Here is an 82124-nt window from a genome sequence, read left to right on the forward strand (position 1 = left end):
CGTCGTTGACCAGTGCTGCGTTGTTGTCGTCCATTGCGACACCAACACCTTCTTCGGCCAGACCCATGGCAAATACGCCGGTTTCAAGGTCTTCGCCGCCGCTCATTGCATCATAAACAGCAACGTCGACGCGTTTCAGCATCGAGGTCAGAACCTTGCCCGGGTGCAGGTGGTTCTGGTTGCTGTCCACGCCGATCGACAGGATGCCTTCATCAGCTGCGGTCTGCAGAACACCAACGCCTGTGCCACCCGCAGCGGCATAGATCACGTCTGCACCCTGGCTGATCTGGGCTTTGGTCAGTTCCGAGCCTTTAACCGGATCGTTCCAAGCCGCAGGAGTTGTGCCGGTCATGTTGGCGACAACGTTGATATCAGGGTTCACAGCCTTGGCACCCTGCGCATAACCGCAACCAAAGTGACGGATCAGCGGAATGTCCATGCCGCCGATGAAACCCACGGTGCCCGATTGGGAGGCCATCGCTGCCATCATGCCGACCAGATACGAGCCTTCATGCTCGGCAAAGCCGATCTGACGGATGTTCGGCGCGTCCAGCCAGGTTACGTCAACCGCGACGAACTTGGTATCGGGGTAGTCGCCGGCTACTGCGGACAGCGGATCTGCCATCGCGAAACCCATGGTTATGATCGGGTTTGCGCCTGCTTCGGCAAAACGGCGCAGAGCCTGTTCGCGCTGAGCTTCTGACTGAAGCTCGATCTCGCGGTAGGTGCCGCCGGTTTCATCGGCCCAACGCTGCGCGCCATTATGTGCCGCTTCGTTGAACGACTTGTCAAATTTACCGCCCAGGTCAAAGATCAGCGCGGGCTCGGCCAGAGCTGCGCCAGCTGTCAGTGCAACCGCAGCGGCTGCGCCCATCAAAGATTTCATCAGGGTCATATGTTACTCCCGTTGGTTTTTGTCGGTTCGGTGCCAAGATAGCCCCGTTTACCCACTCAGAGCGAGCATAACCGTTGTGATGGCGGGAATTAAGGCCGTTTGCAACAGGCGGGGTCAACTGAATTTTGACCATATGGTCGAAAAAATTGCATCTACCGCTAGGGCAAGCTGCGTTCCATTACAATTGCGTCCGCATTTTTATCGTTTTTCCGCAAATAGTAGCCTTTGCGCCGTCCACAGGGGCGATAATTGCAACTTTGGTACAGCTTAAAGGCGGGATGATTGTCTTCAGCTACGTCCAGAAACGCGCGGGTGGCACCCAGTTCGATGGCTTTGTTGTGCCAGTTCTCCATGCAGCGCCGGCCCAGCCCTTGCCGTTGATACGCCGGGTGAGTCGCAATTGTCAGCAACTCAGCTTCTCCGGCGATGACCTGAAACAAAGCAAAAGACTGTTCGTTCCCAACAACATGGGTGAAGCGATTGGTCAGAAGGTCGGAAAACTCATCCTCTGTCCATGGGCGGGATTGGGTGAACGCCGCGGCGTGAGTCGATGCCAAGCCCTGAGGTGTCATCCGTCTAACAGTACGGGTGGCACATCTCTGGATGGTGCGGCGTCAGCCGGCCGTATGTAGAGCGGTGCGGGTGGTTCTTGAACTGTTGCCCAACGTTGCGCGGCAATGCGGGCGATAGCCGATGCCTGAGATGCGGGCTCAGAACAATTGAAAAGAGGCCCAAGTGATTCTGCCTCATCCCGAGACTTCAGTTGCGGAGAAGACCCTGGAAGTTGCACGTACACCTGATCTCGCGGAGCAACGATGACGGGAATCTCACCATCGGGTGCAAGATCTGCCAACGCTTCAAACCCCGAAACGCCAACTGCAGGTACCGCAAGACCTAGTGCGAGACCCCGTGCCGCCGACACCGAAATTCGTATGCCAGTAAAATTGCCGGGGCCTACGCCAACCCCGATCGCATCCAGATCCTGCCAGTTACAATCCGCTTCTGCCAGAACCTCTTCAAGCAGAGGCATCAGCCGCTCAGCTTGTCCGCGGGTCATGGATTCGGCCTTTGATACCGCGATTTCACCCCCGCGCAGCAAAGCGGCCGCGCAATGCGCGGCCGATGTATCGAATGCCAGTATTGTTGGTTCAGACGGCAACAGGGCGAACCTCGGTCACTTCGGGGATGTAGTGGCGCAGCAGGTTCTCGATGCCCATTTTTAGGGTCAGAGTCGATGACGGGCAACCTGCGCAGGCCCCTTGCATGTGCAGATATACAACGCCCCGGTCGAACCCATGGAACGTGATGTCTCCGCCGTCCTGAGCAACGGCCGGGCGCACACGGCTGTCCAGCAGATCTTTGATCTGGTTCACGATTTCTGCATCTTCGCCAAAGTGCTCAGCGTGGCCGGATTCGGTGACGGCTTCGGCGCCCATGACAGGCTGGCCAGACTGATAGTGTTCCATAACAGCGCCAAGAACAGCCGGTTTGATGTGATCCCACTGGACGTCATCCGACTTGGTCACGGTCACGAAATCATTGCCAAAGAACACACCGGTTACACCGCTTACGGCAAAGATGCGTTTGGCCAGTGGTGACTTTTCAGCAGCTTCGGCGTTGGGAAAATCTGCTGTTCCAGCGTCCAGAACAGCCTGGCCGGGCAGGAATTTCAATGTTGCCGGGTTCGGTGTGGATTCGGTCTGGATGAACATGGCGGAGCTCCGTTTCAGTTGCTCCAGATATGCGGGCAGGGGCCCGGGAAGTCAAGATTTGGAACCGTTCTAAATTTGGGCGGCGTAAGAAATAGCTGCATCCAATCTGTCATCACCCCAGAACAACTCTTCTCCGACCAGAAAGCTGGGTGCCCCGAAGATGTCGTGCGACTTTGCCATTGCCACCTGTTCAATCAGGGCTGACTTGATGTTGGGGTCGCTGGCCTTATCAAGCATTTCGATGGGTAAATTCGCCGATTGCATGCACTCTGCCAGCACAGATTCATCCGAAATGTCGCGCCCCGAACCAAACTCTGCAGAATAAATGGCGCGAACAAACGCGGCCTTTTGATCGGGTGCTTCGATAGCCAGTACCAAACGCGCAGCTTTCAGGCCATTCTGAGGGAATCTGGCAGGCCGCGCGAAGGGTAGCCCGCGCTCAGTACAAAGCCGTTCCATATCGCGCCACATATAGCGGCCCTTGGCGGGATAGATGTTGAACGGAGAGTTATCCCAGCCTTGTTCTGCGAAGATCGGACCCAGCAGAAATGGTTGCCATTCGACAACCACACCCTTTGCGGCCGCGGCTCGCTCGATCCGCATTGCGCTGAGATAGGAATAGGTCGAGGCAAATTCGAACCAGAACTGAATTTGCCTTCCCATCAGCCTGCCTCAAGTAATCTCTTCCAGTTTCTCTTTGCTCAGATCACCGGGGACGATGGTGATCGGAATTGGCAGGCTGCCTGCGTTGCGTGACAGCTGGGTAACAAGCGGGCCGGGGCCCTTTTTATCTGTACCAGCACCCAGAACAAGCACACCAATTTCCGGATCGTCACGAACATGTTCGATGATTTGTGGCACCGGTTCGCCCTCGCGAATGGCGAGTTCGGGTTCTACACCCTGTTTGTCGCGCATCCATTTCGCGAATACCTCGAAATGTGCGTGAATACGTTCGCGCGCTTCTTCACGCATGACTTCAGCGACACCGATCCAGTGATTGAACTCATCTGGTGGAATAACGGACAGGACAGTAACGCCACCGCCAGTATGCGCCGCACGCATCGCGGCAAAACGCATCGCGTTCAGACACTCGCGACTGTCATCAAGTACGACCAGGAACTTGCGCATGAATATCCTCTTTGTTTTCAGCGATCATGCCCGAGCATTTGCCTGCTGGCAACTCGAACAAACAGAGGCAACGCGCTAGCGGTTGCTTGCGGCCCAGTCCCAATAAAGCGCACGCGCGCGGCGGGCGATAGGGCCAATCTGGTACTGCGTATCGTCCAGTGCAGTCACAGGTGTAACCTTGTTCATATTACCTGACATGAACACCTCATCCGCGTCATGAAAATCTTCGAAACTCAGAATGGTTTCGTGCACGGTTACGCCGTCTTGGCGCAGGTTGTCGATGTGGCGGGCACGTGTGATTCCAGCGAGGAAAGTGCCGTTGGGTGTCGGCGTGAAAACCTCGCCATCACGTACCATGAAGATATTCGCGGTGGCGGTTTCAGCGACATGGCCCATTGCGTCAGTCACCAGTGCGTTTGAAAACCCTTTGGACCGGGCTTCTTTCAGCATCCGCGCATTGTTGGGATAAAGGCATCCGGCCTTGGCATTAACGACTGCGGATTCCAAAATCGGACGTCGAAATCGGGTCGAAGTCAGCGTGGCTGAGGCAGTTTCCGCTGCCATCGGAATTTCTTCGAGACAGATCGCAAAACCCGTGCTGTCCTCCTGAGGGACAATCGCAGTCGCATCCCCGTCGATCCCCCAGTACATCGGGCGGATATAAACGGCGGCATCCGGAGCGTAGCTTCCCAGGCCTTCCTTTACGATCTCCTCCATCTGTTCGGTGGCGACATTCGGCGTAAGCATCAGCGCCTCGGCCGAGCGATTGACCCGTTCGCAATGGGCTGCAAGGTCAGGGGCCATCCCCTCAAAATAACGTGCGCCGTCGAACACTGACGATCCAAGCCAGGAACCGTGATCCGCTGCACGCATGATCGGGGCGTCCCCATCATGCCACTGACCTTCGAAATAGGTTCGGATGTTCGTACCGACTGCCATGATCCCCTCCGTTCATTCTGGCGAAACCTAGGAGGGCACAGCACCGAGGTCCAGAGGATTATCCAATCGACAAGGGCAACACATCCCGTTTGACCATGGTGCGCAGAGCGAAATTGGACCGCAGATTTCGAATTCCCGGAATTTTCATCAGCCTGTTTTCCAGGAATGCATCGAATGCATTCAGGTCTTGAACAACAACTCGCAGCAATATGTCGCGGGATCCGGTCATAAGATAGCACTCCATGACTTCATCACAGCGGCGAATGGCTTTCTCGAATGCATCGATAGCGTTCCGGTCCTGCTTTTCCAGTTCGACCGAAACAAAAATTGTGACGCCAAATCCAAGCAATTCTGCGTTTACCTGCGCAGCATATCCCGTGATCGCGCCGTCTCGCTGAAGCCTTTCGAGGCGCCGCGCACAAGGTGTTGCAGACAGTCCGACATGCTCGGCCAGATCGATGACAGTCATTCGCCCATCCTTTTGCAGAGCGCGAATGATCTTTCTATCTATCTGATCCATGGTGAAATACTCCATCTGATGGCTATCTTATAGAGTAAAGCACTAAAATCTCGCAAGCCAGCAGTGTCCATTGGCGAAAATCTCTAGGCAATACGTGCCAGAATCGCTTTGTCATTCCGGAGGTAGATAATGGAAATCCACCCAATTGACGCGCCAGGGCACGAGCGCGTGGTTGAATTTAAAGATACGGCACACGGATTGCTGGGCTATGTTGCGATCCACTCAACGCAATTGGGGCCAGCCGCTGGTGGCGTACGGATGCGACCCTATGGGCATCCGACTGAGGCATTGAATGACGCGCTGAGACTTTCACGCGGTATGACATTCAAGAACGCTGCCGCTGACCTTCCGCTTGGGGGTGGTAAGGCAGTTATCATAGGTGATCCTGCGGCAGAAAAGTCCCCTGAATTGATGAAAGCCTTTGGCCGCGTCGTTCAGCATCTGGATGGTCAATACTGGACTGCCGAGGATATGGGCATGACGCCTGCCGACATGGCGCATATCGGGTCTGAAACCCGGTACGTCGCCGGTCTGGCAGAGGGTGATTTTGCCAGCGGGGATCCGTCTCCGATCACCGCTAGGGGCATTTTCAATGCGATCCGCGTTGTTGCACGCCATCGATTTGGAACGGCTGGGCTGAAAGGTAAAACTGTCTCGGTTCAGGGTTTGGGCAATGTCGGCTGGCATTTGTGCCACCTGCTTCACGAAGGCGGTGCTGAGTTGGTTGTAGCCGATATTGACCGGCAGCAATGTGCTCGGGCAGCAGATCAGTTTTCGGCGAAGGTGGTCGAGACCGATACAATCTATTCAGCAGAGGCTGACATATTTGCACCCTGCGCGATTGGAGGCATTCTGAACGAGACCAGCATCCCGTTGCTCAAGGTTTCTGCCGTTGCCGGCGGGGCGAACAATCAATTGGCCACGGATGCTGATGCGCAGCGACTGCATGACTGCGGTATCCTCTATGCCCCGGACTTTGTTGCGAACGGTGGCGGCATCATAAACGTTGCGACCGAGATCCTGCAGGTTGCCGAACGTCAGGCCTTCGTGGATCTCAGATTGCAGGCTCTGGAACTTACGATGGATCGGATTCTGACCCGTGCGCAGGCTGAAACGGTCAGTCCGCATGAGGTGGCGGAATCGATTGTACAGGAAGTACTGCGCCCTCAGGCAGCGTAAGATTCCAAAGAGAAACGCCGCCCGGTTTGGGGCGGCGTTCTATGTTGTTTTATTGCGCGATCTCAGGATTTACCTGCGCCCACCATTCCGATGATCTCGTAGGTGTCACGCAGGATCGGGGCTGCGATCTCGCGCGCGCGTTCCGCGCCACGTGCCAGAATGCGGTCGATCTCTGCCTGATCTCCCATCAGACGTGCCATCTCGGTCGAGATCGGCGACAGCTTTTCAACTGCCAGATCAGCAAGCATTGGCTTGAACTCTCCAAACTGCTTGCCGCCAACCTGAGCCAGAACCTGCTCTACCGATTGATCGCTGAGCGCGGCATAGATGTTGACCAGATTGCGAGCCTCGGGGCGTTCGGACAGGCCATCAACCTCGGAGGGCAGAGCATCCGGGTCGGTTTTGGCTTTGCGGATCTTCTTCGCAATCGCTTCGGCATCATCCGTCATATTGATCCGGGTCATGTCGGACGGATCCGACGAAGACATTTTTCGCGAACCATCACGCAGGTTCATCACGCGCGGTGCAGGGCCGCCGATGACGGGTTCGGTCACCGGAAAGAAATCCACGCCATAGTCATGGTTGAACTTGATTGCGATATCGCGAGTCAGCTCTAGATGCTGTTTCTGATCTTCACCCACCGGCACATGCGTGGCGTGATAAGTCAGGATATCCGCTGCCATCAGCGCCGGATAGGCAAACAGACCGAGCGACGCGTTTTGCGCATTCTTGCCTGCCTTGTCCTTGAACTGTGTCATCCGCTGCATCCAGCCCATGCGGGCGATACAGTTGAAAATCCACGCCAACTGAGTGTGCTCGGCCACCTGGCTTTGGTTGAACAGGATGGATTTTTCCGGGTCCAGACCGGCGGCAATAAAACCCGCGCAAACCTCGCGTGTCTTCTCACGCAGACGGGCCGGGTCTTGCCAGACGGTGATCGCGTGCAGGTCGACCATGCAATAGATGGTCTCGTAATCCTCGCCCTGCATATCCACAAAGCGCTTGAGCGCACCAAGGTAGTTGCCAAGGTGCAGGTTTCCCGAAGGCTGGATGCCGGAAAACACGCGCGGCGTGAATTGGGTCTCGGTCATCGAAGGGAACTCCCGTCTGGAAAAATCAGTCCCCGTCGCTTACCCATGAGGCCAAGGGACGTCAACAGCCGCAAAGGTAAAGCCCAATGAGCAGTGAGCATTATACACCTGCAGTTAATCCTCTGCCCCCCGTCGTGATGGCACTGGTGCTGTTTGTCATGGGCATTGAACTGGCGTTCACGCTGGGCAGCCGAGGGTTGGTTGGTGGGCCAGACGCTGTCGGGTGGCGGCTACACGCAATAGACAGTTACTCGTTCTTTGCAGGTCAGTTTGATCGAATGCTGGAAACCGGCGACTGGCGCATAGATAGCCTCAAGCGTTTGGTAACGTACCCTTTTGTTTCAGGAACCTTTACCCAGGCGATTTTTGTCTGCGTCTTTATTCTGGCGATGGGCAAGATGGTGGCCGAGGTGTTTGGCAGCATTGCTATGTTGTTGATCTTTGTTCTGTCCGGTGCCGGAGGCGCGCTGGTTTATGCTCTGCTTCTTAACCCAAGCCACCCGCTGATCGGTGGGTTCCCACCGGTCTATGGTCTGATCGGAGCATTTACCTGGCTCTTGTGGCGCAAACTGTCTCTGGTCGGAGAAAACCAGTCGCGTGCCTTCCAGTTGATCGCAGTTTTGATGGGCATTCAGTTGCTGTTTGGACTGATCTTTGGCGGCACATCGGATTGGGTGGCCGACCTAGGTGGATTTGCCACCGGTTTTGGCCTGTCTTTCTTTCTGGCCCCGGGGGGCTGGGCGCGTATTGTCAGCCGAATCCGTCGGGACTGATAGCTTATGACCGGCGCAGGGCGCGCTTGAATTCAGAGATTTCGAAAGCGCCCAGCAGGTGCCCAAGGAAGAAATACGAGGCCGCCGCGATCTTGATCAGCAAGATCAGTGCAAGGTAGCGCCAGCCCGATAGTTCCAGCGTCCAACCAAAGAAATGGATTGCTGTATAAAGAACCGCTCCCATCCCCAATGAGGCTGCTATGATCCGCCATGCCCGTCGTTTGAACCGGTCGTCAAAACGGGCTTCTTCCCCCATTTTTCTCGCGCCGATAGCCAACAAGGCAACCATGGCCCACCCAGCGACCGACGCAGCGATGGCCGGAGCGATCCAGCCGATTAGCGGATAGAGACCAAAGGCAAGTGCTGCGTTCACGACCATGGCAACCAGGGCGTAGTGAAACGGAGATTTCGTATCCTCCCGCGCAAAGAACAAAGGCTGCAACAGTTTTTGTAGCATGAATGCGGGCAGGCCGATGCCATAGATAGCCACGGCCAGCGCAGTGGCAGCAGTGTCTTCCGCGCTGAACTGACCGCGTTCAAACAGGACCGAAACCAGCGGGTTAGGAATGATCACAAACGCAACCGTTGATGGAATGGTCAGCAACAGTGTGAATTCACCGGCCCGAGAAAACGCGTTTCGCGCCCCTTCTTTGTCATCGGCACGCAACCGGCGCGATAAATCGGGCAGCAGAACAATGCCGACAGCAATACCAACCACACCAAGCGGTAGCTGGTACAGCCGGTCGGCACTGAACAACCAGCTTATAGCTTTGTCAGTCTGCGACGCGACGCGTTGCCCGACCACCAGATTGACCTGCGTCACCCCCATGGCCAAAGCTGCCGGAACCGCTACGCGTACCATGTGACGCATATCGGGGCTCAACTTGGGCAGGCCGGGGCGGATGCGAAAACCAGCGCGTTCAGTTGCGACCCAAACCAAGCTTAGTTGTGCAACGCCTGCGATTGGAATGACGACAAGCAGCCATCGAATGATCTCGCCTCCCAAAACCGCACCTGTGATCATGGCAGCGCATGCAAATATGTTGAGCAGAACCGGCGCTGCGGCAGCTGCGGCAAAGCGGCCGGTCGCATTGAGGACACCGGAAAACAAAGCCGCCAGCGACATAAACAGTATGTACGGAAACACAATGTACCCATAGTCGACCGCAAGATCGAAACGCCCATCATCCGAAAACCCGTCAGCAACAAGCCATACTAACCCGGGCATGAAGACCATTGCCAACCCGACCAGAGCCAGAACGGCGGCTGACAGAAGGTTAAAGGCGTCTTGCGCAAAGCCCTGCGCATCTGCCCCTCCCTCCAAACGTTTCGAAAACATGGGTACGAAAGCTGCGTTAAATGCACCTTCAGCAAAGAAGCGGCGGAACATGTTTGGTAGACGAAACGCGGCGACAAAAGCATCCATCACCGGTCCCGGTCCGATATAGGCATTCAGCAGGATTTCCCTGAGAAAGCCCAGAATACGGCTGGTCAGGGTCCAGAAGCCGACCGTGAAGAGGCCCGAAAACAACCGGATCTGCTTCATGAGGCAGCGCGCTCCGCACCTTCGGTGATCGCCTTGCGCAGCTTGGCCTCAAGACCGCGCTGTTTGCTTTCGGAATGGTATTTCAGACCGAACATATCCTTGACGTAGAAAGTGTCGACAACCTGCTCGCCATAGGTGGCGATCACGGCATTGGCGATATAGACATTCGCAGCCGCGAGTGTCCGCGTCAGATCATACAGCAGACCGGGCCTGTCACGGGTATCAACTTCGATGATCGTGTAGATTTCAGAGCCGTCGTTATCAAACGTGATATGGGTCGGCACGTTGAATGCCTTTTCACGCTTCTTGATCTTGTCGCGGGATTTCAGGGCGTCGCGAGCCACGACCTCACCCTTGAGGGTTTTGTGGATCATCTGGGTCAGGCGTGGCAGGCGATCCGCCTCGAACGGATGACCTTCTGCATCCTGAATCCAGAACGCGTCGGTCACATATCCGTCTTTGGTTGTGTAGCTGCGCGCATCAACGACATTTGCCCCCACCAATGCCAGCGCACCGGAAATCCGTGCAAAGATACCGGGGTGATCACCCATTGCGAAACAGGCACGGGTGGCGTCGCGATCCTCATCGGGATGCAGGCGGATTTCCATCGAACCCGGGTCACCGCTATGTTCCAGAACGCGCAACATCTCGGCGAACTCGACATGTGTCGCTAGGTTCAGGCCCTGCCAGTAGGGGTCATAGTGACGCGAGGTTTCAGCCTTGAGATCAGTTTTGGACCAGTCCTCAAGCTCGGCGCGCAGCGCTTTCTTGGCTTCTGCACCGCGATTGGCCCGGTTGAGGTCTTCCATTCCCGTTTCCAGCGCACGCTTGGTTTCGGCATGGAGTGCCCGCAGCAGTGTGGCCTTCCAGTTGTTCCAAGTATTCGGTCCCACACCCCGGATGTCGCAGACAGTCAGCACGGTCAGCAAATCCAGCCGTTTGACCGTTTTCACGGCCTTGGCAAAATCGCGCACTGTTCTTGGATCCGAGATATCCCGTTTCTGCGCCATATCTGACATCAGCAGATGGTAGCGTACCAGCCACTCGACGGTCTCGGCCTCGGATTTGTTCAGACCTAGTCGCGGCGCAACCTTGCGGGCGATTTTGGCTCCGAGGATTGAATGGTCCTCTGGCCGTCCTTTGGCGATGTCATGCAAAAGCAAGGCCACATACAGAACGCGCCGGCTGACGTCACCTTCAAGGATTGATGACGCGAGCGGAAGTTCCTCTATCAGTTCGCCGCGTTCGATTTGTGCCAGGTTGATGATGCATTGGATCGTATGCTCGTCGACGGTGTAGCTGTGATACATGTTGAACTGCATCATCGCGACAATGTGTTCGAATTCCGGGAGAAACGCTGACAGCACGCCCAGTTCATTCATTCGCCGCAAGGCACGTTCCGGGTTACCGTGCTTCAACATCAGATCGAGGAAGATGCGCTGAGCCTCTTTGTCATTGCGCATTTCGTCATCGATCAGATTCAGATTGGCCGTGACCAGCCGCATTGCATCCGGATGGATCAGCATCCCGGTTCGCAAACCTTCTTCGAACAAGCGCAGAAGGTTCATCTTGTCGGATAGAAATTTGTCCGGATCAGCGACATCCAACCGACCGTGCACGATCCTGTAACCGGGCTTAACCCGTGGGCGTCTGCGAAAGATACGCTCCAACAGTGCCGGGCTTTTCATATGTGAAGCTTCCAGCTTTGTCAGAAAGATCCGGGTCAGTTCACCCACGCGGGTCGCTTCGCGGAAATAGCGCTGCATGAAAACTTCGACAGCCCGGCGACCGGCGCGGTCTTCGTAACCCATGCGGTCTGCGACCTCGACCTGCAGATCGAATGTCAGCTGTTCTGTGGCACGTCCTGTAACCAGATGCAGGTGCGAGCGTACGGCCCACAGAAACTCTTCTGCCTGAACAAAGGTATTGAACTCTTCCGGTGTAAACAGACCTAGCGGCACCAATTCCGCGACATCCTGAACGCCATAGATATATTTGGCGATCCAATAGAGCGACTGGAGGTCGCGCAGGCCGCCTTTGCCCTCTTTCACATTGGGCTCGACCATATAACGTTCACCCTGTTTGAGGTGACGCTCATCTCGTTCCTGCAGTTTTGCTTCGATGAACTCCTGCTCGGAACCCTTGAAAAGATCGGCTTTGAGCTGACGATCAAGCTCCTTTGCCAGATCCTCATCTCCGGCCAGATAACGCTGTTCCAGCATCGCTGTCCGGATGGTGAAGTCATCCGTTCCCAACCGAAGGCAGTCTTTGATCGTGCGCGATGAATGGCCGACCTTAAGTCGCAAATCCCAGAGCATGTAGAGCATGGACTCAATCACGCTCTCGGCCCAGGCCGTGATTTTGTACGGGGTCAGGAACAACAGATCGACATCCGAGGATGGCGCCATCTCTCCGCGCCCGTACCCTCCAACCGCCAGCACGGCGATCTTTTCGCCACGTGTCGGAGTCGCCAGAGGATGCAGATACTCGCTGGCAATTTTCATTGCCGTACAGACCAGCCCGTCTGTCAGATAGGTATACGAGCGAGTAAGCGCGCGCGCCTCAAACGGACGCTTGCCAAATGCCTCGGCAATCGCCTTGCGCCCGGTCTTTTGCACGTCACGCAGGATGCGCACTGTTTCATTGCGCATCGATGCAGTGTCGAGGTCTTTCTCGAACGCTTCCGACAACAGGGCGCTTACCCCGTCACTGTCGAATATATCGTTCGCCGGGCAGATAAGTTCGCCGGTTGGCAATCGTACCTGTGCCGGTCGATCAGAAGCCGGCGCCAGTGAAGCTTTGTGGGGCAGGGTCAATCACAACCACCTGTTTGTTCTGGATCGTGGCCACTGCCAGACCGCGTTCATTCGTACCGTTCGGACGCAGGCGGAAGATGCCGCCGACGCCCTGGAAACCAGCATTCTGTGTCAGGGCCGAGGCTGTCAAAGCGTCGGATTTGCCCTGGCTGACCAATGCGCCGATTGCAGCAATTCCGTCATAAGCGAGGCCGCTGATTGGATGCGGTGCAGTGCCGTAAGTGGCGTTATAGCGCTGTCTGTAAGCTTGTGCCTTTGCCGGGTCGGGCAGGGCAAACCAGCCACCCTGAACTCCGGGCAGTTCCAGCGTTTGGGGCGGGATATCCCAGCGGGTCAGCCCGATAAATTGTGTTGTCGCGGGCGACACACCGGATTCGGGCAGCAATTGGGTAAACAGGGGCAGAGCACCAGCAGTCGTCGCCGTCAGGAAAATCGAATCCGCGCCCGAAGAATCAACGGTTGCCTTGATGGTGGGTACCGAGTTGATGACACCTTGCTGTGAACGATCATATCCGACCGTACCCGCATTGTTGACGCGGCTGCTGCTCAATGCAGTTGAAATGGCCGACTGTCCCAACTGACCGGCAGCATCATTGCTGTGGACGATGACCATTCCGGTTTTGCCGCGGCTGCCGGCAAAGTTCACCAGACGGCTGGCGGTGTTATCGAATGTGGGCCCAAGGACAAAGACATTGCCGCCTGCAATGCTGGTATTGTTCGAAAAGGACAGAACGTTGACTTTGTTGTTCAGAACGGCAAGTCCGGCGGCGTTTGCAGCCTGTGCATATACCGGCCCGATGATGATCTTGGCCCCGTCGGATACCGCCTGCTGTGCAACTGCCGATGCGGTACTCGCATTGCCAGCAGTGTCATAGACCCGCAGGTCGATCTGTACGTTCTTCAGATCCGCCATCGCTAGCCGGGCTGCGTTTTCAAGGCTTTGTGCCAGCGCTGCATCACCCGACTGCGCCGACCCTTTCGGAACCAGCAATGCGACCGGAACAGGTTTGGAGGTATTGATCGACGGGCCGCCGCCGATTGCCCCCGGCTCACATGCGGCCAGAAACGCCGCGGTAGCTAATACAGCGGCGGATTTCGCCAGCTTGCGTACGGGCTTGCAAACGGTAAACATCTAAATGAAAACTCCCTGATCCAGCGGCTTAGAATGCTGCTATTCTGTTGAGCCGCGATAATAAACGTCATGCTGCGAGGGTCCAGCTTTGAATTTCCAAAAGATCAGATTGGCTGCTGGCCTGTACTTTGTTGCCACTCCGATCGGAACGGCGCGTGACATCACGCTCAGGGCATTGGATGTACTGGCGTCGGCTGATGTCATTGCGGCCGAGGACACACGCAGCCTGCGCAGGTTGATGGAAATACACGGTGTTCCGCTAGATGGGCGTCGTATTCTTGCCTATCACGATCACAGCGGAGCGGGTGCGCGTGGCAAAATCCTTGAAGCGCTTGAGCAGGGAAAATCGGTTGCCTACGCCTCCGAAGCAGGCATGCCACTTATTGCCGATCCAGGCTATGATCTGGGCCGCCAGGCCGCCGAAGCGGGTCATATGGTGACATGTGCGCCCGGGCCCTCTGCCGCTCTGGCTGCGCTGACACTGGCAGGGTTGCCGACAGACGCGTTCTTTTTTGCTGGGTTCCTGCCTAATGCCTCAGGTGCGCGGCGGACGAGAATCGAAACGCTACGCGACATTCCGGGAACGCTGGTGTTCTACGAATCTCCCAAACGCATCTCCAGCAGCCTGGCGGATCTTGCCGACGTGTTGGGATCAGATCGTCAGGCCGCTTTGTGCCGCGAGTTGACCAAGAAATTCGAGGAAGTGCGCCGTGGGACACTTGGCGAATTGGCTGAGGAGTATCAGTCCAAAACCGTCAAAGGTGAAATAGTCCTGCTTGTTGATCGCTCTCATTCGCAATCTGTTAAGGAATCCGACGTAGAAGAGGCTTTGATCAAAGCCTTGGAGACGCATTCGGTTCGGGATGCTGCCGATCTTATTTCAGAGATGTACAACCTCCCGCGCAGACCGATCTATCAAAAGGCGCTGAAGCTGGGCAAAGGATGAGTTCATGCAACGATCGGTTCGTAGCTCTGTTTCATATCACGCAGGGCAATCAGCCGAATATTTCGTTGCATCAGACTATGAGCGTCGTGGTTATCACATTGCAGAGCGCCGCTGGCGTGGCGCCGGTGGCGAGATTGATCTGATCGTACGAAATGCGGATGGGTTTGTTTTTGTCGAAGTAAAGAAAAGCTCAAGTTTTGATGCAGCCGCTGCCCGGATCAGCCGTCGTCAGATGGACCGCATTTGCGCCTCGGCCGCGCAATATCTTGATCAGCAGCCTCGGGGACATTTGGCCAATGCACGTTTTGATGCGGCGTTAGTGAATGCCTTTGGTGAGCTTCAAATTATCGAAAACGCGTTTGGTCAGGCCTGATCACCATTGAACCCTTCGTTCCTCTGCGCCATGTATCGAGCGTGGAATTGAGGGATAAGCCATGAAGATCGCCTTTCAGATGGACCCGATCGGGGCCGTGGATATCAACGCCGACAGTTCGTTCCGTCTGGCCGAAGAGGCACAGGCACGCGGGCATGAGCTGTTCTTTTACAGCCCGGATCAACTGGCTTATCAGGAAGGGCGCATTACCGCACGTGGTCAGGACATGACAGTGCAGCGTGTCGCTGGTGATCCGGCTGTGTTGGGTTCGGAACGCGAGGTTGATCTTGCGGACTTCGATGTGGTTTGGCTGCGGCAGGATCCGCCGTTCGATATGCACTACATCACATCGACCCACTTGCTGGATCGACTGAAAGGGCAGGCGTTGGTGGTGAATGATCCGTTCTGGGTGCGTAACTACCCCGAAAAACTGCTGGTGCTGGATTTTCCGGAATTGACGCCGCCGACGACCATCGCGCGAGATCTTCAGACCATCAAAGCTTTCAAAGAAAAGCATGGCGATGTCATCCTGAAGCCGCTTTATGGCAATGGTGGTGCGGGTGTGTTCCGGCTGGATGCAAATGATCGCAACCTGACCTCGCTGCATGAATTGTTCACCGGGTTTTCGCGAGAGCCTCTGATCGTCCAGAAGTTCCTGCCGGACGTCAGCAACGGCGACAAGCGCGTGATTTTGGTGGATGGCGAGCCGGTCGGTGCCATCAACCGCGTCCCGGCCGAGGGGGAGACACGTTCGAATATGCATGTCGGCGGTCGACCTGAGAAAATTGGCCTGACAGAGCGTGATATGGAGATCTGCGCGGCCATCGGTCCGTTGCTGAAAGAAAAGGGGCAGGTGTTTGTTGGGATCGATGTGATTGGTGACTATCTGACTGAAATCAACGTGACCTCCCCAACTGGTATTCAGGAGCTTGAACGCTTTAACGGCGTCAACGTTGCTCAGAAAATCTGGGAAGCGATTGAGGCTAAGATTTAAGCAGCGACCTTGGCGCTGATGCGAAAGCTCAGCGCCTCGGCCACATGCGGGCGTCTGACATCTGGCGCGCCTTCGAGATCAGCAATTGTCCGGGCGACCCGAAGAATGCGGTGAAAGGCGCGGGCTGAAAGACCGAACCGCTCGGCCGCTTTCAGCAGCAGATCTTTACCTTCTGCATCCGGCGCGGCGATCTCTTCCAAAAGATTTCCTTCAACATCTGCATTCTGACGCGTGGCAGTTCCCTGATAGCGATCAGCTTGTACCAACCGGGCTTTTTCAACCCGGGCGGCAACGATTTCGGAGCTGTCACCGGATGGGGGCAGGTCAAGGTCGGTGAATCCGACAGGTGGCACCTCGAGCCGCAGGTCAAAGCGATCCATGAGCGGCCCCGAGATGCGTCCAAGATAATCTTCCCCGCAGCCGGGTGCGCGCGAGCAGGCGCGAGATGGATCGGTCAGATATCCGCATTTGCACGGGTTTGCGGCCGCAACCAGCATAAACCGGCAGGGATATTTTACATGAGCATTGGCGCGCGCCACCATGACCTCACCGGTCTCGATGGGCTGGCGCAGAGTTTCCAAAACGGTTCGCGGGAATTCCGGAAATTCATCCATGAACAGTACGCCATTGTGGGCAAGGGAAATCTCGCCGGGTTTCGCACCCTTCCCACCGCCCACAATTGCTGCCATCGAAGCTGTATGGTGCGGCTCTCGAAATGGACGTGTTCGGCTGATACCGCCTTCATCCAGTAATCCGCACAGGGACTGAATCATCGAGGTTTCAAGCGCTTCAACAGGCGTAAGCGGAGGCAGTATTCCCGGCAATCGGGCTGCCAGCATGGACTTGCCCGATCCGGGCGTGCCGATCATGATGAGGTGATGGCGTCCGGCCGCGGCAATCTCCATTGCTCGTTTGGCACGCTCTTGACCCTTGACGTCGCGCAGATCGCGGGCGCTGGGCGTCAGGTTTACCTCGCCGGGCTGGGCGATAGGTAAAGGTGACTGGCCAGAGAAATGCCGGACCACATCCCCAAGGGAACCGGCTCCAATTACCTGCGTCGCATCAACCCACGCCGCCTCGGCGCTTGAGGCGCGGGGACATAGAAGCGTTCGATCTTCAGCAGCGGCGGTCATGGCTGCCGGCAAGGCGCCAACCACGGGAACCAAAGAACCATCCAGCGAAAGCTCTCCCAGCGCTACGGCACCTTCGGCAGCATCGGCTGGAATGATTTCCAGAGCCGACAGCAAGGCGACGGCTATCGGAAGGTCGAAATGGCTGCCCTCTTTTGGCAGATCGGCAGGGGACAGGTTGATCGTTATCCGTTTTGAAGGGAGTGCGATCGCCATCGAACTGAGCGCACTGCGCACTCGGTCACGGGCCTCGGACACCGCTTTGTCCGGCAGGCCGACAATTGAAAACGCAGGAAGACCGGGCGAAACGGCGCATTGGACCTCGACCGGTCGGGCATCTACACCCTGAAAGGCAACAGTATGAGCTCGGGCGACCATGGCTGTCCTGTTCTTGGTTAACAGGTCGTTGCTGCCATGGCCGCGGTTTAGGAAGTGTTAACGACGCGGATTAATTGATCAGTGCCATGAATTTTGGCCAGGCTTCCGGGTCGGCCACTGTTTTGTCCCTGCAGAACGGATTACAAAACCCCCAACGATTTCCATCGAGTTCCAGGTAGTCGGATACTGGTTTGCCCGAATACGGACAATTCGCATTGATCGAGGGGCCAGCGTCCAGAGGTTTTGCCTTGGAGGCACCGCCAACCGGCCATGGCTTGGAGCGCAGCTCCTGAGCGTAGGGAAATGGATCATACTGCACGGTCAAACCCATCGCTCTCCACTGCCTGACCGGTGTATCCGAAAGCAGCCCCAGACAATATTCGCGGTTCTTGTCAGATACCGGTAGCCCGTATCCAATGATCCGTGCTGCAACGGGTGTATAAAACACATCGGCCAGAGAATATTCGCCAAACAGCGGCCCGGATGATGCGTCGGAAACCTTGCGAGCGTGATCCCATAGCGTTTCGATTCTTTCGAGATCTGCCAATGTGCCCGCTGATGGCACAAAGTCTTCCCAGCAATGCAAAAGTTGCATCGGGCATTCGCTTCGCAGGGAAGTGAAGCCGGAAACCATTTCGGAACATAACCATCTTGCAGTTGCGCGAGCGGCGGCATACTTGGGCCAAAGCCCTGCATCTGGATGACGTTCAGCCAAAGTTTCGGCCATGGCCAGGCTTTCGCCAACAACTGTTCCGTCTGGCAAGCGCAATGCCGGTACCAGACGAGCTGGGGCGAGGGGTTCCATATCCTCGGCCATAGTCCCGGAATAGAGGCCAATCATATGGGTTTTATAGGGAAGGCCAAACTTCTCCAGCATCAGCCATCCGCGCATGGACCAGCTGGAAAACAGCCTGTCCCCGATAAACAGATCATAAGTCATGCCCCGACGATGTCGGATCATATATCATTCGTAAATCGGTTATTTGTGCGGAGTTTTATCACGGAATGTGATTGATCCGTTCCACAGACCACCTGTCGCCATGATCCGTGATTTCGGTGACAGACAAATTGTCGATACGATGCGAGAACGCCTGTTGGGCATCAACTGCCAACGCACGCTGTACCTGCGTGAGTATGACGCCGAAATGTGCAACAACGATCAGGTCAGATCCGGTATGTTCGGCAATCAACCCGTCGATCACCGCATCAACCCTTGCACGGACCTGATTCCAGCTTTCACCTTCGGGTGGGCGCACCTCGCCCGGATTATCCCAGTAGGCAAAAGCCAGTTCAGGATCCTCGGCCTCGATATCCGCAAAAGGCCGCAGTTCCCAGGTTCCAAAGTTGATCTCTCTCAGGTCCGGATGATGCGGCAACCGGCGGCGCGTCCCTTCTATTGCGCTGGCGGTGTCAGCGGCGCGGGAAAGATCTGAGGACACAACAATGCCTCCGGATGGCAGATGGGTCTGAAGCCTTGCAATCGCGGCATGATCGCTCAGATCGGCAGGAATATCCGACCAGCCTACCATTGTTTTGGCATGCGTCGGGCCGTGTCGGACGAGGTGCAGACGTGTCACGGAAGCTGACCTTTCAAAACCAGTGGCAACCCGGCAGTGACCTGTACAACCAGATCTGCCTGCGCAGCCAGTGCGATATTCAAACGCCCCTGCGCCTCGCGAAACCTGCGGGTCAGTGCATTATCCGGGACGACCCCGTGACCTACCTCATTCGAAACGATGACGATTTGCGCCGGGCAGGTGCGCAGATCATCAAGAAATTCAGCCTGGGCCTGAGCGATGTCATTCTCAGCGAGCAAGTGATTGCTCAGCCACATGGTGGCACAATCAATCAGGCAAATCTGATCCCGACTCAGGCCCGTAAGTGCAGGCTTCAGGTCAAACGGGGCCTCGATTGTCGTCCACCCCGCGCCGCGTTGTGCAATATGCTGCCTAATTTTTTGGCGCATCTCATCATCAAACACTTGTGATGTCGCGACGTAAACCCGGTTTTTTTCCGTTGAAACAACCAGTTGTTCGGCAAAAGCGGATTTTCCCGATGCTGCGCCGCCCAGAACAAAGGTTAAATTGGGATGCACTTTTATTACCTTTCTGGTGATCCACCCGGTTTTGCCCTGCGTATCGACACCAAAACGTCAAAGCAAGACCGGCCCGCGCCAGCAAACAAGGGAGAGATGCATGGCACTGGATAACCCAAGTGACTTTTCGATGTCCCGTAGGGCCATGAAGGCCGAATTGCTGGACGCAGAAACAGAATTGCGACTCGCCTACGCGTGGAGAGACGATCGCGACGAACAGGCGCTTCATCGTTTGATCACCGCTTATATGCGACTGGCGATCTCGATGGCGGCAAAGTTCAAACGTTACGGTGCGCCGATGAATGATCTCATTCAGGAAGCTGGTTTGGGATTGATGAAGGCCGCCGATAAGTTCGACCCGGATCGTGGGGTTCGGTTTTCAACCTATGCCGTATGGTGGATCAAGGCGAGCATTCAGGACTATGTCATGCGGAACTGGTCGATGGTGCGGACCGGTTCGACCTCTTCCCAGAAATCCCTGTTTTTCAATATGCGGCGCGTCCAGGCGCGACTGGAGCGCGAAGCCGCAACAGATGGGCTTGAGTTGGATCGCCACCAGTTGCACCAGATGATCGCGGCTGAGATTGGGGTCCCACTGCGGGATGTCGAGATGATGGAAGGGCGCCTTTCTGGCTCTGATTTCTCCCTCAACGCGGTGCAATCGACCGATGAGGACGGGCGCGAATGGATTGATGCGCTTGAAGATGATCGGGAGCAGGCAGCCGAAGCTGTTGAACACAGCCATGATACCCAACAGTTGCGTGAATGGCTGGTGACAGCGATGCAGGCTCTGAACGATCGCGAGCGGTTCATCGTTCGTGAACGCAAACTACGTGAACCGGCGCGCACGCTGGAGAGTTTGGGGCAGGAACTTGGTCTGTCCAAAGAGCGCGTACGACAGCTTGAGGCGGCAGCCTTCATCAAAATGCGCAAGAACCTTGAAGCGCAATCCCGTGAGGTGCAACACTTCTTCGCATGAGACATCTTGCGATTCTTGCCACCGCCGCAATTCTGAATTTTAACTTTGCTCCTCAGGGGCTTGCTGACGAATACCTGCCCGACAACGTGCGCGAGCGGATGCAGTCAGCAGATGTTATTATTCTGGGTGAAATTCACGACAATCCACAGCACCATTATATCCAGGCCGAAGCGATCGAAGTGATTGATCCTTCGGCTGTGGTCTGGGAAATGGTGACAGAGGAAGGTGCGCAGCGCCTTGCTCAAAAAGCGGTTTCCGATCCCGAAGAGCTTTCGCGAATCCTGCGTTGGGTTGAATCCGGCTGGCCACCGCTCAGCATGTATTACCCGGTGTTTCAGGCAAGCGAAGCACCAGTGTATGGCGCAATGGTTCCGCGCAAGGCTGCACGGGCGGCGATGGAACGTGGTGCAGCCACTGCTCTGGGGGCGGATGCTGCGCGCTACGGATTGACGGTGCCACTGGCTGCCGAAGATCAGGCCGCGCGCGAAGCGGATCAACTGGCGGCTCATTGCAATGCGATCCCCGAAGAGGCGCTGCCTCAGATGGTTGCGATTCAGCGGCTGCGGGATGCGGTCCTGACACGCGCTATCCTGACTGCGATTGACGACACCGAAGGGCCGGTTGCCGTGATCACCGGCAATGGGCATGCACGCAAAGATCGCGGGATTCCCACCTTTCTGTCTCGTATGCGCCCGGGTCTGAAGGTTTTTGTGCTGGGACAATCCGAAGATGGCGTCATCGAAGGCGAGTTTGATGTGGTTATCGACAGCCCTGCGGTCGAACGCGAAGATCCGTGCAAAGCCTTTGAAAATCAGGACTGAGCTGCAACAATATCCGCTGGAACTCATCGGTGGCGTTGCCTAATGTCAGCGCCGACCGGGACGTGGAAGGGCTGAACATGCTGGCATCCAAACGTATTCTTCTGATCATCGGCGGGGGAATTGCGGCTTACAAGTCATTGGATCTGATCCGGAGACTGAAAGAACGCGGCGCGGCGGTAACGCCTGTTCTGACCCGCGCTGCCGAAGAATTTGTTACGCCGCTTTCGGTGTCTGCACTTGCCGGGGAAAAGGTGTATCGCGACCTTTTCGATCTGACGGATGAGGCCGAGATGGGGCATATCCAGCTCTCACGCTCTGCCGATTTGATTGTTGTTGCTCCGGCCACGGCCGACCTTATGGGCAAGATGGCAGGTGGTCTGGCAAATGATCTCGCATCTACTTTGCTGATGGCGACAGACACTCCTGTCCTGTGTGCCCCTGCAATGAACGTACGCATGTGGGATCATCCGGCGACGCGGCGCAATCATGAACAGCTATTGGCTGACGGCGTCAGCTTCGTTGGCCCTAACGAGGGCGATATGGCGTGCGGAGAATACGGACCGGGCCGCATGTCTGAACCGCTGGAGATCGTGGCTGCAATCGAAAATGCGTTTGAAGCGGGCCCCTTGGCTGGCAAGCGCATTCTGGTGACATCTGGTCCTACGCATGAACCCATTGATCCGGTTCGCTATATTGCAAACCGATCATCGGGGGCACAGGGAACAGCGGTTGCCCGGGCTCTTGCCGCAATGGGTGCCGAAGTTGTTTTTGTGACCGGCCCTGCAGATTTGCCCCCACCTGAGGGCGTGCAGGTTGTGCGGGTTGAGACAGCACAGCAAATGTCGGATGCGGTGGATGAGGCCTTGCCCGTCGATGCGGGCGTGTTCGCGGCGGCGGTTGCAGATTGGCGTATTGCCGGGGCTTCGGACCGCAAGCTGAAGAAAAGCCGTGACGGTGTTCCGGCTCTGGAGTTTGCCGAAAACCCGGACATTTTGAAACGTGTGGCGAACATGGAATCTGATCGCCCGGGGCTGGTAGTTGGCTTTGCCGCCGAAACCGATAACGTGATCGAACACGCAACGGCCAAACGTAAGCGCAAAGGATGCGATTGGATCGTCGCAAATGACGTGAGCCCGGCGACCGGGATAATGGGCGGGTCCGAGAACGCGGTCATATTGATTTCGGATGATGGCGCTGACGAATGGCCCCGTATGGGCAAGGATGCCGTCGCCAAACGTCTGGCAGAGAAGATTGCACAAGTTCTCAACGCGTGATCAGCGCAGAAACAGAAAAAGGGTGCCAACATGGTTGCAATTCGTGTGATCCGCGAGGACGGCGCTGATCCGGCGGTGGCGCTGCCTTCGTACGAAACCACAGGAGCAGCGGGCGCGGATGTGCGCGCAAACTTGCCCGATGGCAAGGCGATCATTCTCGAACCCGGAGAACGCACCCTCGTGCCAACCGGCCTGAGGATCGAAATTCCCAATGGGTACGAGGTTCAGGTTCGTCCGCGCTCGGGTCTGGCCCTGAAACATGGCATCACACTGCCCAATACGCCGGGGACTATCGACAGCGACTATCGCGGTCCTTTGGGAGTGATCTTGCTGAATGCCGGGCAGGAGCGGTTCGAAATCAGCCACGGCGAACGGATTGCTCAACTCGTTGTGGCTCCAGTGGTTCAGGCAAGTTTTGAAGCTGTCGAGGAACTGAACGTCACTGAACGCGGCGCTGGCGGTTTCGGCTCCACCGGTAGCAGTTGATGCTGTTGGTGTTCTTCCTGGCCGCGGCCCTTTGGGGTATCGGCTGGATGGCAGGTGTTTCCAGAACAGCCCGCTCGGCGTCAGTCGCGGTGTTGCTGTTGGGGGTGGTTACTGCTCAGCTGATTTTGCCGGATGGCCATCCGCTGCGAGAAGCCACCGGAGGATCGGCTGCCATGTGGCTCATCCTTGGTGGGTTTGCAGCGCTGGTTCTTCTCTACAGTCGGATGCTAAAGCTTCTGCGTGCACGCGCTGTGCCCACGCAGGACAAGGAGCAGACGATGGCCTCCGATCAATTCAGTGAAACAGAGCTGGAACGATATGCCCGACATATCGTTCTTCGGGAACTTGGCGGTCCGGGGCAGAAGAGGCTCAAAAAGGCGCGAGTGCTGGTGATCGGAGCAGGTGGCCTGGGCGCGCCGGCGCTACAGTATTTAGCGGCAGCGGGTGTCGGGACAATTGGTGTGATCGACGATGATGTGGTTGAGAATGCCAATCTACAGCGGCAGGTGATCCACCGTGATACGGATATCGGCATACCCAAGGTCTTTTCTGCGCAACAGGCAATGGAATCGCAGAACCCGAATGTTGTGGTACGCCCTTATCACCGCCGTCTGACTGAAGAGATCGCCTCTGATCTTTTTGATGAGTATGATCTGATTCTGGATGGAACGGATAACTTTGAGACGCGCTATCTGGCGAACCGTACAGCCGTCGCGCGCGGCAAGCCCCTGATCTCGGGCGCTTTGTCCCAGTGGGAGGGGCAGCTGAGCGTATTCAGCCCTGCAGAAAGCGGACCTTGCTATCAGTGCATCTTCCCCGAAGCACCTGCCGCCGGTCTTGCGCCTTCCTGTGCCGAAGCCGGGGTCATCGGCCCCTTGCCCGGTGTCGTTGGATCGATGATGGCTGTAGAGGCGATTAAGGTTACTACCGGGGCTGGCCAGCCTCTGGTCGGAGAGATGCTGATCTACGACGCGCTTTATGGTGAAAGCCGGAAGATCACCTTGTCCAAACGTGCAGATTGCCCGATTTGCGCGGCTGCAACCACATGATCCAAGCCACCCAACCCTGCGTGGCGCATCTGTGATGCGCACAGCAGGGGCGGGAGCCTGTTTTTAGCCCAGCGCGCGATCCAGATCGGCAATCAGGTCATCGGCATCCTCCAGCCCGACGGACAGGCGGAAAATCCCGTCTCCGGCATAGGCGCGATAGTCCTCCAACTGGGCGTCCTGCAATTTGAACGAGGTCTCCATCAGGCCGTCAGTTCCCATCCAGAAGATCAGACTGCGATGGTGCCCAAGAGAGACCGCATAGTGGATCACCTGCAGCCGCTCGATCATCTGCTGTGCGATACGTTCGCCCGTGGTCGCATCGCCAACCTGAAATGATATCATCCCGGACATGTTCGACATCTGTCGCGCCGCCAGTTCGGCCTGAGGGTGCGACGCCAGGCCGGGATAGATGACCTTTGTAACTCTCGGGTCTGCTTCCAGCCACTCTGCAACGGCGGTAGCTCCCTCCTGATGCGCCCTCATGCGCAATGGCAGGGTCGATGCTCCACGCGCAATCAGCCAAGCATTGAATGGGGACAGTACACCGCCATGATGAATGCCTGCTTCAGCCCGCATCTTCGCGATCAATTCGGCAGAACCTGCAACAGCCCCACCCACTGCATCGCCGTGTCCGCCGATGTATTTCGTAATCGAGTGCATCGTCAGTTCGACCCCAAGCGCGACCGCATCCATTCCCAGTGGTGAGGCAAAGGTCGCATCGCAACTCAACAACGCTCCGGCTTCTCGGGCCAGTTTTGAGATCGCCGCCAGATCCGTCAGGCGACCGATTGGATTTACAGGGGTCTCTGTATGGATCAGCTTTGTGTTTGGACTGATCGCGTCCGCAACGGATGCGGGATCGGACATATTGACGGCAGAAACCTGGATCCCCATCCGAGGCAGAGTTTCACGTGCCAGTTCCGCCACGCCTGCGTAAGACACGTCCGATACGATCAGGTGATCACCGGCTGAGAGAAAGGTGAAAAAGATCGCAGACGCCGCTGCCATTCCGGATGCTGTTGCAAGACAAGCTTCGGTGCCTTGCAGAGCCGCGATTTTGGTCTCGAGCCCGGCAACAGTTGGATTGGCCCACCGAGAGTAGACATAGGGGCTGTCAGGCGTCAGGTTATGGGCGGAAAACCCGGCGACATCTTCGGTCAGATAGGTCGAACTCATGTGGATCGGTGGTGCCGATGCATTGGTTGAGGCGTCCGGTGGATCACCCGCATGAATGGCCGTTGTCATGATGCCAGCAGTGCGGTTCGTTTTGGTCATGTCCTGTCTCCCTTTCCAACGGACCCTGATTGCTGGGTTCATGTGGCGCAAGCGGTATTGCGACAGAATTTGAAGTATCAGCCGGTCTGCCTCTGGACCATTGTGTCCGGCCTACCTAGCTTGACGATCAAAGGAGATCTGCATGACCAACCCGATCCTGTCCGACTGGAACACACCATTTGAAATCGCCCCGTTTGCCGAGATATCGGATGACGATTTTGCCCCCGCGCTGGATCAGGCAATGCAGGCCCATAACGCTCAGATCGAAGCCATTGCGTCCAATAAGGACCCCGCCACATTCGCCAACACGATCGAAGCGCTGGAAGCGGCCGGTGAAGAACTGGACAAGGTGCTGTCGGTTTTCTTCACGGTTGCCGGAGCGGACAGCAATCCAAAGCGGGAAGAGCTGCAACGGGACTTTTCACCCAAACTGTCGGCGCATTTCTCGGGCATATCCTCGAACAAGGCGCTGTTTCATCGGGTCGCTGACCTCTGGGACCGTCGCGAAGAACTGGGGCTGAGCGATGAACAGGTGCGTGTTCTGATGCTGACCCATCGGGGGTTCGTGCGTGCAGGTGCTGCGCTGCAGGGTGACGAAGATGCCCGGATGCAGGAGATCAAATCGCGCCTCGCGTCGCTGGGGACCTCATTCACCCAAAACCTTCTGGCTGATGAGCGGGACTGGTTCATGGAATTGAGCGAAGACGACCTGCAAGGCCTGCCGGGTTTCGTTGTGGACGCGGTCCGCGCGGCGGGTCAGGAAAAGGGAACCAACGGGCCGGTTGTCACTCTTTCACGCTCGTTGATCGTTCCGTTTCTTCAGTTTTCCCCGCGTCGGGATTTGCGCGAAACGGCTTACCGGGCATGGACTGCGCGAGGGGCCAATGGTGGAATAACCGACAATCGCGAAATCGCATCCGAAATTCTGAAACTGCGCGAGGAACGGGCAAATCTGTTGGGCTATGACAGCTTTGCTGATTTCAAGCTGGAAACCGAGATGGCGCAAACGCCGGACCGTGTACGTGATTTGCTGATGGAGGTTTGGGATGCAGCCAAAACCCGTGCCGATATGGATGCTGACATCCTGACAGAGATGATGCAGGAGGACGGTGTCAACGGGCCGCTCGAGGCCTGGGACTGGCGCTACTACGCCGAGAAGCGCCGCAAGGCTGAACATGATCTGGATGAGGCTGCGCTAAAGCCATACCTGCAGTTGGATCGCATGATCAAAGCGGCGTTTGCCTGCGCCAATCGTTTGTTCGGGTTGGAGTTCGCACCACTTGATGTGCCGCTCTATCATCCGGATTGCCGTGCATGGGAGGTGACCCGCAACGGGCAGCACATCGCGGTGTTCATTGGCGACTATTTCGCGCGCGGCTCCAAGCGGTCAGGTGCTTGGTGTAGCGCGATGCGGGCTCAGGCGAAATTCCCTGCGGATCAAGCGCCTGTCGTCATCAATGTCTGCAATTTCGCAAAGGGTGATCCGGCGCTGCTGTCCTACGACGATGCACGTACGCTGTTCCATGAATTTGGCCATGCCTTGCACCAGATGTTGTCCAACGTGACCTATGAAAGCATCTCGGGTACCAGCGTTGCGCGCGATTTTGTGGAGCTTCCCAGCCAGCTATATGAGCATTGGCTGGAGGTGCCGGAAGTTCTAGCAGAATTCGCTACGCATGCTGAAACCGGTGAGCCGATGCCGCAGGATATGCTCGAGAAAGTGTTGAAGGCCGCCAATTTTGATCAGGGTTTCCAGACCGTGGAATATGTCGCTTCGGCCCTCGTTGACCTGGCGTTCCACGACGGCGCGGCTCCGGCTGATCCGATGGCGAAACAAGCTGAGGTTCTGGCAAGCATCGGGATGCCGCAGGCCATTGGGATGCGCCACGCAACGCCACATTTTGCTCATGTGTTCGCCGGGGATGGCTATAGTTCAGGCTACTACAGCTACATGTGGTCCGAGGTTATGGATGCGGACGCCTTTGCGGCCTTTGAAGAAGCTGGAGGTGCCTTTGATCCAGAGCGTGCAAAGGCTCTGGAAGAGCATATCCTCTCGACCGGCGGATCAAAGGAAGCGGAAGACCTGTATCTGGCGTTCCGCGGGCGTTTGCCGGGTGTTGAAGCCCTGTTGAAAGGGCGTGGCCTGATCGCGGCCTGAACCAGTCGGACCGTCAGTATCCGAGCTGACGGTCCACCAGATGCAAAAACGGCTCACCCGCCTCGCCACGACGGATGTTCTCGCAGATGACCTGTGCCGCTGTAATGGGGCGGGTCTCCGACGCGATATGGGGAGTGACCGTTACATTCGGATGCGCCCAATACGGATCTTCGGGCGGCAGAGGCTCAGTTCGGAACACATCCAGCGTGGCATGACCGACCTGACCCGAACCCAGTGCTTCCAGCAAGGCATCGTCATCAATCAATGGCCCACGCCCCGGATTGATGATCCGTGCACCTTTCGGCAACAGGGCGAGTGTTTCGGCATTCATTGTGTTCTCGGTCGCTGGGGTGTCAGGTAGCAGAAGGATGACAATCTCTGCGCGGCTCAGAGCCTCACGCAATCCATCCGCTCCGTGCAGGCAGGTAACTCCGTCGATTTCTTTGGGAGTTCTGCTCCAGCCGGTAACGTGAAAGTTCAGTGCTGCAAGCGCCTGAGCCACGGCCTGGCCCAGTGAACCCAGCCCTAAAACACAGACCTGCCGTTCTTGTGCAAGCGGGGGCGCATCCGGGGTCCAAACGCCGTCCTGAACCGTGATGTGCTTGTCCATGCCAAGATGGTACCGCAATGTGTGTCCGACCACCCATTCTATCATGCCTCGGGTCAGCCCATGATCCACCATCCGCGCCAGTGGAACGGTCAGGGTCTCATTCCCCGCAATGCTTTCAACTCCGGCCCAAAGGCTCAGCACCGCTTTGAGCCGTGAATAAGGTGTGAAATCCAACAAGCCCCCGTTAGGGGCATAGACCACGTAATCTACCTCATCCGGTTCGAATTCGGTTCCCAGTCGAAAATCCAGACCAGCTTCGCTCAGCCCATTGGTCAACAGTGGTTCATACACAGGCCACAGGGCAGGGCGCGCGGAAAACAGGACGTTTACGGGCATGGGCAGTCTCTCAGTTTAACGGGGACGATGAATATGGGCGCTTTGCACGATGCCAAATGCGGCCATCAGAACCAGCATGGCAGAACCGCCATAGCTGACCATGGGCAGCGGGACGCCCACAACCGGTGCCAGCCCCATAACCATTGACATGTTCACGGCAAAGAACAGGAAGAAGTTCAGTGAAATTCCGAGCGTAACGAGCGAGGAAAAGCGGTCGCGTGTCGACAGGGCCGTTACCATGCAGAAAATCAGGATCAGACCGTATAGGATCAACAGAGTGATCCCGCCAACAAACCCAAATTCTTCTGCCAGAGTGGTAAAGATGAAGTCTGTATGCTTCTCGGGCAAAAAGTTGAGGCGCGACTGAGTTCCCTGCATGAAGCCACGCCCGTTCCAGCCACCTGAACCCAGCGCAATTTTTGACTGGGTGATGTGATAGCCGGCCCCAAGCGGATCGGTTGAAGGGTCAAGAAACGTGTCGATGCGGCGGAACTGGTAATCCTTGAGCAATTGCCATTCCGTCCCACGACTGTTGAAGACCGTCGCAACCAGCCCGACGCCTGCGGCGATCACTACTGCGAAGTAGGCCCAGTGCACGCCCGCCAGAAACATTAGGCCGCCTCCGGCCGCGAGCAACAGGATCGACGTCCCCAGATCGGGTTGCTTCAGAACCATGAAAGTCGGGATCAGGATCAGCAGTACAGGGATCAGAACCCATAGCGGCCGAGAGGTTTTGTGAGACGGCAGCCAGTCGTAATAGGCAGCCAGAACCATGACCAAGGCGACCTTCATGACTTCGGACGGTTGAAGCCGCATGAACCCAAGGTCGATCCAGCGTTGTGCGCCCATACCGATTGTGCCGAAGAGTTCCACGAACACCAGCAAGGCAATCGAACCAAGATAGGCCAGTACCGACATGTTCCGCCAGAACCAGATCGGAACCAGAGCGATGATGAACATCACCGTCAGGCCAAGCCCGAACCGTTCCATCTGTGGCTCGGCCCAGGGCAGCCATGAACCTCCTGCCACCGAGTACAGCATCAGGAAACCTGCGCTGGCCGTACTGATCAACAGCAGGGTAAGGGGCCAGTTCATGTACAGGAATTTGCGGAACCCCGATGGCGTGGATTTGACGGCGTATTCAAGATAGCTCATGCGCGGTCCTTTTCATCCGGACGCGCTTTGGGGCGACGATCGCCCTCCAGCCGTTTTTGCTGCTCCTTGATACGTTCGCGATCTGCTACCGGATATGCCTCAAGCGGCGGAGTACCGTCATAGAGAGCCTGCAGCATGATATCCCTTGCAACAGGAGCTGCCGCTTTCGAACCGCCGCCGCCATGTTCAACGACCACGGCGATTGCGTATTTGGGGTTGTCGTAGGGGGCGAAGCTTACGAACAGCGCGTGGTCGCGGCGTTCCCAAGGCAGGTCTTCGTTGCGGATCACACCCGCAGCACGTTCGGCCTTGGTGATGTTGCGCACCTGACTTGTTCCGGTTTTCCCGGCCATGCGGAAATCATCAGCGATGATACGGCTGCGATAAGCAGTGCCGCGCCGGTCATTCGAAACCGAGAACATCGCCTTGCGCACCTGTTCCAGATTGTAGGGATTGACGGCAAGGGGTTCACCCGCTCCTGACGGTTGCTCGACCCCATCGACCGAGCGAACCAGACGTGGGGAGACAGCTCGCCCTGTGGCAAGCCGTGCGGTCATGACCGCAAGCTGCAAGGGAGAGGCGAGCATAAAGCCCTGCCCGATGGATGCGTTGGCCGTATCACCCACCAGCCAGTCCTGACCGTGTACCCGCTGTTTCCATTCCTGGTTCGGGGCCAAACCTGCGGCGACCGCAGACATGGGGATGTCATGCCGGATACCCAGACCGAAGGTACGAGCCATGTCGGAAATCTTGTCGATCCCTACTCGCAGGGCAACATCGTAGTAGTACACATCGCAACTGCGCTTCAGAGAGGTCTCGAGGTCAACCGTGCCATGCCCACCACGTTTCCAGCAGTGGAACCGGCGGCTGCCGACCTTGAGGTGCCCGGGACAGTAAACCGTGTTGGCGGGACCGATTACACCCGCCTCAAGCGCGGCCAGAGCGGTGATCATCTTGAACGTCGATCCCGGCGGATAGGTGCCCTGAACGGTTTTGTTGGCCAGTGGGCGGTATTTGTCCTGTGTCAGGGTCCGATAGTCCGCGACAGAGATACCGCGGACAAACAGGTTGGGATCGAAGCTGGGCGCTGAACTGATCGCCCGGATATCTCCGGTTTCACAGTCAATAACGACGGCAGCCGCGCTTTCTCCGGCCAGACGGGCTTGAGCGTATTGCTGCAGATTGGCGTCAACCGATAGCTGCAGGTCCGCGCCTGCCTGTCCTTCCTGACGGTCCAGCTCACGCATGACGCGGCCAGTGGCATTGACTTCGACACGTTTGGCACCAGCTTTGCCGCGCAGCGAGCTTTCCTGCTTGGCCTCAAGCCCAACCTTGCCAATCTGAAATCGCGGAATGCGCAGTACCGGTTCAGGATCCTGTATCTGGCTCAGGTCATAATCACTGACCGGGCCGACATAGCCCACTACATGCGCAAAGTCCTCATACCGGGGGTACTGACGCGTCGAGCCGACCTCTGGGGTGACACCCGGCAGTGCAGGCGCGTTAACCGCGACTTTGGAGATATCTTCCCATGTCACTTGATCCGCCAGAGTGACGGGAAGAAACGGTGCTGAACGGCGCATTTCCGTGCGTGCGCGTTCGATCTCATCCTCGTTCAGCGGGATCAGTTCCGACAGCTTGGCAATGATCTTGTCAACGTCACCCGCATCTTCGCGAACGACTACTATGCGATACGAAGGTGTGTTTTGTCCGATGACCTGACCGTTCCGGTCATAGATACGACCGCGGGTTGGTGGTATCAGGCGGATGTTGATGCGATTTTCTTCTGCCAGAAGGCGATATTGATCGGCCTGATCGACCTGCATGAAACGCATACGGGCTGCTAGCCCGCCAATAAAGGCTGCCTGAAGACCGCCCAATACGATAGCACGGCGTGGCAGACGCTTGTATGCAAGACCCTCGGATTTTGGCTTTCGCTGTTTCATACCCGTGCTCCCGTAGCACCTGCATCCGCGGCTGAGATGCGACGCACTCCAAACACACTCTGACTGATCAATACGATCAAAGGATAGGCCAGGATGGTTAGGATTAGCTGGATCATAGCAGGGCCCAAAGCGACTTGCTGAACGGACAATATGGAAAGGATAACGCGATCAGCCAGGAAGACCATTGCCGTCACAACTCCGATCGTTGTCCATTCACCGACAAAACCAGCGTCCCGCATGCCCGGTGCCGCCGAGCGCAGATATGCTGATCCAAGGACAACCAAAGCAGCCAGCAGCCCGGGAGGGCGCTGAAACAGAAGATCAGCCATTAGCATCACGATGGCGATACTGAGCGTTGGCACATACTCGGGACGACGCAGCACCCAGACAAATGTCAGTGCGATCAGGATGTCGGGGAAAGGCCAGCGATCTGGTTTGGTGTCCAGAGGTAACAGATGCAGAAACACCACCAGTATGGCGAGCGCGAAATACATGCCACGCATGAGCCAGAGATGTGACGTGGCTTTATCCATCGCCCGCCTCTTCGGGTGTCAGTGCGGCCTCAGGGCGTTGTGGCCCAACGATGCTGCCAGGTGTACGAATTGGGGGCGCAGATTGATAACGAAGTACGCGCAGGAATTCCAAGCGTTCGAAATCCGCCGATAGCCGAACGCGTAGCCTTCCGCCCGGATCAACCGTGATCTGGCCAATCAGGAGACCAGCCGGAAACACACCGCCATCGCCCGAGGTGATCACGCGATCGCCGGGCCGGACCAACTCGCGATTTTCCAGAAACTCGACGACAGGTGCTGAGGTGTTATCACCTGCGATCAATGCTGTCTGGCCTGAGGGTTGGATGGTTGCCGGAATCGCACTCGAAGCATCGGTCATCAGGATGACACGGGCTGTATCAGAGCCAACACCAGAGATGCGTCCAACCAGCCCGATACCGTCCATCGTAGCCCAGCCATCCACGATCCCGTCGCGCTCCCCGACATTCAGGAGTACCGACTGACGGAAAGGGGATCCGCTATCGGCCATCACCACACCTGTGATGTAGGTCAAACGCGGATCAAGACGGACATTGTTCAGGTCAAGCAACCGCGCATTTTCCTGCTCGAGCTGTAGTGCTGCCTCTTTCCATGCGCGCATCAGGCGCAATTCGCTGCGCAGTTCCTGATTTTGTTCGCTGAGGCGCTGATAGCTTTGGAAGTCCCGGACCAGGTTGACCACCGCAGTAACCGGAACCATGGCCCATTCCATCGACGGTACGACTGCATCAACGACCTGAGCGCGAAACCGTTCGACGCGGGGGCTGTCGATACGCCACACCAGAAAGATGCCCAGCAGGCACAACACAACAATCCCCAGGAACAAGCGGCGCAAGGGGGTTGCGTAGTCGTCGCGCTGTGATCGGTCCTTTGCCACAGGACTCCTTCCCGTGCTGCTCGCGCCCGATTATACACCCTTAGTTATAAGGGTGCGCGCCTTAGCTTTCGTAGTCAATCGCGTGGCGCAGTTGTTTTTCGTATTCAAGCGCCTTGCCGGTGCCCAAAGCCACACAATTCAGGCTTTCATCGGCAATCGACACGGCCAGACCGGTCTGTTCGCGCAGCGCCAGGTCCAGATCACCCAACAGCGCACCGCCACCAGTCAGCATCACGCCGCGATCCACAATATCCGCCGCAAGGTCGGGCGGAGTGGTTTCCAAGGCGGTCATCACCGCCTCGCAAATCTGCTGGACGGGCTCGGACAAGGCCTCGGCGACCTGCGCCTGGCTGATTTCGATTTCCTTTGGCACACCGTTCAGCAGATCGCGGCCACGGATGTGCATCGACTGTCCACGGCCATCGTCAGGCATACGCGCTGTGCCGATAGTGGTTTTAATTCTCTCAGCGGTGGATTCACCGACCAACAAGTTCTGCTGACGGCGCAGGTACGAGATGATGGCTTCGTCCATGCGGTCCCCACCAACACGCACCGAACGGGCGTACACGATGTCGCCCAGCGACAAGACCGCAACTTCGGTTGTACCACCGCCGATATCGACGACCATGTTGCCCGTTGGGTCGGTGATTGGCATTCCGGCCCCGATTGCAGCTGCAATGGGTTCGGCGATCAGGCCAGCGCGGCGTGCACCGGCAGACAGAACCGACTGACGGATGGCGCGTTTTTCAACAGGTGTCGCGCCATGTGGGACGCAGACGATGATTTTCGGTTTCGAAAAGGTCGACCGCTTGTGCACCTTGCGAATGAAGTGCTTGATCATTTCCTCGGCTGTATCGAAGTCGGCGATCACACCTTCGCGCATCGGGCGAATGGCTTCGATCGAGCCGGGGGTACGACCCAGCATGAGTTTGGCGTCTTCACCGACGGCCAGAACTTTCTTGACACCGTCCTTGACGTGATAGGCCACAACGGAAGGTTCGGACAGGATAACGCCGCGACCCTTGACATAGACCAGCGTGTTAGCAGTCCCAAGGTCAATGGCCATATCCGCTGTGAACAGGCCGCCCAGATTGTCAAAGATCCCCATATGTCCCCTGATCCTGTATGTCAGATTTTTTCTACTGCCCGCGACTCGACGGTTCCGGGATGGATGACTTATAGGGTGCCACGACGCCCGGTAAAAGGCCTGATTCCGCGGTAATCAGCACCTTTCCGCCTCATTAACAGGGACTTTAGAAGGCAAAATGCTCTCATATCAACATATTTACCACGCGGGAAATCTGGCTGATGTGCATAAGCATGCCCTTTTGGCGGAAATACTCGCTTATCTGACCCGGAAAGATAAGCCGCTGACCTATGCCGAAACCCATTCTGGGCGGGGTTTGTATCAGCTGGATTCGGACGAAGCCGTTCGGACCGGCGAAGCCTCGGCCGGTATCGAGCGTGCCTTGCTTGAGGGCTGGTTCGGAGAGGATCACCCTCTGAGCCGCGCAATCTCCGGCGTGAAAGATCAACATGGCCAATCTGCTTATCCGGGTTCTCCCCTGATCGCGGCCAGCCTGTTGCGGCCACAGGATAGTTTACACCTGGCCGAGCTGCATCCGCAGGAATACCGGGTTCTTAAAAACGCGGTCGCGCCTTATGGAGCCAGGACCTATCAGCAAGATGGATTTGAACTGGCGCAATCGTTGCTACCGCCGACGCCGCGTCGGGGGATGCTGCTGATCGATCCTAGCTACGAGGTTAAGGCCGATTACGATCGGTTGCCAAACATCATCACAACGCTGAACCGCAAATGGAATGTCGGGATAATTGCCCTTTGGTATCCGATCCTGACAAACGGACGCCATGAAGCCATGTGTGATGCCTTGCGGAAACGGGATCTGCCAAAGGTGCTGCATCACCAAGTCCGGTTTCCTGCCGCGCGTGAGGGTCATGGCATGGTCGGCTCGGGCATGTTTATCGTGAATGCGACCTATGGATTAGAAGAGGCAGCCGGGCGACTCGACGCGCTTTTTGCTCGTGTTCAAGCTTAGTTCCCTTAGGTAACTCCACATTTTCTGACATTTGCGCACGGTCCGCTTTTGTGGGCCGATGCCTCTGTTTTCGCTGCATTTTACCGGCCACCGTGTCGCGTATCTACGTCAGGACGTAATTGCGGCCTCTGCGAAAGATTAGGTGGTCCACTTGATTTCCCAGGCTAGTTCAGTAAGTAAATTGTCACACCTGACAATAAACAGGAATTGGGACATATCCATGGACTTCCTAAGCCGCCACATCAGTGACTTTCATCTGAGTTACTGGGAAACTTTTATCAATAACTGGTTCTTTGTCTTTGCATTGGCGTTTTTGGCATTCGAGTTGCTGCGCTATGCCATCGTCAAAAAGCTGAACTGGGAAATGGTGGGCGATACGGTCACCAATTTCATCACGCTCGCGTTCTTTATCGGGATCAGCTTCGTTTTGCTGGCGGGCTTCTACATAGGTGCCTATGTCTGGGCCTATCAGTTTGCCGTGTTCGACATCCCAACGACATGGGCGTCATTCATCATCGTGCTGATACTTGCGGATCTGGCCTACTACTGGGAACACCGTATCCTGCATCGCATCAACTTTCTTTGGGCGACGCATTCAGTGCATCACAGTTCGCCTTTCTTCAACATTTCGGTTGCATATCGTCATGGCCCGCTGGATGGTTTCTGGCCACTGTTTTTCCATCTGCCGCTGGTGCTGCTGGGGTTCAATCCGTTCATGGTTCTGATCGTAGAGCTGCTGGTGCAGCTGTATCAGACCGCGTTGCATACAGAGGTTATCGGCAAGTTGTGGCGCCCGATCGAATACCTCTTCAACACGCCGTCGCATCACCGGGTACACCACGGGTCGAACCGCAAGTATCTAGACAAGAACTATGCCGGTATCTTCATCATCTGGGACCGCATGTTCGGCACCTTTGAGGAAGAAAAAGAGGATGTCGTTTACGGTCTGGTCACGCCGATCGACTCGGTAAATCCCTTTGTCGCCTTCCTGCATGGTTTTACCCGACTCTTCAGAGATGTGTGGAACATGCCGGGCTTCCGAAACAAGCTGGGCGTCCTCTTCGGACCTCCTGGCTGGCAGCCCAAAAAGAGCCAGCGAAAGCCAGCGGAATAACACGAAGGACTGGATGAGATGCCAAACAATACGCAACGCATCGTCGCCGCCATCGCAACAGCCGGGCTGTTCATTGGCGGGGCCTGGTTTGCCTCCGGCTTTCGCACGGATATCGCTGAGGCATCTGCTTCTTCAACCGGCGTGCAGGATCACCAGGGCCTGATCGTGAACCTGCACGGGGCACGTAGCGACAAGGGCAACATCATCGTCATGGCGTTTGATCAACAGTCAGCGTTTGACAACATGGATTACAACAACGCGGCTGGATATCTCGAGGCACCTGCGACGGGGCAACCGCAGCGGTTCGACTTTCCGGACCTCAACAACAACTACTATTCCGTAATCGCGTTTCATGACGCGAACGGTGACTACGATCTCAACTATGATGCGGAATACACCCCGACCGAGGGGTATGCGGTGTCAGGCATGAATGACCTGCATGACAACCCGGTCTTCTATTACTCGCTGGTTGAACCGGGGAAACCGGTCGATCTGACACTGTTCTACTGGCCGTAGCCAGATCAGAAGAAATGCAGAGGGGCGGTCCATGATAGGCCGCCCCTTTTTTCCATTCTCAGGAAAGATCCTTGTACGAGATTTCTCGTGCATCCGCACCGGGACCGGCCTTTTCGCGTCGGACGATCAGGCGGTTCAGCGCATGGATGTAAGCCTTGGCAGATGCAACAACCGTGTCGGTGTTGGCCGACTGCCCGGTAGCGATCATGCCGTCTTCTTCCAACCGGACTGAAACCGTGGCTTGCGCATCGGTTCCCGCAGTCACAGCATGTACCTGATAAAGCTGGAGATGCGCCGTATTTGGGTGAACCACCCGAATAGCGCGGAACGCCGCATCGACGGGCCCATCGCCGGTTTCGGTTGCGATGATCTCTTTGCCGTCCACTTCCATCTCGATGGTTGCTTCGGCCTTGCCAACCGTTCCACAGGTGACTTTCAGTGAAACCAGCTGCAGATGATCGTTGCCGTCGTCATCGTCCAGCGTCATCAGGGCGATGATGTCGTCGTCAAAGACCTCTTTCTTGCGGTCAGCCAACTCCTTGAACCGAATGAAGATATCCTTGAGCTGGTTGTCACCGACTTCGTAACCCATCGTGTTCAGCTTATCGCGCAACGCGGCCCGGCCCGAATGCTTGCCCAAAGGCAGGGATGTGCCGGACAGACCGATATCCTCGGGGCGCATGATCTCAAAATTCTCGCGGTTCTTCAGCATGCCGTCCTGATGGATGCCGCTTTCATGCGCGAAGGCATTCTTGCCAACGATGGCCTTGTTGAACTGGACGTTGAAGCCCGACACCGTCGCGACCCGTCGCGAGATATGCATGATCTTGGTCGTGTCGATACCGGTGTGCCAGGGCATGATGTCGTTGCGGGTGCGCAGCGCCATCACGACCTCTTCCAGAGCAGTGTTGCCAGCGCGTTCGCCCAGACCGTTGATGGTGCATTCAATCTGACGGGCGCCACCTGCAACTGCAGCCAGTGAGTTCGCGGTCGCCATACCAAGGTCGTTGTGGCAGTGGGTCGCAAAGACGACCTCATCCGCGCCCGGGACCGTTTCGATCAGGCGTTTGATCAGGTCAGCGGATTCCACCGGAGCAGTGTAACCCACTGTATCGGGGATGTTGATCGTCGTTGCGCCAGCCTTGATCGCAATCTCGATAACGCGGCACAGATAGTCCCATTCGGTTCGCGTCGCGTCCATCGGTGACCACTGCACGTTTTCACACAGGTTGCGCGCGTGGCTTACGGTTTCATGGATCTTCTCGGCCATTTCGTCCTGCGTCAGATTCGGAATGGCGCGGTGCAGCGGTGAGGTGCCGATGAAAGTGTGAATGCGGCTTTTGCCGGCGTGTTTCACCGCTTCCCAGCAGCGGTCAATATCCGCAAAGTTGGCGCGCGCCAGACCGCAGATACGGCTGTTCTTAGAACGCTGCGCGATTTCGGATACCGCCTTGAAGTCGCCCTCGGAGGCGATGGGAAACCCGGCTTCGATGATGTCGACGCCCATGTCGTCCAGCAGCTCGGCAATCTCCAGCTTTTCGGCATGGGTCATGGTCGCGCCAGGGCTCTGCTCGCCGTCGCGCAAAGTGGTGTCAAAGATCAAGACGCGGTCTTGGTCGGTCACGTTGGTCATGGGAATCTCTTTCTTCTCTGTCCTAATGCCTCTTGGCGCGCTGGCGTCCTCCTCTGAGCGGGCGCGCCGGATGGCACGCTCAGAGGCGGATTAGGATCAGTAGGCCACGCAGATCGGCACCACGAACCGTGGTGTCGGCAAAAGGGATATCTGCGCGGTTGATCATGAGGCGGAATTTATACAGAGCCCGCAGGGAATGAAAAGGACCAAAATGCCCTATTCTTTAGCTGAACTATTCTTTTCGACGCTCATTGATCTGATTGGGTGTGCGCCTAGGTAGCAGATTATGAAAACGGCACTGATCATTGGGGCGACGGGCGGAATCGGTAGTGCTATGTGTCGCCGGCTTGCACAGCAGGGTGTCACGGTTACGACCCTGTCGCGGTCGGGCGACGGGTTTGATCTGATGATCCCGGACAAGGCCGAGCAAGTCTTAAGCGCTGTCGAAGGCCCGTTTGATCTGGTGTTTGTTGCCAGTGGCGCGCTGGAAATCAATGGCGCTGCGCCGGAAAAGACACTGCGCGCTCTGTCGGCCCAAGCAATGATGGATCAGTTCGCCCTGAATGCAGTTGGACCTGCAATGGTGCTGAAACATGCGAGCCGACTGCTTCCCAGAGGCGGTCGATCTGTAATCGCTGTTCTCTCGGCAAGGGTGGGGTCGATCGGGGATAACCGGCTCGGCGGTTGGGTCAGCTACCGCGCTGCCAAAGCAGCTGTGAACCAGATTGTGCATACATCTGCGATTGAGTTGGCCCGAACGCACAAGGAAGCCATCTGCGTGTCCTTACATCCCGGAACCGTCAAAACTGCCTTTACTGAAAAGTATCTGGGGCGGCACCCGGCGGTCGAACCGGATGAGGCTGCCGGGAACCTTCTGCGCGTGATAGATCAACTGAGCCCATCAGAATCGGGTCAGTTCTTTGACTGGGCGGGCAAACCGATCCCATGGTGATCAGGTTGAAACCTGCCGATACTAGCTGTCAGAATTGGCGGGTTCCGTAGGCTGCTCTGTCGGAGCGGGCGCTTGCTCGGTTGCTTCCGGCTCGGTGGTGGCAGCACCTGGTTCGCTAGCAGCTTCTTCAGAAAGCGCACCGTTTTCCCAGACGCCGGTTTCTTCCTCGCCATTCACATAGCGCATGGTGCCGTTGCCCTGGCGTTTCGCGTCTACAAAGCTGCCTTCGTAGATGTCTCCGTTTGAATAGGTCGCGATACCGACACCGGTGATTTTTCCTTCTTTCCATTCGCCGGTGTATTTGAAGCCGTTTGCCATCACGATCTCGCCCTGACCGTGGCGCTGTCCCTGGGCAAAATCACCTGTATACACGGTGCCATCACCATAGGTGGTCTTACCCTTGCCTTGCCGCGCACCTTCGACCCAATCACCATCGTAGACCGTGCCATCTGCACGGGTCAGAACCCCTTTGCCATGGGTTTTGGCATTCTTGAACTGGCCTTTGTAAATGGTACCGTTCGCATAAGTTGCGACGCCCCGGCCATCGATCACCCCGGCGATCCAGTCGCCATCATAGGTAGAGCCATCGGGATAGGTGATAAGCCCCTTGCCATCTGCCAGATCGGCGCTGAAGTCACCTGTATAAACCGAGCCATCAGGATAGGTCAGTTCACCCAATCCTTCGATCTGCCCGTTGGTCCACTGACCGGTATAGATATAGCCGTCGGTTCCGGTGAACGTTCCCTGACCGTGTCGCTGATCATCTACGAAATCGCCCTCATAGACGTCACCATTTGCGTAAACCGCTTTGCCTTTGCCCTGACGGCGCCCTTCGATCAGGCTGCCTTCGTAAACGTCGCCATTGGCCTGCGTCAGCCGACCGGCCCCGGTGATACGGTCTTCGGACCAGTCGCCGGAATAGGTCATGCCATCTGGCAGCGTAAGATCACCTTTGCCGTGTCGCTGTCCGGACAGGATATCTCCTTCATAGACACCGCCGCTTGCGTAGGTGATTTTGGCTTTGCCTTGCCGAACACCGTCTTCCCAATCGCCGTCGTAGATATAGCCATCGGCATCCGTCATCACGCCCTTACCGTGGTGACGCGCATTCCTGAAACCACCCTCATAACGCATGCCGTTTTCATATTGCGCTATGCCCTGGCCATTGATTGCGCCATTGGACCAATCCCCTTCATAGGTCCCGCCACCAGCAAAGGTGATCTTGCCTTTCCCTTGGGGCTGACCCTTGGAAAACATGCCTTCGTAGATCGAGCCGTTGGCGTAGCGGGCTGTACCTTTGCCCTGAATCTCACCTTCGACCCATTCACCGGTATACTCAAAGCCGTCAGGCAGGCGGTACGTCCCGGTCCCGTGGCGCAAGCCGTTCTCGAATGTACCCTCGTAGACGCCGCCGACGTCGTCATCAGCAACAATAACCTGCTCCTGTTGGGCAACAGCAGCCTGCGCCGTCAAGCCAAATGCGAAAACAGCAATAGAATTGCGAATTACATTCATGGTCGTTCCTGCCTGCCCGGTCATCATCGGTTGTTTGCGTTGGCGCAAAACTAAGACACAGGCAGGGGCAGAGCAACGTGTTTTGCCGCATTTGCCTTTTACTCGCTGCATGATCTGCTAAATCCCTTGTGGACTGACGTGGGCAAGAGGGCAAAATGGCCAATCGTTTCCGTATCTCGCTGGCGCAACTCAACCCCACTGTGGGGGATATTGAGGGGAACGCTGCCAAAGCACTGTCCGCGTGGGAACGGGGCCGGATGGCTGACGCGGATCTTGTTGCACTGCCTGAGATGTTCATCACCGGCTACAACACGCAGGACCTTATCGTTAAGCCCTCGTTTCATTTTGCAGCGATGAAAGCGGTTGAGGAATTAGCCGTTAAATGTGCTGATGGTCCGGCGCTTGCGATTGGCGGGCCATGGGTCGAAGACGATAAGCTGTTTAATGCCTATCTGATCCTCAAAGGCGGAAAAGTCGCCAGCAAGGTTCTGAAGCATCACTTGCCGAATGAAACAGTGTTTGATGAGGTCCGGTTGTATGATGCCGGTCCGATGGGTGGGCCATATGCCGTAGGCAACACCCGGATCGGCAGCCCGATCTGCGAAGACGGTTGGCATGAGGACGTAGCTGAGACACTTGAGGAGACAGGGGCGGAATTTCTGCTTATCCCGAACGGCTCTCCGTATTTCCGGAACAAATATGATATCCGACTGAACCACATGGTGGCGCGGGTTGTCGAAACCGGCTTGCCGGTGATCTATCTCAACATGGTGGGTGGCCAGGACGATCAGGTATTTGATGGTGGCACCTTTGGCCTGAACCCGGGCGGAGAGCTCGCGTTCAGGATGCCGGTTTTTGATGAGGCCGTCACGCAGATCGAGTTGGAGCAGGGAGACGAAGGCTGGCGGATTGTACCTGCCGAAGTGGCACCGCTACCGGACGAGTGGGAGCAGGACTATCACGCAATGGTACAATCCTTGCGCGACTACATGGCCAAGACCGGGTTCGGTAAGGTTGTATTGGGCCTGTCAGGTGGGGTCGATTCCGCGTTGGTTGCGACGATTGCCGTGGATGCTATCGGAGCCGAAAATGTACGCTGCGTGATGCTGCCGTCTGAGTACACCAGCGACGCATCATTGGAGGATGCCGAATCAGTGGCCAAGGCGCTGGGCGTTCACTACGACTACGTACCGATCTCTGAAGGCCGCGCAGCCGTTACAAACACCCTGGCTCCGCTGTTTGCTGGGCGTGAGGAAGATCTGACTGAAGAAAACGTTCAATCCCGTCTGCGTGGTCTCTTGCTGATGGCAATCTCGAACAAGTTTGGCGAGATGCTGTTGACCACCGGCAACAAATCCGAGGTCGCTGTGGGCTATGCCACGATCTATGGCGATATGAATGGCGGCTACAATCCCATCAAGGATCTTTACAAGACCCGCGTGTTTGAAACCTGCCGCTGGCGGAATGCCAACCACCGCGATTGGATGAAGGGGCCCGCAACCGAGGTCATCCGGCCTTCGGTCATCGACAAACCCCCCAGCGCCGAGCTGCGTGCCGATCAGAAAGACAGCGACAGTCTGCCGGACTATCCGGTTCTGGATGCCATCCTGGAAATTCTCGTCGATCAGGACGGGTCGATTGCAGATTGCGTGGCCTCCGGATTTGACGAAGCTGATGCCCGTCGCGTTGAGCACCTTATCTACATCAGTGAGTACAAGCGTTTTCAGTCTGCTCCGGGTACCCGTTTGACGAAACGCGCGTTCTGGCTGGATCGACGGTATCCGATTGTGAATCGGTGGCGCGACCCTAACTAGATCTCAGATTCTATCGGGTGGGATATGGGGAAACTCACCTAGTAAAGTGTTGGGTTCCTTCCGAATTGTTCACGTGGTGGGTTCAGTGGTTATTTCAGAGCTTAATTGTTTCTGTTTGAAAGGTTTTCGGGCGATGAATGGGCGCGAAGCGCCTTGCTTGAGTGCCATTTTCTCGCCATAATTTAGTTCCAATGCCGCCCGATGTGGGGCGATATTGTCGCATTGCGATTGGGTGGGTTGAACCATTTCGTACTGCGCTGGGAATACAGTTTCTGGTGGTGCATCTGAATTTCGATGCCGGTTAAATGTTTTGGTGATCAAATGGTTGATAATTATGACAAGCCCCTGCACGCTCCATTGAGATGGAAAACGATGGAGTCCCCTGCGCGCGATCTTGATGAAGCGCGTGTGGACGCAGCTATTGCTGACATTCTGGGTGACGGAGTTTCAGCAGCACAGAAAGACACATCCGCCGAGCAAGATGATCGTTCTGAATTTCCGGAATTGAGTGCTCAGGATACATTGGCCGCTCCGACGCCGGATCAGAATTCTGGTGTTGCGGCAATCATTCGTCAGAAATGGGCTGAGTTTTCGGGCGCTGCCTGACCTTCGCGAACCTGATCTGAGCAAAGCCAAAGTGCTTGCCGCGCCTGCTATCGGCGCATTCGCCACACGTGCGAAGATTTCCTCTGCCAGCTTCCTTTCGCCATTGCCTGAATTCTCATCTTGAGCATCCTTGGCGGTCCGAGCGATTGAAAATGAGCGGTAGATGCCCGGCCCAAAACCCAACCCAGTAGAACCAGATCTTTGCTTGCCCAAAGCTGTGGATGTCGTCGTTATCGGCGGTGGAATCATCGGGACATCGACAGCATTTGAGTTAGCCGAACGCGGTTACTCAGTTCTGCTTTGTGAGAAGGGGCAGATCGCGGGTGAGCAAAGCTCTCGTAACTGGGGGTGGGTGCGTCTTGGTATGCGAGATCCAAGAGAAATCCCTTTGATGCAAGAGGCCATTCGCATCTGGCAAGGTCTTGACGAACGGATCGGTCGCAAGACGGGTTATGTTCAGTCGGGTATATTGTTTGGTGCATCCGGAGAGCGTTCGGCAAGGAATTTGCACCGATGGCTGGAAAACCTTGAAGGCTATCAGACCGGCGCAAAAATGGTTTCGGGTTCTGAGCTGGACGATCTCTTGCCGGACAATACGATGGGATTGAACGAGGCTCTATACACTCCGCAGGACGGTCGCGCCGAGCCGCAATGGGCGGCTCCGGCAATTGCGGAGGGTGCGCGCGACAAAGGTGCTGCAATCATGACCAGCTGCGCGGTTCGTAGTATCGATGTTCAGGCGGGTCGCATCGCAGGTGTATTTACTGAACGTGGGCGCGTGGCGTGTGAACAGGTCGTGCTTGCTGGTGGTGCCTGGTCGCGCCTGTTTGCAGGAAACGCTGGGATTGAACTACCGCAACTGAAAGTTCTGAACACGGTTCTGCGCACATCTCCGGTGGAGCCGGGACCGCAGGCTGCGCTCTGGTCCGATGACTTTGCGGTTCGAAGGCGCGCAGATGGGGGGTATACGATTGCGTCGGGGCACGAAAACACCGTCGACATCGTACCCGACAGTTTCCGGCTAGCGCTAAGGTTTCTGCCGGCCTTCAGGCAGGAATGGCGATCCCTGAGGTTTCGCCTGTCCCGTCGCTGGCTAACCGAAGCTGGGCAGGACAGGTCATGGCTGCCTACCGATGTAACACCGTTCGAACATTGCCGTGTGCTGGACCCGGAACCTTCGCAAAAGGCGCTACGACAGGCTTGGGCGAGCGCGAGAAAGGCCTTTCCGGTTCTCGAACAGGCTGAGATCGTTCAAAGCTGGGCAGGAATGATCGATGTAACGCCCGATGCAATCCCGGTCATCTCGCATGTAGATGACATACCTGGGATGATCATCGCGACCGGTTTTTCGGGCCACGGATTTGGTATCGGGCCGGGCGCAGGCAGGCTGGTCGCCGATCTGGCGACGCAGACCACACCTTGCGTTGATCCGACAGCTTTCAGGCTGTCCCGTTTCACAGACGGCTCAAAGGTACGTCCGGATCCGGGTTACTGATCAATCTCAGCCCATCATCTGATAGCTAACCGGCACGAAACGGAACCCGTCATTGCGGGTTTCAACGTAACCGGCAGCGGGGAAGGGCATGTGGTAGCCGATCATCGGCACCTTGTCGGCAGCCAGCAGGCCCAGCACATTGCGGCGTGACGCAGTCGCTGCGGCCTTGTCCATGTCAAAGCGGACTTCCCATTCCGGATGCGCAAAGGACCAGACATAGTGGTTGGCTAGATCCGCAGTCAGGATCAAACGCTGACCGTTGCTTTCCAAGTGATAAACCATGTGTCCCGGAGTGTGACCAAAGGCTGCCATTGCTGTCACGCCCGAAGCCACATCACCACCGTCTTCGATGAACGTCATTTTCTCTGCCAGGGGTGTGACTTTGGCAGCAACCAGATCGCCAACCCGATTGCCCGCGTCCTGTGCAGCCCAAAAGTCGTATTCCGGCGCTGCTGTGACATAGCGTGCATTTGCAAAAGTTGGAGCATCATTGGTTGTCATTCCGCCGATGTGGTCGGGGTGCATATGGGTCAGGACGACAACATTGACGTCTTCTGGTGTGACACCGGCATCTGCCAAAGCAGCTTGAATTCCACCCTGTCCAAGGCCAGTGTCAAACAGGATCAGTTCGGACCCTGTGTTGACCAGCGTTGGCGTAAAGAAAAACTGAGCTACGTCCGAAGAAATGAAGTTGTCGGCTGATACACGGGCAAAGTCCTCGTCAGATGCGCCGCCGCCAAAAATCTCCTGCGCTCCGTCTCGCGGAAGGCTGCCATCCAGCAACGTGGTCACGGTGAAATCACCCAGCTGAAACGATTTTGCTACTGTCGAATTGGCCTTGGTTTCCCTACCCGCGGCCAGAACGGGCGCAGCGGCTGATGCAAACGGCAATGCAGCGGCGGCCCCGAGTGCGGCCCGGCGTGTCAATTTGATGGTCATATTCGTTCTCCCTGTCAGAACATGATTGTGAGAATTAGGTCGGCGCGTGAGTCTTGCCACTTTATACGCCATTGAAATGGGCTGCGTGGTTGAACATTACGTGTTAAATTTTGTTAATGCCGCGATCCCAGAACAAAACCGTTCAAACAACGCAAAGCGTCGACAGCTTTTTGTCGGGTGTATCGCCTTCCAAAAAAGCGGGCGAGGCACGGGTGCTGGACGCTCTGTTTCGAAAGGTGACCGGGTTTGAACCGGTGATGTGGGGCCCTTCGATCATCGGCTATGGCAGATACCAATATCGTTATGCGTCAGGGCGTGAGGGGGACTTTTTGGCCACCGGATTTGCACCCCGCAAGGCTGCGCATTCCATTTATATCATGCCCGGCTACGCGGATTTCGGGGGCATCCTGTCCCGTTTGGGAAAACACAAACTGGGCAAGTCATGTCTGTATGTGAACAAGCTGTCGGATATAGACCTTGATGTTCTTTCTGAACTTATCTTGGCCGGGCTGGAAGATCTTGGGAGCCATTGGCCGGTTGAACCCATTTGAACTGATGTAAAACAAGACGTCTCCGCAGGCGCTGCTGGACAAAATCGCGCTCATATGAGATGAGCCGCGCCAACAGGAGACACCTATGACCACCACCCGTTTTGCCCCGTCGCCCACCGGTTACATCCATGTGGGCAACCTGCGCACCGCCCTGATGAACTATCTGATCGCCCGCAAGGCTGGCGGCACGTTCATCCTGCGCATCGATGACACCGACCCAGAGCGGTCGAAAGAAGAATATGTCGATGCCATCAAACAGGATATGGAGTGGCTGGGCCTGCATTGGGACAAGGTCGAGCGCCAGTCAGAGCGGTTGGACCGTTATGCCGAGGCCGCCGATAAATTGCGCGAGATGGGCCGGTTTTATGAGGCGTTCGAGACACCGACCGAGTTGGATCTCAAGCGCAAGAAACAGCTGAATATGGGCAAGCCACCGGTCTATGACCGCGCCGCGCTGAACCTGTCTGATGCTGAAAAAGAAGCACTGCGCGCCGAACGTGGAAATGGTGTCTGGCGTTTTAAACTGGATCATGAGCGGATTGAGTGGACTGACGGCATTCTGGGCGACATCTCGATCGATGCGTCCTCGGTCTCTGACCCGGTTTTGATCCGCGGCGACGGTCAGGTGCTTTATACGATTGCGTCAGTGGTTGATGATACCGAGATGGGCGTAACCGATGTTGTCCGCGGTTCGGACCACGTGACCAATACTGCAACGCAGATTCAGATCATTGAAGCACTGGGCGGTACATGTCCGCGTTTCGCACACCATTCGCTGCTGACCGGGCCACAGGGTGAGGCGCTGTCAAAGCGCCTGGGCACTCTGGCCCTGCGCGATTTGCGTGAACAGGGCGTGCAACCGATGGCTTTGCTGAGCCTGATGGCGCGTCTTGGCTCGTCCGATCCGGTTGAACTGCGTTCGGACATGGCTGAACTGATCGAAGGCTTTGACATCCACCGGTTCGGTGCGGCGCCAACCAAGTTCGACGTGCAGGATCTGTTCCCGCTGACTGCCCGACATCTGCAATCGCTGCCTCTGGCTGATGTTGCCGACGCGGTCGCTGATGCAGGGGTTCCGGCAGAGCTTGCTGAACCGTTTTGGGCGATGGCACGCGAGAACATCACCACTCTGGCCGATCTCAAAGGCTGGTGGGAACTGTGCCGTGATGGTGCCGAGCCGCTGATCGATGAAGAAGATCGCGAATTCATCGCCGCTGCAGTGGCACTGCTGCCCGAAGGACCGTTCAACGGCGAAACCTGGGGTGAGTGGACCAAGGCCGTAAAAGAGGCAACAGGCCGTAAAGGCAAAGGCTTGTTCATGCCACTGCGCAAGGCACTGACCGGGATGGAGCGGGGGCCGGAAATGGCGAGCTTGCTTCCATTGCTGCAGGTTATTCGCGCGCGCGGATAACTGCATACGGACAATTCGAGACATAAAAGGCGGGGTATTTTACCCCGCCTTTCTTATGCTATCTCCGAAATCCTGGCAGAAACCTGCTTGAGGCGATCATCCACGAATTCCGTCTCAGGTGGCTTTAGCTGTTGGTGACGCGGATAACGGGGCGCTGCGCGGTCGTTTAAGATAGGCGCGTCCCACCCGTCTGTGGTGGCAAAAAAACGATCAGCACCTTCGGTCCCGAAGGCTCGTAGGTATCCCTGAACCACAACGTCGATATAGCTCAGCAAAATCGGATGGGGTCCATCAGGTGTATTCTGTCGCTCTGCCGGTACTGCATAAACGGCGATCTCAACTTCGTGCTGCAACGGATGTGAGATCGACTGCGTCGCAGGGATGCGATCATAAGCCCATTCTCTCTCATCCAAGGCTGCCCAGTCATTCCGGGGGACATGGGCAATCATGCCGTCAATCTCGCATTCGGGGTCGGGGATTGCAGTCAGAAATGCGACCGGGCGCAGGTCTGTATGCCGCCATGCCCGCCGCCAACCCTTAAGACGCGCAGGTCGCGGGTCGGGAAAATCATGCGTGGAGATATTCACGAGGCTGCCGTAGCCAAAGAAATAGGGGTCTGCCATATCCAGCGGCGTCCTTTCTGACGATTGATGTATGTCAAACCGCTTTTTTGCAGGACATGCAATAAGGCTTCATCTTGATTTCAGGGAGGCCCTTATGCGGATTACCAAACGGACGAACATAGCCGTGCGCCTGCTGATGTATTGTGCGGCGCACCAGGATCGGCTGGTGACGAAATCCGAGATTGCCGAAGTGTGCAACATCTCGGAGAACCATCTGGCGCAGGTCATCAACCAATTGAGCCAGCTGAACTACCTGAGCACGCAACGAGGCCGCAATGGCGGCATGTCACTGGCCCGTCCGGCGGATCAGATTCGTATCGGTTCGGTCTTTCGACATGTCGAAGGCAATCTGCCGATTGCAGAGTGCTTTGCGGACGCCGACAACACCTGCCCGTTGACAGATGCTTGCCGATTGCGCCTGGCCCTGAGGGACGCAGCTGAGGTATTTTATGCCTCGCTTGACGAGATCACTCTGGACGCGCTGGTTTGTGACAACGATCAGTTGATCAAGATCCTTCAGCCGGTCGCCTGCGTGCGCTGACTCTAGTCGCTGGCCCGAAGAATACGGGCCGGTCTGACTGACAATGGGCGCAGTGCAAAGATCAAACCGGCACCCAACGTGACCGCGACACCTGCGATTACGATTCCTAGTGCTGACGGCCAGATCACTGCAAAATCGGTGTCGAAGATGTAGGTGGCAACGGCCCAGCCCCCCATAATGCCCGTGAACAGGGCGACGAACCCTGCTGCCGCGCCCAACAGGATTGCGCGCAGGGCGAAGCTGATCAGGATACGTCGCCGGTCCGCCCCAAGTGTTTTCAGGACAGCTGCTTCGTAACGCCGGGCAGGTTCACCGGCTGCGGCCGCTCCGATCAGGACAAGGAAACCGGTTAGCAGCGATACGCCTGCGCCATAAGACGTTGCAGCGGCAAGCCCTGCCAACAGGCCTGAAACCCGGTCGATCGCATCTCTGACCCGAATGGCCGTGATGTTTGGAAACTGTCCGGCCAAATCGCGCAGGATTGCTGTTTCGGCCTGTTCTTCAGCGTACACAGTCGCAATGAAACTGTGCGGAGCACCTGCGAGCGCAGATGGGTTCATCGACATGATGAAGCCCATGCCTGCGGTTGAAAAATCAACTTCACGGAACGACGTCAGTTCAGCGGTGATATCCCGGCCCAGGATGTTCACCGTCAACTCATCACCAAGCTTCAGCCCCATTTCCAGCGCTTCTTCCGCGGCAAAGCTGATTTGGGGCGGACCATCATAGTCTTCGGGCCACCATGTGCCTTCCGTGATGCGCGCATTCGCTGGCGGCAGCACAGAGTATGTTACACCTCTGTCACCCTCCAGGACCCAGTGATCACCCGCGACCTCTCGGGCAGGTTGCCCGTTTATCTGTGAAATGATGCCACGCAACATCGGTGCGCTTTCAATCCTGCTGACAGCCGGATCGTTCTCAAGCCGCTCGGAAAATCCGGGCATCTGATCCTTTTGGATATCGACGAAGAAGTAGGATGGCGCGACATCCGGCAAGTTTCCCGAAATCGCGTTGCGCAGGGTACCGTCGATTTGTCCAACGGCTGCCAGAACCGACAAGCCAAGTCCCAGCGACAGAACGACCGAGGCAGCCCCTTCACGCGGATCCGAAATAGCGGACAGGGCCCAACGCAGGGCAGGGCGCCCGCGTGCCGATGGGGCACCGCGACGGGCTAGCCAGCGGATACCAATCGCGGACAGCGATAACAGCAGCAGCGCGCCTGCCAGACCGCCGCTTGTCCACAGGGTCAGCCAGGTTGAACCACTGAACCAGGACGCCGAGGCGATCAGGAGTGCCAACCCAAGACCCGTTGCGATCACATAGACCGGACGCGGAATGCTGCGGGCGGAAGTCAGAGCGTCGCGGAACAAAGTTGCGGCGCGCACTTCCTCGGTTCTCGCCAGTGGCCAGAGCGTAAACAGGAAGGCGGTCAGCAGGCCATAGATAGCGGCTTCGGCTAGTGGTTGCGGATAGATTGAAAACACCGCAGGCACAGGCAGCTGGCTTTCAATCAGCGGGGCCAGCATAAGCGGTGCCAGACCACCCAGTGCTACGCCAATGGTTATTCCGATTGCAGACAAAATTCCGATCTGGATCACATAGGTCTGAAAGATGGTTGCCCGGTCAGCCCCAAGAGTTCGCAAGGTCGCAATGGTTTCGGTCTTCTGTGAAAGATAAGCCCGTACAGCAGCCGACACGCCAATGCCACCAACGGCCAGCCCCGAAAGGCCAACAAGGACAAGAAAGGCGCTGAGGCGGGCAACGAACTCGGCAATTCCGGGTGCGCCATTGCGGGCGTCGGTCCACCGCATACCCGTGCCGTCGAATGCACGATCAGCCTCGGACGACAAAACGGCCAGATCGGTATTTTGAGGCAAATCCAGACGGTATTTGGTCGAGAACAAGGTGCCCGGAGCCAGCAGGCCGGAAGCTTGTAGATCGCGTGTGCGAACCAGTGTGCGCGGGCCCAACCCAAACCCATCCGATGCACCGTCGGGTTCGTTCATCAGCGCTGCCGACAAAACGAAATCCTGTGTGCCAAGGGCGAAACGATCACCTACTGAAAGGCCAAGCCGATCTATCAACGCCGGATCCATCACCGCACCCGGCAGGTCTTGCGATCCGTTCAGCGCGTCCGCCAGCGACATTTCGGGGTTCAGCGTAACTGTCCCCAGCAATGGATAAGCGTCGTCGATGGATTTGACTTGTGTCAGCGCCCTTTCCGTATCTTCTCCTTGGCGCACAACCGCCATAGATCGGAAATCGACTACTTCGGACACATCCAGCGCTGTGTTGTCCATCCAGGCGCGTTCTTCGTCGTTTGCAAAGCGATAGGTAAATTCCAGTTCGGCATCACCACCCAGCAGCGACGCACCTTCTTGCGTCAAGCCGGTCTGGATTGCGTAGCGTACTGAACCAACAGCCGCGATTGCGGCCACACCAAGGGCAAGACAGGCCAGAAACACGCGAAAACCGCGTAGACCGCCCCGAAGCTCGCGCCGAGCCAGCCTTCCGGCCAGTCTCAAGCTCATTCTGCTGCCTCGCGCTGGGCTTCATCGGCAATGCGTCCATCGCGCAATCGGACGACGCGATCACATTTTCTTGCCAGTGAATGACTGTGAGTCACCAGAACCAGTGTAGCGCCATGTTTGTCGCGAAGGCCAAACAGAAGCTCGACGATGGCCTCTCCGTTTGTCTCGTCCAGATTGCCGGTCGGTTCATCTGCCAGAAGGATCTGGGGGCGTGGAGCTGACGCGCGGGCCAGAGCCACGCGCTGTTGTTCGCCACCCGACAATTGTGCCGGGTAGTGGTCTCGGCGGTGGGACAGGCCTACGGCCTCCAGTTCAGCTTCGGCACGCTGAAACGCGTCCTTGTGACCGGCCAGTTCCAGCGGGGTTGCCACATTTTCCAGCGCGGTCATAGTGGGGATCAGGTGGAAATTCTGAAACACCACGCCCATCGTATCGCGCCGGAACCGGGCAAGTTCATCTTCACCCATGCTGGTCAGATCGTTTCCAAGGGCAGCTACTCTGCCGCCAGTCGCCTGTTCGAGACCGCCCATCAGCATAAGCAATGAGGATTTTCCTGATCCGGACGGACCAACCAAGCCAAGTGTTTCACCTTGCGCCACGGTCAGGTTGATGTCGTGCAGAATTTTAACACGACCGGCATTGCCATCCAGTGACAAAGCGGCATTTTGGAGTTCCAGAACAGATGTTGTCATCGGTCTTTCCGAAGGAGAGCAGTCAATTGGGATATGGAGCGGTAAAAAAATTGCGCAAGACTTTGATGTCGGGCCTGTTTGCATGTTGCGGCTTTGCTGCCACAGCAGAACCGGTGGTGATCGCCGCACTGGGCGATTCACTCACACAAGGATATGGCCTGATCGAGGACGACGGATTGGTTCCACAGCTTGGCCGCTGGCTGGATGCCCAGGGCGCAGATGTCCGGCTGATCAACGCAGGTGTTTCAGGTGACACCACGGCTGGCGGTGCATCCCGTGTCGAATGGACACTGACGCCCGAGGTCGATGGTATGATCGTTGCGTTGGGGGGGAATGATCTGCTGCGGGGTATCGCCCCCGAAGTCTCCCGCGCCAATTTGGATAAAATCCTGAATGCAGCGGACAAGGCAGAGGTCGAGGTTTTGCTGGTCGGCATGGAAGCGCCGGGTAACTATGGCCCGGATTACAAACAAGCATTCGATAGCATGTACCCCGAATTGGCACAGAAGTACGACACACTCTTTGTCGACAGCTTTTTTGTTGGACTTGAGGCAGAAGGCGATCCGGGTGCAGTTTCGCAATACATGCAGTCCGATGGTATTCATCCAAATGCGCAAGGAGTTGCGCTGATCGTTGAAAATCTGGGGCCAGCCGTGCTGGAACTTGTGACAGAGGCGAGCAAATAGGAGGCAGGTATGCCGGGGCGGTTCTTTCTGACAAGGCCGATTTCTGACATCGCACAGTTTCTCGGAGTTTCAGAAACCCCGGTTGCTCAGCCTGCTCGCAAGAACATACAGCCCGGACAAGATGTGTTAGCGCTGACCCGTGACGCGCTGGTTTCGATGCGCTGGGGTATGATCCCCGTCGGTCGCGTGAATGCGCGGGGACGCCCGGTTATGGAGACTATCATCAACGCGAGATCTGAAACTGTCTTCGACAAAACTGCTTTCGAAGGAGTTGGCAGGGCGATTATCCCCGTGGATGGTTGGTATGAATGGACCGGGGAAAAGCGCCGTAAAACGGCTTGGCGTATTTCCTCGGCAGATGGTTCACCATTGCTTTTTGCTGCGATCACCGACAGATGGCAGGCCCCCGGAGGTCTGACCATCGATCAGATCGCGGCCGTGACATGTGAGCCCAACGCTGACGTCAAACCTATCCATCATCGCATGGGTGTTCTGCTTGAGCGATCAGATGTCGAAGACTGGCTGAACGGATCAGAAGAGCGGGCGAAATCTCTTACCCGCTCATGGCCGAATGGTCGTTTGCATATCGAAGAGGCAAACGATGTGGATTGGTCTGCGCCCTGAGATCGCGTCAGACAACAGTCACGACAGTGCCGACGGGAACCCGGTTATAGAGGTCAATCACATGCTCGTTCAGCATCCTGATGCACCCGTTTGATACGGCGCGGCCAATGGTTTGTGGCTGTGTTGTCCCGTGGATGCGGAAATAGGTATCAACGCCGTTCTGAAATAAATACAGCGCTCGCGCACCCAGCGGATTGTCACCACCGCCGGGTTGGACATAGTCGTTGTCCTTGAATTTGGCGTAGGCAACCGGATCCCGTTCGATCATCTCTTCGGTTGGTCGCCAGGTTGGCCACTCTTTTTTGACGTCGATAGTCGCCGTGCCCGTAAATTCCAGCCCGGCCTTGCCGACACCACATCCATAGCGGATCGCTTTTCGGGGTTCGGTCACGTAGTACAGATAGAAAGATCTAGGGGCGACGAGCAGCTGTCCGGGTAGGAACTGTTTCTTGATCCGCACGTATTGTGGCGTCGGATCATACTCGACCGCCTTCTTCTTGGCACTGGCGATTCCCGGCAGCAGACTGACAGCGGTACCTGCCATAAAGACGCGGCGTGTGACCATGGTGGGTTCCTTCAAATGACCAAAGAAATCATTACTATACTTTCAAAATGATAGCCGATTTGGTCAATCGTCGGGCAAAGATAACTGAAATGTGATGTATTCCGCATGCCACAGTAGGATTGCGGAATAACAGTGCATAAATGAAAAGGGTGAGGAAATCACCTCACCCTTTCAAGAGCTTATGCAAGCTCGATGTTGTCCGCGCTTTCGCGGCCGTCACGACCCGAGCGCAGCTCGTAAGTGACTTTTTGGTTGTCGGCCAGACCGGTCAGGCCCGAACGCTCGACGGACGAGATGTGTACAAACACGTCTTTGCCGCCATCTTCGGGTGCGATAAAGCCGTAGCCTTTGGTGGTGTTGAACCATTTTACGGTGCCTGCGGGCATATCCGTTGTCTCCTGTTTAGTGCTGCCCACGGTGTTGCGGCAGCCCGGCGTCGTTGTCTGTATCGATAGACTGAACGCCGTAGAAGGAGACAGTAGGTCGAAATAGAAAAACGTAAGCCCTTTGGATATGGCATCGCTAAAGGGGTGTGACAAGGGAGATTGTTCGGCTTGTACAGCGCAAAAAGGGCCAATTTTCCGTTTTGTACAAAAATCCGCCGAAAGTTTTGACGCTGCTTCGATTATCGTCCTAGGCTTGATCAATTGATTGAATTTATTGGAGCGCGCGATGATTTTCCGCTGTCTTGCCCTGATTTCACTGGCCGTTCTGACCGCATGCGGCAGCCGGATATACGACGAGTCTCAACCCGGTGAGTTCACTGGATCTCTGCTGGTGATGTGGGTGGATGGCGGTAGTGACTCTGCCGGAGATGGTCGGTTTGTCTATGTTCCCGATCTGGACCGGCAGGGGCGGGCGCTGATGTTCCGGCGCGGTGCACAGACGGACGGGCGGGCGGTGCATATCACTGAGGTCGAACCGCGGCTGATGTACACTGATGGGGGTAGCATTCCACGACTGGTGCAGCCGTTAAAGGGGCTGAACCCCTGGGGCTATGCACCCGCCTATATGGTACATGACTGGCTGTTCGCCGCGCGCAAATGTCTGAATGCCGGGGATGCAGATGCAGATGAGGCGAAGGTGAGTGGCGTCACCTTTCGCGAAAGCTTTGAGATCATGGCCGAGATGCTGAAAACGCTGGAGCGGCAAACGGCGGTTGCCGAAAGCGATCTGCAACCCGGCGCGATCACCTGGGCGGTGTCGGGCGGGATCTCAAAACGGCTGTGGGAGGATGATACCTGTCCCACCCCCCGGATCGACCCGGAGCATATGAAGCAGATCGAGGCCCGGCTGAGGATCGGTCGGGACGGGCCGCAGAAATCAGTTCGGGTGGCAGGTGAGGATGTGACCCCTGCGCGGGTTGTGCAGGTGATCGGGTTTTAGACGACTTTTAATCATGGACGTGCTTGTGTCGTGGCATAGGCCATTACTGTCGTACCCGGATATCCGGAGCCAGGTATTTTTCCCTGTATCCTTGTATCCTTGGCTGATCGATCGTCAGACCTGTTGACGCGCGCGGCCTTTGGGATGATTCAGAAGGAAAGGCTGTTTTGGTGCGATGCGTTTTTTGTGTTGCCTAACCACCTGCACGTGATCTGGACTTTACCGTCTGGTGCTTCGGATTGTTCGATGCGGTGGGGTGCAATCAATTAAGGTGCGGTTTACCATGCGTGGGAATAGGGCCACTCATAGGTCGGGCTGAAGCACCACATACTTGCTTACGCATCATCAAGAATACTGTGATCTTTGGAACGTTGGAATAATTGAGGGCAAAGGTTAACCAACTTATAAAAAAATCCTTGCTTAGTGCTCCTTTGACATTTCAAGTACCTCTCATACTTTTCAATGCGTTGCGTTGGTTCTAAATAGCCACCGCAAATTCCGTTTCCTTCTATAACGTGGGCAACAAAAACCCCATCAAATTTTAAAAAGCTCTCTCGGCCTCTCTTCAAGTACTGAGAGTTATTGTCTAGGTGCTGCTCTCTTGGGAAAAAGAACAGTGCAGATCCCGCGCACTCGTCGGTGGTCACACTTACACGCAAACCTTCAACTAAAATGGTGGATTGATTGTTTCCCATCCGCTCTCGTCTATCGGCCACGGACTCTAAGTCAAAACTCATCCAGCCTTCAACATAAGGAATCTCTTCGTCCGGATCGAGTAAGGGAGTTCGTTTTAAGCCAAAGTAGGTTTCTGATTCAAACTCGGGATCAAAGTTTTCATCTCTCTCGCATCCCCGTTCCGAATTATCAGTACCAATATCGAGATAAACGTAGACGTGTTTGCCGTCGTTGTTCTCAAGAAATTCATAGAATTCTAAAGCGCTGTCTACTTCGTACTGGACTAAACCCAACCCTCTTTCGCACGAAGCAAAATAATAATGGCTTGGAATTGCCGCTGACGCGACGTTTGATAGTAATACAACCAACCCAATCAAACTGGCACCGATTACCAGGAAAACTGCGCCGGCAACCCCCTGAAAACTAATCTTCGTGACACGTACGTTTGCGTCCCCACCAATTGCGATACCACCGTGACTGGCGCTTACGTTATTATTGGCCTGCGGACTTTCCTTTTTTCTTTTTCGGAAAGAAAGAAGTGCACCACCAATTGCAGCGGCACCAGTTCCGATAAATGCCAGTACATTTCTGTTGTCTTCAGAAATAAGAAATTGCCAAATATCAGATATCCCATCACTCATGGTTTTTACCAAAAAACAGGTGTTCAAATTGGAGTTATTTTAAAGCACTGCGTCAATCTTCCACCAAATTTAACAATGCGTAAGTATCACTCCGTTTCAAAAAAAATTCAAGGATTGTAGCTTTTCTAGGCAAAAACAGGATTTTAACCTTATTTGGCGATTGGCAGCTTGCAAAAGAGTGTATGTAAGTTGCCAATCTGCTTTATGGTCTCAATCTACCGCGCAAACTTCTTGTGCTTCAACCGCTTGGGCTCCAGCGCATCCGGTCCCAGGCGGCGTTTTTTGTCCTCTTCGTAATCCTCGAAGTTGCCCTCGAACCATTCCACGTGCGCATCACCCTCAAAGGCCAGAATATGCGTACATATCCGGTCGAGGAAGAAGCGGTCGTGTGAGATGACGACGGCGCAGCCGGCGAAATCGACCAGCGCGTCTTCCAGCGCGCGTAGGGTTTCGACGTCGAGGTCGTTGGTCGGTTCGTCCAGCAGTAGGACGTTGCCGCCCTCTTTCAGCAGGCGGGCCATGTGGACGCGGTTGCGCTCACCACCGGATAGCAGCGAGACCTTTTTCTGCTGGTCGCCGCCCTTGAAGTTGAAGGACGAACAATAGGCGCGGGAATTGACCTGTGCGTCGCCCAGTTGGATGATCTCGGCTCCGCCGGTGATCGCCTCCCACACGGTGTCGTTGTCTTTCAGGTCGTCGCGGGACTGGTCGACATAAGACAGCTCGACCGTGTCGCCCAGCGTGATGGTGCCGCTGTCGGGTTGTTCCTGACCGGTCAGCATCTTGAACAGGGTCGATTTACCGGCGCCGTTGGGGCCGATGACGCCAACGATGCCGCCGGGGGGCAGAGCGAAGTCGAGCTTTTCGATCAGTTGCTTGTCGCCCATGTGTTTCGACAGACCCTCGACCTCGATCACCTTGCCGCCAAGGCGCTGGCCGTTGGGAATGACGATCTGGGCGCGGGTCAGTTTTTCGCGCTCGGACTGTTCGGCCAGTTCATTATAGGCGTTGATTCGAGCCTTGGATTTGGCCTGACGGGCCTTCTGACCCTGACGCATCCACTCCAGTTCGCGCTGCAGGGTCTTCTGCTTGGACTTGTCTTCGCGGGCCTCCTGCTCCAGCCGTTTGGCCTTTTGCTCCAGCCATGCGGAATAGTTGCCTTCGTAGGGAATGCCGCGGCCACGGTCGAGTTCCAGAATCCAGCCGGTGATGTCATCCAGAAAGTAACGGTCGTGGGTGACGATCAGGATGGTGCCTTTGTAGTCGATCAGGTGCTGTTGCAACCAGGCGATGGTCTCGGCATCCAGGTGGTTGGTCGGTTCGTCGAGCAGCAGCATGTCGGGCGCTTCCAGCAGCAGCTTGCAGAGCGCGACGCGGCGTTTCTCACCACCCGAGAGGTTGGCGATGTTGGCATCGTCCGGCGGGCAGCGCAGCGCCTCCATCGACACGTCAATCTGGCTGTCGAGATCCCACAGGTTTTCCGCATCGATCGCGTCCTGCAGGGTGGTCATTTCCTCCATCAACTCGTCCGAGTAGTTCTCGGCGATCTCCATGGCAATCTCGTTGAACCGGTCGACCTTGGCCTTTTTCGCAGCGACGCCCAGCATGACGTTTTCGCGGACGGTCAGGGATTCATCCAGTTGCGGCTCCTGCGGCAGATAGCCGACCTTGGCACCCTCGGCCGCCCAAGCCTCACCGGTGAAGTCGGTGTCGAGGCCGGCCATAATCTTCATGAGCGTCGATTTACCCGCGCCGTTGACGCCGACGACACCGATTTTCACGCCGGGCAGAAAGCTCAGGTGGATGTTTTCAAAGCACTTCTTGCCACCGGGATAGGTCTTTGAGACACCCTGCATGTGGTAGACATATTGATAGGCGGCCATGTCGCGTCCTCTGGGTCGGGGAAATTGGGTTGAAACGCTGGATATCCGAGCCGGGCGAGCGGGGCAAGCTGGTGGTTTTGTGAATTTCGTGCGGATTCGGCTTCAGCTACGTTGAGTCCTATCAGCGGGAGAGCGGTTTGTCGGAGCTAACCAAATTGATAGCGGGTTGGGCACAACCTGGACGGGTGGATTGGATTGGGATGCGGCCCTCGCGGAGGGACGGCATGGAAATTGTTGATGTGGCCATGATCTCCACCAGCGGCCTCGACGGAGACCGAGGCCGCTCGGGCAAACGGGCGGTGACGCTGATCCAGCAGGAACATCTGGCGGCGATTGGCTCTTATCTCGGCCAAGGGGCGGTGGCACCAGAAATCCTGCGGCGCAATCTGGTGGTGTCAGGAATCAATCTGGCGGCGCTCAAGGGGCGCGAGGTGCAGGTGGGTGAGGCTATTCTGCGCTTTACCGTCATCTGCGCGCCATGCAGTCGGATGGAGGAGGCGCTGGGTAAGGGTGGCTACTCTGCCGTGCGCGGGCATGGGGGATGGTGTGCCGAGGTGGTGCAGCCCGGGCGGGTTCGACTGGGCGATGCGGTGCAACCTGTTGATTGACAACGCCTCGCAGTTCTGAACATCAGCAAGGGATGTTGCGAAGCTCTATTCCATATGCGCGGCCCGGGCAGGTCATTGGGTTGTTTGGCGGGTCCTTTGATCCGCCGCATCAGGGCCATGTGCATGTGACGCTTGAGGCGATGAAAGCCTTTGGGCTGGACCGGGTGTGGTGGTTGGTGTCCCCCGGAAACCCGCTCAAGCAGCGTGGGCCAGCGCCGCTGGCGCAACGGATGGCGGCGGCGGGGTCGCTGATGCAGCACCCTCGAGTCGAGGTGACGGATATCGAGGCGCTGACCGGGACGCGGGCAACGGCGGATACGCTGACTGAACTAAGGCGGCTGTATCCCGGTGTACGTTTTGTCTGGCTGATGGGGGCAGACAATCTGGTGCAATTCCACAAGTGGAAGAATTGGCGGCTGATCATGGACAGCGTTCCGGTGGGTGTCCTGGCACGACCGGGAGATCGTATTTCGGCCCGGATGTCCCCTGCGGCGCGGATTTACGCGAAGTACAGAATTGATGGTCAGGCGCGGCATCTGCTGGGTCGGAGCAGGGCGCCTGCGTGGTGTTTTGTGAATGTGCCGATGGTTGATGTCAGCTCGACCGATATCCGTTTACGTGGTGAGTGGAACAATCGGGTGTTGCCTGAAGAGCGACCATCGGAGCATAATTCATTTGAATGATTGTTTGCCCGTGATCTCTGGGATTTAAATTGACCCATGGTTGATCGTATTTCGCGCCGTTTATTTCTGGGGGGATTGGGGTCACTTGTGATCCCGGTTGCCGGACTGGCTGAGGCCCCGGCAAGATCTTTGCGTCCACAACTGCGTGGTACCGAGCTGAGCGGTGTCGAGAGGGTCATTCAGGCTGCAGGACTGAAAGGCGAGGTTGTGTTCGCCGTCGCTGATGTCAAAACCGGAACGCAGCTTGAGGCATTTGGAGGCAAGGAAGGTTTGCCGCCCGCCAGTGTCGCCAAGGCGTTGACCGCGCTTTATACGTTGGATGTGTTGGGGCCGAATTACAGATTCGAGACCCAACTGGTGGCCGATGGCCCGATTGTGAACGGCATACTCAAAGGCGATCTGATCCTGGTTGGTGGGGGCGACCCCTTGCTGGATACAGATGCGCTGGCCACGATGGCCGCCAATCTGCGTGAGGCTGGCATTACCGAGGTGCAGGGTTCATTCAAAGTCTATGATGGTGCGCTGCCCTATGTGTTCAGTATCGATCCGGGGCAACCGGATCATGTGGGTTACAGTCCGTCAATCAGTGGAATATCGCTGAACTTCAACCGTGTGCATTTCGAATGGAAGCGCGGGACTGGTGGTTATGACGTAACCATGGATGCCCGTAGCGCGCGCTATACCCCGGCCGTGGATATGGCCGCGATGCGGGTCGAGAACCGCAGCTTACCGATATACACCTATCAATCCAGTGCAAGACAGGACCGGTGGACCGTTGCCAAGGGCGCGTTGGGTAATGGCGGCGCACGGTGGTTGCCGGTGCGCAAACCCGCGCTTTATGCCGGGGATGTTTTCAGAACTCTGGCCCGGGCCAACGGGATCGTACTGGGTCGGGTTCAGGTCACCAGTCAGGCCCCGAAGGGTGAGGTTCTGGTTGTCCACCTGAGTGATCCTTTGGAGAGCATTCTGAAGGGTATGCTCAAGTACTCGACCAACCTGACCGCCGAGATGGTCGGGCTGGTAGCAACAAAGGCGCGAGGCGTTGAGCCGCAGACCCTTGCGGATTCTGCCGCAGAGATGAACCGATGGGCTGCCGAGACTTACGGGACCAGCAACATCCGTATGGTGGACCATTCGGGTTTGGGGGATGCATCACGCATGGACCCGGCAGATCTGGTGACAGCACTGGTTGCAGCACGCGAATCGAAGGCGCTGCGGCATTTGCTGAAGCCCTTTACGCTGAAGGACAGCAACGGGCGCGCCATTAAGGGTCACCCGATCACTGTTGATGCCAAGACCGGAACCCTGAATTTTGTGTCCGGGCTTGGGGGTTATGTCACAACCGCAGCAGGGGCGGAGTTGGCCTTTGCCATCTTCACTGCAGATGTCCCGCATCGCGCCACGATTAGCCGCGAAAACCGGGAGCGGCCTGATGGTGCACGCAGCTGGAACCGCAGGTCCAGAAAGCTTCAGCAAACGCTGATCGAACGCTGGGGTGCTTTATACGGAAGCTGACGGTGCCGGATCAGACGGTGTGGCGCGCCCGTGCGCCGCGTTCAATTGCCGCCGCGTGAAGCCGGTCAATGTTCAGTTCATACCGGATTTCTTCCAACAGGCGCAGCTCGGTCTCAGCCAAAGAGCCGTCAGCTGCAGCGACATCACAAGCCAGCGCATAAGCGGTTTCGTTCAACCGCTCTGGCAGGTTGTCGCGGATCAGGCCGAACAATGCGTCCAGCCCGTCTTCCTGTTCGAATAGATCAAACACGATCTGAGATACCCGGCGTGTCCGGTCGATGTCATAGTCGGCAAAAACCGGCAGCATGTTCACGGCAGTTTCGATCTTGACCAGCTCGGCTGTGCGGATGGTTTCGTCCGATGCCGAGACCGCAACCATGATCGCCACGAGGCAATCCTGCGGGGACATTGGGTGGGTAACTTGCTCGGTCATTGGATCGTCCTGCTTGGGTATCTCTGATCGCGCACGATATGAGGGGGCGGAAGCAGGTTCAACACCTTGTTTTGTCACGTAGGCGGTGTGACGGTTTTGTGCCGGGCAGGATTAACCCGCCCGTGCAGCAGGATTTCAGGCTGTTGCCGAGAATTTGTACTCGATTTCTTCAAAGCTCTGGCTGGCAAAACCATAGGCAAAGCGAAGACCACCTTCACCGGCGACCACGCCATGTTCGGCACCGCCAGGTACGTAGAGTGCCACGCCGGGGCGCATTTCATGCGGGACACCATCGATGGTGACTGTGCCGTTGCCGTCCAGACCAAAATAGAACTCGGCCGGGTCATGCCGGTGAGGCAGCAGGCGATCGCCGGGGCCAAACTCGGCAACGCCCAGAACCATGTCGCGGGGGCTGTCCTGTGTGCCGTTGATCAAAGTGCGCCAACGGACCTCGCCATATGTCGGATCGGTGCCACCAGCCAGAGGCACTTGTGCGGCATCCACTGCAAGCGGGGGATGTGTCAGATTGCTTGCCTGATTCAGCATCACGGTGTCGCTGTAATCGGTGGCCAAAGTGTCCAGTTGCTGCGTCATGGCGGGTCCTCCTCTGATCGCCATTTGACGCCGTTCTGCTGTCGGGGCAATAAGGGAAAGATGAAACAGATCATACGCTGAGGTTATGATAGATGGACAGGTTGCCAAGCTTCGCAGGGCTTACGGCCTTTTATGCGGCCGCACGGCTTGGAACGCTGACTGCAGCGGCGCGCGAACTAAATGTATCGCAGCCTGCGGTGTCACGTAGAATTGCTGATCTCGAGGCGGATCTCGGATGTCATTTGTTCGATCGAAGTCGAAAACCCGTTAAAATGACACAACATGGGCGAAGTTTACTCAAGGCACTACATGGCGGGTTTGGTCAAATCGAAAGCGCGGTCGGCCAGATCAGACAGGCGTCACAGGGTAAAGTTGTCAGCGTCACCGCACCTTCGGGTTTTGTAGCATTTTGGCTGATACCGCGGTTGGGGGAACTGGAGGCGGACTTTCCTGAAACTACGATTCGGATCATAAGCCAAGAGTATGGTGAGGCGGTGCGGCCCGGTGATATTGTCATTCGTTTTGGTCACAGGGAAGCCGAGGAAGAAACGCGGTTGCTTGGGGATGCGGTTTTCCCAACCGCGAGCCCCTTGTATCTGGCGAACCGAGGGATGAACGGTCAGGATTATGATTTTTCCCGGATGACCCTGCTGACCATGGAGACGGCGCGCAGCCAGTGGCATGACTGGCCAAGCTGGTTTCAGTCGGCTGGTCTGCAAATGCCCAAAGGTGCGCGGGTACTCGATTTCAACTCTTATGCGATGCTGGTGAATGCAGCCCTGGCAGGGCAGGGTGTATGCTTGTGCTGGGATGGTGTTCTGGACAGCTTTCTGGACACAGGTGCGATGACGCGTCTGGAGGGATCAACAGCCGTTTCGGCGCGCGGGTACTTCCTTTCGGCACGGGATGGGCTGGCGGCAGAGCCTCATGTTCGTGATATTCTGACCTGGATTGCGGAAACCGGTCAGAAATAGTCTCTGTTTCTCCGAGTGTTTATTGACTCATGCTGCATCCGCACAATAGGAGGGGTCGGTCCGGTTGCATGGGGTAACCGGCGCTGTTCCCCCGATGGAGACCAAATCAAATGTCTGAATTGCGTGAAACCGCTCTTGCGTCCAAGGCCTGGCCTTTTGAAGAAGCGCGCCGGTTGCTCAAACGCTATCAGAAGGGTGCTCCGGAAAAGGGATACGTATTGTTCGAGACCGGATATGGCCCCTCGGGTCTGCCGCATATCGGCACCTTCGGTGAGGTGGCGCGGACTACAATGGTCAAGCGCGCCTTTGAGGCATTGTCGGATATACCGACCAAGCTGATCTGTTTCTCTGACGATCTGGACGGCATGCGCAAGGTGCCCAGCAACGTGCCGAACCCCGAAAAACTGCAGGAATATCTACAATGCCCGCTGACCTCGGTTCCCGATCCGTTTGGCGAGTATCCCAGCTTTGGGGAGCATAACAATGCAATGTTGCGGCGGTTCCTTGATACCTTCGGGTTCGAGTACGAATTCTATTCGGCCCGTGACTTTTATCGGTCGGGTCAGTTCGACGAGATCCTGAAGCGTGCGGTTGAACGTTATGATGACATCATGGCGATCATGCTGAAAAGCCTGCGCGAAGAGCGCCAGCAGACTTATTCGATCTTCCTCCCGATCCACCCCGAGACCGGCCGGGTTCTGTATGTCCCGATGAAGAAGGTCTGCGCAGAAACTTACACGGTTACTTTCGATGATGAAGACGGCAAGGAATGGACGCTGCCTGTCACCGGCGGCAACGTAAAGCTGCAGTGGAAGCCTGATTTTGGCGCGCGTTGGGCTGCGCTTGGCGTTGATTTTGAGATGTACGGCAAGGAACACGCTACCAACGAAAAGATCTATGACGCGATCTGTCGTGCACTGGGCGGTCGTGCACCGGAACATTTCTCGTATGAGCTGTTCCTGGACGAAAACGGTCAGAAGATTTCCAAATCGTCCGGCAATGGCGTGTCGATTGACGAATGGCTGACCTATGCGCCGACCGAGTCGCTGGCCTACTTCATGTACCAAAAGCCCAAAACGGCCAAGAGGATGCATTTCGACGTCATCCCGAAAGCCTATGATGAATACCATCAGCAGCTGCGGGCCTATCCGGGTCAGGATCTGAAAGCGCAGTTGAACAACCCGGTCTGGCACATTCATGGCGGCGATGTTCCAGCTTCGACGCTGCTTGTGCCTTTCGCGATGTTGCTGAACCTGGCCTCTGTTTCCGGGGCCGAGGACAAAGAGGCGTTGTGGGGATTCATCCGTCGTTATGCGCCCGAAGCCACCGCCGAAAGCCATCCCGACCTCGATCAGGCGGCGGGCTTTGCGGTGCGTTACTTCAACGACTTCGTCAAGCCGACCCGCAAGCATCGCGCGCCGACGGAGCAAGAGCGTGAGGCATTGGAAGCGCTGAAAGCTGAGCTTGAGGCTTATGACGGACCGATCGAGGATGAGGCTCTGCAATCGGTAGTCTATTCCATTGGTCGCGAGCGGTTCGATCCAATGCGCGGATGGTTTACGGCGCTTTACGAAGTGCTGCTGGGCGCGTCGCAGGGGCCGCGATTTGGCGGGTTTATCGCTCTGTACGGTGTGCCCGAGACGATTGCCCTGATCGACAAGGCACTGGCCGGAGAACTGGCCTGATTTGACCTGATACCGCATGGGGCTACCCTTTCGTCAGGAGGTGGCCCCATGCGTCGTTTATTGCTTGCTGTATCCCTGAGTGCCGGTCTGGCGTCTGGTGCATTTGCACAAAATGCCGAGATCGAAGCAAACATCACGGCACAGATACAGGCATTCAAGGCGGATGATTTTAGCACCGCCTTCACATTTGCCAGCCCCAATATCCAGCGCCTGTTTGGCACGCCAGAGAATTTCGGGGTCATGGTTCGGCGCGGATATCCCATGGTCTGGCGCCCTGCAGATGTGCGGTTTCTGGAACTGCGCAAGGTTGCAGGGGCGCTGTGGCAAAAGGTCATGATCACGGATAGTGACGGGCGCGTACACATTCTTGATTATCAGATGGTGCAGCAGGAAAGTGGCTGGAAGATCAACGGTGTTCAGTTGCTTGGCAATTCGGATCCTGCTGCCTGAGGCAACACCATCGTCACGGTGATATGAGCACCGGTTAATTCCTTTCCGATACTCAGGCTTTCGCGTTTGGGGCCGGTCCCGAACTGAGGTTTTGACGTGTGCCGCGCGACAGGCTGCGGCATGATTGGGAAAGGGATTTAAATGAACAAGGCGATCACCGACGGTATAGTCTTCACACCACCTGCATTCGCCAATGGACTGGATGTCTGGTCGAGCGGTGACGGCACGCCCGGCTCACCGACATATGCAGGATCGGGAACAGGGGCATTCGTTCCTGCCGATGCGGATTTTGCCGGATGCCTGGAAGTTCTAAAGACCAGTGCAACGCAGAAGGTGCGCCACATGGGGCAGACGCCTTTGTTACCGGGTTGCTATTTGCAGATAAAGGCCCGGGTCAAGGCGATATCAGGCCCATTGCCTCAGGTGCGTATCGCCGGTTGGGCCGGTGGTGCGGGAGATACGCACGTAACAGGTCTGGTCGAACAGGGGCCTGCGACGCAACTGTCGGGCTATGGTACCGTGCACGAGATCACTGCCATCGTTGGCACCGGCAAACGCCCGGGCGTGGATATGCCTTGGGGTGTTTCCGCCCTGTACGGCCATTTTGGCGTGGATATCGACGGCACAAACGGGGCTTTAGTACGGATTGATGACATCGAGATCACTGATGTAACCAACGTATTCCTGCGCGACATGATCGGGTTTGTCGATGTCCGCGATTACGGGGCGATTGGTGACGGTGTCGCCGATGACTCGGCAGCGTTCGAGGCAGCGGATCAGGCCGCAGGCGGGGGTCGTATTCTGGTTCCCAAGGGCATGTACCTGTTGGCGCAGAACACCAGCATGTCGTCGGAGATCGAGTTTGAGGGCACGGTCACCATGCCCGATGACAAGATGTTGCTGCTGACCAAGAACTTTGACCTGCCCACCTATATCTCAGCATTCGAGGATGAGACGTTGGCGTTCAAGAAGGCGTTTCAGGCCTTGCTGAACAATACCGATCATGAGTCGCTTGATCTGGGTGGTCGCAAGATATCGGTTACCGAACCGATCGACCTGGCCGCGGCTGTGCCCAACCGGCAGGGAGGTTTCTCAACTCGTCGTATCATCCGCAACGGGCAGTTCGACGTCAGAAGCAGTTCAGCTTGGGATACTGAGGTTTTCGCATCGGTTGCGACATATGATCCGTCCCGGCCTCACAACCTGACCAACGTCGCAAATGTTGCCAACATCCCCGTTGGGTCGCTGGTTACCGGCAGCGGCGTCGGGCGCGAGGTCTATGTGAGCGCAAAGAATGTGGGTGCCGGAGAACTGACGCTGAGTGCAAGGCTCTACAGTGGTAGCGGTACGCAGAATTTCGGCTTCACCGCCTTCAAGTATTTGCTGGATTTCAGTGGTTTCGCCAAATTGCGGAAACTTGGCATGGAGCAGATCGAGTTCCAGTGTAACGGCCGCTGCAGCGCCATCCGCCTTGCGCCGTCAGGCAGTACTTTTTCGTTGGCGAATTGCTTTGTGAGTCGCCCCAAAGATCGGGGGATTACCTCGATCGCGACAGGATGTCAGGGTATGCTGATCGACAATTGCCAGTTCTTGTCGAGCGAGGAGTCCTTTAACGTACCGCAGCGCACATCCATTGCGGTGAACGCAAATGCGAATGACATCAAGCTGCGCCATAATCTTGCGAACCGGTTCAAGCATTTTGCGGTTCTGGGCGGGGACAACAATCTGGTTCTGGGCAACCATTTCCACCAGGGGGACAGCATTCCGAATGGCGTGCGCCATCCGGGATTGGTGATGATTGGTGCCTATAACAGTTCGAAAATCTCTGAAAACTATGTCGATAACTGCTTCATTCAGTGGACAAATGAGCGCGATACCACGCCAAGCTATACAGCTGGCTATTCGTTCAGTGCCATGAGCATTACCGACAACATCTTTTACGCAAGTAAACCGGCGAACTGGTTCAGCTTTATCGTTATTCGCCCGTATGGCGCAGGCCACACCATCTACGGCATGAACGTGACCGGAAATCTGTTCCGAACGAGCAGCGGATCAATCGACCGGGTCGAGCGGGTCGACACCACTTTTGCCAATCTCGATCGCGATCGCTATTCGAACGTCAAGTTCGAAGATAACACCTTCCACGGTATAAGTTTCAAGACTGCCAATCCGTTGCGGATGCGTCATACTCAACACTCTCATTCCCATGCATGGACAGTGGATTCACTGGACCGGCTGCCTTTTGGAGGCAAGGCGCGCAGTTGTGAAAGTGTGGTTGCGCTTGGGCCGCTCAGAAACGTGTTCAACGGGGTAAGCCATGTGGCACCGTATGTTGACCTTCAGCAGGGTATCAATAACCGGTCGGTCACCCTGCGCTGGCCCGAAGCCTTGCGCGGTGAGGCATCCGTCACGATGAGTGTTGAACACTAGACATCGCGCCGGCCACCCCTAACCGGGTGGCCGGTCCGTCTTCAGAAGTCGCGCCAGAGTGCAAGTCGGGCCCCGATGGCATCCTGTGCAGAGGTTTTTTCCACCCCAACAATCCAGGTGAATTTTCCCTTTCTTGGGCGGATCATCAATGATGGGCGCGCGCTCCAGTAAAACGGATATCCGGGCGCATAATAGGTTTCGATCTGTAGCAGTGGATCCAGGAGGCGATCCGTTGAAAGTCCGACCGTCACATCGAGCTTTCTGATCAAATCTGCATGCGTCCGGTATTCAAGGGCAGTATCGACAGCGAGCCAGCCGTTGCCCAAGCCGGTCTGCAGCCCTTTGCCATAAGACAGTGTGGCCTTGTACATCGCCCAGGACTGAAGTCCCCGATGATGCGCGCCCAGACCAAGTTCGGCTGCGAAGCGACCGGGATCCCCCAGATCTGCAAGCGGGAAGCGGGCAAAAACCACAGCGTGGCCATATTGGTCCTGATGTTCCTCGGCATCGAGGCCGATGGTCAGTTTGGGGCGCAGACCCCACTCCGCATAAAGGGATGACTTGTACTTGCGGGTTCCGTCATTTTCCGCGAAGCCGGAGACAGCCACAGCGGTGAAGCCATGCCCCTTTTCCCTTAGCCAGGCCCCGGCCCAGACAGGCCCTGCAGACACGAACACGTATAGAATGATGGTGATGATGCGACCCATGCGGGCAGCATCCTTAAGCTTGGTTAACGGAGGGTTATCCAATTTTGCTTTTTCGAAAAAATCAGCCTGCGCCCGTTCAGTGCATACAGGAAACAGGAGACGTTTCAGAAAGCTGTGCTAGGCTTGGATCAGCCAAAGGAGATTCCAGATGCCAGAAATTTCGAAAACCGCGAGCGTTCAAACCGTTATCACCACATTCGAGATGACCCCGGGAACCTGTCAGGATCTGTTGGAAGCACTGACCGATGCATATGCGGATTTCATTTCGAAACAGCCCGGATTCGTATCAGCGGGTCTGCACGTGAATGATGCCCAGACCCGGATCGCCAACTATTCGCAATGGCAGCGCCGTGAGGATTTTCTGGCTATGTTGCGCACCCCAGAGATGCGGGATCGCAATCGCAAAATCAATGAGCTGTGCAAGAGTTTTGAGCCGGTCATGTATGACGTGGCAGAAACCTTTGGCTGATCCTGACCTGAATCAAAGCTGAATAGGACGACCCGGTTCAATCTGGGTGTGCAAATTACGGAGGCACGCGCCATGTATCACAATATTCTTGTTCCGATTTCCTTTGATGCCGAACGTGACACTTCGGGGCCGCTGAAGCTGGCGCAGATACTTGCCACTCCGGATGCCCAGGTCACGTTGCTGCATGTGGTCGAGCATATTCCGGACTATGCGATTTCTTACATGCCGGTGGAGTATCTGACCGAGGCGCGCAAGGCGATTCAGACCGAGCTCGATATGCTTGCGGAAAAACTGCCAAACGCCACGGGTGTGGTGATCGAGGGGCATTCGGGTCGGACGATTCTGGATTGGGCGGAAACTAACAAGCCTGATCTGATTATCATGGCTTCGCATCGACCCGGGATGCAGGACTTGTTGTTGGGATCAACTGCCACCCATGTTGTGCGACACGCAGGATGTGCGGTGCATGTTGTCCGTTAAGGTCAGAGATCAGCTGCTGAAAGGCGCCAGGCTTTACCAAAGCCGCCATTCAGCAGCCCATCGGTCGTATTGAACCGAACAAATCCGAAATCGGCAAAATCCACATAAAGCTTGGCCTTGGGGCGTAGCGAAAGATATCGCGTGCGCAGGGTGGTGTGTTCGGCACTGTCGCGGGCGATCAGATTAGCGGTGCAATGCAGTGTCAGACGCGGGTGGGTCAGCGGGTCACCTTTCTCTCTGGGTTCGCCAATCAACAACGCACAAGCTGGGTTCGCCTGCAGGGCGCGTGTGTGTTCGGCAAGGGTCGAGATTAGAGTAATGGGCTGGTTATTGGTGTCGGTCGCCAGGGCGATCCGGGTGACCGAAGGCAGTGAGGTTCCGGGTTGCAGCACCGCAAGGGCAGCATATTCTGCACCAGCCAGCAGTTCATGCGCGAGAGCACGGGCGGTGTCGTCAAACGGTTGGAATGGATCGGATCGCGTCATATCTTCTTCACCGGATAAGGTCGGGTGACATAAGCACTTATTCTGCGAAAGTGCGAGAGCGGAATTGACCGTCAAAGGAGGCAAAAGTGCCGTTGAATTTTCTTGTCTTTCTGGGCTCGGTCCGGCAAAGCACACCTCCGCGCCCGGCCCGCTTGGGTGAACGTGTGGCCCGGGCCTGCCATAAACAGCTGTCCGAAATGAGTGCTGATGTCGAACTGATCGACCCTCTGGAGCTGCAGCCCTCGCACCCGTTCAAGCCGCATTTCGCATATGCTCAAGGCCGTGCGCCAGGTGCATTGAATGTGCTGGCTGAGAAGATTGAACGGGCGGATGGTTATGTCATGGTCAGCCCTGAGTACAACCACTCGATGTCGCCTGCTCTGGCGGATCTGCTGAACCACTTCGGAAGTTCCCTGTTCTCATACAAACCCAGCGTCATTGCGACCTATTCCGCGGGCCAGTGGGGTGGGGCACGGGCCGCTGTCAATATGCGTACGTATCTGAGTGAGCTGGGTTGCTTGCCAGTTTCTGCGATGATCCACGTCCCCAAAGCTCATGAGGTGTTTGAGGTGGATGGTGCGTTTGCTCCTGATGTCGAAGCCGATCGGTGGCACGGTTATATGGGGCGGGCATTTGAACAGCTGTCCTGGTGGGCTGGTGCCGCTGCGCATCAACGCGAGGCTTTGTCCCATCCTGAGGCCTTTGCGCGGGATCCGTCGCAGCGCAATGCGCCTTCATAGGCAAATTGAGTAACTCTCCTGACCGCCTCGGCTTTGCCACATAGTTTCGGTAGCATTCAAATTATGACGTCTGAGAATCCTTCATACGAAGAAAGCAAACCGAGGCCATCCAGAAGGCAGCAGCGGGCTGAGGCTGTGCGCCGCAAGGCTCTCTCGCCACTCCGCATATTTATGATGGTACTGGCGTTGCCAATTACCACCGCGACGATCGCCCTTGGGGTTTATCTGCGAACGACCGATTACGAACATGCGGAGGCGGTCATTCATCTGGTCGCACTGGCGGGATGTGATGCAGCGCATGCCTTGGGCATGGGGGCCGTGCGCGAAGGGCAGCCCGGGTATCACAAGCGCAACGATCCTGATGGAGATGGGGTCGCATGCGGAACGTTTGTCGTGGAAAATCCGACGGCGGTCATCCCTGCTCCGGTGCCGTCTTCTGCACCTGCACCTGCGCAGGCAGAGGCCCCAGCGCAGCGCAGGGTAGGGAATGCAAAGTTTGTGAAACCCTGAATGACGAAGGCAATCTATAACCGACAAAAACTGTCAACTATATGATTTTGTTGGATTTTTTGTTGACATCATAATCAGCATGACTAACTGTAGGACGTAACAGGATTACAGGTACCCAGCTGCAGCCAGCCATCGCCAGCCACGGCAAGGAACCCAGATAATCCTGATCTGGCAAATAGTGTTCTCTGAGCACCAGATCTTCCACAGCAACGCAGGTTATCCCACGCAGCGATGAAGGTCTGCCGTCTGATCCGAACATTGCGAAATGGCGCGGGCAATCTGCCGGACAGGCTTGTCTTCACCCCACACGGTCGCCATGAATGACGTCATGACCCGCGATGAATTCAACACTTTTTGCGCCAGTCTCAAAGCTACCAGCCATGTGGTGCAGTGGGGCAATGCGGATGTATGGAAAGTGGGCGGAAAGGTGTTTGCGATCTGTGGCTGGAACGATGGTGCAGATGCGTTCACCTTCAAGGCCACCGATCTGGCCTTCGAAGTTCTCGGCGACGAACCCGGCATCCGCCCAGCGCCTTATCTCGCCTCACGCGGGATGAAGTGGCTGCAGGTCTATGAGGAACGCGGGATGAGTGACGCATCCCTTCGCGAGCATATTGTGATGTCTTATGAACTGGTCGTGGCCAAGCTAACCAAGAAGATGCGGGCCGAGTTGGGGGTTTAGCCCTTCATCGCGTGCAGCAATTCAATCAGCCGCTTGCGGTCATCGTCATCGGTGTAGTCACCGGTGGCCAGACGTTCGGCGATGCGCAGGCGCAGGCGTTCCTGTTGGGTGCGCACCTCTTCTCCGGCCGTTTCAGCCAGGGTTTTCATGATTACTGCCACGGCCTGTTGCCGCTTGGTGGTCGGGTTGGCGATGTAGTCGACAAGGCTCTGCTGCCCGGAATCGAGGATGTTTTCGGCCAGATCGCGCAGTTGATCGCCATTGGGCAGCAGCGGGGCGGGGGCATCCTCGGGTGGCAGGATTTCCGGCACGCTGCGCGGGGTTTCGGCCAATGCGTTTGCGCCGTCGACGAAGGCTTCGGTGATCATGCGGGTGATCTTGATCGCGCGCGGGTCCTTGAACAGGGCCGAGGCGATGGCAACGCCGTAATCTGTATAGACCCACGGATTGACCCGCCGCCCGCCGCGGCCTTTGGGTTTTGAGATCACATTCTGTGATTGCAAATTAGCGACCTCGGCATCGGTGAGTTGAAAGCGGTAACCCTCGAACAGGTCTTTGTTGCGCGACACGGCCTGATTGAAGGCGCTGACGGATTTTCCGTAGAACTGCGCCAGATCCTCGGCCAGCACCACGCGGGTGCCGCGCACCCGGTGAATGGCGCTTTGGACCTCATGCGTACTGGGCAGGTTATTGGGTTTCGTCATGGCAACCGTTTGGAATCACAAAATGTGATTTCAAACGTGGAGGAGAGGGCGCTGAGCTGCAACCTTGAAGTGTGGGATACTTGTTAAAGCACTACCTTATCAGCCGGTCGCAGTCATGTTGGCCCGGACAAAACGGGTGAGATCCGGTTGACGGCCCTCGTATCTACGTCTCCATACAATGGTCAGACGGGTGAAAATGTGACGAAGATCCTGCATTGCAAATGCTCTTTCAGGTAAACGGCCTTTGCCCAAGCAGGGTCCTTTTTCTTTTGTGATCTGGCAAAAGTTTCTTCACAAACTTCCAGTGCCTCCTTTTCGGCGGCCTCACGCGTTGGCGCGCTCGCAGAATAAGCCCAAGTATGAATGCCATTAACTGCAAAGGACCGATAGCTATCAAAGTTCAACCGAGACCATCCGACAAGGAAATTATAGGCTTCCACTGCGTCATTTGACAGGGTGCGTGTTTTCGGTTTGAAATCGAACCCTTTTGGTACCACAGAAAGGTACAATACACAGTCTTCAGGTCGATCTGCCTTGAACCGGCACGACCGCATCGCATTATCTTGCGCTGTTTTTAGGTTATGATAACCCCATGCGGCACCGTTGCTGTCATTGGTCTTTTTTGTTGTGTTTATCGCAACCGCACCAAAGAAATTTGCCTTGTGAGAATACCTGACATCTCTCTTTTGAGAGCCGCGGAGCTTGACATCTGAATGATAAATGACAGTGCGCCCAGAGTAGTCCAGGCGAGTTTCATCTGACCATGCAGGTGCGATAGAGGTTAGGATGATGAAAACTGAGATAAAAAATCGCATAAGCTACCTTTTGCTGCTAGGGTAAATTTCTCAGGCCAAACAATGCTATAAGCTGCAATAGTGCGTGGTCTCAACCAAAAAGTTCACCGCTTCCTCCGCTTCACATTCCCACCCCGCTGCCCCGGCCTCCCAGCCGTTGACCGTCCGCGCGATTTCACTGCATCTTCCGAGGCTTTCTCGACCGCCCATTGGCGCGCCATGGGGTCGTCGGCGACGGCGAGATCGACCGCTTCCAGACGTTTGATCTCGTCCCGGATGTTGGCAGCCTCTTCGAATTCCAGGTTCTCGGCGGCTTTGCGCATCTGTTCGCGCAGGCCGTCCAGATGGGCCTCGAGGTTGGCACCGTGCATTGGTTTGTCGATGGTGGCGGTGACGCGGTTCATGTCCACATCGCCTTCGTAGAGACCGGCCAGAACGTCCTCGACGTTTTTCTTCACCGTCTCGGGGGTGATGCCGTGTTCCTCGTTATAGGCGATCTGTCTGGAGCGGCGGCGGTTGGTCTCGTTCAGCGCCCGCTCCATGCTGCCGGTGATCTTGTCGGCATACATGATCACCCGGCCATCGGCGTTCCGCGCGGCGCGGCCGATGGTCTGGATCAACGAGGTCTCTGATCTCAGGAAGCCCTCTTTATCCGCGTCCAGAATGGCGACCAGCCCGCATTCGGGGATATCGAGCCCCTCGCGAAGCAGGTTGATCCCGACCAGCACATCGAACGCCCCCAGCCGCAGGTCGCGCAGGATTTCGATACGTTCCAGCGTATCGATGTCCGAGTGCATGTATCGGACTTTTATTCCCTGTTCGTGCAGGTATTCGGTCAGGTCCTCGGCCATGCGTTTGGTCAGGGTGGTAACCAGCGTGCGGTAACCATCGGCGGCAACCTTGCGCACCTCGTCCAGCAAGTCGTCGACTTGCATGCTGACGGGGCGGATTTCGACCTCGGGGTCCAGCAGGCCGGTGGGGCGGATCACCTGTTCGGTGAAGACACCGCCGGTCTGTTCGATTTCCCACTTGGCGGGGGTGGCCGAGACAAAGACGGATTGCGGGCGCATGGCGTCCCATTCCTCGAACTTCAGCGGGCGGTTATCCATGCAGGAGGGCAGGCGGAACCCGTGTTCGGCCAGCGTGAACTTGCGCCGATAGTCGCCCCGATACATGCCACCAATCTGCGGGACGGAGACGTGGGATTCGTCGGCGAAGACGATGGCATTGTCAGGGATGAATTCGAACAGGGTCGGGGGCGGTTCGCCCGGTGCGCGGCCGGTGAGGTAGCGCGAGTAATTCTCGATACCGTTGCAGACACCAGTTGCCTCGAGCATCTCAAGGTCAAAGTTGGTGCGCTGCTCCAGTCGTTGCGCCTCCAGCAGTTTGCCTTCGCCGACGAGTTGGTCCAGCCGAATGCGCAGTTCCTTTTTGATGCCGATGATCGCCTGCTGCATCGTCGGCTTAGGCGTCACGTAGTGAGAATTCGCATAGACCCGCACGTGTTCCATCGTGGCGGCGCGTTCGCCTGTCAGGGGATCGAATTCGGTGATCTGTTCCAGTTCTTCGCCAAAGAACGACAGCTTCCACGCGCGGTCTTCAAGGTGGGCGGGCCAGATTTCCAGTGAATCGCCCCGCACCCGGAACGAGCCGCGTTGAAACGCCTGATCGTTGCGGCGGTATTGCTGAGCCACCAGATCAGCCATCACTTGCCGCTGGTCGTATTCATTGCCGACTTTCAGGTCCTGCGTCATCGCCCCGTAGGTCTCAACGGACCCGATACCGTAGATACAGGAGACCGAGGCAACGATGATCACGTCATCGCGTTCCAACAGCGCTCGGGTGGCCGAGTGGCGCATCCGGTCGATCTGTTCGTTGATCTGCGATTCTTTTTCTATGTAAGTGTCGCTGCGCGGCACATAGGCCTCGGGCTGATAGTAGTCATAGTACGAGACGAAGTATTCGACCGAGTTCTCAGGGAAGAAGCCTTTGAACTCTCCATATAGCTGCGCTGCCAATGTCTTGTTGGGCGCGAGGATGATCGCGGGGCGCTGCGTTTCCTCGATCACCTTGGCCATGGTGAAGGTCTTACCGGTACCGGTCGCACCCAGCAGAACCTGATCACGCTCGCCGTCCAGAACACCTCCGGCCAGTTCTTTGATCGCCGTGGGCTGATCACCAGCGGGGGCGAACTCGGTGTGCATGACGAACTGTTTGCCGCCCTCAAGTTTCAGGCGTGCGCGGACGTCTTCGGCGGTCAGTTGCGTCTTGTCGGAATGGGCGTATGGCATAAGCAGGCTCCGGGTCAGGTCCCTACATTTGTTCTTATTTTGTCCAACTGCAAGGGCTGATCCGGTCTAGAAACCAAAGTTTCAGTAAAAGGCAAACTGGGCGTCCGGGATCTGGTCTGTGCGCAGTTTTTCAGCCAGTGCTTTCAGATTGCTGTCCAGCACCCGACCCATCATCACTTTCAATAGCGTTTGCCCCAACAGCCAGCCCAATGGGCCGTACTTCATCTCGTAATCCATGCTCCAGATCACCCGCGAACGACTATCTGCGAGTGGTTCGATGGCAATCGCTGCATGTGCCTCAGTCAGGGGCATCGCCGGCATCTCGGACAAGCGGACGCTATAGCCTCGATTGGGTCGCCAGTCTGTGACCTCTTCGATCAGTGAAGTTCCGTTCTCAAAGTGACAGCGCCGCTTTGATCCGACGCCATCCTTGCCGTTCGTCAATGCATCTACGGTTGTGACCTGTGGCGCGAATTCGTCGATATGCATGAAGCGGCTCAGAACCATCCAGATTGCTTCGGGGTTGGTGTCGATCTCCAGTCTTCGTTCATGATGGATCATCGTGGTGTCCTCGTTTTGGATTGATCAGAAAGATAGCGTAGACTGATGACAGTTTCTGACATCAGTGGTCTTGTGCGAGAGGGCGAGGCACGAAAGCTTGCTGTGACAATTGTTGTCTTGTCCCAGCGCACGCTCTGACGCATAAACAACGTCAGCCAAGTGAGTACGGAGAGGCGACATGCGCGCACGGATTTACCAGCCTGCAAGGAATGCGATGACTTCGGGCATGGCCAAGACCCACAAGTGGGTTCTGGAATATGCACCCGCGTCAGCGCGTGAGGTTGATCCGCTGATGGGCTGGACATCGTCCGACGACACGCAGACTCAGGTGCGCCTGAAGTTCGACACCAAGGAAGAAGCGCTGGACTATGCCAAGGATAATGGCATCGAGGTGCAGGTCAGCGAGCCTCATAAGCGCAAACCGAACTTGCGCGCACGGGGCTATGGCGAGAACTTTGCCACAGACCGCCGCAGTCCCTGGACACATTGAGCGAGACCCATCGCATGATCGATATCCGCGAGGCTGATCCTACTTCGGACGCCCTGCGTCCGGTGGTGCAGGCGCATTTTGCTCATAGCGAGACAGCGGGACCTGCAGAAAGCAATCACACTATGGATGCCGACTCGCTGGCGGGGCCGGGCATTCGGTTCTGGGCGCTGTATGAGTCCGACCAGCCGCTCGGCTGTGGCGCGCTCAAGACATTGCCGGATGGAACGGCCGAGGTGAAATCGGTTCACATAATATCGCAGGCGCGTGGCCGTGGATTGGCTCGGGTGATGATGAATCACCTTGCCGAACTGGCGCGGGACGAGGGGGTTTCGGCACTGGTGCTTGAGACTGGCGCAGCGCACCTGACCGAATATGATGCCGCGCGCAAACTCTATGAAGCGCTTGGTTATTCCTATTGCGAACCAATCTTCGGCTACACCAACGACCCGAACAGCGCATTCATGCGCTTGGCTCTTGAACCCGGTCGCTAAAACCATCAAGAAGGGCCCAGCGGTCCCGTAGCTCAACTGGATAGAGCAGCTGACTTCTAATCAGCAGGTTGAGGGTTCGAGTCCTTCCGGGATCGCCATTCGCACAAAGTGTTGTTGTCGACACTGATCCGGCAATCGGAACAAGTGCTAGGCATTCAAATGCACGTGACCCATGGTGCAAGGTTTGCAACCCTCTTGAATCACAGATGTCATCCGTCTATACGCGCTCGGTGGCCGTATGGGCTGCGAGAATCAAAACCAAGAAATGCCGTGTTTGGCCCATCACGCTTCGGGGGTCACATCCGGCTTAGGAGAAGCGATATGAAACTGCACGAATTGAGCGACAATCCTGGCGCCGCACCGAAACGCACCCGCGTTGGTCGTGGTCCCGGTTCCGGCAAAGGTAAAATGGGTGGCCGTGGTATCAAAGGCCAAAAATCCCGTTCGGGTGTGGCCATCAATGGCTACGAAGGCGGCCAAATGCCATTGTACCAGCGCCTGCCCAAGCGTGGCTTCAACAAGCCGAACCGCAAGGAATTCGCTGTTATCAACCTGGGCCTGATCCAGAAATTCGTCGACGCCGGCAAGCTGGACGCCAAAGCTGCGATCACCGAGGACGCACTGGTTGCATCCGGTCTGGTTCGTCGCAAACTGGACGGTGTTCGCGTTCTGGCCAAAGGCGAAATCAGCGCCAAAGTGAACCTGGAAGTCACCGGTGCTTCGAAAGCTGCCGTTGAGGCAGTTGAAAAAGCGGGCGGTTCACTGAAAGTCACAAAAGCTGCTGCGGCAGAGTAAGCGCTTGTGAGCGGGCGAAGACCCGCTTACATAGACTTCAGAGTTTTCCAAGACGCCGTCCGAGCCGGAAAACGGTTCCGGGCGGCGTTTTCACAAGAGAGACCGATTTATGGTATCAGCAGCAGAACAAATGGCGGCCAACACAAGCTGGGCTGCCCTTGGCAAAGCCACCGATCTGCGCAACCGCATCCTGTTCACGCTTGCATTGCTGATCGTCTATCGTCTGGGCACCTTTATTCCGGTGCCGGGGATTGACGGACAAGCGCTGCGCGAGTTCATGGAGCAGGCGGGGCAAGGCATCGGCGGCATGGTTTCGATGTTCACCGGCGGGGCGCTGGGGCGGATGGGCATCTTTGCCCTCGGCATCATGCCCTACATTTCGGCTTCGATCATCGTGCAGCTGCTGACTGCGATGGTTCCCGCGCTTGAGCAACTCAAGAAAGAGGGCGAGCAAGGGCGCAAGAAAATCAATCAGTATACGCGCTTTGGCACCGTGGCTCTGGCGACTGTTCAGGCCTATGGCCTGGCCGTTTCGCTGGAATCGGGTGACCTTGCGACTGATCCCGGTCTCTATTTCCGTATGTCGACCATGATCACGCTGGTTGGCGGCACCATGTTCCTGATGTGGCTGGGTGAGCAGATCACCGCGCGTGGCATCGGTAACGGTATCTCTCTGATTATCTTTGTCGGCATCATCGCCGAGGTTCCTGCAGCACTGGCACAGTTCTTTGCTTCTGGCCGTTCGGGCGCGATCAGCCCAGCTGTCATCGTTGGCGTCATCGTAATGGTAATTGCGGTCATCACCTTCGTGGTGTTCATGGAGCGGGCACTTCGCAAAATCCATATTCAGTATCCGCGCCGCAACGTCGGCATGAAGGTTTATGAGGGTGGTTCCAGCCACCTGCCGGTCAAGGTGAACCCCGCAGGTGTTATCCCTGCTATCTTCGCAAGCTCGCTGCTGCTGTTGCCGGTGACGATCTCGACCTTCTCGTCGGGCGCAACGAATGGACCGGTCATGTCTTGGTTGCTGGCCAACTTTGGCCCCGGGCAGCCACTTTATCTGCTGTTCTTTGCTGCAATGATCGTGTTCTTTGCCTACTTCTACACGTTCAACGTGTCGTTTAAGCCGGACGATGTTGCAGACAACCTGAAAAAGCAGAACGGTTTTGTGCCTGGCATCCGTCCCGGCAAAAAGACCTCGGAGTATCTGGAATACGTGGTCAATCGTGTGCTGGTGCTGGGCTCGGCCTATCTGGCGCTGGTCTGTCTGTTGCCGGAAATTCTGCGGAACCAGTTTGCCATCCCGTTCTATTTCGGCGGCACGTCGGTTCTGATCATCGTCTCTGTGACCATGGACACGATCCAACAGGTCCAGAGCCATTTGCTGGCGCATCAATACGAAGGGCTTATCGAAAAGTCCCAGCTGCGCGGTAAAAGCAAGAAACGCGGCAGGAAGGGACCCGCTCGTCGATGAACATCATATTGTTGGGCCCCCCGGGGGCAGGTAAAGGGACGCAAGCGCAACACCTGGTCAAGACACGCGGCATGGTCCAGCTGAGCACCGGCGACATGTTGCGCGAAGCCAAGACCTCTGGCACCGATATGGGCAAGAAGGTTGCGGCTATCATGGACGCGGGCAAGCTGGTCACCGATGAGATCGTGATCGGCCTGATCGAAGAAAAGCTGATGACCGAAAAAGGCGCTGGTTTTATCTTTGACGGCTTCCCACGCACGCTGGCGCAAGCCGACGCGCTGGCGGCTCTGCTTGCCAAGCTGGGTCAGTCGCTGCACACCGTGATCGAAATGCGTGTTGATGACGAAACGCTGGTCAAGCGCATCGTCAACCGAGCCGAAGAGGCACGCGCTGCTGGTGAACCCGTTCGGGCAGACGACAATGAAGAGAGCGTTCGCATCCGCCTGATGGAGTACTACAAGAAAACTGCTCCATTGATCGGCTACTACTACGCCAAGGGCGATTTGCGCCCGGTCAATGGCCTGGCCAGCATTGACGAAGTGACCGCTTCGATCGAGGCTGTTCTCGGCTAAATCTGAAATGGGCTTGACGGCACCGCCAAAAGCCCATATCGACCCCCATCCCTTTTGGGAATCAACTGCGCATTCGGGATTCGTCCTGATTGTCGTAACTACCTCGTACAAATGCTGGATCCTCTGGCGTCACTGCCAAGATCAAGTGTTGTGAAAAAAGGTTCCGGAGCTACGGAACCGCAACAAAAAGGAAAGTGACACGTGGCACGTATTGCCGGCGTAAACATCCCGACTGCAAAGCGGGTACCTATCGCCCTCACATATATCACCGGTATCGGCAACACCTCGGCCAAAGCGATCTGCGAAGCCGTGGGCATTGAAGCGACCCGTCGCGTCAACGAACTGTCCGACGCCGAAGTTCTGAAAATCCGCGAATACATCGACGAAAACTTCACCGTTGAAGGTGACCTGCGTCGTGAAGTTCAGATGAACGTCAAGCGCTTGATGGACCTGGGCTGCTATCGCGGTCTGCGTCACCGCCGCAACCTGCCGGTTCGCGGTCAGCGTACCCACACCAATGCTCGTACCCGCAAAGGCCCCGCAAAGGCCATCGCTGGTAAGAAGAAATAAGGGAGGGTCTGACTGATGGCACGTGATAAGACTCGCGTTAAGCGCAAAGAGCGTAAGAACATCGCATCGGGCGTTGCCCATGTGAACTCGACCTTCAACAACACCAAGATCCTGATCTCGGACGTACAGGGCAACGCCATCTCGTGGTCGTCTGCCGGTACTATGGGCTTCAAAGGATCGCGTAAATCGACCCCCTACGCCGCTCAGATGGCTGCAGAAGATGCAGGCAAAAAGGCGCAGGAACATGGCGTCAAGACGCTGGAAGTCGAAGTTCAGGGCCCCGGTTCGGGTCGTGAATCGGCTCTGCGCGCGCTGGCTGCAGTGGGCTTCAACATCACGTCGATCCGCGACGTGACTCCGATTGCTCACAACGGCTGCCGCCCGCCGAAGCGCCGCCGCGTCTAAGCGATTTTGAATTGAGCTGGGGCTGTGTTTTTGCACGGCCCCAGCACGTCATTTTAAACCTCGGGCGTCTGCACCTTGTTGGTCATGGGGCGCGGACAGGAATGGAGGGATTACATGATCCATAAGAATTGGGCAGAATTGATCAAGCCGACCCAGTTGGAAGGCAAGCCGGGCAACGATCCCGCGCGTCAGGCGACTCTGGTTGCCGAGCCGCTGGAGCGCGGCTTTGGTCTGACTCTGGGCAACGCGCTGCGCCGCGTTCTGATGAGCTCGCTGCAAGGCGCGGCCATTACCAGCGTTCAGATCGACAACGTATTGCACGAGTTCTCGAGCGTCGCAGGCGTTCGCGAAGACGTCACCGACATCATCCTGAACCTCAAGCAGGTTGCCCTGCGCATGGAAGTCGAAGGCCCCAAGCGCCTGTCGATCAATGCTAAAGGCCCCGCAGTTGTCACCGCAGGCGACATCAGCGAAAGCGCTGGCATCGAGGTTCTGAACCGCGATCACGTCATCTGCCACCTGGACGATGGCGCTGACCTGTTCATGGAACTGACCGTCAACACCGGTAAGGGCTATGTCTCGGCTGAGAAAAACAAGCCGGAAGACGCGCCTATCGGTTTGATCCCGATCGACGCGATCTATTCGCCAGTCAAAAAGGTTGCCTATGACGTTCAGCCGACCCGTGAAGGTCAGGTTCTGGACTATGACAAGCTGACTCTGAAGATCGAAACCGACGGTTCGATCACGCCGGAAGACGCGTTGGCCTTTGCCGCACGTATCCTGCAGGATCAGCTGTCGATCTTCGTCAACTTCGACGAGCCGGAATCAGCTGGCCGCCAGGACGAAGACGATGGTCTGGAATTCAACCCGCTGCTGCTGAAGAAAGTAGACGAGCTGGAATTGTCGGTCCGTTCGGCA

Annotated in this window: 84 protein-coding genes, 1 tRNA gene and 1 pseudogene; 45 read left to right on the forward strand and 41 right to left on the reverse strand. The window is 56.6% G+C overall.

Annotation, left to right across the window (positions count from 1 at the left end; genetic code table 11):
• From E1297_RS44470 to E1297_RS44505, 8 genes are all read right to left on the reverse strand, one after another.
• On the reverse strand, window positions 1-889 hold an 889-nt coding region (locus E1297_RS44470), incomplete at its 3' end, for a BMP family ABC transporter substrate-binding protein (RefSeq protein WP_209016396.1).
• 164 nt (window positions 890-1053) lie between these two features.
• The gene (locus E1297_RS44475) at window positions 1054-1452 is read right to left on the reverse strand and encodes a GNAT family N-acetyltransferase (RefSeq protein WP_209016363.1); all 399 of its coding nucleotides are present in this window, start codon (window positions 1450-1452) and stop codon (window positions 1054-1056) included.
• Window positions 1453-1463: 11 nt separating this feature from the next.
• The gene (gene tsaB / locus E1297_RS44480; protein WP_155149899.1) at window positions 1464-2054 is read right to left on the reverse strand and encodes a tRNA (adenosine(37)-N6)-threonylcarbamoyltransferase complex dimerization subunit type 1 TsaB; all 591 of its coding nucleotides are present in this window, start codon (window positions 2052-2054) and stop codon (window positions 1464-1466) included.
• Window positions 2044-2607, reverse strand: a complete 564-nt coding sequence (locus tag E1297_RS44485) for a NifU family protein (protein ID WP_155149901.1) — start codon at window positions 2605-2607, stop codon at window positions 2044-2046. Before E1297_RS44485 ends, tsaB begins: the two co-directional genes overlap by 11 nt.
• A 69-nt stretch (window positions 2608-2676) precedes the next feature.
• The gene (locus tag E1297_RS44490) at window positions 2677-3270 is read right to left on the reverse strand and encodes a 2-hydroxychromene-2-carboxylate isomerase (RefSeq protein WP_155149903.1); all 594 of its coding nucleotides are present in this window, start codon (window positions 3268-3270) and stop codon (window positions 2677-2679) included.
• A 9-nt stretch (window positions 3271-3279) separates the two neighbouring features.
• On the reverse strand, window positions 3280-3735 hold the full coding sequence (locus tag E1297_RS44495; protein ID WP_155149905.1) for a universal stress protein: 456 nt from the start codon (window positions 3733-3735) through the stop codon (window positions 3280-3282).
• Window positions 3736-3810: 75 nt separating this feature from the next.
• Window positions 3811-4674, reverse strand: a complete 864-nt coding sequence (locus E1297_RS44500; RefSeq protein WP_155149907.1) for a branched-chain amino acid aminotransferase — start codon at window positions 4672-4674, stop codon at window positions 3811-3813.
• 58 nt (window positions 4675-4732) lie between these two features.
• Window positions 4733-5209, reverse strand: coding sequence for an Lrp/AsnC family transcriptional regulator (locus E1297_RS44505; RefSeq protein ID WP_368669855.1), 477 nt, complete (start codon window positions 5207-5209; stop codon window positions 4733-4735).
• 114 nt (window positions 5210-5323) lie between these two features.
• Here E1297_RS44505 and E1297_RS44510 point away from each other — a divergent pair, with 114 nt between their 5' ends.
• Window positions 5324-6373 carry a Glu/Leu/Phe/Val dehydrogenase gene (locus tag E1297_RS44510; RefSeq protein WP_155149911.1) on the forward strand — a complete coding sequence of 350 codons (1050 nt, stop codon included), beginning with the start codon at window positions 5324-5326 and terminating at the stop codon, window positions 6371-6373.
• Window positions 6374-6435: 62 nt separating this feature from the next.
• On the opposite strand, the gene trpS is transcribed toward E1297_RS44510, so the two are convergent.
• On the reverse strand, window positions 6436-7464 hold the full coding sequence (trpS, locus tag E1297_RS44515) for a tryptophan--tRNA ligase (RefSeq protein ID WP_155149913.1): 1029 nt from the start codon (window positions 7462-7464) through the stop codon (window positions 6436-6438).
• A gap of 86 nt (window positions 7465-7550) precedes the next feature.
• Here trpS and E1297_RS44520 point away from each other — a divergent pair, with 86 nt between their 5' ends.
• Entirely contained in the window at window positions 7551-8237 is a 687-nt protein-coding gene (locus tag E1297_RS44520; protein ID WP_155149915.1) for a rhomboid family intramembrane serine protease, read from the forward strand.
• A 4-nt stretch (window positions 8238-8241) separates the two neighbouring features.
• Here the strand turns inward: E1297_RS44520 and murJ are convergent, their stop codons facing one another.
• Genes murJ through E1297_RS44535 form a run of 3 tightly spaced genes read right to left on the reverse strand, consistent with a single transcriptional unit; the run spans window position 8242 to window position 13731 of the window.
• Window positions 8242-9783 (reverse strand): murein biosynthesis integral membrane protein MurJ, encoded by a 1542-nt coding sequence (gene murJ / locus E1297_RS44525; RefSeq protein WP_155149917.1) that lies wholly within the window; start codon window positions 9781-9783, stop codon window positions 8242-8244.
• Window positions 9780-12599: a [protein-PII] uridylyltransferase gene (locus E1297_RS44530; protein ID WP_155149919.1), complete on the reverse strand. Its 2820-nt coding sequence runs from the start codon at window positions 12597-12599 to the stop codon at window positions 9780-9782. Before E1297_RS44530 ends, murJ begins: the two co-directional genes overlap by 4 nt.
• Window positions 12559-13731 carry a penicillin-binding protein activator gene (locus E1297_RS44535; RefSeq protein ID WP_155149921.1) on the reverse strand — a complete coding sequence of 391 codons (1173 nt, stop codon included), beginning with the start codon at window positions 13729-13731 and terminating at the stop codon, window positions 12559-12561. The genes E1297_RS44530 and E1297_RS44535 overlap by 41 nt, the downstream gene beginning before the upstream one ends.
• Before the next feature lie 109 nt (window positions 13732-13840).
• Between E1297_RS44535 and rsmI the strand changes: the two genes are divergently transcribed.
• The 3 genes from rsmI to gshB all read left to right on the forward strand — a co-directional run bounded on the left by rsmI (window position 13841) and on the right by gshB (window position 16044).
• On the forward strand, window positions 13841-14677 hold the full coding sequence (gene rsmI, locus E1297_RS44540; protein ID WP_209016364.1) for a 16S rRNA (cytidine(1402)-2'-O)-methyltransferase: 837 nt from the start codon (window positions 13841-13843) through the stop codon (window positions 14675-14677).
• Window positions 14678-14681: 4 nt separating this feature from the next.
• A complete protein-coding gene (locus E1297_RS44545) occupies window positions 14682-15050 on the forward strand; it encodes a YraN family protein (RefSeq protein WP_155149925.1) in 369 nt (122 codons plus the stop codon).
• A gap of 61 nt (window positions 15051-15111) precedes the next feature.
• The gene (gshB, locus tag E1297_RS44550; RefSeq protein WP_155149927.1) at window positions 15112-16044 is read left to right on the forward strand and encodes a glutathione synthase; all 933 of its coding nucleotides are present in this window, start codon (window positions 15112-15114) and stop codon (window positions 16042-16044) included.
• On the opposite strand, the gene E1297_RS44555 is transcribed toward gshB, so the two are convergent.
• The 4 genes from E1297_RS44555 to cobU form a co-directional block, all read right to left on the reverse strand.
• The gene (locus E1297_RS44555; protein WP_155149929.1) at window positions 16041-17552 is read right to left on the reverse strand and encodes a YifB family Mg chelatase-like AAA ATPase; all 1512 of its coding nucleotides are present in this window, start codon (window positions 17550-17552) and stop codon (window positions 16041-16043) included. The two genes, gshB and E1297_RS44555, sit on opposite strands and share 4 nt — an antisense overlap.
• A 70-nt stretch (window positions 17553-17622) precedes the next feature.
• On the reverse strand, window positions 17623-18513 hold the full coding sequence (locus E1297_RS44560) for a glutathione S-transferase (protein WP_209016365.1): 891 nt from the start codon (window positions 18511-18513) through the stop codon (window positions 17623-17625).
• Window positions 18514-18550: 37 nt separating this feature from the next.
• Window positions 18551-19129, reverse strand: coding sequence for a histidine phosphatase family protein (locus E1297_RS44565; RefSeq protein WP_209016366.1), 579 nt, complete (start codon window positions 19127-19129; stop codon window positions 18551-18553).
• Window positions 19126-19647 (reverse strand): bifunctional adenosylcobinamide kinase/adenosylcobinamide-phosphate guanylyltransferase, encoded by a 522-nt coding sequence (cobU, locus tag E1297_RS44570; RefSeq protein ID WP_368669856.1) that lies wholly within the window; start codon window positions 19645-19647, stop codon window positions 19126-19128. Before cobU ends, E1297_RS44565 begins: the two co-directional genes overlap by 4 nt.
• A gap of 100 nt (window positions 19648-19747) precedes the next feature.
• Here cobU and E1297_RS44575 point away from each other — a divergent pair, with 100 nt between their 5' ends.
• The 5 genes from E1297_RS44575 to E1297_RS44595 all read left to right on the forward strand — a co-directional run bounded on the left by E1297_RS44575 (window position 19748) and on the right by E1297_RS44595 (window position 24256).
• The gene (locus tag E1297_RS44575) at window positions 19748-20626 is read left to right on the forward strand and encodes an RNA polymerase factor sigma-32 (RefSeq protein WP_155149932.1); all 879 of its coding nucleotides are present in this window, start codon (window positions 19748-19750) and stop codon (window positions 20624-20626) included.
• Window positions 20623-21447, forward strand: a complete 825-nt coding sequence (locus E1297_RS44580) for a ChaN family lipoprotein (protein WP_155149934.1) — start codon at window positions 20623-20625, stop codon at window positions 21445-21447. The genes E1297_RS44575 and E1297_RS44580 overlap by 4 nt, the downstream gene beginning before the upstream one ends.
• Window positions 21448-21524: 77 nt before the next feature.
• Window positions 21525-22721 carry a bifunctional phosphopantothenoylcysteine decarboxylase/phosphopantothenate--cysteine ligase CoaBC gene (gene coaBC / locus E1297_RS44585; RefSeq protein ID WP_155150533.1) on the forward strand — a complete coding sequence of 399 codons (1197 nt, stop codon included), beginning with the start codon at window positions 21525-21527 and terminating at the stop codon, window positions 22719-22721.
• 30 nt (window positions 22722-22751) lie between these two features.
• A complete protein-coding gene (gene dut, locus E1297_RS44590) occupies window positions 22752-23207 on the forward strand; it encodes a dUTP diphosphatase (protein ID WP_155149936.1) in 456 nt (151 codons plus the stop codon).
• A gap of 278 nt (window positions 23208-23485) precedes the next feature.
• Entirely contained in the window at window positions 23486-24256 is a 771-nt protein-coding gene (locus tag E1297_RS44595) for a molybdopterin-synthase adenylyltransferase MoeB (protein WP_209016397.1), read from the forward strand.
• Window positions 24257-24319: 63 nt separating this feature from the next.
• On the opposite strand, the gene E1297_RS44600 is transcribed toward E1297_RS44595, so the two are convergent.
• Window positions 24320-25531 carry a PLP-dependent aspartate aminotransferase family protein gene (locus E1297_RS44600; protein WP_155149940.1) on the reverse strand — a complete coding sequence of 404 codons (1212 nt, stop codon included), beginning with the start codon at window positions 25529-25531 and terminating at the stop codon, window positions 24320-24322.
• Window positions 25532-25673: 142 nt separating this feature from the next.
• Between E1297_RS44600 and E1297_RS44605 the strand changes: the two genes are divergently transcribed.
• Window positions 25674-27689 carry a M3 family metallopeptidase gene (locus tag E1297_RS44605; RefSeq protein WP_155149942.1) on the forward strand — a complete coding sequence of 672 codons (2016 nt, stop codon included), beginning with the start codon at window positions 25674-25676 and terminating at the stop codon, window positions 27687-27689.
• A gap of 13 nt (window positions 27690-27702) precedes the next feature.
• Here the strand turns inward: E1297_RS44605 and E1297_RS44610 are convergent, their stop codons facing one another.
• From E1297_RS44610 to E1297_RS44635, 6 genes are all read right to left on the reverse strand, one after another.
• Window positions 27703-28635 carry a glyoxylate/hydroxypyruvate reductase A gene (locus E1297_RS44610; protein ID WP_155149944.1) on the reverse strand — a complete coding sequence of 311 codons (933 nt, stop codon included), beginning with the start codon at window positions 28633-28635 and terminating at the stop codon, window positions 27703-27705.
• A 15-nt stretch (window positions 28636-28650) separates the two neighbouring features.
• The gene (rodA, locus tag E1297_RS44615; RefSeq protein WP_155149947.1) at window positions 28651-29790 is read right to left on the reverse strand and encodes a rod shape-determining protein RodA; all 1140 of its coding nucleotides are present in this window, start codon (window positions 29788-29790) and stop codon (window positions 28651-28653) included.
• Window positions 29787-31736, reverse strand: coding sequence for a penicillin-binding protein 2 (gene mrdA, locus E1297_RS44620; protein ID WP_155149949.1), 1950 nt, complete (start codon window positions 31734-31736; stop codon window positions 29787-29789). The genes rodA and mrdA overlap by 4 nt, the downstream gene beginning before the upstream one ends.
• A complete protein-coding gene (locus E1297_RS44625; protein ID WP_155149951.1) occupies window positions 31733-32269 on the reverse strand; it encodes a rod shape-determining protein MreD in 537 nt (178 codons plus the stop codon). Before E1297_RS44625 ends, mrdA begins: the two co-directional genes overlap by 4 nt.
• Entirely contained in the window at window positions 32262-33164 is a 903-nt protein-coding gene (mreC, locus tag E1297_RS44630) for a rod shape-determining protein MreC (RefSeq protein ID WP_209016367.1), read from the reverse strand. The genes E1297_RS44625 and mreC overlap by 8 nt, the downstream gene beginning before the upstream one ends.
• Window positions 33165-33225: 61 nt before the next feature.
• Window positions 33226-34266 carry a rod shape-determining protein gene (locus E1297_RS44635; protein ID WP_368669860.1) on the reverse strand — a complete coding sequence of 347 codons (1041 nt, stop codon included), beginning with the start codon at window positions 34264-34266 and terminating at the stop codon, window positions 33226-33228.
• Between the two features lie 163 nt (window positions 34267-34429).
• Here E1297_RS44635 and E1297_RS44640 point away from each other — a divergent pair, with 163 nt between their 5' ends.
• From E1297_RS44640 to E1297_RS44650, 3 genes are all read left to right on the forward strand, one after another.
• The gene (locus E1297_RS44640) at window positions 34430-35221 is read left to right on the forward strand and encodes a 23S rRNA (adenine(2030)-N(6))-methyltransferase RlmJ (RefSeq protein ID WP_155149953.1); all 792 of its coding nucleotides are present in this window, start codon (window positions 34430-34432) and stop codon (window positions 35219-35221) included.
• A gap of 220 nt (window positions 35222-35441) precedes the next feature.
• The gene (locus E1297_RS44645) at window positions 35442-36335 is read left to right on the forward strand and encodes a sterol desaturase family protein (protein ID WP_155149955.1); all 894 of its coding nucleotides are present in this window, start codon (window positions 35442-35444) and stop codon (window positions 36333-36335) included.
• Window positions 36336-36353: 18 nt separating this feature from the next.
• Window positions 36354-36851, forward strand: coding sequence for a DUF2141 domain-containing protein (locus tag E1297_RS44650; protein WP_155149957.1), 498 nt, complete (start codon window positions 36354-36356; stop codon window positions 36849-36851).
• Window positions 36852-36909: 58 nt separating this feature from the next.
• On the opposite strand, the gene E1297_RS44655 is transcribed toward E1297_RS44650, so the two are convergent.
• The gene (locus E1297_RS44655) at window positions 36910-38484 is read right to left on the reverse strand and encodes a 2-isopropylmalate synthase (protein WP_155149959.1); all 1575 of its coding nucleotides are present in this window, start codon (window positions 38482-38484) and stop codon (window positions 36910-36912) included.
• A gap of 286 nt (window positions 38485-38770) precedes the next feature.
• On the opposite strand from E1297_RS44655, the gene E1297_RS44660 reads away from it, so the two are divergent.
• Window positions 38771-39436 carry an SDR family NAD(P)-dependent oxidoreductase gene (locus tag E1297_RS44660; RefSeq protein ID WP_155149961.1) on the forward strand — a complete coding sequence of 222 codons (666 nt, stop codon included), beginning with the start codon at window positions 38771-38773 and terminating at the stop codon, window positions 39434-39436.
• 21 nt (window positions 39437-39457) lie between these two features.
• Here E1297_RS44660 and E1297_RS44665 read toward each other — a convergent pair whose 3' ends face one another.
• Entirely contained in the window at window positions 39458-40951 is a 1494-nt protein-coding gene (locus E1297_RS44665; RefSeq protein ID WP_155149963.1) for a 2-isopropylmalate synthase, read from the reverse strand.
• 155 nt (window positions 40952-41106) lie between these two features.
• On the opposite strand from E1297_RS44665, the gene E1297_RS44670 reads away from it, so the two are divergent.
• The 3 genes from E1297_RS44670 to E1297_RS44680 all read left to right on the forward strand — a co-directional run bounded on the left by E1297_RS44670 (window position 41107) and on the right by E1297_RS44680 (window position 44866).
• Window positions 41107-42765, forward strand: a complete 1659-nt coding sequence (locus E1297_RS44670) for an NAD+ synthase (protein ID WP_155149965.1) — start codon at window positions 41107-41109, stop codon at window positions 42763-42765.
• 321 nt (window positions 42766-43086) lie between these two features.
• Window positions 43087-43371, forward strand: a complete 285-nt coding sequence (locus E1297_RS44675; RefSeq protein ID WP_209016368.1) for a hypothetical protein — start codon at window positions 43087-43089, stop codon at window positions 43369-43371.
• 163 nt (window positions 43372-43534) lie between these two features.
• Window positions 43535-44866, forward strand: a complete 1332-nt coding sequence (locus E1297_RS44680; protein ID WP_155149970.1) for an FAD-binding oxidoreductase — start codon at window positions 43535-43537, stop codon at window positions 44864-44866.
• 6 nt (window positions 44867-44872) lie between these two features.
• Here the strand turns inward: E1297_RS44680 and E1297_RS44685 are convergent, their stop codons facing one another.
• A complete protein-coding gene (locus tag E1297_RS44685) occupies window positions 44873-45805 on the reverse strand; it encodes an MBL fold metallo-hydrolase (RefSeq protein WP_155149972.1) in 933 nt (310 codons plus the stop codon).
• A 116-nt stretch (window positions 45806-45921) separates the two neighbouring features.
• Here E1297_RS44685 and E1297_RS44690 point away from each other — a divergent pair, with 116 nt between their 5' ends.
• Window positions 45922-46356 (forward strand): DUF1801 domain-containing protein, encoded by a 435-nt coding sequence (locus E1297_RS44690; protein ID WP_155149974.1) that lies wholly within the window; start codon window positions 45922-45924, stop codon window positions 46354-46356.
• 85 nt (window positions 46357-46441) lie between these two features.
• A complete protein-coding gene (gene gltX, locus E1297_RS44695) occupies window positions 46442-47767 on the forward strand; it encodes a glutamate--tRNA ligase (protein WP_155149977.1) in 1326 nt (441 codons plus the stop codon).
• Window positions 47768-47820: 53 nt separating this feature from the next.
• Here the strand turns inward: gltX and E1297_RS44700 are convergent, their stop codons facing one another.
• Window positions 47821-48390, reverse strand: a complete 570-nt coding sequence (locus E1297_RS44700) for a gamma-glutamylcyclotransferase family protein (protein ID WP_155149979.1) — start codon at window positions 48388-48390, stop codon at window positions 47821-47823.
• Between the two features lie 94 nt (window positions 48391-48484).
• On the opposite strand from E1297_RS44700, the gene E1297_RS44705 reads away from it, so the two are divergent.
• On the forward strand, window positions 48485-48931 hold the full coding sequence (locus E1297_RS44705; protein WP_155149981.1) for an Rrf2 family transcriptional regulator: 447 nt from the start codon (window positions 48485-48487) through the stop codon (window positions 48929-48931).
• A 2-nt stretch (window positions 48932-48933) separates the two neighbouring features.
• Here the strand turns inward: E1297_RS44705 and E1297_RS44710 are convergent, their stop codons facing one another.
• Window positions 48934-51462: an ABC transporter permease gene (locus E1297_RS44710; RefSeq protein WP_155149983.1), complete on the reverse strand. Its 2529-nt coding sequence runs from the start codon at window positions 51460-51462 to the stop codon at window positions 48934-48936.
• Complete coding sequence (locus tag E1297_RS44715) at window positions 51459-52154, reverse strand: ABC transporter ATP-binding protein (protein ID WP_155149985.1); 696 nt, start codon at window positions 52152-52154, stop codon at window positions 51459-51461. Before E1297_RS44715 ends, E1297_RS44710 begins: the two co-directional genes overlap by 4 nt.
• A gap of 50 nt (window positions 52155-52204) precedes the next feature.
• Here E1297_RS44715 and E1297_RS44720 point away from each other — a divergent pair, with 50 nt between their 5' ends.
• Window positions 52205-52840 carry an arylesterase gene (locus tag E1297_RS44720; RefSeq protein ID WP_209016369.1) on the forward strand — a complete coding sequence of 212 codons (636 nt, stop codon included), beginning with the start codon at window positions 52205-52207 and terminating at the stop codon, window positions 52838-52840.
• A gap of 9 nt (window positions 52841-52849) precedes the next feature.
• A complete protein-coding gene (locus E1297_RS44725) occupies window positions 52850-53464 on the forward strand; it encodes an SOS response-associated peptidase (RefSeq protein WP_155149987.1) in 615 nt (204 codons plus the stop codon).
• Between the two features lie 7 nt (window positions 53465-53471).
• Here the strand turns inward: E1297_RS44725 and E1297_RS44730 are convergent, their stop codons facing one another.
• The gene (locus E1297_RS44730) at window positions 53472-54029 is read right to left on the reverse strand and encodes a L,D-transpeptidase (RefSeq protein WP_155149989.1); all 558 of its coding nucleotides are present in this window, start codon (window positions 54027-54029) and stop codon (window positions 53472-53474) included.
• A gap of 179 nt (window positions 54030-54208) precedes the next feature.
• The gene (locus E1297_RS44735; protein WP_155149991.1) at window positions 54209-54415 is read right to left on the reverse strand and encodes a cold-shock protein; all 207 of its coding nucleotides are present in this window, start codon (window positions 54413-54415) and stop codon (window positions 54209-54211) included.
• A gap of 286 nt (window positions 54416-54701) precedes the next feature.
• Between E1297_RS44735 and E1297_RS44740 the strand changes: the two genes are divergently transcribed.
• Complete coding sequence (locus E1297_RS44740) at window positions 54702-55415, forward strand: hypothetical protein (protein WP_155149993.1); 714 nt, start codon at window positions 54702-54704, stop codon at window positions 55413-55415.
• Window positions 55416-55750: 335 nt separating this feature from the next.
• Here E1297_RS44740 and E1297_RS44745 read toward each other — a convergent pair whose 3' ends face one another.
• Together E1297_RS44745 and ettA are read right to left on the reverse strand one after the other, a co-directional pair.
• Window positions 55751-56731: an LPXTG cell wall anchor domain-containing protein gene (locus tag E1297_RS44745; RefSeq protein WP_155149995.1), complete on the reverse strand. Its 981-nt coding sequence runs from the start codon at window positions 56729-56731 to the stop codon at window positions 55751-55753.
• Between the two features lie 215 nt (window positions 56732-56946).
• Complete coding sequence (ettA, locus tag E1297_RS44750; protein ID WP_155149997.1) at window positions 56947-58614, reverse strand: energy-dependent translational throttle protein EttA; 1668 nt, start codon at window positions 58612-58614, stop codon at window positions 56947-56949.
• Window positions 58615-58838: 224 nt separating this feature from the next.
• Here ettA and E1297_RS44755 point away from each other — a divergent pair, with 224 nt between their 5' ends.
• Genes E1297_RS44755 through dacB form a run of 3 tightly spaced genes read left to right on the forward strand, consistent with a single transcriptional unit; the run spans window position 58839 to window position 61420 of the window.
• Window positions 58839-59222 (forward strand): MOSC domain-containing protein, encoded by a 384-nt coding sequence (locus E1297_RS44755; RefSeq protein ID WP_244328113.1) that lies wholly within the window; start codon window positions 58839-58841, stop codon window positions 59220-59222.
• Window positions 59223-59254: 32 nt separating this feature from the next.
• Complete coding sequence (locus tag E1297_RS44760) at window positions 59255-59905, forward strand: nicotinate-nucleotide adenylyltransferase (protein ID WP_209016370.1); 651 nt, start codon at window positions 59255-59257, stop codon at window positions 59903-59905.
• Window positions 59906-59941: 36 nt separating this feature from the next.
• Window positions 59942-61420, forward strand: a complete 1479-nt coding sequence (gene dacB / locus E1297_RS44765) for a D-alanyl-D-alanine carboxypeptidase/D-alanyl-D-alanine-endopeptidase (protein WP_155150001.1) — start codon at window positions 59942-59944, stop codon at window positions 61418-61420.
• Between the two features lie 10 nt (window positions 61421-61430).
• Here the strand turns inward: dacB and E1297_RS44770 are convergent, their stop codons facing one another.
• Both E1297_RS44770 and E1297_RS44775 read right to left on the reverse strand, forming a co-directional pair.
• Window positions 61431-61853: a tellurite resistance TerB family protein gene (locus E1297_RS44770; protein WP_155150003.1), complete on the reverse strand. Its 423-nt coding sequence runs from the start codon at window positions 61851-61853 to the stop codon at window positions 61431-61433.
• A 135-nt stretch (window positions 61854-61988) separates the two neighbouring features.
• Window positions 61989-62447 carry a cupin domain-containing protein gene (locus E1297_RS44775; protein WP_155150005.1) on the reverse strand — a complete coding sequence of 153 codons (459 nt, stop codon included), beginning with the start codon at window positions 62445-62447 and terminating at the stop codon, window positions 61989-61991.
• A 92-nt stretch (window positions 62448-62539) separates the two neighbouring features.
• Here E1297_RS44775 and E1297_RS44780 point away from each other — a divergent pair, with 92 nt between their 5' ends.
• The 4 genes from E1297_RS44780 (at window position 62540) to E1297_RS44795 (ending at window position 67986) form a co-directional block, all read left to right on the forward strand.
• On the forward strand, window positions 62540-63421 hold the full coding sequence (locus E1297_RS44780) for a LysR family transcriptional regulator (protein WP_155150007.1): 882 nt from the start codon (window positions 62540-62542) through the stop codon (window positions 63419-63421).
• Between the two features lie 110 nt (window positions 63422-63531).
• Entirely contained in the window at window positions 63532-65106 is a 1575-nt protein-coding gene (locus tag E1297_RS44785) for a lysine--tRNA ligase (RefSeq protein WP_155150008.1), read from the forward strand.
• A gap of 48 nt (window positions 65107-65154) precedes the next feature.
• Window positions 65155-65556: a DUF4864 domain-containing protein gene (locus E1297_RS44790; RefSeq protein WP_155150010.1), complete on the forward strand. Its 402-nt coding sequence runs from the start codon at window positions 65155-65157 to the stop codon at window positions 65554-65556.
• A gap of 141 nt (window positions 65557-65697) precedes the next feature.
• Window positions 65698-67986, forward strand: a complete 2289-nt coding sequence (locus tag E1297_RS44795; RefSeq protein ID WP_155150012.1) for a glycosyl hydrolase family 28-related protein — start codon at window positions 65698-65700, stop codon at window positions 67984-67986.
• A 41-nt stretch (window positions 67987-68027) separates the two neighbouring features.
• Here the strand turns inward: E1297_RS44795 and E1297_RS44800 are convergent, their stop codons facing one another.
• On the reverse strand, window positions 68028-68693 hold the full coding sequence (locus E1297_RS44800) for a hypothetical protein (RefSeq protein WP_155150014.1): 666 nt from the start codon (window positions 68691-68693) through the stop codon (window positions 68028-68030).
• A 148-nt stretch (window positions 68694-68841) separates the two neighbouring features.
• Between E1297_RS44800 and E1297_RS44805 the strand changes: the two genes are divergently transcribed.
• Both E1297_RS44805 and E1297_RS44810 read left to right on the forward strand, forming a co-directional pair.
• Window positions 68842-69162, forward strand: coding sequence for an antibiotic biosynthesis monooxygenase (locus tag E1297_RS44805; protein WP_155150015.1), 321 nt, complete (start codon window positions 68842-68844; stop codon window positions 69160-69162).
• A 72-nt stretch (window positions 69163-69234) separates the two neighbouring features.
• Complete coding sequence (locus E1297_RS44810; protein ID WP_155150017.1) at window positions 69235-69642, forward strand: universal stress protein; 408 nt, start codon at window positions 69235-69237, stop codon at window positions 69640-69642.
• 2 nt (window positions 69643-69644) lie between these two features.
• On the opposite strand, the gene E1297_RS44815 is transcribed toward E1297_RS44810, so the two are convergent.
• The gene (locus E1297_RS44815) at window positions 69645-70127 is read right to left on the reverse strand and encodes a HugZ family protein (RefSeq protein WP_155150019.1); all 483 of its coding nucleotides are present in this window, start codon (window positions 70125-70127) and stop codon (window positions 69645-69647) included.
• 86 nt (window positions 70128-70213) lie between these two features.
• Here E1297_RS44815 and E1297_RS44820 point away from each other — a divergent pair, with 86 nt between their 5' ends.
• From E1297_RS44820 to E1297_RS44830, 3 genes are all read left to right on the forward strand, one after another.
• A complete protein-coding gene (locus E1297_RS44820) occupies window positions 70214-70867 on the forward strand; it encodes an NAD(P)H-dependent oxidoreductase (RefSeq protein WP_209016371.1) in 654 nt (217 codons plus the stop codon).
• A 186-nt stretch (window positions 70868-71053) separates the two neighbouring features.
• On the forward strand, window positions 71054-71377 hold the full coding sequence (locus E1297_RS44825) for an excalibur calcium-binding domain-containing protein (RefSeq protein WP_209016372.1): 324 nt from the start codon (window positions 71054-71056) through the stop codon (window positions 71375-71377).
• A gap of 328 nt (window positions 71378-71705) precedes the next feature.
• Window positions 71706-72059, forward strand: coding sequence for an MmcQ/YjbR family DNA-binding protein (locus E1297_RS44830; RefSeq protein WP_155150547.1), 354 nt, complete (start codon window positions 71706-71708; stop codon window positions 72057-72059).
• Here the strand turns inward: E1297_RS44830 and E1297_RS44835 are convergent.
• From E1297_RS44835 to E1297_RS44850, 4 genes and pseudogenes are all read right to left on the reverse strand, one after another.
• Window positions 72056-72706 carry an ORF6N domain-containing protein gene (locus E1297_RS44835; protein WP_209016373.1) on the reverse strand — a complete coding sequence of 217 codons (651 nt, stop codon included), beginning with the start codon at window positions 72704-72706 and terminating at the stop codon, window positions 72056-72058. The genes E1297_RS44830 and E1297_RS44835 overlap by 4 nt on opposite strands.
• 239 nt (window positions 72707-72945) lie before the next feature.
• A complete protein-coding gene (locus tag E1297_RS44840) occupies window positions 72946-73578 on the reverse strand; it encodes a hypothetical protein (RefSeq protein ID WP_155150025.1) in 633 nt (210 codons plus the stop codon).
• Window positions 73579-73661: 83 nt separating this feature from the next.
• Window positions 73662-75761 (reverse strand): annotated as a pseudogene (gene uvrB, locus E1297_RS44845) (excinuclease ABC subunit UvrB); the annotation flags it as partial.
• A 168-nt stretch (window positions 75762-75929) separates the two neighbouring features.
• On the reverse strand, window positions 75930-76409 hold the full coding sequence (locus E1297_RS44850; RefSeq protein WP_155150028.1) for an SRPBCC family protein: 480 nt from the start codon (window positions 76407-76409) through the stop codon (window positions 75930-75932).
• Between the two features lie 178 nt (window positions 76410-76587).
• On the opposite strand from E1297_RS44850, the gene E1297_RS44855 reads away from it, so the two are divergent.
• The 9 genes from E1297_RS44855 to E1297_RS44895 form a co-directional block, all read left to right on the forward strand.
• Window positions 76588-76899, forward strand: a complete 312-nt coding sequence (locus E1297_RS44855; RefSeq protein ID WP_155150030.1) for an ETC complex I subunit — start codon at window positions 76588-76590, stop codon at window positions 76897-76899.
• Between the two features lie 14 nt (window positions 76900-76913).
• The gene (locus E1297_RS44860; protein ID WP_155150032.1) at window positions 76914-77390 is read left to right on the forward strand and encodes a GNAT family N-acetyltransferase; all 477 of its coding nucleotides are present in this window, start codon (window positions 76914-76916) and stop codon (window positions 77388-77390) included.
• A 21-nt stretch (window positions 77391-77411) separates the two neighbouring features.
• Window positions 77412-77488: transfer RNA gene (locus tag E1297_RS44865), tRNA-Arg, on the forward strand.
• 223 nt (window positions 77489-77711) lie between these two features.
• Window positions 77712-78185 (forward strand): 50S ribosomal protein L15, encoded by a 474-nt coding sequence (gene rplO, locus E1297_RS44870; RefSeq protein WP_155150034.1) that lies wholly within the window; start codon window positions 77712-77714, stop codon window positions 78183-78185.
• A 109-nt stretch (window positions 78186-78294) separates the two neighbouring features.
• Window positions 78295-79659: a preprotein translocase subunit SecY gene (gene secY, locus E1297_RS44875; RefSeq protein ID WP_155150036.1), complete on the forward strand. Its 1365-nt coding sequence runs from the start codon at window positions 78295-78297 to the stop codon at window positions 79657-79659.
• On the forward strand, window positions 79656-80231 hold the full coding sequence (locus E1297_RS44880; RefSeq protein WP_155150038.1) for an adenylate kinase: 576 nt from the start codon (window positions 79656-79658) through the stop codon (window positions 80229-80231). Before secY ends, E1297_RS44880 begins: the two co-directional genes overlap by 4 nt.
• Before the next feature lie 201 nt (window positions 80232-80432).
• Window positions 80433-80801, forward strand: a complete 369-nt coding sequence (gene rpsM, locus E1297_RS44885) for a 30S ribosomal protein S13 (RefSeq protein ID WP_170332212.1) — start codon at window positions 80433-80435, stop codon at window positions 80799-80801.
• 15 nt (window positions 80802-80816) lie between these two features.
• Entirely contained in the window at window positions 80817-81206 is a 390-nt protein-coding gene (gene rpsK / locus E1297_RS44890) for a 30S ribosomal protein S11 (protein ID WP_008757289.1), read from the forward strand.
• Between the two features lie 114 nt (window positions 81207-81320).
• Window positions 81321-82124, forward strand: an 804-nt coding sequence (locus E1297_RS44895) for a DNA-directed RNA polymerase subunit alpha (RefSeq protein WP_244328114.1), incomplete at its 3' end; no start/stop codon positions are given.

It is taken from the genome of Roseibium sp. RKSG952, assembly GCF_009711355.1.

Bases quoted from the DNA above. Each gene is read 5' to 3' on its own strand.
- E1297_RS44485 (WP_155149901.1), bottom strand. From the start codon at position 2,607: ATGTTCATCCAGACCGAATCCACACCGAACCCGGCAACATTGAAATTC.
- E1297_RS44490 (WP_155149903.1), bottom strand. From the start codon at position 3,270: ATGGGAAGGCAAATTCAGTTCTGGTTCGAATTTGCCTCGACCTATTCC.
- E1297_RS44495 (WP_155149905.1), bottom strand. From the start codon at position 3,735: ATGCGCAAGTTCCTGGTCGTACTTGATGACAGTCGCGAGTGTCTGAAC.
- E1297_RS44500 (WP_155149907.1), bottom strand. From the start codon at position 4,674: ATGGCAGTCGGTACGAACATCCGAACCTATTTCGAAGGTCAGTGGCAT.
- E1297_RS44505 (WP_368669855.1), bottom strand. From the start codon at position 5,209: ATGGAGTATTTCACCATGGATCAGATAGATAGAAAGATCATTCGCGCT.
- E1297_RS44510 (WP_155149911.1), top strand. From the start codon at position 5,324: ATGGAAATCCACCCAATTGACGCGCCAGGGCACGAGCGCGTGGTTGAA.
- trpS (WP_155149913.1), bottom strand. From the start codon at position 7,464: ATGACCGAGACCCAATTCACGCCGCGCGTGTTTTCCGGCATCCAGCCT.
- E1297_RS44520 (WP_155149915.1), top strand. From the start codon at position 7,551: ATGAGCAGTGAGCATTATACACCTGCAGTTAATCCTCTGCCCCCCGTC.
- murJ (WP_155149917.1), bottom strand. From the start codon at position 9,783: ATGAAGCAGATCCGGTTGTTTTCGGGCCTCTTCACGGTCGGCTTCTGG.
- E1297_RS44535 (WP_155149921.1), bottom strand. From the start codon at position 13,731: ATGTTTACCGTTTGCAAGCCCGTACGCAAGCTGGCGAAATCCGCCGCT.
- E1297_RS44545 (WP_155149925.1), top strand. From the start codon at position 14,682: ATGCAACGATCGGTTCGTAGCTCTGTTTCATATCACGCAGGGCAATCA.
- gshB (WP_155149927.1), top strand. From the start codon at position 15,112: ATGAAGATCGCCTTTCAGATGGACCCGATCGGGGCCGTGGATATCAAC.
- E1297_RS44555 (WP_155149929.1), bottom strand. From the start codon at position 17,552: ATGGTCGCCCGAGCTCATACTGTTGCCTTTCAGGGTGTAGATGCCCGA.
- E1297_RS44560 (WP_209016365.1), bottom strand. From the start codon at position 18,513: ATGATCCGACATCGTCGGGGCATGACTTATGATCTGTTTATCGGGGAC.
- E1297_RS44575 (WP_155149932.1), top strand. From the start codon at position 19,748: ATGGCACTGGATAACCCAAGTGACTTTTCGATGTCCCGTAGGGCCATG.
- E1297_RS44580 (WP_155149934.1), top strand. From the start codon at position 20,623: ATGAGACATCTTGCGATTCTTGCCACCGCCGCAATTCTGAATTTTAAC.
- coaBC (WP_155150533.1), top strand. From the start codon at position 21,525: ATGCTGGCATCCAAACGTATTCTTCTGATCATCGGCGGGGGAATTGCG.
- dut (WP_155149936.1), top strand. From the start codon at position 22,752: ATGGTTGCAATTCGTGTGATCCGCGAGGACGGCGCTGATCCGGCGGTG.
- E1297_RS44595 (WP_209016397.1), top strand. From the start codon at position 23,486: ATGGCCTCCGATCAATTCAGTGAAACAGAGCTGGAACGATATGCCCGA.
- E1297_RS44600 (WP_155149940.1), bottom strand. From the start codon at position 25,531: ATGACCAAAACGAACCGCACTGCTGGCATCATGACAACGGCCATTCAT.
- E1297_RS44605 (WP_155149942.1), top strand. From the start codon at position 25,674: ATGACCAACCCGATCCTGTCCGACTGGAACACACCATTTGAAATCGCC.
- E1297_RS44610 (WP_155149944.1), bottom strand. From the start codon at position 28,635: ATGCCCGTAAACGTCCTGTTTTCCGCGCGCCCTGCCCTGTGGCCTGTG.
- rodA (WP_155149947.1), bottom strand. From the start codon at position 29,790: ATGAGCTATCTTGAATACGCCGTCAAATCCACGCCATCGGGGTTCCGC.
- mrdA (WP_155149949.1), bottom strand. From the start codon at position 31,736: ATGAAACAGCGAAAGCCAAAATCCGAGGGTCTTGCATACAAGCGTCTG.
- E1297_RS44625 (WP_155149951.1), bottom strand. From the start codon at position 32,269: ATGGATAAAGCCACGTCACATCTCTGGCTCATGCGTGGCATGTATTTC.
- E1297_RS44640 (WP_155149953.1), top strand. From the start codon at position 34,430: ATGCTCTCATATCAACATATTTACCACGCGGGAAATCTGGCTGATGTG.
- E1297_RS44645 (WP_155149955.1), top strand. From the start codon at position 35,442: ATGGACTTCCTAAGCCGCCACATCAGTGACTTTCATCTGAGTTACTGG.
- E1297_RS44650 (WP_155149957.1), top strand. From the start codon at position 36,354: ATGCCAAACAATACGCAACGCATCGTCGCCGCCATCGCAACAGCCGGG.
- E1297_RS44655 (WP_155149959.1), bottom strand. From the start codon at position 38,484: ATGACCAACGTGACCGACCAAGACCGCGTCTTGATCTTTGACACCACT.
- E1297_RS44660 (WP_155149961.1), top strand. From the start codon at position 38,771: ATGAAAACGGCACTGATCATTGGGGCGACGGGCGGAATCGGTAGTGCT.
- E1297_RS44665 (WP_155149963.1), bottom strand. From the start codon at position 40,951: ATGAATGTAATTCGCAATTCTATTGCTGTTTTCGCATTTGGCTTGACG.
- E1297_RS44670 (WP_155149965.1), top strand. From the start codon at position 41,107: ATGGCCAATCGTTTCCGTATCTCGCTGGCGCAACTCAACCCCACTGTG.
- E1297_RS44675 (WP_209016368.1), top strand. From the start codon at position 43,087: ATGGTTGATAATTATGACAAGCCCCTGCACGCTCCATTGAGATGGAAA.
- E1297_RS44680 (WP_155149970.1), top strand. From the start codon at position 43,535: ATGCCCGGCCCAAAACCCAACCCAGTAGAACCAGATCTTTGCTTGCCC.
- E1297_RS44685 (WP_155149972.1), bottom strand. From the start codon at position 45,805: ATGACCATCAAATTGACACGCCGGGCCGCACTCGGGGCCGCCGCTGCA.
- E1297_RS44690 (WP_155149974.1), top strand. From the start codon at position 45,922: ATGCCGCGATCCCAGAACAAAACCGTTCAAACAACGCAAAGCGTCGAC.
- gltX (WP_155149977.1), top strand. From the start codon at position 46,442: ATGACCACCACCCGTTTTGCCCCGTCGCCCACCGGTTACATCCATGTG.
- E1297_RS44700 (WP_155149979.1), bottom strand. From the start codon at position 48,390: ATGGCAGACCCCTATTTCTTTGGCTACGGCAGCCTCGTGAATATCTCC.
- E1297_RS44705 (WP_155149981.1), top strand. From the start codon at position 48,485: ATGCGGATTACCAAACGGACGAACATAGCCGTGCGCCTGCTGATGTAT.
- E1297_RS44710 (WP_155149983.1), bottom strand. From the start codon at position 51,462: ATGAGCTTGAGACTGGCCGGAAGGCTGGCTCGGCGCGAGCTTCGGGGC.
- E1297_RS44715 (WP_155149985.1), bottom strand. From the start codon at position 52,154: ATGACAACATCTGTTCTGGAACTCCAAAATGCCGCTTTGTCACTGGAT.
- E1297_RS44725 (WP_155149987.1), top strand. From the start codon at position 52,850: ATGCCGGGGCGGTTCTTTCTGACAAGGCCGATTTCTGACATCGCACAG.
- E1297_RS44730 (WP_155149989.1), bottom strand. From the start codon at position 54,029: ATGGTCACACGCCGCGTCTTTATGGCAGGTACCGCTGTCAGTCTGCTG.
- E1297_RS44735 (WP_155149991.1), bottom strand. From the start codon at position 54,415: ATGCCCGCAGGCACCGTAAAATGGTTCAACACCACCAAAGGCTACGGC.
- E1297_RS44740 (WP_155149993.1), top strand. From the start codon at position 54,702: ATGATTTTCCGCTGTCTTGCCCTGATTTCACTGGCCGTTCTGACCGCA.
- E1297_RS44745 (WP_155149995.1), bottom strand. From the start codon at position 56,731: ATGAGTGATGGGATATCTGATATTTGGCAATTTCTTATTTCTGAAGAC.
- ettA (WP_155149997.1), bottom strand. From the start codon at position 58,614: ATGGCCGCCTATCAATATGTCTACCACATGCAGGGTGTCTCAAAGACC.
- E1297_RS44755 (WP_244328113.1), top strand. From the start codon at position 58,839: ATGGAAATTGTTGATGTGGCCATGATCTCCACCAGCGGCCTCGACGGA.
- E1297_RS44760 (WP_209016370.1), top strand. From the start codon at position 59,255: ATGTTGCGAAGCTCTATTCCATATGCGCGGCCCGGGCAGGTCATTGGG.
- dacB (WP_155150001.1), top strand. From the start codon at position 59,942: ATGGTTGATCGTATTTCGCGCCGTTTATTTCTGGGGGGATTGGGGTCA.
- E1297_RS44770 (WP_155150003.1), bottom strand. From the start codon at position 61,853: ATGACCGAGCAAGTTACCCACCCAATGTCCCCGCAGGATTGCCTCGTG.
- E1297_RS44775 (WP_155150005.1), bottom strand. From the start codon at position 62,447: ATGACGCAGCAACTGGACACTTTGGCCACCGATTACAGCGACACCGTG.
- E1297_RS44780 (WP_155150007.1), top strand. From the start codon at position 62,540: ATGGACAGGTTGCCAAGCTTCGCAGGGCTTACGGCCTTTTATGCGGCC.
- E1297_RS44785 (WP_155150008.1), top strand. From the start codon at position 63,532: ATGTCTGAATTGCGTGAAACCGCTCTTGCGTCCAAGGCCTGGCCTTTT.
- E1297_RS44790 (WP_155150010.1), top strand. From the start codon at position 65,155: ATGCGTCGTTTATTGCTTGCTGTATCCCTGAGTGCCGGTCTGGCGTCT.
- E1297_RS44795 (WP_155150012.1), top strand. From the start codon at position 65,698: ATGAACAAGGCGATCACCGACGGTATAGTCTTCACACCACCTGCATTC.
- E1297_RS44800 (WP_155150014.1), bottom strand. From the start codon at position 68,693: ATGGGTCGCATCATCACCATCATTCTATACGTGTTCGTGTCTGCAGGG.
- E1297_RS44805 (WP_155150015.1), top strand. From the start codon at position 68,842: ATGCCAGAAATTTCGAAAACCGCGAGCGTTCAAACCGTTATCACCACA.
- E1297_RS44810 (WP_155150017.1), top strand. From the start codon at position 69,235: ATGTATCACAATATTCTTGTTCCGATTTCCTTTGATGCCGAACGTGAC.
- E1297_RS44815 (WP_155150019.1), bottom strand. From the start codon at position 70,127: ATGACGCGATCCGATCCATTCCAACCGTTTGACGACACCGCCCGTGCT.
- E1297_RS44830 (WP_155150547.1), top strand. From the start codon at position 71,706: ATGACCCGCGATGAATTCAACACTTTTTGCGCCAGTCTCAAAGCTACC.
- E1297_RS44840 (WP_155150025.1), bottom strand. From the start codon at position 73,578: ATGCGATTTTTTATCTCAGTTTTCATCATCCTAACCTCTATCGCACCT.
- E1297_RS44850 (WP_155150028.1), bottom strand. From the start codon at position 76,409: ATGATCCATCATGAACGAAGACTGGAGATCGACACCAACCCCGAAGCA.
- E1297_RS44855 (WP_155150030.1), top strand. From the start codon at position 76,588: ATGCGCGCACGGATTTACCAGCCTGCAAGGAATGCGATGACTTCGGGC.
- E1297_RS44860 (WP_155150032.1), top strand. From the start codon at position 76,914: ATGATCGATATCCGCGAGGCTGATCCTACTTCGGACGCCCTGCGTCCG.
- rplO (WP_155150034.1), top strand. From the start codon at position 77,712: ATGAAACTGCACGAATTGAGCGACAATCCTGGCGCCGCACCGAAACGC.
- secY (WP_155150036.1), top strand. From the start codon at position 78,295: ATGGTATCAGCAGCAGAACAAATGGCGGCCAACACAAGCTGGGCTGCC.
- E1297_RS44880 (WP_155150038.1), top strand. From the start codon at position 79,656: ATGAACATCATATTGTTGGGCCCCCCGGGGGCAGGTAAAGGGACGCAA.
- rpsK (WP_008757289.1), top strand. From the start codon at position 80,817: ATGGCACGTGATAAGACTCGCGTTAAGCGCAAAGAGCGTAAGAACATC.